We start from the raw sequence: 115,343 nt of genomic DNA on the forward strand, positions 1-115,343 counted from the left end.
TTTGGGGGTAACAACTAAATTTTAAGCCGAGGGTTTCAACCCTCGGCTTAAATGTTGACCGTCTCTACGAGACTATTTCTATCATTCGTATGCAAGAATTAACTTCTTTCAGTCATGCCAATTCACATCTAAGGTTATCGAATCTTGATTCTTGGCTCTTGTCTCGTCTCTCGATTCTCGTTTCTCACCTCTCAAAACGGTATTCTCACGTTCACTGCAATATTTCTACCCAATTGATTGACTCCAAAAGGTCTGAATAGCGACATGTGGTCGAGATAAGTGGTGTTAAGGATGTTGCTGCCGCTGACATAGACATCGAGCAAGTTTTTGCCTACTGGTATACTTCCCCCTACATTCAGTCCAAGCAGGTAGTAGCCAGGTGTATCATCTTCCAACGGTGCGGATCTGTTTTGGTCAAATACCCAGTTTCCTAAGATGCTGATATATGGATTTTTGATCAATCCAGTATTCTTCAATTTGAAATCCACTGTTTGCGTCCATCGGAATGCTGGAATGTAAGGCAAAAAGCTCATGTCTGATCTACGCTGACCAATGACAGTGCTATATCCAGTAGAAAATGCAACCCATTTCATGGAGGCAGGGTGAATATCCAATGCTAATTCACCACCATACAATCGGGCATCTGCCTGCTCAAAAACCCATACAGTCAAATCATCAATTTGCTCCTCGCTAGGAGAAAAGAAAATGTAATTATTTACATGATTGTAAAACACTTCCCCAGATAAGGTGAAATTTGTTTTGCTGTATCGAATTCCAAAATCAGTCTGAACATTCTGTTCTCTCCCAAAACTGGCATCTCCTCGCTCAAACCTGCTGGTACCTGGATGTGGGCCGTTGGAGAATAATTCAGCCAAATCAGGCGCACGGAAACCTTGAGCCACATTCAGACGGTATCTCCAAGTGCTATTCGGGCGGAAAGTAGCCCCACCACTAGCCGTTACACCATCAAAGGTTCGTTCCAGTCTTCGGTCCGATGGATTTTCGGGCAGAATGAATCCATAATCCACGAAGTGCTGTGCAGAAGCATCTGCGGTTACTTTGCGGTAATCGTATCGCAAGCCACCTTGCAGTACCCACTTATCTTTGTTGTAATTCAATAAGGCATACAAAGAGCGGTCATCTTTGGTAGCATCCGGAATCAAAAATTCCCCTGCGTCTTCATAATTGAGATTACGCAAGTAAAAACCCTGAATACCCACAATAGCTTCCAAATAAGGGGTCAAGCCTTTGAAGTACTTGACATCATACATAAAATTGCGGGTGATCAAACCCAAATCTACTGCATCAAAATCATCCTCTACCTCTTCCCTAAAGTTCAAATGATAGCCCAACGTAGCCTTGATTTTATCTTCTCCCACGTAAATATTGGTCTCAGAATTGATGAAGTGGTCAGTGACATCTTGGAAAGGCAATTGGAGGCTTCGATCTCCTCGAGTGGTTACGAGTTCGTCGAGAGCATCTTCTTCTAAAATTCCTAATTTTTGTTTGAGATAGGTATACCGAATGCGAGTATCTCCCCAGCTTTTCCGTATTCCAGCACCAGCTTTGAGATTTTGTGTGTTGAATCGCGTGTTACCTACGGCATTGCCATCACCATCCACATAATCCGCATGGGATTCGGCAGCACCTCTTAATGACCAGAAAAAGCCGTTTTCATTAGCGCCTTTGACACCTACTTCAGACCGGAGTCCCAAAGAATTGCTGAAAAAGCGGAGATTGGCATCTCCTTCAATGATACCTGCGTCTGCATCTTTTTCCTCTATGAGGTTGACTACACCAGCCATCGCGCCTGAACCATAAATCAAGGAAGCGGGTCCTTTGATGAGTTCCACGTTGCCAATGCCTGTTTCAGATAATCCCAATCCATGGTCTGCTCCCCACTGCTGATTTTCGAATCGAGCACCTTGATAAAGAGATAAAACTCGGGAGAAAGAAAGTCCTCGAATGACAGGTTTACTAATGCCGGGTCCCAAGGAAATCTCAGATACGCCCGGCGTACGGGCGATGGAAGACATCAAGGATGGGGAAGGCATTTTCAGTATTTCAGTCCGATTGATCTTTTCGATACTGATGGGCGAACTCTCTTTGCTCATGATATAAGCACCAGAGATGACCACTTCTTCAAAATTGGTAATGGATTCTTCCAATTCAACTATTAAGTCACGGCTAAATTGAGCAGGTCGGATAGTCTGAACCTTATTGGAATATCCCACAAATGTCACTTGAAGGGTGATATTTCGGTCGGGAAGTCCTTGAATGATAAACTTTCCATCAACATCGGTAACTACCCCTCGATTGAGTTCGGGGATAAATATAGATGCCCCCGGAATTGGCGTATTCGTGTTTTTGTCTAAAACTTTCCCAGTCAATGAGATATCTTGGGCACCCAATGAACCAGTATATAGGAACAATAGTGCGATAGCGATTAGTAAGCGCATGCGTAAGTGAAGTAAATTAAGAAATAATTTAAAATGAAGAAGACGTTTCTTTCAAAGAAACTAGTATGAAAAATTAGCTGATTGGTGGACCTCTGAGATCAAAACCTACAGGAAAGTGGCAGGAAATTTTTGAAGAATAGGAGCTTGCACCTAGAAATTGGTCTGAAACAGGAGCTTCTGGTATATCAAGACAGTAATCAAATATAAAAAAATCCGCCTCTGCAATTAAATCCAAAATGATCAACTCCATTTCGCTATGCCCATGATCAGGTAGCTCTTGCTGCTCCTCTGTAATTAGCGGATGGGCATGGGTAATGATTTTACCACATTCCAACTCATGGGTATGGAAAAACAATACACCATTCGCCAAGATGCTAAGCATCAAGACCAGCGCAAAACGACTAAACAGGGGTAGTATTTTTTTAAATGGTTGCATAACTAACTAAATGCCAAACTGACTCAGTCGGTATTTGTTGCAAACATAGGGAAGAATGTTGATGGAAAAAGAATAATTTACGTTCGAACGGTATTTCTTTGGTTGAATGGGAGAAATATGCTTTTGTCAAGGTTAAGTTAGTCTCCGTCTATTTTCACCGGTCCAAAAAATCTCATAACCATTTCCCATAGATTTTTCTAGCTTCTGATTGTGGTTTTAAGTTTCCAGTTTCTGCTTGATGAATTCCTTTATCAATGGATTTTTTTTCAGCTTCACTTATATTTTTCCACCAATCTTTCATTTCGCTTTCACGCAGGTCCATTATTTTTCTTATCAAAGTGCTATCCTCCAAGGTAGTCAACCATTGAATCAAATCTATTTTTGCTGTTTTGATGTCTATTTCCATATATCAAATATAAATATTTATAAGTATTGAATCAAAAGACTCCAAATCAAGTAATGTATTGGTTTTGGAATAATTTACTTTGAGAAAAAGATACTACTCATTTTATTCTAGCTGACGCATAGAAAAACTGGAAATATTTAGTTTTATTAGACGAATTATTATGAATTCAAAAAAAATATTTATTATTATTTGCATTTTTTGCAATTAATTATTTGAACCGCCTTAATTATGAAAAAAAATGATTTTATTTTGGTATTAGCTTTATTGGTCTTTTCTATATTACCAATATTTGAATCTCATGCACTCGGTTCAAGAAAATTAGTTTCTTGTAGAACTGTGGATGCAGAGGGAAATGTGCTTTCTGAGGGTAATAGATGCGACTTTGGGTGGAATGATTGTATACCTAACCCATGTCCTAACCCATCTGGTACCATTGTTGAGTGGAGAGAGTCTCTAGATTAATTTAGTTTAGTGTGTGGTGAATTTTTTCACCACACTTTTTTAAATAACGATTTAATGAAAATCACCAAATTTATACCAATAATCTTTAGTGTAATTTCACTTTCCTGTACAAGTGAAAGAAATGTGGACGAATTGGATAATGAACCTATTCAATTGTTGAGTAAAATACCCGCTCCATCGGAAAATATTGAGGATTTATTTTCTCTTGTCGATGTAATCGCCCTTAAAAGCGGACCTGAAACCATTTTGAGCTTCACGAGAGTGCTTGAAAATAATTTTGGGATTTTTGTTTTGGACAGGTCTTCCACAAGATTATCCCTTTTTAGCAAAACAGGGGAGTTTATTAGAGATTTTGGAAAAATGGGTGGAGGCCCTGGTGAATTTGTTTCTGCCTATGATTTCTTTATTTCGGGCAATGCGGTGTTCATCTTCTCTCCGGGAGACCTTGCTTTGTTTTCTTATGAGATAGAGACAGGGGCGTTTTTGAAAAAAGTTCAGTTAATGGCTTTTGCCCAACGGATTGAACTTGTTTCTGAAAACGAATTTCTGGTCTATGTTTCCAACAATCCTACAGATTCCAATTTCAATGTTTACAGATTCGATTTGGAAGGGAATATGCTGGGGGAGTATTTCCCATTTGATCCCAAACGTTCCAATGCGATAGTTCCTTATTCAGGCTTTTTGGCAAGAGGAAATGACGGGGTTTATTATTGTGACCCTTTTGGTTATCAAGTTTTTAGATACAACCAGGATACTCAAGATTTTGATCTAATTTATGAACTTGATTTTGTTTCAGATTACCTGAAATTGGATAGGGAGATTTTTTTTGAGGATAATACAAGGTCTCAAGTAAGGCCCGAAGACAGGGTGAGGTTTGGAGGAAGTCTTTTCCTGAAAAATGAAAATTATCTCTTTCTAAATATGACCTATGACGCCAAGGTTCAAACGGCCTCCATAGATTTAAGAAAGGGTTTGACCTCTAGGATATTTAGTTTGCGGGCAGATAATGGATTCTTTCGGTTTGTAGGCAATCCCCGTCTTTTAAACGCTAAGGATGAAGTTGTTTTTATCATCGACCCAGAAAAATTCCAATCCTATCAGACAGAGAACAATCCTACTTCTGTGCAGAGAATTTTAAATGCTGTAGCAATAGATGAAGATAAAGACCTAGTGTATTTGGTTCGAATGAAGGTTTTAGAATAGTTGATAGATGTTGTTGATTAAATAGAATCTAAAGAGCCTTTAGTTTATTTATATCATAAATGCTTTGAAAACGTAGGTTCAATCAAATGTAGCCATGATTTATTATCACTTAGGATAAATCCGGTCAAACTTGATTTCATCTTCATGGTTTTCTGCATGTGCAGCATTATAGACATATAAGCCATCTTGATTAACAAAGTGGCCCTGAATGCTTAGACCTGCGGGAAAAGGGAACTCCTCTTTAAGATTGAATTTTTCATCAAGAACTAGGAGGTAAGCGTCTCTTCTAAAATCAACTTCCCCAGGATAGCGAGGTAAGGTATAAATTCTGTAATAGAGTTTTCTATGCTGGTCATAAATAAGTGCTTTGTAAATACCATTGTCAAATAGATGTTCACGCGAATCAAATTCATCATCGACTTTGCCTTTAAAAGCGGAGATTGGTTTAAAATAATTGGAATTAATTCTATGTTGAATCCATTGATTTTTAACGTAAGTAAAGATATCAGGACTATGAGAAAAGTTGAGTACTGTTTTGTTGTCAAGTTGTATGGTTGAATTTGACAAGTTGTATTGTAAAGAAATAACTTTATCAGACCCAATTTCGGGATATTTCATAAGCTCTTGAATTTTACCCGTTTTCAGATCCAAGCTATACATCAAGGCTTCTTGAGAATAAAGAATTGCATCTAGTTTTTTATAGGACAGTGTTTCAAAGTAAAATTTACCCTGGCTAATAAGTGGCTGATGGTAAGCTAAGAAGTGTGGAGTGATTAAAATATTCGAACTGTTTTTCAGATCGCTATATCTTCTTTTTACATTTCCGGATAGGTCAATTAGTGTCAATTCCCCAACCTGTCCCGATACATAAATAATGTCTTTATCAATAAAAAATCCCCATAAGGAAGGGATTCTATTGGGACCGTCTTTTTCCAGAAATATGCGCTTGCTAAGACCATTTTGATTAAAAAAATCTAAACTATGAGTGGTTTGATTATAGTTAACCAATTCTCCCTTGTAATAACGATAATTCCACATGAAGTTGGGAGATTTATCATCTAGTTTAAAAACAATGCTTGAATCGGTAGAACTGTTGGCAATCTCACCGTGCTCTTTTTTTTGAGAGCAAGCAAAAATCAATGTAATGAATATTAAATTTATTAATTTCACGGTATAAATGTTTAGAAAGACTATTCACTTTTAAGAGAAGTGAATAGTCTTTTTATAAAATTAATTTACTTCTACTTCATCAAAACAATCACCTGGGATTGGAGCACATCCCATGTGTGTAATGGTGTTTGTGTTTTCATTACAAATTGTGTAGAACAAATTGGGCAAGTCGGTCGCGTCCACAACTTCTTCTTGAGCTGATAAATTGAAGTTAACTCATGTGAAACTCATAAGCACAACGCAGAGGATTGAAAATAGCTTTTTCATGTTGATTTTAATTTAGTTATAATACATAATGTTTCTGTTAAAACATATATAAAAAACTGCGCAGTAAATTTTGTATATGTTTGATTATCAATAGTAATAATTTTTTAGTGATACTTCAAAAGAATCAACTATTTTTTTTTTATTCAAAATCGATAACTATTTGATTTTCAGTCTTATTATTTTTTGCTTACACATAGGTGAAAAATTATTCCAATTTAATTGTGGTAAGTTAGATGGACCTGAGGAAGCTTTTCTGTTTTTTTTCGTCCTTTATTTTGATATTTTTATTTTTAGAAAAAATGATTATCATCCTAAATTTTATAGCTCAATCACTATTGATTTCAAATATCCTAACTTCACCCCATGATTGATTTCAATTACAGGCCTGAAACCTATTTCAACGGGACTGGCCCCAATACCCTGATCTGCAAGTTAAGTTATCCCGAAAGTACTTGGGGAGATGAAATCAGCATCTTTGCAAATGCCTTGGATGGAGTATATTATTTGGAGGCAGTGGATTTTTATGGGAATGAGTTTAAGCTCAATCCCGAACAAACAGATCAACCACTTACCCTTCACGAGTTGATCTTCCTGATCGAAACCATGGACGTGGATATGGAAACTGCTCAAGGAAATGCAGCCTTGACCATCGGGGGAGTTCCTGTAGCAGAGAGCCCGCTCTACCCACAGTTAGAAGCGTACTTTGCTGAAAAAAGAAAATTATTCGGGCTGGATTAAAAGTCCAGCATACTGGAAAATCGGAAATTCAAACTGTGATTGGTACGAAACCAACACTCGTAGGTCTCATACGCAATGCAATCGTTTAGCTCCATACCCTGAAACTCTACTTTTTGGATGCTGTTTTGGGGAAGCCAGCTGCGGATATCGTTGGATTCATCTATGCTCAACTGAGAAAGCTGTACGATTTTTTGGCCTTTTACTTCTAGTGGTATTATTTTGTTCATAGCTTATCGTAATTTACACCACAAATGAAGCTTATTTATTCAGGAAACTGGTTAAGAGTGAATTATGAGAATGTTAAATTTTAGAAACCTACATGCTTAACCTGCTTCAAATCTTAATTTTTCTAATCTTAGGGTTATCCTTGCAGCGACTTTTACGGTCACCTGATAAACTTGCTGCATGGTTGAATCAATTATTAATTTCAGTGATTCTTCCAGCGCTTGCTTTGCGCTATCTGCCACGAGTAGAACTTTCACTTCAGTTGCTATTGCCAGTTTCTGTAGCCTATATCAGTTTCTACCTCTCATGGTTCTTGTTTTCACAAGTAGGGAAGTGGAGGGGTTGGCCGCGCTCGGTGACGGGGAGCCTGATTATCACCAGCGGTTTGGCTAATACTTCTTTTGTAGGAATTCCTGTCTTGCAGGCCTTGTATGGAGCGGATGCAGTAAAGATTGCTTTACTGATAGACCAGGCAGGGTCCTTTATTCTGGTCAGTACCTTGGCTATCATTGTGGCATCCATTTATGCAGCAGGCAAAAAGCGCAAGCGTGATATTGCAGGTAAAATTCTCCGTTTTCCTCCGTTTATATTTTTCAATCTGGCGCTTGTTTTGAATTTAGTTGGTTGGACTGCGACTGGTTGGGTGGATGAATTGTTGGCCTGGATTGCTTTGGCTTTGACTCCCGTGGCACTCACTGCTGTGGGTTTGCAAATAAAGATCAACTTGGAAGCCATTTCCAATAGATTTCTTTGGTACGGATTAGGGTACAAGTTGTTGTTGATTCCTTTAGTCACCTGGATTTTTTTGGGGCCACTAGTGGGAGTGGAGGGATTAATGCTGAAAGTTCCAGTCATGGAAATGGCCATGGCACCCATGATTACAGGTTCCATCATCGCCATCTCCCACGATCTCGAACCCAAGCTAGCGTCCCTCTTAGTGGGGATTGGGATTCCGTTGTCCTTCTTAACATTGGGGGGCTGGTATTATTTCTTGGAATTTGGAGGGTGAAGAGTGAGCAGTGAAGAGTGAACAATGAGCAGTGAACAGTGTAAGTAATTAGGAATGTGGAATGAAGAATGTGGAATGATTCGATTGTCGTTGTGAACTTGCGGGGGAGGTTACAAAATGTTAATTGTTAAGTATTATGATGTGGATCAGTGGAACTAGCGCTGTATACCAGTCAGATATGCCGTTTTATGGGTTTTAACCCACGTCCGTAATCGAATTTTTGAGACAAAATTTGATCGAACTTCAAAAGGATACACTCAATCAATTGCCGTGGCTTTTAAGCCCAGGCATTGGTAGGGAAATGAACAACTACAAAACGAAAAACGCTGGTCCCACACACGCCCCTGTCTTGATTCTTGATTCTTGTCTCTTGAGTCTTCATCCTTCCTCCCACATCCTTCCTCCTTCTCCTAGTTCTTCCCCGTAGTATCCGGCTTAGTATTCCTCGGTCTAATCAAATTGCGGATGACTTTGGTAGCTTCATCAGCGGCTTTGCCTTTGACTTCATTGACCTTTTTCTCAGCTTCCTTACGGGCACTGTCTTGGAGTTGCTCGGAGCGAATTTGCAGCTCCTTTTTGATACTGTCTTCTGCTGCTCGGAATTGTTGGGTTGCTTGTTCGGTAATGTTTTGACGTTCTGACTGAACTCTTCCTTGCAAGGCTGTAGTCAATAAGTTTTCAATGCTATTGCCTCCTGCTAATGAAAACCGTGGACTTCCATAGGAGCCACTTAAATTGATGGCTACAGGGATAATCGTACTGTTATTGGCTTGGGTACCGGAGATTGTGGCTAGTAGGTTATTTGCTGTACTCCCAAACTTACCCGCTGGAACTTGCATGTTGAGTAGGTAATTGATACTGCCGTCAAACCCTGTGCTGCCTTGGATATTGGCTTGATAATCCCATAGGCGTACATCGAAAGGCTGAACATTCAACACGCCTTGATTGATTTGGATAGGGATAGCTACATTTCGGAAGACAAGGGTGTTGGTTTCATTTAAACGGGTGAGGGTGGTGATTCCCTGCACCAAGGCACTGTTTTGATAGGATGCCTCTGCTACTCTTAAGATACCTTTGCCATCCATGCTGGATAAGATCGGCATCATGTCTGCTCCTAATGTTCCTGAGAAGTTGAGGGTTGAATTCACTACACCTGTCAAATGCTGCGCAATCGGAGCAAGTACTTGTACAGTATTAAAAGCCTTAAATGATTCAGGAATAGATAGGCTGTTTACAGCAAGCCCAAAGTCAAAGGTAGGTTTGGTCAAATCTCTGGGGTCATAGGAACCATTCATGGTCACTTGTCCTCCTAATAAACGCATACCGGTATCTTTAAAGCTTAACACACCTTCTCGAAGGGTCATATTTCCACGCACATCCCTCAAATTCAGGTTATCGTAAAGTACCTCTTTCGCCTGCACATTCATGGTGAAGTCTATGTTTTTAGGCAAAGGAATCACTTCCAAAGCTTCATCGGATGTACTGCTGTCGGTCATCCATTCATTGACATTAAACTTATCTGATTGCAGGGATAACTGTCCACGAAGGATTGCCTCTTTTTCGAACATATAATTCATGTAATTAGAGAGTGACCCTGTAGCATTGACTGGACTTTGTCCCAGCTGCGAAGCAAATTCAGATAAAGTAATTCTATCAGGGTTGAATTCTGCTTTAGCACTTGTGATCAATACTCCTTGAGGTACATCCGTACTACTAAAGGAAAAATTGGAAAGATTAGCAAAACCACGAGTGTCCAGACGGTTATACTGTTCTTTTTTTACAGCGTCATAGCTGCCTTTAGTTGTGATGTCCGCTTGAATCTTCCCAGCTATTTCCATCCCCTCTTGTGGGAAAATGGCCAACATCTTTCCTATATCCAAAGCACCTTTAACGGCTCCATCCCAATTTAGGAGTTCGAAGTCTGAAATGCGCATCTTACCCTCCACTTTTTCATTTTCTAACAGGAAGCTAAATGGCTCCAAATTCACACTGAAATCATTCATCTTTCCACTAGGATTGAGGATGCTAGCTTGCACGTTTATTTGCTCTAAAGCAGTTGGAATATCGCTGTTTTTAACAAAACCATTTTGGAAAGCCAATTGAATATCCAGATTAGGCAGTTCTTTTTTCGCTTCATCATAGCGTCCCTTGGCTATGGCCCGAACGTCAAGCAATCCACGAACTTGCATGCCATCCACAGGAAAAATAGAGGTGATTTCTTCTAGATTCAATTTGCCTTTTACAAAAGCATCCAAATCTAAAGTTTGGAGGTTAGCGATAAAAAATCTACTCTCCATAGGATTGTTTCCCATTCGTAAATTAAACATGGGGACATTGATGGTAGTATTGATGAGATCATTGGTGCTGTTTTTTACATGCATTTCCAATTGCACATCTGACACTGGTAGGGGTAAATCAGGGTACTGGAACATGCCGTCCATGACATTCAATCCTATATCAAATGAAGGGAAGCTCTCTTCGCTGTACGACCCTTTAAAGATTCCTCTAAAATCAACTGTGCCGCTCGTTTGTAAAGAGGAAAAACTTTCCGTGTACATTCCCGGAACCAAGGAGAGTAAGGTTTTGAAGGAGCTTTCTTTCGAGGAAAAAATCAGGTCAAAATCAATACTTTCTTCAAGAAGTGCAATAAGGCCTTTCAAATCAAACAAAAAATCGTTTAAAGCGAAAGAACCATCCCCCAAGGTGAACTTCATTTCGTTCATATCAATCCCTAACAAAGTTTCCCCTTTGAATTTTTTATTGCTCAAATAATTGACGCCTTCGTAATTCATGGTCAAAATATCCGCACTTGCTTTCAAAGGCATTTCATATACATCCAAGGTGAAGTCTCCCGAACCAATAGCTGTCAGATTACTGAGCGCCATTAAAAAACCCAAGGATCTGTCATCATATACGACATTCACGTTGCTTGCCTCCAATAAATCAATTCCAATTTGGAGATCGCTTTCAGTGGAGGTTTCTTCTGATGGAAAGGTTATGTCATAATTGGCACGTCCATCCTCCAAGACTTTGACCAAAATGTCAGCACCATCCAAGTGCAAACCGGTGAGCGTAGGGTAGTCCCCAAAAAGAATGGAGCGTAAGTTGAAGTCTATCTGCATACGGTCAACATGGATGAGCGTATCTTGCTCAAAAGTTTCCCGGCCTACAATTCCAAAGTCCCCTATAGAAATAGAAATATCAGGAAATCTTCGGAAAATACTTGCGCTCACCTTTTGAGGGTTGTAGAAAACATCTGCATTGATGTTTTCTTCCAAGGCCTGATCAACCTTTTCAATGATTTTCCCTTTCAAAAAGGAAGGCAAAATGAAAGCAGCGACTAAAAGGAATATAAAAATAGAGGCGACGATAATCGATGTCTTCTTCATGTCAATATCAAGTTTGTGAGTTTCTTCCACGTAAAAGACTGTATATACCTTAGCCTTTCCAGTGAGTTGTTAGAATTTCTTGAATTTCATTATAAACAAGGGGTGTACTGGCCAAAATCTCTCTTCCAAAGAGGTAGTCTTTTCCTCCTCTGAAGTCTGTCACAGTTCCTCCTGCCTCTTGTACAATCAAAGATCCTGCCGCAACGTCGTAAGGCTTGAGATCATACTCATAAAATGCATCAAATCTTCCTGCCGCAACATAGCAAAGATCCACAGCTGCACTGCCCATTCTCCGGACTCCATGGCAGGTTTCCATCAATGCTTTTAATACAGCCAGGTACTGATCCAATTGTTTAAACGCACTGTAAGGGAATCCCGTTGCCATCAAGCCTTCTGATAAAGACTTCGAAGGGCTGACGGTGATCGATTTTTCATTGCAAAAAGCACCTTGTCCTTTGACAGCATGGAAACATTCGTCCTGATTGATTTCGTAGACCACACCCAAGACAATCTCATCTAGATGGCGTAAGCCTATGCTTACAGAAAAGACGGGGACACCATGAATAAAATTCGTAGTCCCATCCAAAGGGTCAATGATCCAAGTCCAATCTTTTCCACTGGTACCAGCACTTCCTTCTTCTGCGATAAAATCAGCCTCTGGCAGAACCTGCTGCAAGCGAGAAACGATGATCATCTCAGCTTGTTTGTCCACATAGGAAACTAGGTCATTGAGGCCTTTTTGTTCGACTTTGTCGAGATTGAAGTTCTGTCGCTCTTGGCGTATAAAAGAGCCAGCTTCTTTGGCGATGTTTTTTACTTCTGCTACAATATGGGTAAGCTCTTGCATGGATTAGTCTTCTTCAGATGATTGCCATTTTTTACGTTTGGCCTCGGATTTACTTTCTTTGATTTCTTCGGCTCCTTGGAGCAATAATACGATTTCTCCTTTGGGAGGATTTTCGGAAAAATGGGTTAATAATTCTTGTAAAGTCCCTCGTAGGTTTTCCTCATACAGCTTGCTGATCTCCCGTGATACGGCTGCCATTCGCTCAGGGCCAAAAACTTCTGCAAACAATTCCAAGCTCTTCTCCAATCGATGCGGGGATTCATAGAAAATCATGGTGCGTGTCTCGGTGACCAAACTTTCCACTTTTGTTTTCTTTCCTTTTTTGTGGGGAAGAAATCCTTCAAAAACAAAGCGGTCTGTAGGAAAACCCGAATTGACCAAGGCAGGTACAAAGGCAGTGGCTCCTGGCAAGCAAGAGACCTCCAATCCAGCTTCCCGCGCTGCACGCACCAATAAGAAGCCAGGGTCTGACACAGCAGGTGTTCCTGCATCTGAAATCAGCGCCATCACTTCTCCTTTTTGCATACGCTGAATCAATTTTTCAATGGTCTTGTGTTCATTGAAAATATGATAGGATTGCAAGGGACGCTGGATTTCGAAATGCTTAAGCAGCTTGCCTGAGGTCCGAGTGTCTTCGGCCAAAATAACATCTACGGATTTCAAGACGTCAATAGCCCGGAAAGTCATGTCCCCCAAGTTGCCCACGGGGGTAGGTACAAGATATAAATGAATATGCTGATCAGCCGGCATATCCTAAGCTATCGATGGCGGCAGCAAGTTTCCTGTCCTTTTCCGTCACCACATTGCCAGCATCATGGGTCGTCAGTTCTATAGTAACGGTATTGTATACGTTGCTCCAGTTCGGGTGATGGCTATGGGCTTCCGCCAAAAATGCAACACGCGTCATAAATGCAAAAGCCTCTTGAAAATCAGAGAATTTAAATTCTTGGATTAGTTTATTGTCTTTTTCGGTCCACATATGTATTTAGTTTAAAGTGCGATGACACCAGTAATGGTAGCTGCCTTTTCATAAACGGCAATAATGGCATCACTGTTCGGCATCATGGCTTCTATGGTAGCACTGACATAGGTGCCTTTGGAAGATTGTTTAAATTGGATGGCGTTGTTGGGAAGCAGGGCAGCCAACTCGCCTTGTTGTGCTGCAGGGACGATAAACTTAAACATGTAAAGGGATGGAAATGTAGTCTGAGCTTCCAGTTTTTCTTTGAAAGCTTGGGTGTCGAATTGTCCTTTCATAATGCAAATTTAAGGATTCTAGAGGGGAAATGTTACTAAATAAGGATGAATTCCTTGGTTTTCTTTTGGGAAGTTCAGATAATGGAATTGTTTAATTATGATAGAAATCATATGATTGATAATTTGAATTTTAGATATTCGCATTCTTTTAAAAATCAAATGTTATGCAAAAATTTTACCTGTCAGTTTCAGTGGTTTTTTTGATGATATTTTCAATAAATGTTGTTCATGGGACTATTTTATTTGATTTCGATTCCTTGTACAAAATCCCTGTGGAAGCAAAGGCTTCTTCTGTATTTAGGAATGCTGTACCTGACTTGGTACTAGATTCTAATCTAAATACTTCTTGGGTGTCAGATAACCCGTATCCGGATAGATACTACGCCAATCCAGAGCAGAATAGTCTGCTCAACAAAACCTTACAGAGCAACGCCACAGTTTCCTTAGCAGCTGCTACGGATGGGCTGCTTGGTAACTTTACTCCGACTATTCCCTTGGTCAACGGCCAGGCCTCTGTTTGGTATGATTTTTCAACGGCGACGGATGTATTTTTGGTTGGGGCTCGTCTACGTGGTCTAAGCAATCAGCCTGTGGTGATTTCTCTTTGCGATAGCGATGGCAATTGTAGCCAACAAAGTTACTTGCCCAGTCAGAATAATGCTAACGTACGATTCACGTTTGCGCTAGAGAATATTACCCGAATTCAATTAAGCAGCACTGCATCTTTTGCAATCTATGATTTGGCGGTGGTGGCAGCTCCGATTGAAGAATATGTACGATTAGATTTTGAGGAATCTCACTTGGTCAAACAAATCCATACCAAACACTGGGCTGGTAATCAAGCGGCGACCGCTTCTTTCCTTTGGTTGAGTGAAGATGGGACTACTTGGGTCAAAATTGCAGATTTGGACCCGAATCAGTTATCTGTGCAACAGACAATTTTAGAAAGTCCTGTAAAAGCTAAACATTTAAAATTGAGCCATAGATTGGTTCAGGAAAATTTTAAAAAGAGCTCCATTTTTGAAATTGATGTACTAGCTGTTGTGTTGCAAGAACCAAGTGATGATGATGCGGGAGGGGATCCATCTCATACTCCTGCAGATCCTGTGCAATGGGATCCTCATGCAGGTGTGTATCGTCCGTTTTCCCAAGGTTCCATAGCATTCAGTTCTTCCGATTTGTCCACCAGTCAGGCGTCCAATGTCTTGGACAACGACTTCTCGAGTGCTTGGCTATCCAATAATCCTCTTCCTGACCGATATGTGTCCAATCCAAGTCAAAACATTCTCCTAGGTATACAGGGAACTGCTTCCAATGGGGTAAGCTTGGTGCAAGCTACTGATGGCAACTTGGGGAATTTTGCTCCAACGGTGCAAGCAGTCAATGGAGAGGCTTGGGTGAGACTATCGTTCAATCCCAGAGCGATTCATCGATATAGCATGAGGCTGGGAGCCAATTTTCAAGAAAACGTCAGTATATCGTTCCGTTATCAGGGGCAGTCTTTGAAGACCGTTTTCTACGCAATGGGAACCTCGGGTCATCAGCGTTTTGTGGTCGAAGAATCCTTGGTGGATGAAATTTACATTTCTTCTCCTACCGCATTCACTATTCAGGAATTAGCGGCTTACAGCGAACCATTGGAGGAATGGGTCACAGTGGACTTGGGCGAAGTGAAAAATGTGGGTTGGATACGAGCAAGGTATTGGAATGGAACCAATAATTCTGTATCGGCAGCGCTTTATGCTGGTGAAACGCTCGAGCAATTGGTGAAGATTCAGGACCTGAATCCTACACGACTGAATTTTGAAGATATCGTGCTAGCGCAGCCCATAGCTGCTCGCTATGTACGGATAGCGCATCGCTTGGTGGATGAGAATTTCAAAAGAGCCTCCGTACAAGAGCTAATGGTTTTTGATGAGTTTGGCTCTTACGGCCCTAAGCCTACTGCGAAGCCGCAGCAACACTCTTTTGGAGATTTATTTGGAATCAATACCGTATGGGCTTGGGGAACCAATAAGGTACCCAATCTGCAAGGACCCAATGAAGGCGCACAGAAATTTATACGAGCAGGTTCCCAAGCTAGAAACTATCACAACATACACTGGGATACCACCGATCCGGACATCACGCCTGATTACACACCAGGGATTTATCAGATACGCAATCAATGGACCCAATGGCATCGAGAGTATGCTGATTGGAAAACTAAAGGCTTTACAGTAGACGTTACCTATACTTTTGACCGCTTCAGAGAAGATGCATGGGATACGCCGTACGCATCTGCTTACAACTTAGGCCAGGCATTTGGCCAGGTGTATGGTCCGCGTAACCTCAACTTGGTTCGCACCGTGGAGGTGGGCAATGAACCATGGGATTACAGCGATAGTACCTATGTTCAAATTTTGGAAGGAATGGCTAAGGGCTTGAAAGAAGCTGATCCGGGTTTTGTTGTACTTCCGGCGGCCCTACAGGCAGCAGACCCTGGATTGGGCAATACAGGCGTAAGCAAGCATTATATGGGGAATAAGCTTTCTTCCACTGCTGCGGCCTATTTGGATGGCATCAATCTCCATTTGTATAGCTATGTCTTTGGCGAAAATGGGGTTCGGGTCGCAGTACAGCCGGAACATCCACAATCCCGCATGCAAGAGATCTATGCAGGGATTCGGTTCCGTGATGCCAATATGCCCGGGAAGCAGATCCATGTCACCGAATGGGGCTGGGATTCATCCAGTGCAAATGAACTGGCCATCAACAATGAAGCAGTGAGTTCCACTTCCCAAGCCTTGTATCTGGTGAGGGGCTTGTTATGGCTAAGCAGAATGGGGATAGATCGTGCTCATTGGTATTTTTATGCCAATGTACCGATTGAAACAGGCCAACCGGTCAACCACGACCGCTCAGGTCTTACAGAATCTCGTCTGTTCAATTTCCAGGAAAAACGTTCCTTTATCGCTGCCGAAGCTGTTAAGAATCTGATGGCGGATTTATACTTCGATCACATCATTCAGGAAGATGAGCAAGCATACATCTATGCGCTTCGCAATCAGGCGGGCGAATTTTCACACCTGATAGCTTGGAGACCGGTGGTAGGAGATGATACCTTATCCACGAATTACACCATAGCAATGGATCGATCCGCAGAAGCGGCTCACTACATCTCAGGACTTGATCCGCATGGAGAATCTGTTCATGTGAGTGCTAGTGGGAATGAGCTAGTGCTGCCCTTATCTTCCAAGCCATTACTAGTGAGGTTAGGCGCAGTGCTTACTTCTCCTCCACCTGCAAATACTGCTAGATTATCTTATCGAGTGGAAAGGGCCCATACCATATTTGAGTTAACTACCGAGCAACCAGTGGAGGAGCTTGGGGAGGTCCTTTTTCGAAAAGGTTCTAATGCTCTCGCAGACCCTTCACTTCAGGAGCTACAATGGGAAAAAGTTGATGAGCGTCGTTGGAGAGCACAAGTGCAGGAAATGATGCCAGGTACTTATATCCTCAAAGCGGATTTATCCCAACATGAGATTCAGAGTAACGTGGTTGATTTGATGGTGGACAGTCGTGTGCGAATCTTCCCCAATCCTGTTCAGGCAATAGGCTATCTGGAGTTAATCAAGCCATTTGAAGAGGAGACACGTATACAGATTATCAATATCCATGGTAAAGTAGAAAGAGAAATAGTATTGCCTATGATGGCAGCATCCTGTGAGTTGAATCTTTCAAACCTGAAAAATGGTATTTATTTGATTCAAGTTCAAAATCAACAGTATCTCAGTCAGACACGAGTGATAAAGAATGGGGATTGAGTTTGATATTCCCTTTCCATGCATCAAAGCCAGCAGAAACACTACCTGCTGGCTTTTTTATTACAAAGTATTGATTGAAAATATGATAGCGCTCTATCCCAAAGAATTAAAAGCAGAAGATGATAAAAAAGTAATGATTCGTTTACAAAATGAGCCTATTCATATAATTTGTAAAAAAATCACAATAAACCTTTGCGTTATACACACACACACACACACGCACTATTTTAACCAAAAAAAGATGTACTACTAAGGTGGGATTGGCAATCCGTATGACTCAAAAGAAAAATTCATGAGTCTTGTGCGGAAGACAAAATATTTACAAAACCATTAAACTAACAAAAAATGAAGCTAAACTTATTTTTATACCTCCTGACATTCATGGTTATTCTTTCATGTAATCAACAAAATCTTAGCAATTCAGAAATTTTTGAAAGTGAATTGCAAGCGGTAGGTCCTGGTGGTGAGATAAATATTGATGTAGTTACTTGGGGAGATCCTCCAATCTGGTTGGAGATAAGTGATGATTCCGAACTAGAGCGTCTTCTTACAACTATCAATTCTATAAACGAAAGCGATTTAAAGGTATCAAATGTTTCAGTTTTTGAATTAACCAAAGAAGACTGGGATAAAATCGTGCAAAATATCAATGAATCTAGTACTGAAGATGTTGGAGGGGATTGGAGTAGAAAAAATACTGTAAAATTCTCTGATGACAATAAACTGAATTTTAGTTTTGATGATTTGCAAAGTTTTAGGTTAAATGACAAGATGTTAACCGAACTAGATATCAACTATTTTAAAGTGAATTATCCTAAGAGTTATTCTTTACGGAACTTTCCTGGGGATTCTTACAAGCAAAATTTCATGGACTATACTCCAAATATTTATGATCATGTAAGACTTCGGGTTGAGAATAGTTTGTCTGTATTAAATTTTCGATTCATCGATGGAAATTTAATCAATGTTTCACTAGAGTAGTTATTAAGGTCATAAGCTTAGGGGATTAATTTCCTACGTAGGCCAACTGATCTAGAGAATACTCAATTTAAATTGAGGGGGAGTTTGGTTACTCCCCCTTTTTTTATTTCTAGGTATCATAAATTGTAGGATAGGTTGGGATGTCTTAATGACATGGTTGAAAAAAGAGAACCGATAGCTAAAACAGGCCTGCCTCTGACGCCCTATCATCCTACACCGCCACCCCATTGAAAGGGTTAAATCTCCTGCTGCCCACTTGCATGCCCACAGCCCTGCACACGGTCTTGTCTCCAAACTTGCCATTGATGCGGTCCAGGGCTTGGTAGAGGCGGATTTGCTCGGCAGTGTCCTCAAAGAGGTTGATCTGATAGTTGCCATGGACCAGGTTGCTGAAGCGCACGCCGATAAGCCGGATCAGCATGCGTCGGCTGTAGAGTTTTTTGAATAAGTCCTTGATTACCTGTATCAGCGTATGATCTGCAGAGGTGTAAGGAATGCGCTGCTGCACGGTGTGGGTGTCGAAATCGGAATAACGAATCTTCACACTCACACAGGCGGTGAGCTGCTGATTTTGCCGGAGTTTGCCCGCCAACTGTTCCGTCATGGCGATCAGATGGGCTTCCAGCATTTTCACATCGATGGTATCCTGCTCAAAGGTGTTTTCGGAAGAGATAGACTTGGCCTCCGAATAGGGGACTACAGGGCTGCGGTCTATGCCGTTGGCCTTTTCCCAGATGCTGAGTCCATTTTTCCCAAACGTAGCTTCCAGCAATTCAGAAGGCATCACTTGCAGGGTTTTGACCGTTTTGACTCCCATGTTGAATAAGGTGTTGGAAGTCTTCTCTCCGATCATGGGAATCTTCCGCACGGATAGAGGGGCGAGAAAAGGCTTCTCGTCTCCCCGTGGGATTTCCCGGTAGTTATTGGGTTTAGCCTCTCCGGTGGCTACTTTGGAGACAGTCTTGTTTTCGGACAGTCCAAGGGAAATGGGTAATCCGCTTTCTTTCAAGATACGCTCACGTAGTTCCCGAGCCATCTTCAGGCAGCCAAAGAAGCGGTCCATGCCGGTGTAGTCTATGTAGAATTCATCGATGGAGGATTTTTCAAAGAGGGGTACAGCCTCTCGGATGATTTCGGTGATTTCATGGGATTTTTGACTGTATTTTTCAAAATCCCCCCGAATCAACAATGCCTCAGGACAGAGTTGCCGCGCTGTCCGCATGGGCATGGCGGAGTGTATGCCAAATTTCCGTGCCTCGTAACTGCAAGAAGCCACTACCCCCCGATCTCCCGAACCTCCGATGAGGATGGGCTTCCCTACCAAGCGATTGTCATACAAGCGCTCTACCGACACAAAGAACGAATCCAAATCCATGTGCACAATACTTCTCCCACTTTCCATCTTGTTAAATATTTTGACATTTTTGTGTTTATAATTTAAACATCATTTTTTATATTTGAAAGGTGTATGTGCACGCATGACAGCAATTGACGGAAAAATGTATCTGAACGCGAATATTAAATTTCTACGCAAGCAAAAGGGTCTGACGCAAGAGACGCTCGCCCATGCCTTGGGGATTAGTCGGTCCAAGTTGGCAGGTTACGAACTCAATATTTCCCCTCCTTTGGAGAAGCTACTGGAGTTTGCCGATTATTTTGGGGTATCGGTGGATATTTTATTGAGAAAAGAGTTGGCTTCTCTTTCGGAGTACAAGCTAAGACAGGTATTGGAGACGGATCAGTTTCTTCGGGGTCGCAATCTCCGGATTCTGAGCACGACGGTGGACCAAGATGGGAGAGAGTTGATCGAGGTGGTTTCCCAAAAAGCCAAGGCCTCCTACCTGGCAGGGTTTTCGGATCCGGATTTTATTGAGGAATTGCCACGTTTTTCCTTGCCCTTTTTGCCGCAGGACAAGAAGCACCGGGTTTTTCAGGTAGATGGGGATTCCATGTTGCCCATTCCTGATGGAGCTTGGCTTGTCTGTGAGTATGTGGACGATTGGTTGGCTATCAAGGATGGGGGAAAATATGTGATCGTCACCGAGCAGGACGGTGTCACCTTCAAACTCGCTTACAATCAGATCAAGGAAAAAGAGCGGCTATTGCTTTGTTCCTCCAATCCTATTTATAAGCCCTTTTATGTGGCAATAGCGGATGTACGAGAAGTGTGGAAGTTTCGGTTGATGATGGTGTAGGGAGGGAGACACGAGATGCTAGACACAAGACATAAGACAAATTTGTTGTGGAGAGACGATTTTAGTCTGATTGAAATAAGTGGAAATAAGTGGAAATAAAGTTGAAATAATTGGGATTAGCTACTCATTTGGCTGGAGAGATTTGGGGAGTATGGGGTGGAAGTAATGTTGATATAATGTCCAGGTAAATTTGAAATAGCTTAGGGCATCCATAGGGCGGCTAGTCCTGAGGTCTTTGCAGAAAACAAAGGGATTGTGTAAAAATAAAAATCTGTGAAAATCTGCGAAATCTATGGACCATCCTTTTGTGTACTTGGGGCTCGATTGTTGCCGGCGTGGCGTGAACCATGGCAGAAAATTGAGTTAAAATTTTGAATGTGAGCATCTTGAGGGACGTTCCTATGGATGTCTTTTAATGCGATGATGGATATCCCCTAGTTTTGCGGCTTTGCGCCTTGGCGTGAACTCTTCCATGAAAAAGAGTCCTCGTATTTCCACTTCCAAACCCGTTGACTGTTGAAATTCGACCGTTGACCTCCAAGTATTGGCTTCGACTCCGCTCAGCCATAGATTACTTTCAATTACTCTAGAAATCCATCGATTATGAGGTTTTTCCAACTCGATACTTTAATCCCATTACTTCTGTTTTGGTCCATTTCACCTCCGTAGAGGACGATTCCATTGGTGGCTCCACTCAGTTCCATCCAATAACTAATATTTTTGAAATATTCACTGGTGACTGTTTTTCCGGATTTAATTTCAACTGGTAAAAGGTTTAATCCCTCATCAACGATGATGTCAATCTCTCTTCCTGTTTTATCTCGCCAATAAAACAGGTTAACTTCCTTACCTGCATTAGTTCTTTTTTTCACTAATTCAGAAACAATGAAGGTCTCAAAGATACTTCCCCTTAATGGGTGAATGGATAACTGATCTTCCTTTAAAACCCCAAGTAAGGAACAAACCAATCCAGTGTCATAAAAATACACCTTGGGCCTTTTGGTAATTGTTTTGTTGAAATTTCTATAGTGTGGTCTGATCAGAAATACAATAAAACTACTTTCGAGGATCCCGATCCAGGACTGTATTGTTTTTGTATCCACTCCTACTTCAACAGCTAATGAAGTCATGTTTAATTCCTGCCCGGTCCTTCCTGCAAGTATTCGGATGAATCGCTCAAATACAATCAGGTCTGTTACATTTTTGATTTGTCTGACATCACGCTCAACATAGGTTCTGAGGTAGTTTGGGGACCAATCAGTTGGTGGAATTCCACGGTCATGTACAGGAGGATAAAAGCCGGTAAACTGAATTTTATCCTCAATCAATTCATTCTGTGGGTCCGACCCATAAAGTTCACTCAAGCTGAAAGGAAGTAATTGCAAATAGGCAACTCTCCCGGCAAGGCTTTGACTGATAGTTTGTTGCAATAAAAAATTATTGGAGCCGGTTAATATGAATTGACCAGATTCATCACTTTTATCAATGATTCCCTGCAAATAGGAGAACAGGTCTGGAGTTCGTTGGACTTCGTCTAATACGGCTCCTTGAGGGTAGTTGCCCAAGAAGCCTCTCGGATCTTGCAGTGCATAATTTCGAGTATCAGGATCTTCCAAAGAAACATATGGCTTTTTAGGGAATAGGGATTTGACCAACGTTGTTTTTCCAGATTGTCTTGGTCCAATTACAGCAACAGCTTTAAACATGGAAGCTAGTTGCACTAGTTTAGAGGAAGCGGCTCGTTCAATCATAAAATAAAAATACGGAAAATATGGAATCTGATTCCATATTTTTCTAATTTTTATCTAAATGATAGTCCGAGACTTCAAGATGTAGTTCCTGATTTTACTGGAATTTGGTTGATGGGAAAGTCTCGGAAGGGAGTTAGAAATTAGAAATAAAGGATGAAGGAGGACCGAGCCTGTCTGCGCCTGGCAGGCGTTAAGAAAAGTTATATTGATAACTTTTTAGCGAGGAGCCAGGTTGGAGGGTAGGAAGAAAAGGATGAAGAATCAAGACAATTTTGTCCTGGAGAGATGATTTTAGTCTAATTGAAATAAGTGGAAATAAATGGAAATAAGGTAGAAATAAAGTTGAAATAATTGGGATTAGCTATCCATTTGGATGGAGAGATTTGGGGGTATAGTGTGGAGGTAATGTTGAAATAATGTCCAAGTAAATTGGAAATAGCTTCGGGTATCCATAGGGCCGCTAGGCCTGTGGCCTTCGTAGAAAAGAAAGGGATTGTGTAAAAATAAAAATCTGTGAAAATCTGCGAAATCTGTATACCATCCTTTTGCGGACTTGGCGCTCGATCGTTGCCGGCGTGGCGTGAACCATGGCAGGAAATTGAGTTAAAATTTTGAATGTGAGCATCTTGAGGGACGTTCCTATGGATGTCTTTTAATGCGATGATGGATATCCCCTAGTTTTGCGGCTTTGCGCCTTGGCGTGAAAAATAAAAAATCTGTGAAAATCTGCGAAATCTGTGGACCATCCTTTTGCGGACTTGGCGCTCGATCGTTGCCGGCGTGGCGTGAACCATAGCAGGGACCTGGATTAAAATATCTAATGACGAACGTGAAGGTCATGGGGGCGTTTACATGGATGTCTTTCAGTGCTAGGATGGATATCCTTAGTTTTGCGGCTTTGCGCCTTGGCGTGAACTTTTCTATCATTCCAAATTCTTCATTCCACATTCCTAATTCCAAACTGCTCACTGGCTTCTACTTCGCTCAGCCACCAATCACTAAATCCACTATTCACTCAATCCACTAATCACTCAATCACTTAATCCACTTTTCACTAATTTTAACTCCTTATCATAGACAAAAATGCCAGAAATCCGTTATACCTTTGACAACATACCCACGTTGAGTTAATTGGCATACTGAATACGCTTACCACACCCTTAAACAAGAGCGAAGATGAAAGATGATGCAGTGATGGAAACGCCATTGGGGAATGTCAAGGTTGAGGTCTGGGACGGATATTTGGTTCGATTACAGTTTACAGACGAGCCTTTGACAGACAAATTTTTGGATGGTATCTTAATGGACATACGTATACAGTTGGGACTGTACTTCCAAGGGAAACAGGACACATTTGATATCCCTGTGGCTTTGGGAGGCACGGATTTTCAACACGAGGTCTGGAAGATTATCAATACCACCCCATTTGGTAAGACAATTACCTACGAAGATATTGCAAACCGCATGGGTAAACCTCAGGCTGTGCGTGCAGTTGGGACGGCCGTAGGTGCCAATCCCATTTTAATCATGATGCCTTGCCATCGGATTGTCGGGAAGTCCGGACAATTGACGGGCTACGCTGGCGGGATTTGGAGAAAAGAGAAACTATTAGAATTGGAAAGAAAGGAAAAAGTGGGAGTTCAGGCTGTTCTGAATTATTAAACGATAGTAAGATATTGGATATTAAGATATTTGATATTGGGATATTGGGATATTGAGATAATCGACCACAGTCCACAGTCGACCGTCAACCGCACGTTATCGCCTTGTGAAAGCAAATAATCGTATTGATACGTGTTTGAGAATTTCTTTTGATTATTCAATTCGTCTTAAAAAAGTAACGAACCCTCTAATGAAGTGCGTCAATAGCTTCCAGAGGTTTCGTTACTTTTTTGCATTTATTTCGTAAAGATTTCGTGGATGGGATCGCCATCGGATCCGTTGGGTAGACGGATATTTAGTAGCATAGCCAGGGTAGGTGCTATGTCTGTAATACTAGCGTAGCGTGTACTTGTTCCTTGAGGAATGTTCCAACCCATAAAAGCTATGGGAACATGGGTGTCATAGGTGTAGCCTGTTCCATGGGTGGTTCCTTTCCAAGAACTGCTGAGCCAAGCTGGTTCTAGTATCAGCAATAAATCTCCGGAAGCTTTGTGATTGTAGCCCATCTGCAATAAGGCTTTTCTTCCTTTGATGTATTCTTCTTTTCTTAAATCTGTAGCGGTATAGACTTCTTTGATTCCTTCAAATCGGAGTAGGAAGCTTGCAAGCTCTCGCTGAATAGTCTCTAGTGCAATACCTCTTTCAGCGGCTAGTTTATCATTTAAAAATACCTGCTCATTCGAGAAATTGAGAATCCAGTCACCTTCTCCAAACTTTTCGGATGTGAAACCTTTCATCTGAGTTAGGATAAACCGTGTATTGAAGTTGCCAGCAGGTACTCTTTCACTTTTCATATACTCTACAATATCCGCTACAGCATGATCTGCTGTTAGAAATATCAGGTAATTACCTTTACCATAGGTTTCATCTAAATAATTCAAGAATTTTTCTAATTCCCTGTCCAGCCGAAGGTAATTATCTTCCAACTCTACGGAGCTTGGTCCAAATCTATGCCCGATGTAATCAGGAGAGGAAAATGAAACTGCCAGAAAATCCGTTTCGCCTCTTTTGCCTAACTGCTCCCCTTCAATGGCTGCATAAGCCATATCCCACGTAAGAGAATTTCCAAATGGGGTAGTGGAAAGTAGGCCATATTCTCCATTGTCAGCCATCAAACTTTTCAAATCATATGGAAAAGCAGGCTTATCCATCCCGATAAATGGACCTTCGAAATCGTTATCATCTGCAATACTCTGCACATATGTTTCCAAAGGGAATAGTGGTTCCCATGTTTGGGAAAGATACTTTTCAGCCAATTTTCGTCCATTGAACTGCTGTACCCAAGTAGGGAGGGATTCATAATAATAGTCGGAAGTCATAAACTCCCCAGTTTTGCTATCAAACCAATACGCATCGCCCAAGTGTCCAGCAGGTAAGGCAGCCCCCCGGTCTTTGATGGCAATGCCTACTACCTTAGATCGCTTATTGGTGGCGAATCGGAGTTCGTCTGTAATGGTTGTGGTCAATAAATTTCTTGGGGAAATTTTCCCATTGGATGCCGATCCACCTACCGCGGTCACGGTACTGTCAGAAGCGCAGTAGATGGTTCTTCCCAAACTTTTCACATACCAATCGTTGGCAATGATTCCATGAGTGGCCGGGGTAGTTCCTGTGTAAACGGATGCATGCCCTGGCCCCGTGTACGTTGGGATGTAATTATAATGTGCATTTTTCATCATAAAGCCCTCACGCATCAGGCGTTTGAATCCTCCTTCGGTATAGCGCTCTTCAAATTTGTAGAAATACTCTTGGCGCATTTGGTCTACCACCAATCCGATCACTAGGGCTGGTTTTTCTGCTTCTTGTGCTTGTCCGATTAATGAATAAAAGGCAAATGATATGCTGAGGATAATTTTTTTCATCGCTTGTTTTTGATTTTTCACTCGTTTAACCTTCCACAGGTATAGATTCATTTAGATTTTTTAAAAAGTCATAGTATATTTCAAAACTACAAATTTGAACACGAATGAAAAATAAATTTCTTTTGACGGTTTGCCTGCTTGTAATGAGTTGGGGTTTTACAGATGCACAGTCTTATTTTGCTGATGGCTTGTCGGCTGCTTTTCATCAAGAAAGAAGAGAAGCGCTCCGAGCCTTGATGCCAGCTAATAGTGTGGCGGTATTCTTCAGCAACCCTGTCAAAAACAGGTCAAATGATACAGAGTTTTTATACCGCCCTAATTCTGATTTTTATTATTTGACAGGCTTTCGTGAGCCCAATGCAGCTTTAGTGGTTTTTAAAGAAGCTCAGCTAATCGATGGCCAATCGGTCAAAGAAATTATCTACGTGCAGCCACGTGATCCTCGCAAAGAGCAGTGGGATGGTGAGCGCTTGGGTGTGGATGGTGTGAAGACTAAGTTAGGTTTTGAGGTAGCATTTACTTATGCAGACTTTATGAAAAAACCTGCGGTCAACTGGAATGGAATGCAGCAAATCCTTTCGTTCCCTATAGGTGACTTTGAAGGGGGATCTTACAATGCTCCTTTGAAGGAGATGGTGGCCACATTTAAGGGCATGAACCTTCGTACAGAAGCTCCAAAGTCTCCTAATCTTAATGAATTGATGAATGCCTTGAGGGTGGTGAAAACGGAAGAGGAGTTGGTTTTGCTGGCTAAAGCTGTTGAAATCAGTGGCAAAGGTCATATGGAGGCGATGCGTTCCATCAAACCGGGTGTTTCTGAAAGAGCCATTCAAGGCGTTCATGAGTTTGTTCATAAAGCGATGGGTGCAGAAGCCGTAGGTTATAACTCGATAGCTGGAGCAGGCAATAATGCCACGATTTTGCATTATGTGGATAATTACCAGGTCAATCTTCAAGAAGGCTTGCTCCTGATGGATATTGGAGCGGAATATAGAGGTTACTCCGGGGATATTACACGCACAGTTCCTGTGAAGGGGGTTTTCTCTCCAGAAGAAAGAGCGATTTATGAGATTGTATTGGAAGCTATGGAGGCAGGAATCGCTGCTTGCAAGCCAGGCGCTGATATGCGGGATGTGCAGCAGGCGTCCCGAAAAGTAATTGATGATGGCTTGGTACGCTTAGGCATTATTAAGCAAGGAGAAAGACATCCGTATTTCCCACACGGGATTGGGCATCAGTTAGGCTTGGATGTGCATGACCGTGGAGGTAATGTGAAATTTGTCCCTGGGGTTGTATTGACCGTAGAGCCTGGAATCTACATTCCAGAGGGGAGTAATACAGATCCTAAATGGTGGAGGATTGGTGTTCGTGTCGAAGACAATATCTTGATCACTGAAAACGGTCATCTCAATCTATCCGGTTTTGTACCGAAGACAGTAGAGGATATCGAAGCGATTATGAAGGAAGAAGGGGTGTTGCAGAAGTTGTCAGTTCAGTGAACAGTGAGGTAATTTAGAATGTAGAATGAGGAATGTAGAATGAAAGTTCAGACTTTCGTTTGTGGGTTTTAACCCACTAGTGGATTTGAGTTTATACTTATCTTTCAAGTAAGTTTCTAAAGAATTCACCAAATCAATAGACGGGGGTTTTAACCCTCGTCAATGGAGGGGTAGTGAGCAGTTGGAAAGTTAAAAGTTATTAGTCAACAGTTTTTTAAAATCTGTGCCTAATCAGTTAAAATCACTTATCTTTTCGAGAGACAATAGTGCACGCAACGTACGCTACGATTAAGCGCAACGATCGCAAAAGAAAGTGTTATCCACAGATTTGCACAGATGAACACAGAAAATTAAACTGCGAATTGGACCAAATTTAGGTTTTTTTTGAAAATTTATGCCCTAGCATTCGTGCGTTACACCTGTCTTTGTAGATTAAAAGTTTTATTTCTCTATTGATAGTTGACTACACTTTTGCGGCTTTTCGCCTTTGCGTGAAAATTTCCTCTTAATATGAAAAACCCATTTTATACACGCCCTTACAATATCACTGAACCCACACTGGGTTTGTCGATGTGGATATGTAGCTAACTATTTCTTCCTTATTTCGACTAGACTATGATCATGTCTTCACAACAAATCTGGCTTGTATCTTGTCTCTTGCTTCTCCGATTCTCGGGACTGGCTTTTGTCTCGTCCTTAAATAATTTGATATGTTTTTTTAGAATAATCTTTTATTCAACACGCTCCCAATATATCGCCGATCCTGTCTACCAAAGGTAAGAGGCATATAACAACTTATATCGCGCAAGGATATATTTTTATCTATCCCTTATAATCTCTCGATCATGACACTCGTGTCTAGCCTCTCGTTTCTAGCCTCTCGCTTCTCCCTACTAATCTCTCTTCTTCAAGTCTCCTCTCTTAATCGATTGGATAAATTTGTTCCAAGCGAATGGATCTAGCAAGGTAAATGGTCTAGGACCGTAGCGGTCTTGGATTTGCATGACTTGATTTTGCCGGAAGTAGCGCATGTTTTCGTTCCCGGATGCAGGCATATTTTCGGCCCATCGTAGTAAGGTCTCTGGACTCATATTGCCTCGGGTATCAATTGCCATCGGGGCTTCGTAGTTCATGGCGAGAATTTGTCTCTTAAACTCGTCTTCCGTGGGGAAAGGCATCACTTCGATTTCTGCTAAAGCGATCTCATCTACCTGCATGGTTAAAATCAAACTGATTTTATCATCATCCAAGTTATCTGGAACTTTAAATGACTGCTTTTTTAATCCAATAAAGGAGAAGATAACGCTATCACCTTCTAAAACTGGCAAGGAGAAGTATCCATACCGGCCCGAACTGGTGCCTCTACCTTTTTTTGGGACATAAACGTTAACACCTGGCACTGCATCGGTACTATCAGAATTTAAAATAATACCGGATAATTGGATGACTTTCCGTTCGTTGGTAGTCTGTGCTACTGAATGCTGTGACTGCATCAACAACAAGCCGAAAAATACGATGGTAATGATATGATAACTATAAACTCTCAATGTTTAATAAATCTTTCGTTGAAAATAGGTCAGGTCGCTATTGCTAATTTTCCCATAATATTAGCCTAATTTACATTCTATTCCTTAATTTCAAACCAGAAATATTCGTTAAAAGTTACAAATGCGCCTCAAAAATATCAGTTTGAGTTATGGAATGCGAATTTTTAAAGCCCTTTCAGAAGAAGCAAGGGTAAGAATTCTACATTTATTACTCGAAAATAAGGAGTTGTCGATATCCGATTTGGAACATATTTTGGATTTTACCCAAACCAAAACCAGCCGACATCTCAACTATCTAAAAAACGCAGGATTGGTAGGAAGTCGGAGGGTAGATCAGTGGATTTTTTACTACATCCTAGAGGAGGCCTTGGAGATTATTGTGCAGATTTTCACTTTTATTCAAAAAGATGTGAACCTCATCCGAGATCAGGAGGTTTACAAAATATTGGATTCCAACCGGGAGTTGGCTAAGAATAAAATCCAAAATAATCCCTACAGAAAATAACAGTTACTTTCTTGAAAAAATACACCCACATCCTCTTCGATCTGGACCATACGTTATGGGATTATGATCGAAACGTTCAGGAGTCTTTGAGCGAACTCTATGAAGTTTATCATTTGGTAGAATCTGGATTTGCTTCGGCTTACGATTTTACCCAAGCATTCTATGCAGTAAATTTTAAATTATGGGCCATGTATGATGTGGGAAAAATCGATAAACAAGGCTTAAGAGAAACACGCTTTAAGTTGATTTTTAAGCATGCAGGCCTGGATGAAATCTGGGCAAGCGATGCTATGGAAGCGGACTTTATGCATCGCACTTCAAGTAAAAATCATGTACTTCCCTACACATTTGAGATTTTGGATTACCTGAAACCCCAGTATGGGTTGCATATTATATCCAATGGGTTTAATGAAAGCCAATTTAAAAAACTGGATGCTTCTGGATTAAGTCCCTATTTTGACTTGGTGATTACATCAGAGACTACTGGACATAAAAAACCCGATCCAAGGATTTTTCAATATGCATTGGATCAGTTGAAGATCCAACATACAGACACGATCATGATTGGGGATAATCCTAATTCAGATATTTTGGGAGCGATCAGGGCTAATTTGGATAATGTGTATTTTGATCCTCATGGCAAGGGAATTGAATATGAGCCCACCTACACCATTCGTCACTTAAAGGAGTTGGAAGGAATTCTTTAATTTTTTTCTCAGCCTAAAAGCCTTATTTTTGCGTAGCTTATTTGAAAATCAAACATTAAGAATATGTCTTCAACAAAATATGATGTAATTGTAGTAGGGTCTGGTCCTGGAGGGTATGTTGCCGCAATCCGTGCAGCGCAGTTGGGTTTGAAAACAGCAATTGTAGAAGCTGCTGAGTTGGGTGGTATTTGTTTAAACTGGGGTTGTATCCCAACCAAAGCATTGATCAAAAGTGCACAGGTGTTTGAATATATCAATCATTCAGAAGATTACGGTATTAAAGTCAGCGGTGCAGAGGTAGATTTCGGAGGCATGATCAAAAGAAGCCGCGATGTGGCTGCTGGTATGTCCAAGGGGATTCAATTCTTAATGAAGAAAAATAAAATCGATCAACTATTGGGTTGGGGTAAGGTACAGCCGGGTAAAAAAGTAGAGGTGACGGATAAAGATGGGAAAGCAACAGTATATGCCGCTGATAACATCATCATTGCTACCGGTGGTCGTGCAAGAGAACTTCCTGCATTAAAAATCGACGATAAAAAGATCGTAGGTTACCGCAAGGCAATGACACTAGAAGAAAAACCAAGCAAAATGATTGTGGTTGGTTCTGGAGCCATTGGGGTTGAGTTTGCCTATGTATACAATTCTATCGGTACCGAGGTAACAATCGTCGAATTTTTAGACCGTATTGTTCCAAATGAGGATGAAGAGGTTTCCAAAACTTTGGAAAAAATCTACAAAAAGAATGGTGTAAAAATCATGACTTCCACCGAAGTAACGGCAGTAGATACTACAGGAAAAGGTTGTAAAGTTACCGTAAAAGATAAAAAAGGAAACGAATCTGTATTGGAGTGCGATGTAGTACTTTCTGCGGTGGGTGTTGTTTCTAACATCGAAAATATTGGTTTGGAAGATGTAGGGGTTTTGGTAGATCGTGGTAAAATCAAAGTTGACGAATACTATCAAACCAATATGCCGGGTTATTTTGCTATCGGAGATGTAACTACAGGACCGGCATTGGCACACGTAGCATCTGCAGAAGGGATTATCTGTGTAGAAAAAATTGCTGGTCACCATCCTGAACCTTTGGACTACAATAATATTCCAGGCTGTACCTATTGCATTCCTGAAATTGCCTCTGTTGGATATACAGAAGCAAAAGCAAAAGAGGCGGGCTATGAAGTAAAGGTTGGTAAATTTCCATTCTCTGCTTCGGGTAAAGCTTCTGCAGCAGGTGCCAAAGACGGTTTTGTGAAGTTGATTTTTGATGCAAAATATGGAGAGTTATTAGGTGCTCACATGATTGGTGCCAATGTCACCGAGATGATTGCTGAAATTGTTGCTGTTCGTAAGCTTGAGACAACAGGGCACGAGTTAATCAAGACAGTGCATCCTCACCCAACTATGTCAGAGGCAGTAATGGAAGCTGCAGCTGCGGCCTATGATGAGGTGATACATTTATAAAGAATCAATAAATTTTAGTACATTCGAAACACAAGGTTAAACAATTGACCTTGTGTTTTTATTTTATAAGGGATTTCCCAAAAATTCTAACCATTGGAAGAAAAAGAACTAATAGCAGGTTTACGGGCCAAAGACCGAAAAACGGTTGATTATCTGTACGATAATTATTCTAGGGCCTTGTTTACGGTCATCAGTAGAATTATTACTGATCAAGAAATAGCAGAAGAAGTATTTCACGATGCTTTTATCAAAATCACCAAGAAAATAGATTCTTACGATGAGTCGAAAGGGCGGTTGTATACTTGGATGGCAAATATCTGTAGGAATTCTGCCATTGACCGGACACGCTCCAAAGAGTTTTCACAAGACAGTAAGACCAATACTATCGATGACTACGTATATGGATTAGAAGGTAGCAGCGGGACAGAGGAGTTTACCGATGGTTTAGGTGTAAAAGAGTTAATGGAGAACCTCAATTTGGAGCAGCGGTTTGTTATTGAATGTATGTATTTTAAGGGATACACCCATTCAGAGATTTCAGAAGAATTTGATATACCTTTGGGTACGGTTAAATCCCGGATAAGAGCAGCCTTAGTCGTTTTAAAAAAGAAATTAGATAAAATATAGTGGATATTCAATCATACATAGCATCTGGAAAGCTCGAACTCTTTGTTTTAGGGGAGTTGAGTGAGCGAGAAGAAGCCGAGGTCTTGGAAATGGCTGCAAGGTATCCTGAAGTCAGGGAAGAGCTCAATCAAATAGAAGAAGCTTTTTTCCAATTGGATAATCAAACAGGAAAGGGACCATCAATTGGATTGAAATCCAAGGTGATGGCAACTTGGGAGGATGAGGTTTTAGGCAAGGAGGAAGCTGCAGTGAAAGAAATAGCCTTGCAACCTTGGAAGACGTATTTCGTGGCAGCAAGTATTGCAGCAGTTTTTGCTTCGGGGGTGGCTGTTTATTTCGCCAGCCAATATTTTAGCTTAGATCAGCGCTTCATGGCATTGTTGGAGGAAAAAGCGGTGTTGGCGGAAGATCTTAATCGCTTTAAGGTTAACTATGAGCAAACGGAAACTCAATTAGACGTATTACTGACGGGTAATTTTACTAAAATCCCGATGAAAGGCGAGCCTTTTGAAATCCAAAAAGAGGCCAAAGTTGATGTATGGTGGGATCAATCGGCTGCAAAGGTTTTTGTTTCTGTCAATCAGTTAGCATCGCTTTCAGAAGATTTGGATTATCAATTATGGGCGATAGGAGATGCTGGCCCTGTAGGAATAGGACTGGTTAATCCAGGTCAAGCTTACTCCTTGCAGCAAATGGAATCCGTATTGGCCGCAGGAGCTTTTGCAATAACCATAGAGCCAAAAGGTGGTAGTGAAAGCCCCACTTTGGAAAAATTGGTGGTTATCGGGAATGTTGCATAAAGTAAATTAGTTTAACTGCTTTAAAAGCTGGCAATGGTTGCCAGCTTTTTTTTTAGCTTCTAGATTGCTGATTTTTTTTATTTAAAGTGAGCTATTATGTTAGCTTTATGTGAGGTCTCTGTTAATTTTACAAGAATTGGCTTGAATAGCCCTCTCTTAAAGAATGCATAGAATGTCAACAATTCATATTGAAACTGTTTTTACTATCCTCCCTTTTGATAATGAAAAATTACTAGATTTTCTTGAAGAATCTCACAGTGCAAATGTGCTGAATGAATGGATACCCTTTTTCTACATTGAGGAGTTTTTACTCAGCATGTTGGGGAAGGATGATTGGCAGTATCATTATTATGCCAGGGTTCTGAAACAGGAAATCAATCGCAAGTATCTTTCCAAATCATTTGAAGCAGAACCAAACACTCACAGGGAATTTGAGGTCTTGAAGCAATGGAATACGGCTACCTTATTGAGGGATAGGATCTCAGGGAAGGAATTGACGTATAAAGTACTGGATCTTAAAGAAGGCGATACCGTGTTTTTGTATGTCAAGAAAATAATCTCAGAAGATAAGCTTCTTTTTGCGTATAGTTGCCTGAATGATTATTTAAAAGGTCAACGCGTGACTTTTGATATATTAAGTGATGAGGAGCATGGTTTTGTGGTAGGAGATCAGTTTTTTTTAAGTTTTTTTGTTCCTCATGTATTCAAAGAATACATTCAGGGGGATGAGATAGACCTGATTGTCAAAGGTATTCAAATCCACAAAAACAGATTGATTTTTGAATCGACCGATGGAAAATTATTTGACAAGCAGGAGGATAGTATTCCTTATGATCAAGTGTTAAAAAAGGGTGAAACCTATTTGTTTGATGTACTCGGGGTAAATGAGGTTTCAGAGCATGAAAAAGTACTTTTTGTAAAATATGAAAATGTCTCTGGAAATGTCAGAGTAATTGATTTTACGATTGATTTTGAGGTTCCTCCCCATATCTATTGTCTAGTACGGGAAGTGGGGCCATCCTCAGTATATTTACATGTAGACCGGTCGGCATTATTAAACCAATATTATCAATCCAATCAAGCATATGTTTTTAGGGTTCTTCGAAAAGAGTACGATGCCAATAGTGACACTACCTACTTCGTGCTCAGTGATAAATATGGAATCACACATAAAATTTATGAGAGTGCGATTGAAAGTGAACAGTTTGATTTAGTTGAAACAGGGGATATCATTACCTTATTTGTAAATAAAATCCATGAAAATGGATACTTGGTCCTTTCCTTTCAGAAAATCTTTGGCTACGGGGAGTTTATCTCCGCCGAACAGGTTTTTGAATCCATTGGCTTTTCATCTTATATAGAGACATATTTTTTCGGTTTACAAGAGGGACTCAATCAACAGCGCTTTAATTCAGCTGATTTTCATAAGCTTTATCAAGATTATGAAAGAAACCAAAACTTATGGGTTTTTTCCTACCTCAGCTATTTAAATGTGTTAATCAGTGATAATTTATTTTTAGGGGAGTATACGGAAGCTGCGATAATGAATACAATCTATCTCAAGATAGAAGCGTGGATTTTGGAAGGCTCCGACTATTTAATGCGGTTCGGTCCTGAGAAGCGAGAGTCAATTATTTACAAAGCAGAGTCAAAATTTGCTCAGGCAAAAAAACGGCAAGAAGCCTTGGATATTTTACTTCAAGGAGAGGCCTTCGTATTTATAGAGCGTTTATGTGACTTCCAGAGAGAGCAATGTCTTCCTGTATCCGAAATCGAAGTTTTTAAGTATTTGCTCCTAAGCTATGAATGTAGATTTGGCACCAAAGAGGGCGAAACTTCTCTTAAGGTTCTATTGAATCAGTTGAAATACCAGGAAATTAGTACGTATGATGCTATCTATTTTACAACCTTACTTGATAAAAAACTTGATTTAGAAAAGAAAACACTCTCAACTTTTTTTTCAAATTTGAATCATTCAGGTGAATTTATAGAGCAGCAACAGCTACTCCGAAATTGCATACAGGCGATCGGTGCGCAATTACTATTTCCAGATACAGTGATACCAGATGAGCAAAAGATTTTTAAATCCGTTCAGCTCTGTAGTTTTCTCAGCCAATTATCTACTGAAGTGGCTATCAAAAACCAACTCTTGAAGCTTGGGGTTTTTCTTCTAGCGACCAAACAAAAACTTAAACTAGCTGTAGATGAATTGATTGAATTTGAATACTCCAAGTTGACAAATCAATGTCTTTCTTTAAGTTATTCTGATAAGCTAGATGAACGTGAGAAAAGAACGGTTTTTTCAAATAATGGATCAATTGCTGTTGAAAACGGATCTATCTTATTGTATAGCAGCGCACAAGCAAATTTTTTTTCAGAAAATAGTCAGTCACCTATTCAGGAAGTTGCAAGTTTCTTCCATGGAAGTATCCGAGTACTAGCTCATTCAGGATTTAAAGCTACGGTTGATTCATGCGGCAGCATCGAGGAATCTCATCAATTATGGGCAGATTATTTTCGACCAATTTTACAAAAGCCAACTATTGAGCATGTAGCTGTTGCGAAATTTAATTCAGGTGATGAAGTAGACGTTTATTGTAAAAATTATTTCAAGCAAAAGGATCATCTTCTTTTTGGAGAAGTAATGGATTCAGTCGAAAAATCTTCAGGAATTTTGACAATTAAGGATGTTTCCAAAGTTTCCCTTGATGGATTGTCAGGGTTGATTAATCCAGGAGAAAAAGTTCGGGCCAAAGTAATTCAACATACCAAGGGAAAGCTGATGTTTTCCATGATAGACTTAGCTTGGGAGAAAATGAAATCGGCTGCTATAATCGGGAAAAGGGTTAAAGCTAAGTTGGTTCATATCCACGCATACGCCGAAAGTTATTATTTTATGACAGAGGAAGGACATTTTGGGAATGTTTTCAAGCCAGGTTTTCAGTTAAAACTTCAACAGATCTATACTTGTGAGATTGAGGGAATCCAAGAAGAGTTTCAATGGGTAAAGCTTCATGTATTAGATGTATGCAGAGAGTCTTTAGACCCGAAACAAGCTTATCGAGATTTTCTCATCAGCAATCATCTATTGAAACCATTAGAGCCTAGTAAGACCTACTTGGATGAAAACTATTGGTATAAAGCATCTTTGCAGCTAATAAAATTAATTGAAGTTAGTTTATCTGGAAAACAATCTTTGAGGGGTAAATTTGAGTTATTGCAATTATTAAAATTGCTGGCCTCTATCTTGAAATATGGAAGGTCCTTTTTATACCAAGAGGTAGTACGGTTGATAATATCGCTGGAAAAATTTAAGCAGTTGCCTGATAATGAAGATTTTGAATCATTTCCTTTGATAGAAGAACTCACTCTGGCGCGATTCCCCAAACTTGATAAAGTAAATCAAGTATATAGTGCCTTGAATACGTTTAATAAAAGTGTGAAAAAACTGGAAATTCATGAGCAAGAGGCGTCTACTTCTATTATGGTGCAATCATTAACAGAATTGATACATGCTTACCATTTGCTTAAGCGAAATAGTACCAACGTTCAACTGCTCAGTGAAATAAAAAGAATGATGGATGATTTACTGGTGCTCGAAAATATTCTTGATTCAAGTGAAGAGGAAGTTGACGCATAGACTCGTGGATGGATTAGCCTACAGCCTCTCACCCTTGCAACAATAACCTTGGATAAGGTATGCAGGGTAACTGATTTACCTTGTATTCCTGTTATCAAAAATTGGTATATCGATAGGTATGACTACCATTTTCAAACAACTCTATAATCGCATAGCCTTTATCCGTAAGCTCATAAGGTTCATCTTTCCACCAATTGCCACAAACAGCGCCACTGCAATGATACATGATGTCGTGATACTTTAAGCTTTCAACCAAGTGAATATGGCCCGAAATGCAGGCTTTGATATTTTTATGTTGATAAAATAAGTTGATGAGGGATTTGGCATCGATGTGCATCCAAGCACCCGGAACGATCCAGTCACCTGATTCGGCATTATCTCCATCTAAAAATGGTGTCGCTCCCAAAATTGGGATGTGTGACACGATCACAATAGGCTCCTCTGATGGGATATCTTGTAATGTTTGTTCAAGCCAGTTGCGCTGAGCTAGGTCAAGTTTGGCAGTATACCATGTACCATCGGGTTTCTGATGGGTACTATCCAGCACAATAAAATGCCACCCTTTTTCTGAAAACGAATAATAAGGTCGGCCCAACCCATGTTCCCGTAACGCCCAAGCTTTTCCTGGGTAAGGCTCTTGATCTGGAGTCTTTCCCCAAACATCATGGTTTCCCAAACAATGATAAAACTTAAATTGAGGATAGTCTTTTTTAATAGCTCTCCAAACTGCCCATTGGGCCTCTATCTCTGCTCTTTCTTCACCCAATGCATCCATGATCAAATCCCCTCCATTGATGAAGAAATCTATGGGTTTTTCGTCTCGTAAAATTTGATCCAAACACTGCCTGACACCAGCTTCGGAAACACCCCCAGGCTGAACATGCATATCAGTCAGATGTGCAATGCGTAAAATCGGTTCGTTTTGCTCAATCTCAGGTGTTGCTTCCGCTGAAGTTGCTAATAAAACAGAACCGGTGGCGCCCAGACCTATTTTTTTTAGTGCGCTTCTTCTGCTAGATTTATTCATAAGTATTTATTTTACAGAATAACTCAGGCGCATCGTTATAGAGGCAGTCTTTTCTTTGGAGCTTGTATTAAAGGTGCCTCCCCAAGAGTAATCCTCAGTCGAATTTAATCCGGTAATCTGGAAAATCCCCATATTGGCAGAGAGTAGCTTTCCTAATCGGGTGCCTGAGTTTTCGGCGATTTTTTCTGCTCGGATGCGTGCGTCTTCTGTTGCTCTAGAGATCATTTCAATTTTCAAACTCTCCAACTCAGTGTAGTAATATCGGGGAGCTTGTGAGTAAAATTTAACCCCTTGGAGAAGAAGTTCTGTAATCTCACGACTGATTTGCTCTACTTTTTCAACTTGTTTAGACTCTACTTGCAAGGTTTGATTGAGTTCATAGCCTAGAAAGGTCTGTCCCATATAGTTGCCTGCATTGCTGTAGTTTTGTCGGTAAAGAGGAGTGGTATTGACAGCTTGAAAAATGATATTTTCTTTGGGAATACCCTTAGCGATGAGGTAATCTAAGACTTCTTTTCGATCTCTTTCCAAGTCGGCATAAGCAGTTTTGATATCGGTATTTTCCCGGCTAAAGTTTCCTTCCCATACTACCAAATCAGAGGTGAAATTTTTCTGACCTAAGCCGGTAACATCTACCGTCCCGGTTTTTTTATTTCGATTGATAACAGCGTTTCCAAGTAAGGCTGCTGCTATAATGATCGCTATTGCAAAAATGATGGAGGAAATATGTTTTTTCATAATGGAGGGCGTTGAAAATCATTTCAAGTTAGAAAAAACAAAGGATTCACAGCAATATTTTTTCAAAAAAAACATTGGAATCTCTACAACAAATAATGGCTGGTTTTATGAACCAGCCATTATTAAAATATCAAAGGTTGAATGATATTTTATACCGTCATGATATCTGTTTCTTTTTTCGCAAGAAGCTCATCTATCTTTACAGAGTATTGGTCGGTGAGTTTTTGAACAGTGTCTTCAGCGCGTTTCACATCATCTTCGGATGCGCCGTCTTTCTGAAGTTTACGAAGTCCTTCGTTGGTGTCTTTTCTTACAGATCGAATGGAGATTTTACCAGTTTCGCATTCCTGTTTTGCCTGTTTTACTAGATTTTTTCTCCGCTCCTCTGTCAGCGGTGGGATGGTAAGAATGATGATTTCTCCATTATTTTGAGGGGCAAGGCCTAAATCAGAGTTGATGATGGATTTTTCAATTTCGGAAATGAGGTTTCTTTCCCAAGGTTTGATGGTCAACGTACGAGCATCAGGAGTAGTCACCGAAGCAACTTGCGAAAGTGGGGTAGGAGCTCCGTAATAGGATACCATGATGCCATCTAGTAGATTAGGCATAGCCTTACCCGCACGTATTTTCAGTAGTTCACTTGCTGTGTGGTCCACAGCTTTTTGCATGAGTTCCTTCGCTTCGTCTAAATATAATTTGATTTCTTCCATGAGATAATTAATTGTTTGTGATTAAGGTACCGATAAGTTCCCCTTCAACTAGCTTCTTGAGGTTACCGGGTTTATTCATATCAAATACGATAATTGGCAAATTGTTTTCTTGGCAGAGAGTAAAAGCCGTCATATCCATGATATTGAGGTTTTTTTCATAGGCCTCTGAAAAAGATAAATTTTCGTATTTAGTAGCGGTTTTGTCTTTTTCTGGGTCGGCTGTATACACCCCATCTACCCGTGTGCCTTTCAATACAACATCTGCTTCTACCTCAATAGCTCTTAAACTCGCAGTGGAATCAGTGGTAAAATAAGGATTACCAATGCCTGCTCCAAAAATTACAATTCTTCCTTTCTCTAAGTGACGGATAGCCCTTCTTCTGATAAATGGTTCACAAACACTTTCAACTTTAATACCCGACATGAGTCTGGTAAACATTCCGTTTTGCTCCAAAGCACTTTGCAATGCCATGGCGTTGATCAGCGTAGCAAGCATGCCCATATAGTCACCCTGTACTCTGTCAATCCCGGTATTTTCCGCCTGTACTCCCCTGAATATATTACCCCCTCCAATCACGATGGCAACCTCTACACCCAGTTCTTTGATTTTTTTGATCTCTTGAGCATATTGGTCAAGTCTGTTGGGATCGATTCCGTAATTTTTCTCTCCCATAAGCGCTTCACCGCTGAGTTTCAGTAATATCCGTTTGTACTTCATTGTTTTGTATGTTTTTTTGCTAGTTCAGGTATTGTAGATTCTGTCTTGGAAATTGGGCAAAGATAAATGCTACAGAATAGATATGGAAAGAGATTCCTTAAAATTGAATGAGAATTTGATTTTTCTCTACACTGTCACCTTTTTTAATTTTGATTTTTTTGATGACACCATCTCCTGGGGATTTTAGGATATTTTCCATTTTCATAGCCTCTAAAATCAAAACAGGATCTCCCTTTTTCACCGTGTCTCCTTCGGCTACTTTAAGATCAAATATGAGTCCAGGCATTGGTGCTTTGATGTCTTTGGCTGCTGAACTTTGATTCATATTTATCCCTAATTTCTCCAACAAACGGTCAAATTTATCCTTGATTTGAATCTCTGCCGGTTTGTTGTTTAATTTTACCTTTAAGGATTTGGTCGTTTCATCGATACTTACCAATTCCAAAGTGTAGGTAATCCCTTCTTTGGAAATTTTAAAAAAACGATCGTTTACCTGTTGGATGTCAAAATCTACTAAATTGCCTGCCAAGCTGATGCCTTTGGAGTCTTTCTCAAGCTCAAAAGCGTTATTTTTTATCGTTGCTGAGTACATTTCGTTTATTTTGCGTTAAATATACAATTAATCTTCAAAAAGTATTTTCATGAAAACCGATTATTCCAAGCTTTTCATTCTAGTTTTTGTAATTTTCTTGAGTGCCTGTAAATCGGTCAAACAGGAATCCCAATCCTCAATCTCAGTAATTGAGGTAGGAGAAAATGAATTTTTGGTACCAAAAATCTCAAGTCAACTAGCAGGATCATGGGAGAAAAAGATTGAAGGATATCGAGCTACGGATACTCGGTATTTTGATCTGTTGCATACGATGTTAGATCTGCGTTTTGATTTTACAAACATGCAGGTAATCGGAACTGCCGAACTACTGATGAAGCCGTATTTTTACGAACAAAAGGAAGTGGTTTTAGATGCGAAAGATTTTCATATCTATCGTGTAGACTTGCTCGAGGACGGAGAGGTGATTCCCTTAAATTACCGTTATAAAGAAAACAAACTAACTGCTTATTTGCCACGAGTGGTTCACGATACCGATACTTTACGATTGAAAATAAAATACATTGCTAATCCAAATGATAACAATCAAGCTGGCAGCAGAGCCATTACAGATACCAAAGGGTTGTATTTTATCAACCCCTTGGGAAATGAAAGTAAACCCATTCAAGTATGGACACAAGGAGAAACAGCTCACAATTCTAAGTGGTTTCCAACTTTCGATAGTCCCAATGAACGGATGACTCAAGAAATTAAGCTCACAGTTCCAAAAGAATTTCGTACGCTGAGTAATGGTATTTTACAAAGCTCGGAAGTTACAGAAGAAGGGATGCGCACAGATCACTGGCTCATGGACAAGCCCCATGCACCTTACTTGGCTGCGATGGTTGTGGGGGAGTTTGCCGAGATACAGGATGAATGGAAGGGGATGCAGGTCAATTATTATGTGGAGCCTACTTTTGAAACAGGAGCCAAGGAAGTCTTTAAAAATACTCCTGAAATGATTGAGTTCTTCTCCAATCTTTTGGGTGTGGATTATCCTTGGCAACAGTATAATCAAGTGGTCGTGCGAGATTTTGTGTCAGGAGCCATGGAAAATACCACGCTTTCTATTTTTATGGAAGATTTAAATCTTACGGAAAGGGAAGCAATCGATAGTGAATGGGACGGAATCATTGCCCACGAACTCTTTCATCAATGGTTTGGGAATCTAGTAACCACGGAGTCATGGGCGAACCTTACCCTCAATGAGGCTTTTGCCAATTACTCAGAATACTTATGGTATGAGTATAAGTTGGGAAGAGACGAAGCAAATATGCATCATGTCGCCGAAATGGAAAAGTATTTTGGAGAGGCTGAAGAAAAGCAGGAAGATTTGATCCGTTTCTACTATGATGATCCCGAAGATATGTTTGATAATCATTCCTATGCCAAAGGAGGTCGAGTTCTCCACATGTTGCGCAGGCATTTGGGAGATAGGGCCTTTTTTGCCTCATTACAGCATTATTTGATAAAGCATGCATACTCTGCAGTGGAAATTCATGACCTGAGATTAGCCTTTGAAGAAGTGACGGGGATGGATTTGAATTGGTTTTTTAATCCTTGGTTTTTAGCATCTGGGCATCCCTTGATTGCTTACGAGGTAGATTATTCTATTCCTGATAATCTTTTGTTGACTATTGAGCAAAAGCAAGATTTAACCAACACCCCACTTTATAGGATTCCATTTAAAGTCAGTTGGTATCATGAAGGGGAACGTTATGAAAAGGATTTGGTGCTGGATAAAGCCTTTCAGCAGTTTGCCATTGAAAATGGTGTGCCTGTCAATCAGCTTTACTTGGATGAGGAAAAAGTTTTGTTGAAAAAAACAGTCACCACTAGACCCAAGGAGTTTTTCATCAAACAATTGCAGGAGTCTGAGTTTGCAATTGCCCGTTATGAAGCCTTGGATAGTCTGATGACTTATTTTCCCAATGAATTAAGATTACCTTCTTTGGCGGCGAACACCTTGGAAGATACATTCTGGGCTAATCGGGAATTGGCAATTATGTTTTTTGCCAAGGAACCAACTTTAGTTCCGGCAGGACTGGAAGATAAAATTTATGATCTAGCAGATAGTGATTCTCAAAATACGGTTCGTTTGGCAGCCATTGAGTTATTGGGATTGTTGGATGGTGAAAAGTATGCTCCTGCCATGCTTCGATGGATGAATGATCCTTCCTATTACGTGGCTGCGGCCGCTTTGGGGACTTATCTGGCAGAAGAAACCAATACCAATAGAAAGGAAATTGCAGAGCGCTACACTTCCGACGCTAACGTCCGCATGACAGTTGCTTTAGCTGAGTATTTTATTCAAGAATCTATACTCGGAAAAAGTGAGTGGTTTCACGAGCGATTGGATGCCTATAATCGCAGGTCTTTGTACTATTTTATTGGCTACTACGGGGAGTATTTTACCAAACTTCCTGAAGAAGGCATGGAAAAAGCCATTGAGCGATTGACTAAAATCGCCAAGAGTGAGGAGCCTTTCTATATAAAAATTGCAGCCTTCTCTGCCTTGTTCGGATTTGTGGATCAGCCAGGTGTATTAGACAGTCTGAAGCAGATGTATGAATTGGAGACAGACGAGTCGGTGAAACGCTATCAGGAGTATTTCCTAATCCAATATTTGGATTAGGAGTTCTTCAAACTGATGCCTCCCTCGAGTTCGGCGACTTCATTCTTATTGGCTAGCTGTCCGCAGGCGGCATCGATGTCCTGACCACGGGATTTGCGAACTTTGGCGATAATGCCTTGGGCTTCTAATACACGGATGTACATGTCTACCGCCTCTTGTTTGGCCTGACGGAATTCTCCTTCATCAATAGGATTATACTGAATGATATTGACTTTGGAGGGGATGATTTTACAGAATTTCGCTAAAGCTTTTGCATGCGCTTGATCATCGTTGATGCCGTCCCAAATCACATATTCATAGGTTACTTTGCGCTTGGTTTTTTGATACCAATAGCGCAAGGAATCCGCTAAATCTTCCAATGGATTAACATCATTGATGGGCATCAGACGACTGCGTGTTTCATTGATGGCAGAGTGCAGCGATATGGCCAAGTTAAACTTCACCTCATCATCAGCCATTTTTCGAATCATCTTGGGAATGCCTACGGTGGAAAGGGTGATTCTTCTTGGGGCCATGCCCAAGCCTTCGGGTGAAGTTATCTTGTCAATAGCATCCACTACATTTGCATAATTCAATAGGGGTTCACCCATACCCATAAAAACGATATTGGTCAGTGGGCGATTGAAATACGTTTCAGCCTCTTCTTTGATTGCTACTACTTGATCGTATATTTCGTCAGGATTGAGGTTTCGCATGCGCTTCAATCGTGCTGTAGCGCAAAAATTACAATCCAAACTACAGCCTACTTGGGAAGATACACAAGCAGTGATACGTTTGGTAGTTGGAATCAATACGGATTCGACAATCTTGCCATCGTGCAGCTTTACGGCATTTTTGATGGTGCCATCTGTGGAGTGCTGCATCAAATCCACTTTGACATGGTTGATAGAAAAATTGTCTTTGAGCATCTCCCGGGTCTCCTTGGAGATATTGCTCATGTCATCAAAGTTTTTCAAAGACTTATTCCAAAGCCAGTCATAGACCTGCTTGGCTCGGAATTTTTTATCTCCCTGTGTTACAAAAAAATCCTCTAACTCTTGAAGGGTAAATTTTCGGATATCTTTTTTGACCTGCTCCATCTTGCAAAGGTACAAAAATCAAAGGGGTGCATCAGTATATCCCAAAAAGAAAAAATCGCAATTGTGGGAGCTTGGTTGTTTTAATACCTAAAGGGTTGTGAGGTGTTGATTTTCTTAGTTTGAAAGCAAAGCACACGACAGCTCCTATGGAGTATTTTTAAACAAAATAAATGGATCTTTCTTTCGGGATATTTTGCACGGGTGGGTTTGAATAGAAGTTTTTATTGTTGGAGGAAAATAATGCAATTTTTTTGAGACCTGTCTAAAAATTTTAAAAATCTATCGTTTGGGAGATTCTGAGCGCCTTTTGATACAAGCCTGGGATGCCCTGTAGTAATTTAATTTCATGCCTGTTGTACTTATGTTGTATTACTTTCTACCCTTCATTCACTCATTATTAGCTAAAATCGTACTATCAATTTTCAATACCCCAATTCTAAAAATGTATGTTACGATTAAATAGCAATGTATTTTTTGGTTTTATATGTTCTCTTTTCTTTATCGTAACGCTGGAATTAAACGCCCAGTTTGTACCGGTTGGCAAGGGTGGATATACTGAAACCTTCCCAGGAACAGACGCCGCAGGCAGAAACGGGTTTCCTCCCGGCCAACCTCAATTGAGTGGAAATGCAATAGGGAAGCCAGTCCCTACCAATGACTGGTGGTCTTTGCTTTTGCAGAGTAATCACGTGAGTAATTTGTTCAATTACCCAATGGCGATGAAAACCACACCAGCTGGATTGGTTGTCAGCTATATCCCATGGGGAGTATTTGATGATCAAGAACCCATCGTTGTTGGGCTTGCAGGATTAAATGCTCCAAGAGCAACTGTGGCCGACTACACAGACTGGACAGTTACCATGGACTGGAGTGCAGGAGGAAGAAACTTGCAGGTAACTTCCGGCATAGCCATGCCCTTTCTGTATTTCAAGAAAAACACACAAGACCAACTCCAAATCACCGTCAATCTAGGTACAGCCACCGTCAGCGGGGAGATGCTGATGATTGAAAATGCAAGAAATGATGCTGACTTCGTTTTTTATGCTCCTTCTGGAAGTACTTGGACTCAACAAGGGAAGGTATATTCCTCTACATTGAATGGAAAAGATTACTGGTCTATGGCCATGTTGCCTTTGACTACTACCAATGTGGCTCAAGCTGCTCAGTTGTATAAAAAATACGCTTATGTTTTCCCAAAGAATACCTTGACATCTTGGAATTTTGACGAACGAACGTCAAAAGTAAGGACGGAGTTTACTATCGAAACAGATGTTAAGGAGGGAAACGAAACAGCGCCATTGATTGGATTGCTTCCTCATCAGTGGGCTAATTTAGCTCCGGATTCACCTCGACCCGATTTGCTGAGTTATGCATCAGTTCGTGGAGAAATCAAAACCATGGCAGGCACTTCATTTAGTGTAGAAAATACCTACTTAGGGATTTTACCGACCTTGCCTTATCAAGCGAATTACAGTGAAGGCTTCAGTATTGCTGAATTAGATCAAAAGGTCAAGCAAATCGAAAACGATGGTTTGGCTACTTGGACAGATTCTTACAATGAGGGGCAGGTGATGAATAGACTCATTCAAACTGCTCGTATTGCGCATGAAATGGGGAATACGGAGTCCCGAGACAAGATGCTTGCCACTATCAAAGAGCGCTTGGAAGACTGGTTGACGGCACGACCTGGTCAAGTAGCATTTTTGTTTTATTACAATAAAACTTGGTCAGCCATGTTGGGTTATCCCGCCGGACATGGTCAGGATACCAACTTGAATGATCACCATTTTCACTGGGGATATTTTATACATGCAGCAGCATTTTTGGAGCAATTTGAACCCGGTTGGGCCGAAGGTTGGGGTGAAATGGTCAATTTATTGGTGCGGGATGCCGCTTCTCCTGACAGGGATGACAAGATGTTTCCTTTCCTCCGTAATTTCAGCCCTTATGCAGGTCACTGCTGGGCCAATGGATTTGCTACCTTCCCACAAGGAAATGACCAAGAATCTACTTCGGAAAGTATGCAGTTTAATTCTGCTTTGATTCACTGGGGAACGATTACTGGAAATAAAGAAATCAGAGATTTGGGAATTTATCTCTACACCACCGAACAGACAGCTATTGAAGAATACTGGTTTGATATGTATGAGCGTAATTTTGGACCAACTCAGCAGTATAGCTTAGTTTCTCGCGTATGGGGGAATTCTTACGATAACGGTACCTTTTGGACGAATGATATTGCGGCTTCTTACGGGATTGAGTTGTATCCGATTCATGGTGGATCCTTGTATTTGGGACATCATCAGGATTATGCGACCAAGCTTTGGAAAGAAATTGAGCAAAATACCGGCATTCTTCGTAACGAGGCCAATGTGAATTTATGGCACGATGTGAAATGGCAATATTTAGCATTTACCGACCCTCAGAAAGCCATCGATTTGTATGATAGCTACCCCGATAGGGAATTGAAATTTGGAGTTTCCGATGCACAGACCTATTATTGGCTACACGCCATGAATGCTATGGGAATCGTTGATGTTTCTGTGACAGCGAATTATCCTACTGCTTCTGTTTTTGTCAAAGATGGCAAAAAGACCTATGTGGCAAATAATTATGAGAAAACGCCCATTACGGTAACTTTCTCGGATGGCTTTGAACTGGAAGTTCCTGCCCGTACTATGGTCACAAGTAATGATGTAGAAATAGAAAGCGAGTTGACTACTAGCTTTACTCAAGCCTTTGTCAATGGTAGTGTGGATTTGAGTTTGGACATTACTAAAGGTGAGCCCACCAAAGTGGAGTTTTTCAGAGGATCGGAGATGATCGGTGAGATGACAGAGGAGCCATTTGATTTTACTGCAAGAAATCTACCATTGGGAGTACATAACTTTTATGCAAAGATTTTTGAGGATGATAAGTTAGGTGTGTCTAATGTGGTCACAGTAATTGTAGGTGAGCAGGTGCCGTTTATGGGTACTCCATGGCCTATTCCAGGCGTAATTGAAGCTGCTCATTACGATGTCTTTGAGGGAGGAAGAGGGCAAGGAATTACCTATGCTGACGTTTCCGCAGCGAATGAGGGGGATTTTAGAAAAGATGAGGGGGTAGATGCTATTTTTGTGGCAGGAGAAGGGAATACGGTTGGCTGGATTGTCAGTGGAGAATGGTTAGAATACACCGTAAATGTTGAAAAGCCTGGATTGTATACGATGGAATTCCGATATGCTTCGGGTAATTCTAGTGGAGGCGGTCCTTTCTGGTTAGAAATGAACGGTAAGAAAATTACAGATGATATTCGAGTCAGTACAACAGGAGGTTGGGATAAGTGGAGTACAGGAAAGGTCGAGAATATCCCATTAATAGGAGGTGAAAATATACTTCGATTGGCATTTGGCAATGGAGAATTGAACTTCGGAAAAATGACCTTCAGCTTCACCGACGAATTGGCATTTAGCCAACCGATCGCGGATGCGGGAGAAAATATTGTGGTGATCTTACCCGATCAAAGTACTTTATTGACAGGCTCTGGCTCTGATCCTGAGGGTGGAGCGCTTACTTACCAATGGACACAAGTTTATGGTCCAAGCAGAGTGGGTATTGCAGACCCTACTGCCGCAGTGACTATGATTGATAATTTGGTAGAAGGCGTGTATAGTTTCCGCTTGACGGTAGATAACGGAGAGCATCAGGCGAATGATCATTTATTGGTCATCGTGAGCAATGATGGAATTATTGCTCCGGTAGTTGCTATTAGTACTCCGTCCAATAATCAATCATTCTTGGGAGGAAGACCGATTCAGATCAGTGCGATTGCCAAGGATTTGGATGGTCGAATTGAAGAGGTGGAATTCTTCGCAGGAGCAGATGCAATTGGTAAGGCCACAAACGAACCATGGTCCATTTCGTGGGCAGGAGAAGTTGGTACGCATATGCTTTCAGCAACTGCTAAAGGTAATGATGGCAATACGGCAACATCTGCACCAATTACGGTAAGATTTACCGAGCCGCCTTCATGTAATGGAATTTCAGAGAATGGAGATTTCAGGTTCGAGTTCTCGGATGATCTGAAAAATCCAACTTTAACCTTTATTCCTACTATTCCGGGTATGGGAGATCAAGTATTGATTTTATATTACGGAAATCAAGCAAATGGTAATTTCCCAGGCTATGGTGTTAGGCCTAATCAGCCGTTCCGATTGAATGCTGCGGAAGGTACTACGGTATGGTTCTATTATACCTATTCCCATCCAACACAAGGAGAGAAAAATACCGCTGCCCAACGAATTTCCTACGTAGTGGGTACTTGTCAAGGTACAGACGAAGGTGGTGGAGAAGAAGAACCTAGCGGTCCTGGATTGGATTTTCCGATTACATTTGAGGAAAATATGACTTGGCCTACATTGATTACCAATTTTGATGGTGGAGATTTGACCGTCATTGATAATCCATTCCAGGATGGTAATTCCAGTGCTAAAGTTGCGAAAATGGTCAAAGGAGCAGGGGCAATTTGGGCAGGATCTTTCTTGACGAAAGCTACACCGATCGATTTCACCAAAGGAACAGACTTTAAAGTTTCGGTGAGAGCTCCTCGTCCAAATACCAAATTGCTTCTGAAATTTGAGAATGAATTTGATGGGGGACAGTTCTTTGAACGTGAAATGGTCATTCCTGAAGCTAATAAATGGGTAGATCTCACCTTTGATATGAGCGGAAGAAATCCAGCTATTGTGTTCAAGAAAATCGTCTTAATCTTCGAATTGGGTACATCTGGTAATGGAAGTGCAGATTTTACATGGTATGTAGATAATATTCGTCAGGGAGATGATGAAGAGGGAGAGGAGGAAGAAGAAATCGAAATGCAAAATCAGACCATTACTTTTGCAGCTATTTCAGCTAAAACTATGGGTGATGCACCATTTGATCTGACCGCAAGTGCTGATTCGGAGTTACTGGTATCTTTTGAAGCAGGAAGTGAACATGTCAGTGTTGCTGGGAAAACAGTTACGTTGGTAAGAGCAGGTCGGGCCTCAGTGGTAGCTATTCAAGAAGGTAGTGAATTGTACCACCCTGCGGAAGCAGTCACTCAAAGTTTCTGTATCAATCCAATGAAGCCTGAAATTACATTGGATGGAGTAGGTTCAGGAACAGTAATTTTGACCTCAAATGCTCCTGATGGAAATCAATGGTACTTGGATGGTGTTTTGATAGCAGGTGCAACCGGAAAAACCTATGAAGCGACAATGGATGGGGTGTACACTGTCACTGCAAAAGTTGATGACTGTATCAGTGAGCTTTCGGATCAGATTACTTTGTTGGTCAATAGTCTGGGCAGAGAGATCATAGCTCCATTAACCTTCTATCCAAATCCTGCGGATAGCCACTTCTTTATCAAAGGAGTCATAGATCCCATTCGAAGTTTGGAATTATCTGATATGATCGGTAGAATCCATGCTGTTGGTTATGAAGAAAGCGATGGTTTGTATAGGATAGATATTGCTAATTTACCGTCTGGAGTGTATTTGCTTCGAATGGTGCATGGAAATACACAGACGATTCACAAGATTTTGAAAAAATAAAATAAAGCTCCCATGATAAACCCGCAACTAACGTACGTTGCGGGTTTTTTTGTGTCTTGAATTTTTGTGACATTCTTTAGATTTGCGTACAATGGAAAAGTAAACAAGCTGTGCTGCCATGAAAAAATCCATCTTAGCTATTCTTTATGCACTAAAAAGAGCCTTTTCTTTAATAAAAGTAAGCATTGGCTTGCGTTTGGGATTGATTCAGTCGATTCAAATCATGCCTTATAAAGGCTTTGGGAATGCCCATGAGATTTTTTTTGTGGGGCGGGTGCTTCGGGATCGAGGAATTGGCATCTCGACCATTGAGGATAGCAAATGGAGAAACTTTGTAAATATGTACAAGCGTTTTGCTAGTTGGGAAATACCAGGTTTGCAGATTCAGGCGAGGTTTCAAGGAGAAGAAGTTACAGTAATTTCCGATGACGAAGGGTATTTTGAGGTGCATCTTTCAAAGGCAGATGGTTGGAAACTCACACATTTTTGGAATCAGGTGGAGCTCACTTTATTAGATAATCCACTGAAAGATGCTCCTTTGGTCCAAGTGCACAACCCTGTGTTTATACCGTATGAAGCCTGTGATTTTGGAGTGATTTCTGATATCGATGACACCATCGTGCCTACGGGAGCCACACGATTGTGGGAAATGGTGAAGACTACCTTTTTTGGGAATGCGCACACCCGATTGCCCTTCGAGGGAGTTGCTGAGTTTTATCAGGCTTTGCATCGAGGGATGGATGGTTTAGACTCCAATCCCTTTTTTTATGTGTCGAGTTCGCCTTGGAATTTGTATGATTTTTTGATGGAGTTTTTGGATGCCCATCAAATTCCAAAAGGACCTCTAATGCTGCGGGATTTGGGGCTTTCGAGGGAACAGTTCATTGCTGGCAGCCATTGGGAGCATAAGTTGAGACAAGTGGAAAAGGTTTTTGAAGTGGAGAAAGAACTCCCTTTTATTTTGATTGGCGATAGTGGACAGCATGATGCAGAGATTTACCTCCAAGTCATCAAGGATTATCCCGGCAGAGTGAAGGCAGTGTATATCCGTAGTGTCTCTGAAAATCGTGAGGAATTGATGCAAAAGATCGCCAATGAAATGCTGGCATTAGGTGTGGAGATGCTCCTCATCCACGACACCAACCAAGCCTTCTCCCACGCCCGCCTCAATTCATGGATTCGGTAGGAGAGCCACTGATATTTTTTGCCAGGAACCTGCTTGCAGCAGGTAAGTACACGGATGAACACGGATTGAGTATCGCTGCGAATAAGTATAATTGGGAAAAAGAATTGTTCGGCCGTTGGAGTATTCGTTTTTTTTTTTTCTTTATTGTAGACGTTAAGAATAGGTGTTCATTTCTGTTAGGTTTGTCAGTATTCAAAGAAAAATTTATGAGTGGAGTCATTACTAGTAAAATCGTTTGCTACGTTATCATTGTTTTGGTCTTTTTTTCTTGCCGTCCAACTATTGATGAGGCAGTTGATGAGTCAGAAAACATATATCATTTTAAAAAGGGCTCACTGGACATCCGTACGGTAGTGGATAAACCAACTTATATAAAGTTGAATCAATCCGAAGGGTACTTTATTACCGAAGTAGACAAACTACACATTACAGACAAATTCATATATGTTTTGGATTTAGCAGGGTCGCATCATGTATATGTTTTTACCTTGGATGGAGATTTTGTAACTAGAATAGGTACTATTGGAGATGGACCGGAGGAATACCGACGGTTAGCGGATTTTTTTGTCAATGAGCAAGAGCAGGTAGTGCTATTGGATAGGCAGCGCAAGCGATTGTTTACTTACACATTCCAAGGTGAGCTACTATCTATTAAGTCCATAAACTTTAGAGCTGATAGCTTTATAGAAATTGATGGGGGGTATTTATTTGGGTTGGTTGTGGAAAGCGAAAATGAGCTGACTGACGGCTTTCATGTGGTAAAAACAGATAATGATCTTAACATTGTAGAGAAATATCAGCAATATCCCAAAGGCTTTATGGACGTAAAATTCCATACCGGATTATTCACTAAAAGTCAGGATTTTATATACTATCACAAACCGGTGACTGATCATGTGCTCAAGTTTGATAGCAAAGGAAACCTTGTTAGTTTAATTCCACTAAGCTTGAGTAATCCAAAAGATTTTGATGATTACAAGAAGGATTATGCTGCCTTGGCTGAAAAACGGTCTTCAAAAGATTTCAACTATTTAAATTCGCCTCCCCATGTGCTTGGAGATATTGTTCTTGCACAAGGCTATTCCGGCAATACAAAAGTGATGTTTCTTTATGATCAAAAGAACAAAAGCTCCGGTCAGCTGTCAATCAATCCCTTGACATTTAATCATTTGAATGTGAATTTTCCATTGTTTACCAAAGACGATGCTTTTGTTGCGAGTGTCTTAGATAAAGAAATGTTCTTAGCAGACAAGGGTAAAAGCGAAGTCCCCAAAGATGTGGTCAATCATCTATCAGACGGTGGAGTAACGGTATTGATTTATCCTTTATTGAAAAAATAGGCTTCCTATTTGTTGAGGATCTATTTCATAATGCTACCATTTTCTTTCCTTGCAGAAAAACAATCAGTTACAATGTTGCCTACTGCATTCGTAACTGCCCATTATCCACAAACCAGAATTGATCTGACCAAGGGATGTTCCATTGAAGAATATTTACAGGTTCTTCGTTGGTAGCTTGGGTTAGACGGCGGTAGCGGAGAACCTGATTGTCTAATCTCCAATGCAGGGATTGTCCTGCTTGGAGTCTTTCGGGGAATTTTTCGGGTTGGTGTTCCTCTAGGAGCGTTACTCCACCCGAGCCTAGGACTATGGCATCTCCGGAAGATGCTACACAAAGTGCTGTGCGCTCATCTACGGCAATTCCCCGCAAAGCCACAGTTTGATTTGGGCTTTTAAGACGTGCTATAAAGGAAACTAAGCGGCCTTCTCTTCCTCTTTCCGTAAAGTGCTGATCAGTAATCAGATTAGGTAGTAAGGGGTGATTGATTAAGGAGGATTTTCTTACTGTCAATCGTGAATCAAAGGGATTGCTCAATGCTTCCGTACTGATGATGCTTCCGTTTTCACCCGTATACACAAATTCTCCCATAATCGCACAGCCAGCACTTGTTCCACCGATAGGGACTTTCTTCTCATGAATCAAATAGTGGATAGCCCTTTCTGTTTCAGTTCCTTCCCAAGCCTCAAGGTATACAGACTGATCCCCTCCTGCAATAAAAAGAGCCTCTGCTTTCCGGATAGTTTCATAAACACGGGGATCATTGGCAGCATTTTTATTTCGAATAAGAAGGGTCTCTACCGAGTTTACGGAACCAAAATTTTGAATGTAGCTGTTGTAGCCATCCCCTCCGGAGGCTCGTATAATCAAAAAGTCCCCACCACCTGAGCGCTCGATCATCCATTGCATAGCAGCATCTACATCACTTCCTCCACCCATTAGTACAAGACCTCCTTCAGAAGTTGTATGGACATCCTGTTTGTTGCCAACCCTACCCAATGAAAAGGGGTTGGGTTCTTGCGAATGCTCAGTGGATTGGCATGCAGCTGTTCCACAAAGCATAAAAAAACTAATGACAAAGCGTATAATATTTCCCATGGTTTATAGTTTGAATCTCAAATGTGCCAATTAAATTTGACCTATGAAATATTTTCCGGTATTAGTTCTGCTATTGATTTTTTCTTCCTGTGTGCAATCCAAAATCTTCCCAATCGGTCCATCTAGAGCTTGTTTTGAACCAACAGATGGAGTGGTATTGGCTCCTTTTCAGGATATAGGCTTCAATGAGGCAGTCAAATTGGAGGGAATCATTCAAGAGGAATTGAAGAAAGCGGGTTTTGGTAATGTAGAAACCGCCCCTGATTTGGAATATGAAATGCTCGCAGCAGGCATCAAGGATGTGGATGATCCGGATCAATTTTACCGGTTTTTTTCAGAGCTAAAAAGGCAGTGGTTTATCCAAGTGGATATCGTGGGATGGAAGAATGAAGGTGGTTTGGCCTATGAACAGGAGGACTTGGGAAGAAAGGGCTCGGATCCTTATTACGTGAGTCCACAAATCTCTAATAGTAATGTGGTCAAAGTGCGATTCATCGTGTGGGATACGCAGCAGGATGTCAAAGTATATGAATTTGAATCACAGACTACTGCTTCTGGTCTCCCGATTCCAAGTGCCAACGATGAGGATATCTATTCTCTGAATCTCTCTTCCATGTCCATGGTCTTGCAAAAATCAGTCAGGAAAGGAGCTATTCATCTTGGTAAAAAGATGAAGTGTATCTAATTAGTCCAGACCTGGCAGGTTTTTTAAACCTGCCAGGTCTGCTACTAGTAAAATAAGTTTATTAACAACGCGAGTACTACTATCATCCCCAGCGTACTTACCCCCATCAAAAAGGTGAGCAGGGTGTAACTTCTAAGCGCTTCAGAAACAGTCAGACCGGTAAACTCTTTCACTATCCAGAAGTAGGAATCATTGGCATGGGACACGCTCATGGCACCTGCGCCAATGGCGCTGATTAATAATCCTGTTTGAATGGCGGAAAAACCAGTATCAGCTGGTAGCATACTGATAAGCAAAGAAGCTGAAATAATCATCGCGGAGGTACTGGAGCCCTGTGCTGTCTTCAAAAAAGCACTCATTCCAAAAGCCAATAAAATCCATCCAAGCAGAGAATTAGGCTGCATATCCCAGGATTGAAGGATTTCCTGCAACCCAATTTGTTTTAAAATGGCTCCGAAACCAGCTCCGGCACCTGTGAGAATGAGTATTGGTCCAGCGGTGACTATTCCTTTTTCAAAAGCAATCCGCATTAAATTACTCCCATCAGGAGCTTTTAATTTCCAAAAGCCCAATGCCAATCCACAGCTGATCGCTAGGAAGGGATTGCCAGCAGTTTTTAATACTTGCCCAAGGGCTTCATTGGTTATCAGGGAATGTAGATTCCCGATGGCAATCAGTAGTAGTGGTAGGGATATTACAGAAGCTGACCAAAAGAATGAGGGTATTGGTGTCGCAGTGGGTGTATTAGCAGTAGCTTTTTCAGGAAGTTGCTCATGTAATTTTTGATTGGCAAAACGCTTAGCCCACCAGGCCACCACAAGCAGAACAGGGATCATCAGAAGTATTCCCAAAAGCAACACTACTCCTAATTGTTGCTCCATCTGCATCATGCCAGCCACAGCCAAAGGCCCAGGTGTGGGAGGGATAAGTATATGTGAAAGGTAGAGTCCTCCTGCTAAAGACAGACTGAAGGTCAAGGGTGATATTCCGGAGGTTTTGGAAAGATTCTTCCCTACAGGATCCAATAATATAAATCCAGCATCGCAGAAAACAGGAATACCGACCACCGAACCCATCAAGCCTGTACTCAAAGCGGGGAACCTTTTACCAATGCTGGACCATAATTTTAGCGCCAGACTCATGGCTGCCCCAGATTTTTCCAATAGGTAACCAAAAACACAACCTAAAATAATTATCAGCCCAATCTGTCCAATCAAACTTCCAAATCCCTTACTGAATTCCTCAATAGCGATAGAAACATGCATGCCTGCAGCCACTCCCACCCACACAGCCGCTACAGCTAATGCAATCAAGGGATGGATTTTCCATCGGGCGGTTGCCAAGATTATCCAAAGGATTGATAGAAATAGATGAAAAACTATCATTGAGAAATAAGCCTGAATTATTTACCGAGGTGCGAAAATATCCCAATAATCTTTTGGAGAAACAATTCTAGTGGTTTTATGCTGCTGAAATGTGAAATGGTAAAATTGGTGTCAAGAATGATTTTTTGCATCTCGCACAGCTTTTACCTCATCATTAATTTCATCAATACTCATACTGGATAGACCATATTTCTCGGCTAAGGCAACACATTTGCTCAAGTTATCTTTGGCAATTTCATTTTCTAAAATAATTTTTAGTTCAAGAAATGTTAAATCAGTTTTTTTTATACCTAACTTAATCATATCCGATTTAGAAATCGAAATTCGTATTGTTTCCATTGTTTTACCTTTTCCCTAAAGTATGGTGTTTCAGTTAATTAAACAAGCGTATTTAAGATTTGATTCAATGATATTTTCAATTGATATTGATAAAACTCGCGATCCCAAATCGTACACCACTTCGCTGATAGCTGCTGTTTTCGAAGCCAACACCCATCTCCAAGCGGAACAATCGGAACAAATTATCCAAGGAATATCCCGCTTCCCAATAATGTGGGCTGTTTTCAGTCTTGAGGTAGTTGAAGAAGATATTTTCCCGAATGCCTGAGAAGCGCAGCATGGGCAGTTGGGTGAGGAGGAATTTGCGAAACTGGTAGTGAACGATGGCACTGACATAATTGGAACTCGTGCTGTATTGGTAATAATCCAAAAACCGGTAATTGGTCGCCACACCCATATTGGCAAAGACCGTACGATTTCCTCCAAAATGCTTAAAATCCATAAAGCCTACGCGGTTATTGTTAAGAAAAGTACCAGCAGTTAGGTTGTAGTCCAGTTTTCCGCTGACGCCAAAATTGAAGAAATGTTCAATACCCACTTCTGCCCAATCAAAGTCCGCTGCATTGATGTCATTGGTCAAGCTTGGGATAGCTTTTCGATATTTTAGATTGATTAGTGGAGCAGAATCGTAAATTGGCGATTTACGTCCGTTTCGGATGCGGTATTTCAGTCCTGGTCTCCAATCAATGGAACTTGACCATATAAATGCCTGATGGTTTTCAAAGGCCGCAGGACCTGCTTCTATATTTTCAGGAGTGTTGGAAGTATACACCCGTTCCGGTCTTCTATAAAAGCTGAAATCGGAATTGTTATCCAACATTCTCCGCTCTGCCCAGGAAATTTGTGTTCGGAAGGTGAAGGCATCGGTGAATCTGCGGTAGTAATAGGCTCTTATAAAATCCTGCTCAAAAAGTTTCATGTAGTTGAGTCTAAAAAGTAGGGAGTAGAGCATATTCACTTGTTCCTGAATAGGATTTTCCGTGTTGAACTGGTAGATGTACCGACCTCCTTGAGCTCCAAAGGTGGTGCTTTTTCGTCCAATGGTATTGGACCGCCGAATACCCATGGTTCCATAGAATTGCTGACTGGTAAACCCATAGCGGAGTTCTGGGCTGAAATTCCAGGAACGCACATGTCTTGTCACAGAATCAGCCAGTTTTTCTACCTTCTCTAATCGATAATAACCCGATAAACCCACCTTAAATCCTTCTACTGTATTAAAGGAAAATTTGGTGAAGTTTTGGTCAAAAGCAAGTGTTCTTCCTTTGCCAAAGTTGTAGCGTCCTCCTGTCAGGATATCTCCGGGGCTGAATTTTCTTCGGGCTTTTCTGGCGATGCTGTCCACGGTGGAGACTTTTGCAGCTTCTATCACCGCTAAGCTGTCATCTCGGATATAGCCTCTGATTTCTTCCTCAGTCAATTTTACAGGCCGAATGCTGTCCCAGTAACTCAAATCCCTTTTGGAGGCTAAGGAGTCTATGCTGTAATTTCGCTCGGATACTACAGCTATCTCTTCCATCTCTCGAGCGGCCTCTTTTTCATATTGATTGATTAGTTTTCTGAAGTCTTTTTTGGTCATTTGGTCAGCATTGGCCATTTGTTCCAAGGCAGATTCTTTCCGATTGAATGTGGTGATTTCCTTGGGTACCTCATCTACTTTTTCATCGATGATTTTGGTCTCGACGATAAGATCTGGATTGAGGGTAATCTTATAATCTCTAGTGGATGCCAAGTAGGTGTATTCCCCTGCAAAGCCAAAAAACTTTCCTCCAAAGGTATAGGTATGTGTAGCGGGCATCCATACATTTTCTGCTACGGGGGTATATAACTGTTTGACGCCAATTTGGAAACCTAAAAGAGAGGTTGTCAAATCTAAGCTGTGGATGGCCCATATGTTTTCTATGATGTAGATGGTCCCTTCAAAGACGCGTTCTCCTTTTGATCGAGGACTCACTTTGATTCGGTTGACCATCACACCTTGATCTACAAAGGAGCCTTCGTATTTAAATCGATAATAAGCAAAGGCATTGGGTGCCAAAGGGGAAACGGCCTCGTTGATTTTTGGATTATAAAAACTGGTAGCAATGTAGGGTGCTGGAGAGGTTTGGTTATTGTCTCCACTACTTCGGATGCTGATGACTTTTTCGGTGACTGTATTCGGTTGGCGGAAGGTGATTTGGGATACTGATTCTGTGGTATAGGCTTCGTTCAGTTTGAGTCCATCTTTTTCCAGTTCTTTTTTCAGAAAAAAGGGGGCATTGGTGAGTTTACCTGTTCCCTTTAGATAAACCATCATGCTGTATTCATCCAATTGCAAACGGTGATATTTGGCTTTGGTGATTGCTTTTCGCATAATTGTCAGAGCCGGGTCTTCTTGCCCTGTTTTGACAGTCACCTCTTGCAAAGCATACACTTGTTCGTCCAATACAAAATCGAGCTGCACCCAATTGTCTTGGATTTCTACTGTCTTGATTACGGATGAATAGCCCAAGTACTGGGCTACTACATCGTAAAACCCAGGTTTCAATTTGTATTCGTAATAGCCGTTTTGGTTGGTGGGGACTCCATCGCCAAGGTTTCGGATAAAAATCGAGGCAAATGGCAATTCCTCTCCCCGGTCATTGCTTACTTTGCCACGAATACCCTGTGCGGTTCCCAAAAATGGCAGAGTAATTATAAAAATCAACAGGAGGGAGGTATGTTTCATGCAGTCAATGCTTAGAATTCTTAAACGCGTCTGAAAACTACTAAGTTTCAGGAATAAAAGTGCTCAAGCTCTTGTTAAATTTAGTTATTGAGAGGTCTTCGGAGGATTGTGTAATTGTTAGCAATATGATTATCCGCAATTACACCAGAGTAAAAATAATATACAGCGTATTGCGGATAATCGACCACTGTCAACGGTCTACTATCAACAGAACCATTGGAAAGCTAATGCAATGTGATCAATTGTGTAGCTACTGGAATAAATGCGGACAATCAGTTTTAGCAATAAATTTCATAAATTAATGATGGTCTATAAAATCCGTTTTTCAACGGATGCTGAGTCTGATGTTAATCAGTCATATTTATAGTATGAAGCGCAAGTGGAAGGATTGGGAATAAATTTTTGGATTCACTCGAAAATACTTTAAAAGTCATAAGTCAGGACCCTAAAATATTTCAATTTCGATACAAGAAAAAAGTTAGAGGAGCACTTTTTGAACGTTTCCCATATTTGATCTTGTATGTTGTTGATAAAAATAATATTGATGTAATTTCCATATTTAATACCAATCAAAATCCTGAAAAATGGAAAAATCGATTAAAGTAGTTTACATATTCAATTTGAAATCCTACCAATGTTTTTTTTAATGTGACACTTTTCCTCAATTAAAGAAACTAATTCCGTTTGTAATTCTCCCATAAAAAATTAGTTTTGTAGAAGAGTTTCGTTGAAACCTTCCTTGCCAAAATTACTATGCGGAGATTATTGCTCTCATGTTTCTTGATGTTCTGTTTTATTACAGACGGCATCGCTCAAAATGAATTTAAAGAAATTCGGTTTGATTATGAGGGTGGAGCAAAAAAAGCGCAATACTTTTTAACAGGGAAAGTGACCAACAAAGAAACCGGTCTTCCATTGGAGAATGTTTCTGTTCATATTGATGGATTTTTTACGGGTGTCAATACAGACAAAAATGGTTTATATATATTTCCACTTGATTCTGGGAGGCATAGGATCGTATTTCGCAGATTTGGAAAGCAAGCGGATTATTACCTGATTCAGATTTTTAGAGACGCTGTCCTCGATGTGAGTTTGAGTAATTTGGACTTTCAATTGGATGTATTTACAGTTTTGGCTGAAGAGCGGGATCGGAACGTGAAGAGCCCCATTACAGGTGTGACCAAAATGACCATGGAGGAAATCAAACTCGTGCCAGCATTGATGGGAGAACCGGATGTGTTTAATGTCTTGCAGAGTATGCCTGGTGTGACTTCTGTGGGGGAGGGGTCTGCTGGGCTGAATATCCGAGGAGGACAAGCGGATCAAAATCTGATTTTAATGAATGAGGCAATAGTCCTTTCCAACAATCATGCACTAGGATTTCTGTCAGCTTTCAATGGGGACGTCGTGCAGAATTTCGCTTTGTATAAGGGGAATGTTCCCGCACAATTTGGAGGCAGAAGTTCATCAGCCTTGAATATTGGGATGCGAAAAGGAGATTTTGAAACCTGGGGAGGGTCTGTTTCGCTAGGAACAGCTGTTACTAAATTGATGCTTGAAGGCCCTCTGAAAACAGACAAAACTAGCATCATTGCCGGATTGAGACGCTCCAATCTCAATTGGAAACTTGGAACGGTGGATCAATTGGATGTAAGCAATAGCCGCCTAAACTTTCATGATGCATATGTTGCCATCAATCATAAATTTTCCCAAAACCATACCCTAGAATGGAACCTGTTGAATACAGGCGACCGCTTTCAGTTTTCAGACCAATTTGGCTTCCGTTGGAATAATTTGGTGAGTTCGCTCACGAGCAGAAACCTGATAACAGATAATTTTTCTATCACTGGGATGCTGGCCTACGGGAATTTTACCAATCGGTTTTTTGAACCTACTGTCAACGATGCCTTTCAAATCAGCAATGGTTTGGAGTATCAGCAAGCTAAACTTACAGGCCTATGGACGTCTGAATCTATGGAACTGAGTTTTGGAATGGAGGCTGTGAATTATCAGATGAAACCCGAAGAGCGTGCTCCATTCGATGAGCGTTCGGGTATCGTTTCTGCTTCGGTAAGTAAGCAGCAAGGGTTGGAATGGGCCCCTTTTGTAGGCTTGGATTGGACAGTGTCGGAAAAGTTTTCACTATCTATAGGTGCACGCTATTCTTTTTATCAGCAAAACGGACCTGATTCTGTATTTATTTACCAAGAAAATCTTCCGATTTCAAGATTGAATATCGTGGATAGGATTGCTTTTGACGCAGGTCCGATTACTCAATTTTCGGGATTTGAGCCTCGGTTTTCATTTCGTTGGGCCTGGGATGATACGCAGTCCATCAAGGCAGGGGCTTCTGTGATGAACCAATACTTGCAGACTATCTCTAATGCCTCCGGACCTACTCCTATAGATTTGTGGCAAGTCAGCACCTCTTATATTTTACCTCAACGGTCCATTAATTTATCTCTAGGCTATTTCCGTAATTTCAAACAAAATGATTGGTCTACTTCTGTGGAAGGTTTTTACAGGACCACAGATAATCAGTTGGAATACCGGGATTTTGCGCAGTTGTTTTTGAATCCACACATTGAAACAGAGTTGATTCAAGGGGAAGGGAAGGCGTATGGTGCGGAATTGATGATTCAGCGCAATAGAGGAGGGGTGACCGGTTGGGTTTCCTACACCTATAGCCGTTCGTTGATCCGAACGATTTCTCCTTTTTCAGAAATTCAGGTGAATAGAGGAGAATGGTTTCCCACTAATTTTGATAGGCCACACATACTCTCGCTTGTTGGGAATGTGCATCTCGGAAAGAAGCGATTTTTTAATGCTTCGTTCAATTATTCGACTGGTCGACCTGTCACAGCTCCGGCCACCAATTATATCATTGCTGGGATTTTTGTCCCTGATTTTGGGGATAGAAATCAATTTCGCATACCCGATTACATGCGTCTGGATTTTTCCTACCTGACCAATGGGATTGTTAGAGGTTGGGAAGATTCATTTAATTTCTCCGTGTACAATGTACTTAGCAGGAGGAATGCCTACTCTGTGTTTTTCCAGCGAGAAAATCAATCCAGACGACTTCGTCCTTTTCAGTTATCTATTTTGGGATCTATTTTCCCTACCATGTCTTACACGGTTAATTTCTAAAAGCCTATGAAAACCTTCAAACAACATTTATTGAGCAGGTTGATTTGGGTTTGTTGCCTATTCTTGGGAAACTCCTGTGTGGATCCCTTGGATTTTATTGGAGAAACAGCGCGGGGACAAGTTGTAATTTATGGCTTATTTACCGATGATGCTGATGATGTACATGTGGTCAATGTGGGGATTACTCAAAATTTTGGATTGGCGCAGGCACCAGTCAACAATGCATCTGTTTTTTTAAGGTCATCTGATGGGTTATTTAGGCAATATATACCATCAGGTAATGGAGAGTATTTACTGGAAGGCGTGAGAGGGAACCCTGGTACTTCTTATTCCCTTCGAGTAGTCATCAATGAGCAAATTTATGAGTCATCATTTGAACGCATGCCTGACTTGAATGCAGTGGATCAGATTGATTTTCGTTTTACAACCGTGTTAACGGACACCCGTGTAGATGTACCAACATTTGAAGTTTTTGGAAACTCGACTGTTCCTGAAGCATCCGAACCATTATTTCTTCGTTGGAGTACGGAAGAAACCTATCTTTGGACTCTACTCGAATTACCTCCTTCTGGTCCCTCGGTTTCTACCACACCACCTTGCTTTATTCAATCTGTCATCGAACCTAATAGAGTCAACTTATTTAACACGGCGGGTACACAAACACGTGCGGTTGATTTGTTTTTTGGAAGGAGGGATGTAGATGACTCCTTTTTAAATCCGTTTTTTGTCACGGTTAATCAGTACAGCATTAATCAATTCACCTATGAATACTGGGAGAAAATCAGGATAGCCATCAGTAACCAAGGAGGAATATTTGACACGCCGCCAGCGCCTGTTTCAGGAAACTTTCAAAACATCTCCAATCCTGAGGAGCGTGTCTTGGGTATTTTTGAAGTTGCCAAAGTTCAAAAGACTCGGTTTTTCACGACCATTGCGGATGTTCCGTTTTTTCTACCAAGACCTTGTATTTTTTCCCCCACACGACCAGTTTTCTCCTACCCTTCTTCTTGCTTAAGTTGTGAAGAAAGAGCTGAGGGTAGAAAAATCATCCGTCAGCGGCCATCTTGGTGGGTGTTTGGTTGATGCAAAGAAAGTTTAGCATCTGTCAAGACCATTTACTTTTTTTAGTAATAATAAAAGCAATTTATACTGATCCGGGCTCTGAAAGGTATGAAGGATCTTCACAGTTTTACGAAAGATCCAGCGTGTTCCAATTGAAAAATCTTAAAGTTTAAAACATTTGATTGGATAAAGCGGTCCCCTTAGGGTTCATCTCATGGAAAGGTTAGTATGTGATGGATACTTAAGATAGCTAGATCATAGAAGGTTGATTGAAATTAATTCCAACATTATCTCTAGGAAAAGGCTTCCAGTGTTTAAACGAGATTTTTTTATTGAATACTGGATCTTAATAATACGAAAGGCTATTCTAAAGCGAGATATAAACCCTCATGCGTTGAGAATTCCATTTAAAGCTTTATCTAGCCGACGATTTTTTAAATTTTTGAGTTTGTAAGCGATTGGCATCAAACTATTTTGGACTTTTGAGTTTAAAAAAGCTGTTTTTTATTGCGTTACTTCATAAAGTCTAGGAATTTTTTATTCCATTTTAAATTTGATTGCGAATCTTCCGTTAAATGGTCCTGTTTTTCTTCTTTTTTCTCTTTAATTTTTAAGATAAGGGTTCAAAAGAAATAAAATTTGGGCTTGGGGAATATTGTCAAAAGAATGGATTTAAATATAAGGATGGCTGTGATGCAGTGAATTTTCACTTTTTTAAAAAAAACTAAAAATTTTAACTATTCGAAAAATTCAAACGTTTTCGGTTGAATATTCAGTAATAAAAACTTTATATGGTTAATGATTATCAAAAAATACCAATATTCTGTTAACATCATTTTTTGCAAAACCGATGCGTAGGTTTTGTTAATAATTGCAAAATTCAATTTAATAGCTCATTTTAGATTTGAAATTAACTACGTAAACCAAAAAATCGTTTTTTTCAAAACAACAAACCCTATGAGAAATTATTTACAACAAGTAAAAACGTATGTGCTAGTTGCTTCGCTGATGATGTTCAGCATAGCTGCAGCATTTGCGCAAGGCCGGGAGGTCACAGGGACCATCCTGGATGCAACCTTGAAGGATCCCCTTCCTGGAGTAACTGTCTTGATTAAAGGTACCACAAGAGGTACGAATACTGATTTGGATGGTAAGTTTAAATTAACTGTACAGCCTGGAGATCAGGTGTTGGTAGTCTCTTTCGTTGGTTTTTCCACACAAGAGATCACCATTGGCAATCAGTCTATTTTTAACATTGAGCTAGCGGAAGATATCCAAAGTCTTCAGGAAGCTGTAGTAATCGGTTATGGTACGCAGGATCGAAAAGAAATTACTTCTGCTGTGGCTTCTGTAAGCTCCGAACAATTCAACAGAGGTAACTTCCCAAATCCTACCCAGTTATTACAAGGTAAGGTTGCTGGTTTGAACGTAACCAGACCAGGTGGTAACCCAAATGCTGCTCCTGAGCTTCGTTTGAGAGGTATTTCTTCTTTTGGTGCTGCTCAATCTCCATTGATTGTATTGGATGGTGTGATTGGAGCTTCTTTGGATGCTGTTGATCCTAATGATATTGAGTCATTTGATGTATTGAAAGATGCATCAGCTGCCGCTATCTATGGTACGAGAGGTGCTGCGGGGGTGATTTTGATTACTACTAAAAAAGGTACTTCGAAAAAAGGAATTTCTTCTGTAACGATCAATACTTTTGGTGCTGCTGAGCAACCTACCAATTTTATTCCAGTGCTATCTCCTGAGCAATTTGTAGAAAGAGGTGGACTTGATTTTGGCTCTAGAACTGATTGGAGAAGAGAAGTTACCCAAACAGCGTTGAATGGTACAGTAAACGCGTCAATCACTGGTGGATTTGAAAATACTTCATTTTTGGCTTCTGTCAACTATCGTAATAACGATGGTATTGTAAAAGGTACCAATAGAGAGCAGTTGAATACACGTTTTAATTTGAACCATGGTGCTTTGAATAATAGATTGAGAATGAATCTCAATTTGTCCTATTCTAACATAGATGAAACAAACGTGAATGGCGAGGCTGTTCGATATGCAACTATTTACAATCCTACAGCTCCAATATTTGAAAACACGGAAGAATCTCAACGATTTGGTGGGTATTTCCAAAGACAATTGTTTGATTTCTTTAATCCAGTTGCCTTGATCAATCAGCAACGATTTACGAATGAAATAGCAGCTGCTATTTATTCTTACAGAGTAGAGTTTGATATTACAGATAATATCACGGTAGCATCTCAGTTTTCGCAGGATAGATTTACTAGATTAGGTAGTAATTTCTGGTCTCGCCAAGATTTTCAAACAGGTTTTGGTAGATTTGGACAGGCTGGACAAAACATGGAAACCAAAACACAATCCATTTGGAATGGAACGATTCGTTACCAAAATGAGATTTTTGATGGAATGGATTTTACCTTTTTGTTAGGGGGTGAAACTCAAATTTTCTCTGAAAGAAACAATAATGTTGAAGTTGCTAGATTTTTGTTTGATGTAGGACCCAACAATTTGGAAGCTGGAGGTTTAAGATTTGGACCTGGTACAAATTTAAGTTCATTTGCAGAAAGATCTGTTTTGAACTCTTTGTTTGCAAGAACTAGTTTTAACTACAACAATACGTACTTCTTAAATGCGTCTTTGAGAGCAGAGACCTATTCAGGTTTTGGTAGAGATAATCAAACTGGTTTCTTCCCTGCGGTTTCCTTAGGGGCTGACTTTACTCAAATCTTCGATATGGGTATCTTCAACCAATTTAAGCCAAGAGCATCTTTTGGTGTGGTAGGTCAATTGCCTCCATCTGCAACATTAGCCTTGGGTGTGTTTGGTAATGGTAACAGAATTCCATTGAATCCTGATCAGCCAATCAACTCAGTTTTTGTTGGTCCTCGTCAGTTATCGAATCCTAACCCACAATTAAGATGGGAGACTACCCGTGAATTTACAGTAGGGTTGGATTATGGTATCATGAATGGAAAAATAACTGGTCAAATTGACTACTATCAAAGAACTATCTCTGACTTACTCTTCAACGTAGAAGTACCAGTAGGTGCACCAAACGAGTTCGCTCCAGGTAACTTCTACACTGCTTCTAATGTTTGGGCAAATATCGGGGAGTTGAATTCCGGTGGTTTTGAATTCTTGGCACAATTGAATGGCACTAAATTAGGTGTGGTTGATTGGATCCCTTCTTTTAACTTTACTATTTACCAAAGAGCAAGATTCGGTAATATTGGTGTAGGTTCTATTCAGTTGCCTGAAATCAGGCAAGGTATTCCAGGCGCTCCAGGACAAAACAACAACCCAATTGTATGGAACAGAGAAGGCGAAAGAATTGGTGATTTTTGGGGACCACGGATGTTAGGATTAACTGAGAATGGCGAATATATTCTTTCTGGCGAAAATCCATCAGAATTTGAACGTTTAGGAAATGGGTTGCCAGTTGGTGATTTCGGTTTCTCCAACACCTTCATTTACAAAAACTGGGATTTGAATTTCTTACTAAGAGGTAGCTGGGGTCATATGATTTACAACTCCTTCAGAGGTTTCTATGAAAATGCAGATGGTGCTTCTTTGACATGGAATTCTGTGTTAACCCGAAACACTCCTACCTCTCCATTAGTTACATCTACGCCAACGTTCTCTGACTTGTACTTGGAAAGAGGTGACTTTATGAGATTGGATAACCTTCAAATCGGTTACAACGTACCTACTACATCGGCCTTTATCAACAACTTACGTTTGTATGCGGGTGTTCAGAACTTGTTTACCATCACACAGTTTTCTGGTGTAGATTCTGAAGTTAGATGGCAAGATACAGAGAATCCATTCGAGCCTAATCCATTAGCTCCTGGTATCGAGCGAAGAAATACCTATTTCTTACCAAGAACTTGGACAGCTGGATTGACAATAACCTTTAAATAACATAAACTCAAATTAATATATGTTACGATCAATTAAATCATTATTCATTGGGAGCCTTGTAGCAATGACCATGGGGTCATGCTGGGAGCTGGAGCAGGAGGTACTTACGGGGATTACCCAAGAGGAATTGAACAACAACGTGACTCCTGAATTAATCGAAGTGTTGAAACAAACTGCATATTCTGCAGTAGTAGGGAACTGGGGTGGCCATGGTGGTTTATACAGTGTATTAGAAGTGACATCTGATCATTTAGCAATTCCACAAAAAGGAGCTGACTGGGAAGATGGTGGTATTTGGTTAAGAGCGCATAGACATACTTGGTTATCTGTAGATGGCCCTTTGAATGGTTCTTGGCAGTATCCATTTACAATCGTTGCCGAATCAAATCTTTTGCTGCAACAATTTCCTGATTTAGCCGAATTAGGGGCAGAATTGAGAACATTAAGAGCTTTAGCGTATTTGTGGTTGATCGATACTTTTGGAAATGTTCCAATTATTGTAGAAACTGATAGAGGAGGAAGCCCTGCACAAAATACCCGCGCTGAAGTTTTTCAGTTTATCGAGCAAAGTATTTTGGAAAATGTGGATTTGTTAACTCGAAATAATACAAGAACCAACTTGAATTATTGGACAGCACACATGATTCTTGCCAAATTGTATTTGAATGCAGAAGTGTATACAGGTACTGCTAGATGGGCTGATGCAGAAAGAATTTTGGATGTAATTATTAGCGAAGGACCTTACAGTTTGACGCCGAACTTCTTTGCTAATTTCTCTGCAAACAATAGCAACTCTCCGGAGAACATGTTTACATTACCATATGATGCAAACAATGCTGGTGGTTTCAATATTCACCAAATGACCTACCACTATTCAACACAGCTTACTTTTGAGCTACAGGAACAGCCTTGGAATGGGTATGCTGCCTTGGAGGAGTTTTATAATAGTTTTGAGGAAGGAGATACAAGAATTGCATCCTTGAGAGAAGGGCCTCAGTTTAGATCTGATGGAGTTACTCCACTTCTCGATGATTCTGCGGAAGCAAATGATCCTGATGGACCAGCTATTAATTTTACCCCTAACATTAATATGTTAGCTCCGAATGCCTTCAGACAAGCAGGTACTCGTATCAATAAATGGGAAATTCCTTTGGGTCAAGGTCCTGATTTGGATAACGACTTTGCAATTTTCCGTTACGCTGATGTATTGTTGATGAAAGCAGAAGCAGCATGGAGACAAGGTAACACTGCTGTTGCATTAAACTTTGTTAACCAAGTAAGGGAAAGAGCAAATGCCCCTGCTTTGACTACTTTAAATGCTGACCTATTATTAGCTGAAAGAGGTAGAGAATTATTTGCAGAGGGTCATAGAAGATCTGACTTGATTCGTTTTGGTAGATTCAATGATCCATGGTGGGAGAAAAATGCTTCTCCAGCCTTCAGAAACTTGTTCCCAATTCCTGAGAATCAGTTGCAAGCTAATCCTAACTTGAGACAAAATCCAGGTTATTAATCTGAATTACATAGTATAAAAGAAGTGCGCCTTTTGGTGCACTTCTTTTTAATTTTTATAGCTTCTTAGTTTTCTTTTTTTCAACTTCACTCCCTGAAATTGGCTGTTAAGCAGGTATGCAATTTAAATTTCCTCTCAGATTAGTTCTTGTTTCAGTGATTAAGGCAATTGGTCATTTATTTGCCTGTACTGTGAAAGCCTTTAATCATGGAATAACAATCTCTTTGCTTATTATTAGTTTTTATGCATGTAAATCCACTACCTCTTCAGAAGAACAGACTTTATTTGAGTTACTACCTTCCTCCCATACAGGGATTGATTTTAGAAATGATTTGGTGTATGATGAAAAATTTAATCCTTATACATTCCGGAACTTTTACAATGGAGCAGGTGTAGCCCTTGGAGATATTAATAATGATGGGTTGGTAGATATTTTTTTTGCAGGGAATCAAGCCGAAAATAAACTATACCTTAACAAAGGTAATTTTCAATTCGAAGATATTACAGCACAGGCAGGTTTGGCTGTGCCCGGTATTTGGTCCACAGGTGTAAGTATGGCGGATGTGAATGGAGATGGGTTGTTGGATATTTACATTTGTAAATCAGGCCCTCTCGGTGGAGAGGAGCGCCACAATGCTCTCTACATCAATAATGGTGACCTGACATTCATTGAAATGGCCCATGAATATGGGTTAGCAGATACAGGATTATCCCAACATGCGGTGTTCTTTGATTTTGACCTAGATGGGGATTTGGATATGTACCTGCTCAACAATTCAGCACGGTCAGTTGGTATCAATGATCTAAGGATAGGCCAACGAGATATTAGAGATCCTGAAGGAGGAAATAAACTCTATAGAAATGATGGAGGGTATTTTGTGGATGTCAGTGAAAAGGCTGGTATTTATGGTTCTGCGATAGGCTATGGTCTTGGAGTGACTGTAGCTGATTTGAATCGAGATGGATGGCCTGACTTGTACGTTTCCAATGATTTTTTTGAAAAGGATTATCTCTACCTCAATAATGGTGATGGTACATTCACAGAGGCCTTGGAAGATATGATGACTGAAATCAGCATGGGTTCTATGGGGGCAGATATTGCTGATTTGAACAACGATGGCTGGCAAGATATTTTCGTCACTGAGATGCTTCCCGCAACTTGGGACCGTGTAAAAACCAAAACGCCTTTTGAAGATTGGGATAAGTATCAAGCGAATGTAAAAGCAGGGTATTTTCATCAATTTACCCGAAATACTTTACAAAGGAATTTAGGCTTTAAACCTAATTCCAAAGAAATCCATTTTGCAGAGGTCTCTCGATTTGCGGGCGTACATGCGACCGATTGGTCTTGGGGAGCCTTGATTTTTGATGCGGATAATGATGGATTGAAAGATATTTTTGTAGCCAATGGCATTGTCAAAGATCTCACAGATTTTGATTATGTTGATTATTATGTAAATAATCAAAACCTCATTTCTCAGTATAAAAGAGACTCCATTCTTTTGACCAAAATGATCGATGAGTTTCCCTCCAATCCTTTGAGAAATTACTTGTTTAAAAATTTGGGAGATTATCGTTTTGAGGACATTGCAGCGAACAGCGGATTGGATCAACTCACCTTTTCTACAGGGGCTGCTTATGCTGATTTGGATAATGACGGAGATTTAGATTTGGTCATCAACAACCTCAATGGAGAAGCATTTATCCTAAAAAATAATGCACGGGAATTAACCGATCATTCGTTCATTCAACTCAATCTTGGAGGATATTTTGGAACGCAGGTAAGTGTGTATGCTGGGAAAGAGCTTTATTATGCGGAGCACAATCCTGTCAAAGGCTACATGTCATCAGTTGATCATCGGCTACATTTGGGGCTAGGTACCCATACCAGTATTGATTCGATAATTGTGCGGTGGCCTAGTAGGCAAGAAACTATCTTAAGGGATGTCGCAGTGAATCAGATCTTGGATTTATTACCTTCAGCTGCGCAGAATGCATATACCTCAAGTAAGCCAATTCAAGTAGTGCCACTTCTTCGATTATCACCACAGCAAATTGATTGGAAACATGAAGAGAGTGATTTCGTTGATTTTGATCGGGATAGACTTCGAATGAAAATGATTTCGAATGAAGGTCCAAAAGCCGTAGTTGCGGACTTCAACGGAGATGGGTTAGACGATGTATTCTTACCAGGTGCTAAAGGTCAATCCTCACAAATTTGGATTCAACAAAAGAACGGTTCTTTTTTCCTATCCCAAAGCTTTGATGAGGATGCTATTCCTGAAGATATTGATGGGTTGGTCTTAGATGCCAATGGAGATGGCTTTCCTGATTTGTACGTCTTGAGTGGGAGTCTAGAATTTTCTCTCAAAAACCCCAACTACCAAGACCGATTGTATTTGAACGATGGGAAGGGGAAGTTTTCAAAACAAGAAAAATCTTTACCCATACGTTATGAAAGTAGCTCGAAAGCTATTCGATTGGACATCAATGATGATGGGTTAGATGATATCCTAGTAGCTACTCGTACCATCCCCTTTGCGTATGGAGTTCCTGTCGGCTTGAGTTTGCTTGTTAATAAAGGTGATGGAACCTTTGCAGATGAGACATCAGTCCGTATGCCGGATATAGCTTCCATTGGGATGGCTCGGGACCTTTGGTGGGGAGATTTTTTAGGGAATGGACGTAAGCAACTAGTAGTCGTTGGTCATTGGATTCCAATTTCGGTGTATGAGTGGGACGGACAGACTCTTGAAAATATCAGCAAATCCCTTGGTTTGGGTGATTTGAACGGCTTTTATAATCATGTATTGGTAGAAGATCTTGATGGCGATGGTAAACTCGATCTTTTTGTCGGAAATTTTGGGAAGAACTCCAGGTTTTTGGCTGGTCCTACCACCCCTTTGCGCATGTATGTAAATGATTTTGATCAAAATGGAAGTGTGGAGCAAATCATCACGCAGTTTGAAAATGAGTTTGCATATCCTATTGTGTTGAAACAAGCTTTACTCAAACAACTGCCTAGTTGGAAAAAGCAATTACTTAATTTTGATAGTTACAAAGACAAACGCTTGGAAGAGTTGGTAAGCCAGGAAATCTTAGGTAGAAGTGTAGTATGGGAGGTACATGAATTAGCATCCCAGCTTTTTATCCAACAAGAGAATGGTACTTTTGTACAAACAAAGTTACCATCTGAACTTCAGTATGCGCCAATATTCCATGGGCAATTAGTATCCGCTCCCAATCAAAAAAAATATATGGTATTAGGAGGCAATCATTCCAGAATCAAACCTGAGTGGGGCATACAAATGGGAAGTTATGGATGGCTGATGGAGCGTGATGCAACAAGCTGGAAAATCATCGATGCTTCTAATTCTGGAATTTATATACCGGGAGAAATCCGATCTATACAACAGATAAATACGCATATCGGCACCAAGCTATTGGTGACCCGATCCAATGAAAGACCGTTAATATATGAGTGGAGTAAATAAAATTGCTATGAGAAGAGCCATTGTCAGAGAAGGAATAACTATCAGGGGATTGCTTGCAGGGATCTTGCTAAGCATGTTTTTCTTGGCATCTTGTACCCCTAAATCCGAATACGATCAAGTCAAAGAGCGTGAATTAAAGTCAGGAAAAGTGGTAGAGGATTTATTTTTGGATCTTCGCTTAGGCATGGGAAGAAAGGATTTTTATGGGACCTGTTGGGAGCATAACAAAAACGGTATATTGACTAATGGTGCCCATTACTTGCAGGTATTGTATAATCCTATTTTACCCTCTGGGAAAGTTGCCAATATGCATTTCTATCCAAAGTTTGAGGAAGACCATCTATTTTACATGCCTATTGAGTTGGTGTATCAGGACTGGTTTCCAGGTAACGAAGCCTATTCCATAGATAACCTTATGGGAGATGTGATGGGAATGTTGGAGAAATGGTATGGAGATGGTTTTTTTGAAGTGTCGAATAAAGAAAAAACAGTAAAAGCCATGGTCAAGGTGGATGGAAACAGGCTGATTCGTGTCCACAAGAAAAATATCAACACGGTAAAAGTTGAAATTTTAGATCTGCGCATCAAAGATTTCGCTCAGTTAAATAAAAGCGATGAAGAAGTTTAGCATATATGGATATCTAGTAGGCCTAGTTATTTTTTGGGCTTGTGGCACTGCGGAAACACCAGTACCAGAAAATACGCTTTTCGAAAAGTTGCCAGCATCCTTGACAGGTGTAGACTTTCGGAATGATTTAAGCTTTGATGATCAATTCAATATTTTCACCTACCGAAATTATTACAACGGAGGAGGTGTCGCTGTAGGGGATGTCAATGGTGATGGCTTGATAGACATCTATCTGACTGCCAATATGGGACCTAATAAGTTGTACCTTAACCAGGGAGATTTTAAGTTTGTCGATGTGACCGCACAAGCCGGAGTCGCAGGTACTCGAGCTTGGAGTACTGGTGTAGCCATAGCGGATGTCAATGGAGATGGGTTATTGGATATTTATGTATGCAACTCTGGAGATGTTAAGGGGGATAATAAGCAGAATGAATTGTTTATCAATAATGGAGATGGAACCTTTACAGAGATGGCTGAAGCGTTCGGCTTGGCAGATGAAGGTTTTTCTACGCATGCCGTATTCTTTGATTATGATAATGATGGAGATTTAGATTTGTATTTGCTTAATAATAGCTATCAGGCTATTGGGAGCTTCAATAAAATGCAAAACGAGCGCCCCAGAAGAGATCCTGTGGGAGGGGATAAATTGTTTCGGAATGAAGGGGGGAAATTTACCGATGTTTCAGAAGAAGCGGGTATTTATGGTTCAGTCATCGGTTTTGGCTTGGGAATTACCATCGGGGATGTAAACAGAGATGGATGGATGGACATCTTCATTTCCAATGATTTCTTTGAGCGTGATTATCTATATATCAACAATCAGGATGGCACCTTTACCGAAAGTCTCACCGATTATATGATTTCAACTTCTGCGGCTTCTATGGGTGCAGATATAGCAGACCTGACTAATGATGGCTATTTGGATATTTTCGTAACCGAAATGCTTCCCGAGCCACCACAGCGTCTAAAGCAGATTACCACTTTTGAGAGCTGGGATAAGTTTCAGTTCAATTTGGAACATGGCTATCATTACCAATACACCCGAAATATGCTGCACGTCAATAACGGAGATGGAACCTATTCTGATTTGGGAAGAATGACTAATGTGGAGGCTACCGACTGGTCATGGGCTGCCTTGATGTTTGATATGGATAATGATGGTTTGAAGGATATTTGGGTTGCCAATGGGATTTATCAGGATTTGACAGACTTGGATTACCTGAATTTCATTGATAATGAAGATACCAAGCGTGCAATCATCTCCAAGGAGGGAGTGGATTATAAAGCCTTGATAGATCCTATGCCAATCAATCCTGTTTCCAATTATGCCTTTAAAAACAAAGGAAACTTGGTTTTTGAGAATGTAGTACACCAATGGGGATTGGGAGACCCTATTCACTCCAACGGTTCTGCTTATGTGGATTTGAATAATGATGGGGCTTTGGACTTAGTAGTCAATAATGTCAACCGAGAGGTGTTGATTTTTAAAAATAAAAGCAGGGAAATGCATCCGGAACATAATTTCCTGAAAATTGAATTGAAAGGGAAAGGTCAAAATACGAATGCTATCGGAGCACAAGTTCGGTTGATTGCTAATGGAGAGTCCTTCTATCAAGAGCAAATGCCCAATCGAGGCTTTCAGTCCTCGGTAGATCCTCGATTAAACTTTGGTTTGGGATCTCTTTCCTCTATTGATGAGGTGCAAGTTCGATGGCCTGATGGCGCTTTTACCATCGTTTCTAATGTGGAAGTTAATCAGACGCTAGTGCTGAGCTGGGCGGATGCTGTGGTAGAAAATTTTCAGTTTTTCACCGAGCCTCAAGAGCAATTATTCAAAAAAGTCGCCAAGACATCGGTGGATTTTACCCATCAGGAAAACCGTTTTGTGGATTTTGATAGGGATCGCCTGACCTATCACAAGTTATCTACTGAGGGACCTGCCGTAGCTGTAGGGGATGTCAATGGCGACGGACTGGAGGATATCTTCTTTGGTGGGGCTAGAAGTTTTGAAGCTTCTTTGTATTTGCAACAGCGGGATGGAACTTTCAAAAAATCCAATCAGTCGGCATTTGCAGAGGATAAGCTTTCTGAAGATGTAGATGCTGTATTTGCCGATTTTGATGGGGATGGAATGTTGGATTTGTTGGTCGCCTCTGGAGGGAACGAGTTTGGTTTTGGCTCCATGGAACTTGCAGACAGGCTTTATTTGAATGACGGAAAAGGGAATTTTACCAAGTCCACTGTTTCAGGGTTGGTGAACTTCAAAAATAGCACCTCCTCTTTGCAAGTAATGGATATCAATGGAGATGGGTATTTGGATATTCTGGCATTTTCCAGGGTAGTACCTTTCCTTTACGGTGTGAATCCCAATTCTTTGGTTTTGCTGAATGATGGGAAAGGTGCATTTTCTGATGCTACGGCAACGATTGCTCCTGAATTCAAGGAATTGGGCATGGTGACAGATGCAGTCCTCGCTGACTTGGATGGGGATGGGCGTTTGGATGTAGCAGTAGTAGGTGAGTGGATGGCCCCAACGATCTTCTGGAATCGAAACGGGAAGTTTGCAAAGGATATAGATTCTGAACTCAGCAAGTTCACAGGCTGGTACCAGGCCATTGCTGCGGGAGATTTAACTGGTGATGGAAAAGTTGATTTAGTATTGGGCAATCATGGACTGAATACCCGTTTCAAAACATCTTTCGAGCGTCCAATTCGGATGTTTGTCAACGATTTTGATCAAAATGGATCAGTGGAACATGTGTTTGTTCAAAAATCAGGTGACAAGCATGTTCCATTTACCTTGAAGCATGAGTTGGAGCGTCAGATTCCTTCGATAAAGAAAAATTTCTTGAAATACAGTTCATTCAATGATAAGTTTTTGGAAGAGATCTTCACTCCGCAGCAATTGGAAAAAGCGATCATACAGGAGGTGAATTATTTTCAAAGTGCTGTTTTACTCAATCAAGGAAGTGGTTCTTTTGAAGTGAAAGAGCTACCTCGCATGGCACAGCGAAGTTGGATGTATAGCATAGCCCTGGAAGATGTGAATGAAGATGGACAGTTGGATATCTTGATGGGAGGCAATCTCTACGGTGCTAAGCCAGAAGTTGGTCAATACGATGCAAGCTATGGGGAGTTACTCTTAGGGAATGGCGATGGGACATTCGAATATGTGCCCAACAGAAGCCATGGTCTGCAAATAAAAGGAGAAGTCCGTGATCTGAGGGTCATGCAGCTTCAAGGAAAACGACAGTTGATGGTTACAAGAAATAACAATCAGGTTGAGTTTTGGGAGTTTTGACGGACATTGCAAGACATGAAGGGATTGAAATACTGAAATTATAATGAATAGATTTACGTATTTAATAGTTTTTATAAGTTGGATTTGTCTTTCTTGTAAGGATACAAATGACCCAAAAGACACCCTATTTCAACTGCTCTCGAGTGAGGAAACAGGGATTGATTTTTCCAATAACCTCACATCCACGGATGAACTCAATATCTTGGAGTATCTTTATTTCTACAATGGGGGAGGGGTAGCCTTGGGGGATATCAATAACGATGGATTGGTGGATATCTATTTTACCTCCAATCAGGGCTCCAACAAATTGTACCTGAACAAAGGAAACTTTCAATTTGAAGATATTACCGATGTTGCCGGAGTGGATGGTGATGGAGGTTGGTCTACAGGAGTAACTATGGCTGATATCAATGGTGATGGTTTTCTCGATATCTACGTCTGCCAAGTGGGCGACTATAAGGGGCTGAAGGGAAGCAATAAGTTGTATATCAACAATGGAGATCAAACATTCACAGAGTCAGCCGCTGTCTATGGGTTGGATTTTGTGGGATTTTCTACCCATGCAGTATTTTTTGATTATGATCAGGATGGAGACCTGGATATGTACCTACTCAATCATTCCATCAAGAAGCCTGAAGTATTTTCTCATGCGGACACCAAATTTGAAAATATTGACGAAAAAGGAGGGGACAAACTCTTCAAAAATATGCTAGTGGAGGGACAATCCACATTTGTGGACGAGACAGCAGAAGCTGGGATACTTTCTAGTAGTTTGGGTTTTGGATTAGGAGTAGGTGTAGAAGATGTGAATGGAGATGGCTGGTTGGATATCTATGTATCCAATGATTTTACGGAGGATGATTACCTCTACATCAATAATCAGGACGGAACATTCACAGAATCCCTTGGAAATTATATTTCCAATACCAGTCGCTACAGCATGGGGAATGACCTGGCGGATATTAATAATGATGGATTGCCCGATATTTTTACCACCGATATGCTTCCGGAAGATCCTACTATTTGGATGAAATCGGTAGGAGAGGACAAGCAGGAGGTCTTTGATGTGAAAAAGCGCTTGGGATATAAAGATCAGTATGTAAGAAATCACCTTCAACTGAATCGAGGTGATGGACGATTTTCAGAAATCGCGCTGATGACCAATACCTTTGCGACTGATTGGTCTTGGGCACCTTTGATTTTTGATATGGATAATGATGGATACAAGGATATCCATGTAACCAATGGTATCGTCAAACGTCCCAATGATTTAGATTTTATCCAATATTCACAAACGCCCACTCCAGAACTGACAGAAAAGCAAAGACAAACTAGGCAAATCGACATGTTGCCAAGTGTGAAGTTGCCTAATTATGCCTTTCGAAACCTAGGCAAGCTACAATTTGAAGATGTAGCGAAGGCTTGGGGCCTAGATCAAGCCTCTTACTCGAATGGCTCAGCCTATGCAGATTTGGATAATGATGGGGATTTGGATTTGGTAATTCATAATACCGATCAGGAATCTTTTATTTACAGAAATCAAAGTGAAAAACTGGCTCATAATTTTCTTCAAATTGACCTAAAAGGTCTTGGGTTCAATACGTTCGGTATTGGCGCAAGTGTTTGGGTATTTGCCCAAGGAGAACTTTTCCAGCAGACCCTTTCTACGTCCCGTGGTTTTCAGTCAGGGGCATCCACTACGCTTACCTTTGGGTTAGGGGCTTTTGACAAGGTAGATTCTGTAATTGTTTCATGGGCAGCAGATCAGGTAGAGCGATTTGTAACTATTTCAGCCAATACGAAGGTTCGTTTGGAAGCAGGCAAGGGACAACCAGGGCAGCGACCAAGATCCTTAGGGGAAAATCCCATAATCGCTGTAAGCCCAGTTAGTATAGACTGGAAGCACGAGGAAAACACAGATTTTGATGAATTTAGAAGGGAATACTTGATGCCAAGAAGGTACGCAACGGAGGGTCCTGCGGTGGCCGTCGGTGATGTGAATGGAGATGGATTGGATGATATCTTCTTGGGTGGTGCCCGATTACAGGCGGGTAGTCTATTTCTTCAGCAAGCAGATGGAAGCTTCAATCTCCATAATCCTGGGATATTTGAGCCCTTTAAGCCAGCCGAGGATGTGGTGGCGGCATTTGTGGATTTGAATGGCAATGGTTTTTTGGATTTGTATGTAGGAAGTGCAGGGAATGAGTTTAAGAGTGGAGAACTCTTCAATTTTGATCGTATCTACTTCAATGATGGGAAAGGTAATTTTTCATTTTCCATGAACTCCTTGCCACCCATTGGTGAAAACACCTCAGCTGTGGCCTTTCAGGATGTGAATGGAGATGGATTTGTAGATATTTTCCTTGCCGCTGCGGTAGTTACCGGGAATTATGGAGCAGCTCCAGCATCTTATTTACTGTTGAATGATGGGAAGGGAAGGTTCAAGGATGCAACTACGCAGTATTTTGGAGAAAATTTCCGACCCGGCATGGTTCAGTCAGCAGAATGGATGGAATTGGAAGGGGAATTGACCTTAATTTTGGCTGGGGAGTGGATGCCTGTCATGGGGTATTCTTTGAATGCTCAGGGGAAATTTACTGCACGTGAATTAGGCCCTGCTGGCTGGTACACAGGTATGAAAAAAATCGAGGTACCAACCCCACAGCTACTGCTAGGGAATTTGGGGCTCAATAGTAAACTCAAGGCAAGTGAACAAAAACCTAGTTGGCTTTATCATGTAGATGTGGATGGAAACTCCCAAGATGATCCTTTGATTTTCCATTACATGAGTGACTTACTGGTGCCTTTTGCTACACGAGATGATTTGATCAAGCAGGTACCAAGTATCAAACGCAAACACGATTCCTATGTGAGTTATGCTAGGATTCAAAAGCCTGAGGATGTCATTTCCTCTGATGTAGCCAAAGCAGCACGTAAATTACCAGTGACCAATCTGGCATCTGGAGTTATGTCTCTTTCAGAAGAAAAAGGTTTTCAGGCCTTTCCACTGGAGGTTCAGTTTAGCCCTGTGCGGGATTTTGTTTCTTTTGAGCACGATGGTAAGCATTACTTGCTAGTGGCAGGCAATTTCTATGGATTCCGCAATGATATGGGCAATGCGGATGCGCAAGCATTGACCCTCTTGCGCTGGGAGCATGAAGAATGGGTTTACCAGTCCTTGAGAATTCCTGCCAATGCCTATTGGGGATCATACCGAAAATTAGCTATCTTTAATTTACAGGGAAAACCGAGTATATTGGCTGTTCGCAACAATGATTCTCCATTGATTTTCCAACTAATCCCCTGATTTCCTAAGCAAAATCATCTACTCAAAACTTTGGAATTTGGGAATAATCCATACATTTGAAAGCCAAACCTCGAGCATTTCTCAACGTTCATAAGTAAGCGGTTTGTTAAAGAATTAGTACAGCAATCCTATGAGAGTAATAGTAAAAAATAGTGTAATCCTCCTTTTTCTGAGTTTAATAGTGGCTTGCAAGAGTTCGGATACCTATAAAAACACACTGGCAGATGGAGAGTTGCTTATCGCAGCCCAACTCCAATTAACTGATGTGATTATCCATGATATTTTTTCTCCTCCTGTGGCAAGTCGAATTTATGCATACTCATCCATTGCCGCGTTTGAAGTTGCAGCCTTGGCTGATCCTTCTTATCAAAGTTTTGGAGGTCAATTGAGGGGATTTGAACTTACAGGTTATGATGTGCCTGCTGAAGTGGATTTTTCATTGGCTGCATTGGCAGCCTATTATAAGGTGTCAACGGCTTTAATTTTTAGTGAAGATATGATGGATACCCATAGAGATGGGGTGTTTGCCACCCTTCGAAAGCAGGGTATGCCAAAGAAATTATTTGAAAATTCGGTAGCGTTAGGCCATGCGGTGGCAGATCATGTAATTGCGTATTCTAAAACGGATAATTACCATGAAAGCCGGTCTTTTGAGAAATACAGTATTTCCAATGATCCACACTCTTGGCAGCCAACACCTCCGCATTACATGGAAGGAATCGAACCACATTGGAATAAAATTCGAACGTTGGTGATAGAAAAACCTGATCAGTTTATCTCCGAACCCGCAACTCCTTTTTCTACAGAGCCTGGAACTCAATTTTATGAAGAAGCTATGGAGGTGTTTACAGTGACGCAATCGATGACCCAAGAGCAAAAGGATATCGCCTATTTCTGGGATTGTAATCCTTACAAAGTGAATATCAAAGGGCACGTGATGTTTGCTGAGAAGAAAATCACTCCAGGAGGACATTGGATGGGGATTGCTTCTATTGCCAGTAAAACAGCAGGTCAGGACTGGAAAGGAATGGCTGAGACTTTAGCGTATACCTCCATAGCGCTCTTTGATGCCTTTATTGCTTGTTGGGATGAAAAGTATCGTTCTGTATTGATCCGTCCGGAGACGTATATCAACAAATACATTGATGAGGATTGGCTGCCTTTGCTACAAACTCCGCCTTTTCCTGAATATACCTCCGGTCACAGTGTGGCTTCCAATGCGGCTGCTGAAGCGCTAACCAAACTTTTTGGAGAGCCCTTTCACTTTGTAGATTCTACCGAAGTGGCTTATGGATTACCAATTCGTGAATTTGATTCTTTCCGTCATGCAGCAGACGAAGCAGCCATCAGCAGATTGTACGGAGGGATTCACTACATGCCAGCGATTGTACATGGGTCTACTAAAGGGAAAAAACTAGGAGAGTATATTAAAAACCAAGTGGAAACCAGGAGTGGGCTTGCGGAAAACGTGGAAGTCGTTGGGAAATGAAATAAAGTTGAAGTGGATATTGATTGAGATTTGATATTGTCGGTAGGAGAGACTATTTGGGTATAGAAAGAGGAAATAAGGTTGAAATAATACTGAAACGGAATTAGGTTGAAATGTATTCTAGTGAGAAGTAAATGGACATCTTTATTGCTCGCAACGACCGCAAAGAGGTAAGGCAACGGTCGCTAATTACCTAATTAGTCTCATCTTGGTGAATTGTAAGGGGTAGGTGGTTTTCGAGCTCCGTTTTAAATCCTTCTCTGGTTGATTGTTTCGTTCCTGAAATTACTTGATACTTTTTTTAAGAATAATTCTCTTTTCTACACGCCACCAATATATCGCCGAACCTGTCTATCACAGGTAGAAGCATATTTCAATTTATTTCGCGTTAGCATATTTCACTTTGTCAAAAATTCCACATCCAAGATTCGTTTCCTATCAGCGACTGCATGGTTCCGAATCATCTGCGTTCCATTTTTGCTTGGGATTGCGTACTTTTGCAGGATATCATTAGAAACATGGAGTTAATAAAAAACTATTTTCCGGAACTTACGGAGGCGCAATTAGAGAAATTTGAGCGGTTGGGACCTCTTTATGAAGAGTGGAATGAAAAGATCAATGTGATCAGCCGTAAGGATATGGAGCATTTTTATGAGCGCCATGTATTGCATTCTCTAGCGATTGCCAAGGTGATGAAGTTTGAGCCAGGGACTAAAATACTGGACATAGGAACCGGTGGAGGTTTTCCTGGAATTCCTTTGGCTATTATGTTTCCGGACTGCCATTTTCACTTAGTTGACTCCATTGGAAAAAAAATCACCGTAGTCAAAGAAGTTGCTAGGGCCTTGAAACTTTCTAATGTGGAAGCACAACAAGTGAGAGTGGAGACATTGGTTAGAAAATACGATTTTATAATGAGTAGAGCAGTTACCCGCTTTAGTAATATGCTTCCTTGGGTCAAAGGGAAGTTTAGAAAAGAAGATTTCAATGAGTTTCCTAATGGTCTTTTTTTACTCAAAGGTGGAGATGTAGATGAAGAAATGGAAGAAAGAGAGGTATCTTACGTAACCTACCACATCGACGACTATTTCAAGAGCGAATTTTTCGAAACCAAAAAGGTGGTCTTTGTTCCTTGGGAAGGGAAGAGGTAGTGAGCAGTTAATGAGTGAACAGTTAGCAGGGAACAGGGAACAGTTGGTAGTGGACAGTGAACAGTTGAGCAAATTAGGAATGTGGAGTATGGAATTAAGAATGATTCGATTTTCATTGTGAACCTGCGAGGATGCTTATAAAATGTTAATTGTTAAGATGTGGATTAGATGTGCTAATATGGGACACTCCCGCTTGTGGGTTTTAACCCACGAATAGCATTCAAATTTATAGTAGTTAATTTTGTGATTTCTGAAAAATAATCCAATCAATAGCCGTGGCTTTTAAGCCCTAGGTAAGGCGCTTAGTGGATTGGTATTGTTTTCGTATTTTCTTGCGGCGTAACTCGGGGTTGGGAATGTATTAACAGATCCATATGCTCGCACGAGGGTTGTCTTCGAGCCACCTTCGCCTTACGCGCTAATTTTCTTTAGATCGATGAGATGGTGAATTGCAATTATTTAACTGAATTGTTTTTAATGAAATTTATATGCTGCGAATTGATCTTCAATCATTGATGATCTTTACCTACATTGTCGTTACTTTTTGCATCGCCCAAAAAGTAACCAAAAAGGCTAGTCAGAAAAATCCTTCTCCCCGCAGGGCCCACGCCGGCCCGGTTTTCTGACGTCCTCCCCGCAACAGTACTGCTATCGGGCATTCTTAATAGACACGATTGGGGGGTAAATCTAAAATGGTAAATCAGTGCTGGATCCGTTCAATCTCCTAGATCTGTGAGAGGTTCGTTGAAACCCTCGGCTAGTATGTTTACCGTCTCTACGAGACTAATCCGTTAATCAACAAGCAAAAATGAATTGCTTTGAAGTATACGAATCATATCTTGTTTCTTGAGTCTTGGCTCTTGCCTCTTGAGTCTAAACTCTCGCTTCTCGCCTCTGTAATAACCCATACTTTATACAAATTTTCATTATATCCCTCGACTATTTATCAAAAATCCTTACCTTTGCAGTCCGTTCGGGTGAGCGGGGTTTCTGATTGGAGATCAGGGACTTGATGTAACACTAAAAACCTCAGCCTCATGACCCTAGGGCTGTTGAAAATCAGGGTTATTCATACATTATGTCTAATCAAAAAGAATTTAACTGGGAAGATTTCGACACCAAAGGTTTTGGAGAAGGTTATTCCAAAGACAAAAGAGCTGAAATGGAAGCTCTTTACGCTGGAACGTTGAATGAAATCACAGAAAAAGAAGTAATTAAAGGTACCGTAGTAGGTATCAATGACAAGGATGTGATCATCAACATTGGATTTAAGTCGGATGGTTTGGTTCCTAGAACGGAATTCAGAGACTTACCTGATTTGAAAATCGGTGATGAAGTTGAATTGTTCATCGAAGAGCAGGAAAATGCACTTGGACAATTGGTACTTTCCAGAAAGAAAGCCAAAATGGTAAGAGCTTGGCAGGACATTGAAGATGCGTTTGCGAATGACAGCGTAATCGAAGGTCTTGTGAAGAGAAGAACCAAAGGTGGTTTGATCGTAGATATCTACGGTGTAGAAGCCTTCTTGCCAGGTTCTCAAATCGACGTGAAGCCTATTAGAGATTTCGATATCTATGTAGGTAAAATGATGGAAGTAAAAGTGGTAAAAATCAACCACAGCAATGATAACGTAGTTGTTTCTCACAAAGTATTGATTGAGAAAGATCTAGAGAAGCAAAAAGCTGAAATCTTGAACAACCTTGAGAAAGGTCAGGTATTGGAAGGTGTGATCAAAAACATGACCAACTTCGGTGTATTCATCGACTTGGGTGGTGTAGATGGTCTATTGCACATCACTGATATCTCTTGGGGTCGAATCAACCATCCAGAGGAAGTATTGAACTTGGATGACAAAGTACAGATTGTAGTTCTTGACTTTGACGATGATAAGAAGAGAATTTCTTTGGGTATGAAGCAGTTGACCGCTCATCCTTGGGATGCCCTTTCTGCTGAGTTAGAAGTTGGTTCAAGAGTGAAAGGGAAGATCGTCAATGTTGCTGATTACGGAGCATTCCTAGAGTTAGCTGCTGGCGTTGAAGGTTTGATTCACGTATCTGAAATGAGCTGGTCTCAGCACTTGAGAAATCCTGCTGATTTCGTACAGGTAGGTGATGAGATCGAAGCTGTGGTTTTGACCATGGATAAGGATGATAGAAAAATGTCTTTGGGTATCAAGCAATTGACTGAAGATCCTTGGACAAAAGGTGACATGGCTGCTAAATATGCAGTGGGCACTAAGCATAAAGGTGTGGTAAGAAACTTGACTGGTTTCGGATTATTCTTAGAATTGGAAGAAGGTATTGATGGCCTAGTTCACGTATCTGATCTTTCTTGGACAAAGAAAATCAAGCACCCATCTGAGTTTGTAAAAGTAGGTGATGAATTGGATGTGGCTGTGTTAGAATTGGATGTAGACAACAGAAGATTGGCACTTGGTCACAAGCAGTTGGAAGAAAATCCTTGGGATACCTTCGAAACAGTATTCCCTGTAGGTTCGGTGCACAAGTGTACAGTTGTTTCTAAGAATGACAAAGGTGCAGTATTGGAGTTGCCTTACGGTTTGGAAGGATTTGCTACTTCTAAAAACTTGGAGAAAGAAGATGGTTCATCTGTAGAAGTAGGTGAGGCGTTGGATTTCAGAGTAACTGAGTTCTCTAAGGACGATAAGAGAATTGTTCTTTCCCATACTGCTACTTTCAAAGAAGAAGCTAAAGCTGCTGCTGCTCCTAAGAAAGCGAAGAAGCAAGCAGATGCTCCTACAACTGCTGCTAATCCAGCTGAGAAGTCTACCTTCGGTGACATCGATGCATTAGCTGAGTTGAAAGAGAAGATGGAAGGCGGAAAAAAATAATTTCTAGAAGCGAGACTTGCCTGCTGCAAGCAGGAGCGAGAGATGAGAGTCTAGACTCGTGAATCCTATTGTTAAAAGTGACTGTCGAAAGGCAGTCACTTTTTTTTTGAACCTTTGAGGTTTTTCAAACCTCGAAGGTTTTTGTTACCAAAAATAGTACAAACCCTCACGAATAAAAGAGTATAAAAGTATAGATTTCAGGGGCGTAGCCCTGTGGTCTTCGTAGAGATTTATGTAAGTTGGGCACCAGAGGCGCGTAGCGCTGAGGTCTTGGCTTGCTGGGTTTGATTTTTAGACACAGATTTATGTTTTGATTTTCACAGATTGACATAGATGGGTTTCTGACGGAAACTTGGGCTCGCAGAAGGCACGGAATCCGCAGAAATAAGAGTAATTGAACCTTTGAGTTATTGCATGCCTTGAAGGTTTTTTCACTGATAAGCTCCAAAAGTGACAGGGATTTTTTTGAATTAAATGCCTTAATATGGTTACTCTTGATAGCAGCGGAATTTTTTCAAACTAAAATAAATCCTTTTTAGGTGATTTTTCAATGGTTTTATGTATTCTTGCTTTAGTTATCACTAAAGCTATATGAAACAATTTTGTTATTTTTCCCTGATTACATTTTCCCTGATTTCCTGTTCCAAGCCAATAATGGAAGAGTCTGATACTAAGCTGGACTTTTCATTTGTAGTTGTAGACTCGTTAGATGTAGATGTGTTGGGTAGTCTTATGCTTGTGGATGTAAGTCCTAAGGGTAAGCACTTTGTATTTTTTGATTTTTCAAGCAGTGGGTTTGTGTTTACGGATGATTCGGGTGAAGTTGTCAATACCTTTGCAAAGACCGGAGATATACCGGATGCACACGGTTTCCTTTTGGAGTTTCCAGGTTTTGTTGATGAAAATACCATTGCGCTATCTGGGATGAATGGAATATTTCTGTATGATTTGGAAGGGAGTATGCTTCAGCGACTGACTCATCCGGAGTCTTTGGAGGGGGCTTCTACGATGATCTTTGTTGGGAAAGGAATGGAAACAACCAGGATAGGAGGGAAAATTTTTTTACTTAGCAACTCTGTGCGCACTCGTGGTACATATCCAGGCCAACAGCAGTTTTATGATAGTTTTAAAGCTCTTGAACTTATCGATATTGATAAGGGTGAATTTTTGGAAATTGTACCTTTTGAACAAGGAAGTAGGTTTCGGGACGGGAACGGTTATTTTGCAAGTGATTATGCGCCTGCTTTAGAAGCTGTAGGAGATAAGCTCTATGTAGCTTTAGGTGGAGATCCAAAATTGTACGTTTATACATTAGGTTCGGATGGTGCAATCTTGGAGAAATCCGTTTCTTTAGATATTCCAGGCTTCGAAAAGCTGCCCATTACCTCCCGTGATGAATTCTACGAAGGAGCAATGTCCGTCAAAACCAGTACTCCATCAATCAGAAACATACATGTGGTGGATGAGTATGTTTTAATCCAGTATTACGGGGGATTTTCGGAGAATAAAGAGAAAGAAATAAATGCCCTGATGGGTTCTGGTGATTCCAAAGGATTCCTTGAACTTTATAACACGTATGAAAAGGAAGTGAGTAAGGGGATTTTGGTTTTGGATAAAAAAAACCTACATATAGTGGGCAACGTGCCATTTCCAGAGGGAGTCAATAATGCGGGATTTGCTTCCAGTGGTGATTATCTCTGGATGGAGCGAAGTGGAAGTATAGAGCAGGAAGAGGATTTTTTAAGGATTTATAAAGTAAAACTACAAAAACATGAATAGAAAGCCTACTCCTACACGAACCGTTGACCGTAGACAGTTAACAGTGGACCTACCTTACTAATCACTTAATCAACCAATCACTAATTCACTAAATCCCCCTAAGCCTGTAGCGTTTTACACTTAACTTACGTCTAGTTACTGTATAGAACAAAAAAAGATGAAAAAACTCATTTGGGGATTGTTGATTTTTGGGGTGATTATGCAGCTTCCGACACTCGGGCAATCGGATTGGCAAGTCAAAGCTTTTGCTGGGGTGTCGGATGCTGCTTTTTTGGGAGATGTTTTGGATGGAGGGCCATCGATGAATGTAGACAGGTTCCAAGAATATGGCGTCAGACTTTCCTGGCAGGGGAATAGCAAATGGGGCTTGGAAACAGGAATTACCTATGCTAAAGCTACTTTGCAACTGGGAACGATGTGGATCCCTACAGGAAACCCACCTCCTCGTCCTGTCAGCTTATTAACGATCACACCTACGCCTTTTGAATACATCAGTGTTCCAATACTCGCTACCTATGAATTAGTTAGTTTTCTCTCCTTACAGGCAGGACCATTGCTTGGCTTTCAGCAGTCTGAATATAGTAGCTGGATGGAACAATCAGGAGTTGGCTACTTAGTGGGTGTTAATTTGCAACACTATTTTGACCGGTTAGGTGTTTTTTTGCAACCCAACTTTAAGCAACATGCCGCCATAGGCTTTAATCAAAGCAATACTCGGCTGACTGAGTTTGGCTTACAGCTAGGAGTGGCTTATCAATTAAGTTCTAAAAGAGTAAATTAGTACACGGATTCCAGTAGTTTAAAATTTAGCCATGAGAATAGAATTGAAGGATGGGTTTTTTGGGTTGATTGTAGGAATTTCTTTCCTTCTTTCGTTTGGTTCCTGCGAGGAGCGCTGGGATGATCCTATTCCTGAAGGGGTATCTTTAGCAAGAGCTACCTTACTTTCTGAATTGACCGAAGACGGTAAAATCTTACTGATGTGGGGAAATTTCCAGATTTGCAATGGGTGGAACTGTGTTCCCCTTGCAGAAGCAAGTTCGTATGATCTATTTTTGAAAAGACCTGGGATGCAAAACTTCGAACGATTGGTTCGTTTATCCAGAGGTTCCAATGAATACTTATTTACTGATGTTGACTTTGGAGGAACGTATGAGTTTTTTATCCGATCTAATCGTGCAGGCAGGCAAGAGGACTCCAATACAGTAATGATTGTTCCAGGAAAATCCCCTGAAATAGAGCCAATATTCGATTCTGATTTTGGCCCACATGGTATTTTGCACCCTAGATTAAGCCCATCAGGGAATCAGGTAGCGTATGTCTCAGATGTGAGATTCACGGAGAATGGTGAAGAGCGTCGGGCTTTGAGCCTATTCATTTTTGATCAGCAGACACAGGAACACCGCTTGATACGAAGAAATGCCAACCAACCGAACTGGTCTTCAGATGGGAAGCGATTAATTTACAGCGTTACTGCTGGCTCTGGTCAAACGCCTCAGGGAATTAGGCCATCTCATTTGGAGATTTTTAATTTGGATACCGAAGAATTCAACCTATTCAGTGGAGGTTTGCACCAACAAGCAACTCCTAGTTTCAGTAAAGATGATCAAGAGGTGTTTTTTTATGCTGACTCTCTTGTGAGTGGTGATTTTGGGGTGTGGAAACGTGATTTCGCAGGAAATATGACTCCTGTATTTACTTCCTTTGGTGATGGTGTCAATCTTGTGACTGGTCTGCCTGTATTCCGCGGACTAGATGTTTCGCGCATTAATGAAATGGTGGTTGCGGATCATTTGCAATTGTATAATGATTTTCCTGTGTACCATATTTTCGGGTTTGATGGGAGTAGAGGAGGGCAAAAAGTTGATGTCCTAGTGTCCCAATGGAATGATTCTGCCCCTTCTTTGTCACCTTTCGATCCCAATAAAATGGCATTTGTTTCCGATAGATCGGGAATTCCTCAAATCTGGATTCTGGATATGCTTACTGGTGCAGTCAAACAAGTGACTTTTTTTGGTGTAACCCAGTCTGGAATGCGTGTATCTGAATTCGGGATGGGTATTTCTTGGACTGATAATGGTCGGGCTCTAGTATTTCCTGTTAGAGGCACTGCTGGCTCCACAACTTTGGTCAAGGCGACTTTGATTAATTAGTCCATTGTTTCAAATCTTAATCGGCAATTCCCTAACCCTTGTCCCTGTACAATCAAACACGGCATTGGCAATGGCTGCGGCTACTGGCCCTTGTGCAGCTTCTCCAGCACCTAAGGGAGGGAGTTCAGGTCTATTGATGATTTGAACTTCCACAACGGGAATATCTTTTGAAGAGATTATAGGGTAGCTGTTCCAATCTCTACTCAAAATCCCATTTTCATCATAGGATACGGCCTCCATCATCGTCCAACTTGCGGATTGGATCATACCACCTTCAGTTTGGTTAATCAGTCCGTCGGGATTGATGCATTGTCCCGCATCGATTACTCCGGTTAACTTTTGAAGGGTGTAAGATTTTTTATCGGAACTTAGTTCAACTTCGGCAAGTACAGCAAAGTAGGCAGCCGAATTTTTGTATTGGGAAAATGCGATGCCGTAACCCTTATTTTCCTGTGAATTGCGGCTAGCCCAATTAGTTTTATCTCGCAGTTCCTCTAATACAGCGATAGCTCGTGGATCCTGAAGGTTTTGGATTCTAAATACAAATGGGTCTAATCCTGCTAAACTCGCCAATTCATCTATAAAGGATTCCAAGGCGAAGATATTTGCATATGCACCAAGTCCCCGTAATGCTGAGGTACGCAATGGCCCTTCGTAATTATGTAAGTAAAGATTATAATGTGGTACAATGTACAAAGGTATGGCATTGCGATAGGCTCCACCGGAAAATCCTCTTTTGTTGAATGGAATGGATTTTTCCAAATGTCTTGCTGATACAAAGTGACCTGCTTGACCATTTGGGCGGGTGCTATGGGTGTCTGACCATAGGTTACTTTCCATGGCTTGCAGGTAGCCATCTGCTGATATCCCTGCTTCCAAATCAAGAATCATAGCCGAACCATAGGGTTCCCATTGATGTTCATCCTCCCGCATCCATTGCAGGCGGATAGTTTTATTCGGATACTTTTGAGCGATAATTGCTGCCTCAGCTGAAACATCATCTGCCCCATTGTGTCCATAGCATCCTGACCCCGGAACCCCAATGCAACGGATTTTTTCAGGATCTAGGGAAAAGAGGTCTGAAAGTGTAGCTCGCAAAGGATACACTCCTTGGGTTGGCGACCATACGGTTAATCCTTCTTCGGTCCATTTGGCTAGCGCACAAGATGGGCCCGCTGATGCATGCATGTGATAGGGCTTTTGATAGCTGGCTTTCAAGCGGAGTTCGGCATTGGATATGCTTGAAATAGTTTTCGGATCTGTTCGTATAACTTCCGGTTTTTGTGCATGCTTACGCATATCTGAGAAAAGCTGCGAAGGCATGGTTTCAATGCTAGGCTTTTCCCAAACGGCTATGACTTTCATTTTTTCCCAAGCTTTGACCGCTTGATATTCTCGTTCAGCGATCACTGCTACAAAATTACCATCCACAAGTACATCCGAAATTCCTGGGAGTGCTGTAATTTTATCTTTTTTTAATTCCTCTAATTGGGCTCCGTAAGAAGGAGGGTGTAGCACACGGGCATGAACCATATCTGGGAAACTCAAATCATGGACAAAGTGGGCCTTGCCTTGTACCAATTGCCGAATATCTTCTCTAGGAATGGGTTTGCCTACATATTGATGTTGGGCAGGTTCTAAGATGGGAGCATTTCCAGTAATATGCCGTTTATAATATTGCCCATCTAATAATTCCCAATAACTCACTTGACGATTATCAGCGGCATAAATGCTTCCATCTTTGATGGTCAAGGATTCTAGGGGTACATCCAGTCTTTCTGATGCTAATTGTACTAGAAAGAATTTAGCCTCTGCTGCTGCTTGACGAATGGCTTTCCCACTTCCTTCGATGGAATTGCTACCTGCTGTGTAGCCTTCATTGGCAGTTTGCCCGGTGTCACCGTTAATAATGTGGCATCGGTTGATATCCACTTGAAGTTCGTCAGCTGCAATCTGGATAAGTGCGGTTCGAATACCTTGTCCAAGTTCCTTTTTGCCGGTCAAGACCGTGACATGTCCTTCTGAATCCAACCGTATCCAAGAATCGATCAATTCTCTCCCTAAATGAGGTCGCTCAGGTATTCCATTGTATATAGCATGTAATTCATCTTCCTTGGTTGTACAGTTGAGCAAGGGGAACAGTTGAAAGCCAATGAGTAATTGCCCGCTTTTTTTCAAAAAATCACGTCTATTGGTTTTTAAGAGTTTCATAGCTTAAGTAGTTGAGGTGAATTTTTTAACCACATCGACAAATCTGCTATGAGTACCACATCGGCAAATGACCTTAGAGAGCGCTTCTTTGATTTCTTTTTCCGAGGGTTTTGGCACATCCTTAATCAGAGCAAGTGCTGCTATGATCATTCCATTAACACAATACCCACATTGCGCTGCCTGAACATCAAAAAATGCTTCTTGTATGGGGTGGGTTTTTCCATTTTGGGATAGTCCTTCAATAGTTTGAATTTTTTTTCCTTCAAAAGTGGCACAAGGTATCCTGCATGTATAGCTCGCTTCTCCATTCGACAAAACCATGCAGGAACCGCATTGATGTAATCCGCATCCAAATTTGGGGCCTTTCAGTGCGAAATCATTTCTCAGGATATATAACAATGGTTCTTCTGGATCTGCTTCCAATAGTTTTCGCTCACCATTTATATGCAGTTCAATCGATTTATTCATGAAAATCTTTGGCTTTTGAACCTTAATATTCTGATTCTCATCTAAAAAAACATCTGTTTTTGTGTAAACGGGGAGATAAGTTGGTTAGTGGGTGCCAAAAATCATAAAAAATAAAAAAGCATCCCTTTGAGAGGATGCTTTAACTGGAGGTCGCGAGCGGATTCGAACCGCTGTACAAGGTTTTGCAGACCTCTGCCTAGCCACTCGGCCACACGACCTTTTTCGTTGTGCAAATGTAGAAAAATAGAGTTATCCTCCAAAAAATATTTGAAAATAAAATTTAAAACATAAGGGTAATTTATAGCTGTTATAAATTGTATTTATATGAAAAATAGCTTGGAAATCTCAAAATCAGCATTCAACGTGTCTAGCCTAAAAGATTTCTTTATTTATAATTTTTCTAAATAAGTTAAGTTTATGCTGTTCATGACTTAAATAACTGCTTTTCAGGGATTTATAAAAATCAAACATTTTTTAATGCCTATTCGTAGGGTATTTGACCTCAGTTTGAAAAATAGAATTGGGGTAGTACATTTGCAGGGATTATCCGTATAGGTGAAAAAACTGTTTTAATAAACAATAAATATGTCGATCAAGCGCTCTTTATTAAGTGTTCCCTTGAGATTTGGGTACGTGATGATGTTTTTCTTCCTACTATTAGGAAGTGGGGTCATGGCTGCCAATCCTGAAGTCTCAGACAGTGAGGAGGCAATTGCTGCCGGAAAGTCTATCTTCAATACCAATTGTAAAACCTGTCACAGATTAGACCAAAAAAATGTTGGTCCAGCTTTGAGAGGCGTTACAGACAGGCATTCGATAGAATGGACTACAAAATTCATTCGTAATTCTCAGGCTCTCATTGCCACAGGTGATGCTGAGGCTGTAGCCATTTACAATGAATACAATCAATTGGCCATGCCGCCACATGAATTTTTGTCAGATGACGATGTGATGAATTTGTTAGCTTACATCGAGTATGGTGACAAAGCCGAGGCAGTAGCTGCTACAGGTGACGGAGGTGGTGCCGTTGCACAAGGTGGAGGTTCTGGTATTCCAAGTGAATATTTAACAATTATTCTTGCTGTACTTGTTGTCGTTTTATTATTGATTTTAATTGTTTTGGGACTAATCATCTCAATTTTGACCAAATATTTGGGCAATCAGAATCTAGAAGAAGATGACAAAGAATATATCAATCAACGATTTGATTTCAAAAAGCTTGTTAAAAGTGACGCTTTTGTTCTGATAGTTACTGCCTTAGTTGTAGCTCTAGTAGCTAAGACAGCAATTGATGGTTTATACTCAGTAGGTATTCAACAAGGCTACGCTCCAACACAACCAATTGCATTTTCTCATGCTCTACATGCAGGTCAATATGAGATGGAATGCCAATATTGCCATACTGGTGTTGAACTTGGTAAATCGGCAAATATTCCTTCTGCCAATATCTGTATGAACTGCCACATGCATATCCAAAATGTAGGTGGTCAGGATGGTATGTCGCCTGAAATCGCAAAGATATATGCGGCAGTAGAAGAAAATAGACCTATTGAGTGGGTTCGTATTCACAACTTACCAGACTTAGCATATTTTAATCACGCACAGCACGTAGCAGTAGGTGGCATTGAATGTCAAACTTGTCACGGACCTATCGAGGAAATGGAGGTTGTATATCAGCATTCCACGTTAACGATGGGTTGGTGTATAGACTGTCATAGACAGACAGACATCAAAGCTCAGGGCAATGAGTACTATGATAAATTAGTTCAACTTCATTCCAGCTCCAAAGGATCACTTAAAGTGAAAGATATTGGTGGTTTGGAATGCTCTAAGTGTCACTATTAATTTAAATCAATTAGCAACCTACTTTTCTTGAATATACAATGAAGGAAAATAAAAAGACCTACTGGAAAGGGTTAGAAGAACTGACAAACGATGAGTCAGTTGTAAGAAACGCTGAAAGAGAATTCCCAGAGGGTCCTTCCAATTTGGATGGCTCTTCTCGTAGAGATTTCTTAAAAATGATGGGCTTTAGCTTAGCTGCTGCTTCTTTAGCAGCGTGTGAAGCACCTGTCAGAAAAGCAATCCCTTATGTAAACAAGCCGGTTGATATCAACCCTTCCATACCTAACTATTATGCATCTACTTTCGCTTCTGGCGGGGATTATGCTTCTATCGTAGTTAAAACACGTGAAGGTAGACCTATAAAAATTGATGGCAACGAGTTGTCTCCTATATCTCAAGGTGGTACTTCTGCAATCGTAGAGGCTTCCGTATTATCATTATATGATAAGCAAAGAGTTGCAGGGCCGATGATTGATGGTGAAAAAGTTGAGTGGGCTGCACTTGATGCTCAAGTGAAGTCTCAATTAGCTTCTGCTGGTTCCGTCAAAATTGTCACGAATACTATTCTTTCTCCTTCCACAGAAAAAGCCTTGCAACAATTTGCTGAAGCTTTTGGAGGAGCGGAAATTATTTCCTACGACCCAGTTTCTAGCTATGGTATTACCAAAGCAGCTGAATTGACTTATGGTACGGCTATGTTGCCTACCTACCGATTCGATAAAGCCTCTGTAATTGTAAGCTTTGCAGCCGATTTCTTGGGGACTTGGATTTCCCCAATTGAGTTTGCAAAACAGTACAGCAAAACAAGGAAAATCACGAAAGAAAAGCCAGAAATGTCCAGACATTTCCAGTTTGAGTCCAATCTTTCCCTTACTGGAGCAAATGCAGATTACAGAACACCTATAAAGGCTTCTCAAACTGGCTTAGCGGTGCTTGCATTATACAATGCATTAGCTAAAAAAGCTGGTGGTGCTACATTTAATGCGGCAGCAGTTGATGTTGCTTACTTGGACAAAGCAGCAAACGAACTATGGGCTAACAGAGGTAAATCTATTGTAGTTGCCTCCTCAAATGATCCTAACGTACAAATTGTAATTAACGCTATCAATGATTTGCTTGATAACAATGGTGTTACGGTAGATTTTTCGACCCCATCTTACTTTAGAAAAGGGAACGACGTCAACATGAATCAGTTTGTTGCTGATTTGAAATCAGGCAGAGTGGGTGGCGTTGTATTCTACAATTGTAACCCAGTGTATGATTATGTGAAGGGTGCTGAACTAGGTGAAGCTATCGCTAAGGCTAAAGTTTCTATCACTACCAATGGTACGTTGGATGAGACTGCTTCCTTGGTGAAGATGGTTGCTCCTGATCATCATTATTTGGAGTCATGGAATGATTTTAATCCAAGAAAAGGGCATTACAGCTTATCACAGCCTGTTATTTCACCTTTATTCAATACGAGACAAGCTCAAGATTCTTTCTTGACTTGGGCTGGAAACGATACTAACTATTATGATTTCCTTCAGGAAAATTGGAAATCATCTTTCTTTGCTTCCCAATCAGAGATTGCTACATTCCAAGAGTTTTGGGATAGAACATTGTTTAATGGGGTTTACACCGTCGAAAGTAGTAGTTCTCCTGTAAATGGTTCCGCTGATTTAGTGGTTGCTGCAAGTGGAATTACCAAAGTGTACAAAGCAGATAATGCTGGTACTGAGTTGGTCGTGTACACAAAGGTAGGTATTGGTAGTGGGGCATTTTCCAATAACCCTTGGTTACAGGAGATGTCAGATCCAATTTCCAAAGCTACTTGGGATAATTATTTGACAGTATCACAGGCTTGGGCAGCAGAGCAAGGACTAAAAATGTTTGAAGGCGCTACCAAAAAAGCTAAAGTTACTATAGGGGAGAAGTCAATCCTTGTTCCAGTGATGGTACAGCCTGGTCAAGCAAAAGGTACTGTAGGTCTGGCTTTGGGTTATGGTAGATCCAAAGCAGGAAGAGTTGCAGACGGTGTCGGAGTTAATGCCTATGATTTACTAACCAATGCAAATGGCTTTACCACTTATGATATCACAGATGGTGTGAGCATAGAGTTGACGAGTGATTCTTATAAAATAGCTCAGACTCAAACTCATCAGACTTACATGGATAGACAGTATGTTATCCAAGAGTCGACATTGCCTGAATATAAAGAAAATCCATCTGCTGGTAGAGATTTCCCTAAAGTATATATGGAAGGGGAGTTTGTGAAACCAAGCAAAATTTCTTTGTGGAAAGGTCATAGATATTCTAATCACCACTGGGGGTTAGCCATTGACATGAACTCCTGTATTGGTTGCGGTGCTTGTACTGTTGCTTGTCAAGTTGAGAATAACGTGTCAGTAGTTGGTAAAGAAGAAGTGTTGAATAGAAGAGAGATGGCTTGGATTCGTATCGACCGATACTATTCCTCTCCAGAGGGTGCTTCTAGTAATAAGGAATTGGAAGCTGCTGCTGACAACCCTGAAGTTATATTCCAGCCAATGATGTGTCAGCACTGTAACAACGCTCCTTGTGAGACGGTATGTCCGGTTGCTGCAACAACACATTCCTCTGAAGGTTTAAATCAAATGACTTATAACAGATGTATTGGTACTAGATATTGTGCCAATAACTGTCCGTATAAGGTTAGAAGATTTAACTGGTTCAAGTATCATGACAATAAAGCTTTTGCTGCAGTTAACGTTGCACAAAACGACGATATGGGAAAAATGGTATTGAATCCAGATGTAACAGTGAGAGCTCGTGGTGTTATTGAGAAGTGTTCCATGTGTGTGCAGCGAATTCAATCAGGAAAGCTTACTGCAAGAAAAGAAGGTAGAAGAGTTCAAGATGGTGAAATCAACACTGCTTGTGCAACTGCTTGTCCTACGAATGCGATTGTTTTTGGTGACATGAATGACCCTGAAAGCAATATCACCAAGATGTTGAAGATCGAGGATAACAATGATTCTCCGACAAAAGAGGTGGGTGAGGAAAGAGCTTTCCACGTGTTGGAGTACTTAAATGTAAATCCGAATGTGTGGTACTTTACCAAAATTAGAAATAAGGATAAATCTGAAGCGTAATTAATAATTTTATAAGATATGCAGGTAACTTCATCCGTACGCGAGCCGCTAATAACCGGCGGTAAAACCTTAAAAGATGTAACCCATGATATCTCAAGACAGGTAGAAGGCAAACCATCAATTGGTTGGATTCTTGGTCTTTTGGTTTCTCTCGGTGCCTTAGGCTTAGGTGGGCTTGCTTTGGCAGCCACACTTTGGGAAGGTATTGGAATGTGGGGATTAAATAAAACCGTCGGTTGGGCATGGGACATCACCAACTTTGTTTGGTGGGTCGGTATTGGTCACGCTGGTACATTGATTTCAGCAGTTTTGTTGCTATTCAGACAGAAATGGAGAATGGCTATCAACCGTGCTGCTGAGGCGATGACGATTTTTGCAGTCATTTGTGCAGCCATGTTTCCAGTTATACACATGGGAAGACCATGGGTAGGTGCTTACTGGGCGCTGCCACTTCCGAATACTTGGGGTTCTTTGTGGGTAAATTTCAACTCTCCTCTTTTGTGGGACGTGTTTGCAATCTCTACGTACTTCTCTGTATCCTTAGTGTTTTGGTATATCGGTTTGATTCCTGATTTTGCAACAATTAGAGATAGAGCAACTGGTATTAGAAAATCAATCTATGGTGCCTTGGCATTTGGTTGGGATGGTGCTGCAAAAACTTGGAGCAGATATGAGTCAGTTGCCTTGATTTTGGCTGGTTTGGCTACCCCGTTGGTACTTTCAGTACACACGATTGTATCCTTTGACTTTGCCACTTCAGTTATCCCAGGATGGCATACTACAATCTTCCCTCCATACTTCGTGGCGGGTGCGATTTTCTCAGGATTTGCTATGGTATTAACCTTGATGATTATTACAAGAAAACTATTCAAACTGGAAGATTATATCACTATTGGCCATATTGAGTTAATGAATATCGTTATCATCATAACTGGTTCAATTGTAGGTATTGCCTACATCACAGAATTCTTTATTGCTTGGTATTCAGGTGTTGCTGCTGAGCAGTACGCATTTGTCAATAGAGCGTTTGGACCTTACTGGTGGGCATATTGGTCAATGATGACTTGTAATGTGATTTCTCCTCAGTTATTCTGGTTTAAGAAGATTAGAACTTCTATTGTACTGACGTTTATCCTTTCTTTGGTGGTAAACATCGGTATGTGGTTTGAGCGTTTTGTAATCATTGTAACCTCTCTTCACAGGGACTTCCTTCCATCTTCTTGGGCGATGTTCTATCCTACCTGGGCTGATGTGGGAGTTTACTTGTTTACCTTTGGTTTATTCTTCACCTTGTTCCTGTTGTTTGCTAAATTCTTCCCAGTGATCAACATGGCAGAGGTTAAGTCAATTGTTAAGTCTTCATCTGAAAAAGTAACTAAATAAGACATGGAAAGAGATAAGAATTTTATCCTCGGTGTGTATGAGGATGAGGATGTATTGCTAGATGCAATTACCAAGGTTCGTAAAAGTGGTGTTAAGATACACGAAGTTTATTCTCCGTTTCCAGTCCACGGCATCGATGATGTTTTAGGTTATAAAAGAAGTAAGTTGCCTATTGCTGCGTTTCTTTTTGGAATTTTAGGAACAAGTTTGGCTCTTCTCATGCAGTTTTACATGATGAAGTTTGACTGGCCTATGATTATTGGTGGTAAAGATTTTGCTGGATTCCCTGTATTCGTTCCTGTGACCTTCGAATTGACAGTTCTATTAGCTGCTTTTGGTATGGTAGGGGTGTTTTTCGTTTCCAGTAACTTAAAGCCCTGGGGTCAAGCTAGAATTTTCGATTTGAGAATTACAGATGACAAACATGTAATGGCGATTGATCTTGCTGTGAACAATAGCATGGAGGAAGAGTCGCTCGAAGAAGTTTTGAAATCTTCTGGAGCTTCTGAGGTGAATAAAAAAAGTTTTGAATAGAACATTGGAAGGTATGAAAATAACTAATTCAATATATGTACTAGGCTTAGCAGGTGTTGCTTTATTAGGCGCCTGTACTGCATCTGGTGATCATCCAGGGTATGAGTATGCTCCACAGATGTATAACTCAGTTGCTTATGAGCCATTGAATCAGATTGTCAATGAAGAAGAAGGTTCTTGGTTATCAACGAGAGAAGATGGAAAGGGAGAATTCTTCAATAGTAACGTAAACAATCCTAACCGCATGAACATGCGTGAACCGGTTGCAAATACTGTTCCTAGAACAAAAGATGGCGTGTTGCCTTACCGTTTGAAAGCATTCGAACTGGAAGAGGCTGCAAATATCCCAAATCCAATTGAGTTGACGGATCAGGTTATAGGAGAAGGAAAGGTGTTGTATACGCAGTATTGCGCGACTTGCCATGGTGCAGGTGGTGAAGGAGATGGCAAAGCAGGCGAGGTTGTTGGTGGTGTGGCTAATCTTAAAGGCGGTGCCTATATCAATCTACCTGAAGGTCATATTTTCCATGTGATCATGAAAGGTAAAGGAAGAATGGGTGCTCACGGTTCTCAAATTCCTCAGGATAGAATTTGGAAAATTGTTCACTATGTTAAACAAGAAATTCAGAAACAATAATCATGGGTCATAGTACAACGAATTACAATTTGGACCAAAAATTTGATTTTTCAGCAGCGTTGAAAAAATCAATAATGACTGTTCTTGGTATAGGGGCAGTGCTTTTGGTAGCGGGTATTATTTTAAGTATGACTGGTGGTCATGATCATGGAGCTGAAGAAGGAGCACATGCTTTTCATTGGTATCAGCGCTTATTTGCAAACATTTGGATTAACAACGTTTATTTTGCAGGTATTGCTGTAATCGGTGTGTTCTTCTTTGCTATTCAATATGCTGCACAAGCAGGATGGTCGGCTGGTATATTAAGGGTAATGCTTTCGTTGGGCAATTGGTTGCCAATTGCTGCAGTTTTAATGATTGTTTCCTACTTTATAGTTGGTCATGATATTTTCCACTGGACGCATGCGTACTTATTTGATAAGAATGATCCTCAGTATGACTTTATCATCGATGGAAAAGGCGCTTTCTTTTTCTGGCCTCTAGAAAAAGGTACATTCCCTGTTTTCTTTCTTGTTAGAATGGTGCTTTTCTTGGGTATTTGGATTTTCTTCTTCAATAAATTAAAAAAATTATCATTTGAAGAAGATAAGGTAGGCGGTACTGAGCATTGGAGAAAAATCAGAACTTGGTCTGCTTTCTTCCTTGTTTTCTTTGCTGTTTCTTCTTCCATTGCTTCTTGGGACTGGATCATGTCTATTGATACTCACTGGTTCTCTACTCTATTTGGTTGGTATATGTTTGCTTCTTGGTTTGTTGCAGGTCTTTCTGCGATCACCTTGATCACATTATATCTAAGAGACAAAGGTTATTTAGAAATGGTTAATGAAAACCATATTCATGACCTTGGGAAGTTCGTTTTTGGTTTTTCTATCTTCTGGACTTACTTGTGGTTTTCACAGTTCCTTTTGATCTATTATGCAAACATTCCAGAGGAGTCGGTTTACTTTGTAGAAAGGTTGCAGTCTGATGTGTATGGACCGTTTGTTTTTGTAAATCTAATTCTAAACTTCTTCCTGCCTTTCTTTGTTTTAATGACACGTGATGCTAAAAGACACGGTGTATTCTTGAAAGTTGTGTGTTCCTTAATTATCTTAGGACACTGGTTTGACTTCTTCTTGATGGTTCAGCCGGGTACTTTGGGTCACAACGGTGGCTTTGGTCTAATGGAAATTGGAATGTTCTTGGTTTATGGCGCTACTGCTGCTTATGTTGTCATGAGCAATCTTGCGAAAAACAACCTAGTAGCTAAGAATCATCCAATGTTGGAAGAAAGTTATCATCATCATATTTAATTATCCGAAAAATTTAAGTCTATGTACGGATTTCTTATTGCAGTTGGAGTTTTGTTATTGCTATCCATTCTTTGGATGGTGTATCGAATCCAGACATTAGTTTCTGTTGTTAAAGGCAGTGACAAAAAAGTTGCTACGGGTAGCAATAAGGTGAATGCCTTAATGTTTATCCTGTTTCTTGTAGGTGCTGGAGGATTAATGTTTTGGTATTCTATCAAAGAATTTGATAACTATCAGTTGCCAATTGCCTCAGAGCATGGTGCTGTGACAGATCAGCTTTTTTGGATTACTATGGCAGTTACTGGCGTAGTTTTCATTATTACGCATATTCTGTTATTTATCTTCCCTTACAAATATCAGTACTCTGAAAAAAGAAAGGCAGATTTCTATCCAGACAATAACAAATTGGAAGTCCTTTGGACTGCAGTTCCTGCTGTAGTACTTGCCTTGCTAGTAATTAGCGGCTGGATTGCGTGGTCTGATATTACTAAACCAGCACCTGACAATGCGCATGTAGTTGAGTTAATGGGGTATCAATTTGCATGGGAAGTAAGGTATCCTGGCATGGACAATGTTCTAGGAGCTAATGATTACAGACTAACAAATGCAAACAACATTTCGGGAGTTGATTTCTCTGACAAAAATTCTTTAGATGACTTTAGTTCTCCAGTGGTTGTTATACCAAAGGGTGAGCCTGTACTCTTTAGAATACGTGCAAGGGATGTTTTGCACTCAGTATTTGCCCCTCACATGCGATTGAAAATGGACGCTGTACCTGGTATGCCAACTCGTTTTTGGTTTGTTCCTACTAAGACAACAGCAGAGATGAGAGCAGAATTGAATAATCCTGATTTCAACTATGAGATTGCTTGTACTGAAATTTGTGGTAGAGGGCATTTCTCAATGAAACGTGAAATTAGAGTAGTTGAACCGGAAGAGTTTAGAGCTTGGGTTGCTGAGCAGAGACCTTACATTGTCAACAATCCTGCATTAGTTGCGGATCTTCCTATTGAATTAAAAGAATTAGCTGACATTACAATCAGCGAATACAAGTAATAAAAATTATAACTTATGGCGACAGCAGATTCAGCTTTACACAATGCCACTGCACATGATCACCATGATCATGAGCATCATGACAATTTTATTACCAAATATATCTTCAGTACTGATCATAAAATGATCGGGAAACAATTCTTGGTTACAGGAATTTTCTGGGCTATTATTGGTGGTGCCTTGTCAATTATATTTAGGTTACAGTTAGGTTTCCCTGACATGGAATTGTATTGGCTTAAGCCTTTACTAGGGGGTTGGATAGATGAGGCAGGGAAGTTAGATCCTAACTTCTACCTTGCATTGGTAACGATGCACGGAACCATCATGGTCTTCTTCGTGCTAACTGCTGGCTTGAGTGGTACATTTTCCAATTTCTTGATTCCTCTTCAAATTGGTGCCCGTGATATGGCCTCAGGTTTTATGAACATGCTTTCTTACTGGTTATTCTTTGTATCTGGTGTGATCATGTTTATTTCCCTATTCATTGAAACAGGCCCCGCTTCTGGAGGTTGGGTTGTTTATCCACCTTTGTCAGCGTTAGAGCAGGCTATGCCAGGTTCTGGCTTGGGTATGACCTTATGGTTGATCTCAATGACTTTCTTCATTGCTAGTTCATTGTTGGGTGGTATCAATTACATTACTACTGTAATCAATCTAAGGACTAAAGGAATGTCATTCTCTAGACTTCCGTTGACAATATGGGCGTTCTTCTTAACAGCCATTATTGGACTGTTATCTTTCCCTGTGTTGTTTTCAGCTGCTTTGTTGCTAGTCTTTGATAGAAGCTTTGGTACTTCTTTCTACCTTTCTGATATTTATATCGGAGGTGAAGCTTTACCAAATACCGGTGGTAGCCCTGTATTATATCAGCATTTGTTCTGGTTTTTAGGTCACCCTGAAGTTTACATTGTATTATTGCCAGCTTTAGGTATCACTTCAGAAATCATAGCTACGCAGTCCAGAAAACCAATCTTTGGTTATAAAGCAATGGTCATTTCGATGTTAGGGATTACCATACTTTCATTCGTTGTATGGGCTCACCACATGTTCGTATCGGGTATGAATCCTTTCCTGGGTTCTATCTTCATGTTCTTGACATTAATCATTGCTATTCCATCCGCTGTTAAAGTATTTAACTACCTTACAACTCTTTGGAGAGGTAATTTGATCTTCTCACCTGGAATGTTGTTTTCCATTGGTTTGGTTTCATTCTTTATATCTGGTGGTTTGACTGGTATTTTCCTAGGTAACTCTGCTATTGATATTCAGCTTCACGATACCTACTTTGTGGTAGCTCACTTCCACCTAGTAATGGGTTCTGCTTCTTTCTTTGGATTGATGGCTGGTATTTACCATTGGTTCCCTAAAATGTTCGGAAGGATGATGGATGCTCGCTTGGGCTATATTCACTTCTGGTTGACATTTATTGGAGTTTACATGGTGTTCTTCCCAATGCACTACATCGGTATTGCTGGTTTTCCTAGAAGATACTATTCTTGGACAAACTTTGAATTTACTAATATGTATACTGATTTGAACATGTTTGTATCTGCAGCTGCGATTATTACTTTTGCTGCTCAGGCTATATTCTTGTTCAACTTCTTCTACAGCATGTATAGAGGTCGTAAAGCGACTGAAAACCCTTGGAGATCCAATACTTTGGAATGGACTACTCCTATAAATCCAGGTCACGGCAACTGGCCGGGTGAAATTCCTGCTGTGTACAGATGGCCTTATGATTATTCTAAGCCTGGTGCTGAGGAGGATTTCATACCTCAAACAGTTCCTTTATCTGCAACTCCTGAATCTAACTTACCACACGAGCAAGAGCTTGTAAGGTTGGAAAAGGAAATTATCGCAGATGAAGAAGCTATGTTGGTTGCAGATGAAACAAAAACCGTTTAATCAATCAGTAGGCAGCTTTCGCAGGATTTCTTTGATAACTGTGCTAGCTGTTTACTTTCTTATTCTTGTCGGTGGGGTTGTACGTAGTACCGGTTCTGGTATGGGTTGCCCTGACTGGCCAAAATGTTTTGGGAGCTTGGTACCACCTACAAGTGTGGATCAGCTCCCATCTGATTATCAGGATATTTATCTTGAAAAACGATTAGCGAAAAATGATCGGTTTGTTGCTCAATTGGAATCCTTAGGTTTTTCAAAAAAAGCAGAAGAGATCAGAAATGACAAGAGTATTCTAGTGGAAGAGGAATTTAATCCTGTAAAAACTTGGATTGAATATCTGAATCGGCTAGTAGGTGCAGTCATTGGATTGTTGATTTTAATTACAATGATTCGGTCTTTTCCTTTGTGGAAGGTGGATAAGGTTATTCCAGCATTAGCTGTGTTTAATTTATTGCTTGTCTTATTTCAGGCATGGATAGGGTCTATTGTAGTCTCTACGAACCTTTTACCTTGGATGATCACTCTGCACATGGTATTGGCTTTACTGATAGTTTGTCTATTGATTTATCTATACTATAGAGCCAATCGCTTGGTTAAAGATCGGTTGGAAGTGACTGACAATCCTTCTTATTTGTTCAATGTATTGTTGGCTGGTTTTATTTTAATGATAGGGCAAGTCATACTGGGCACACAAGTAAGAGAGGCTGTTGATCAAGTTGCCTTCCAATTTGGAGGTTTAGTAAGGTCTGAGTGGGTGGATAATTTAGGAATTTCCTTTCTAATTCACCGCTCGTATAGTTTGTTGATATTATTTATACATGTTTATTTTGTGTATAGAATTTATAAACTTACGCTTAGGAACTCCGTACTATTTAAACTCACACAGTTGTTAGTAGTGGTGTTGATGGTAGAAATTCTTTCTGGTGTTGGTATGGCTTATTTCGCAATACCGGCATTTCTTCAACCAATACATTTGCTGTTTGGGTCTTTATTAATTGGTATTCAGTTTCTGTTGTTATTGAAATTGTCTGATCAAAAACAATTATTATCTGTAAAATTGAGTTCATGAGAACTTTAAATATTCCTGGTGATGCATTTCTTGATTTGATAAGCTTTCGTATGAAGGCTTATGCTGATCTTGTGAAATTAAGGCTGTCAGCCTTAGTCACTTTCTCTGCTGCTTTTGGTTATATACTAGGGGATAGTGGAGTTAATTTCTCCTGGTTTAATTTCTTAGGGTTGATCATAGGTGGCCTGCTAATTAGTGGAGCTTCTGGTGCTGCCAATGAAATTTGGGAGAAAGACTTTGACAAATTGATGAAGCGAACCCAGAATAGGCCTCTTCCTTTGAATTTGATTTCAATGAAAGAGGCGTATTGGTTTACCTCTGTAATTGCAGTACTAGGAATTCTAATACTTTGGGTTTTCACTAACCCTCTTACTACTGCATTAGGTGTTTTGAGTATGGTTTTATACGTTTTTGTATACACTCCACTCAAAAGAGTTGGTCCAATCGCTGTATTTGTTGGAGCTATTCCAGGAGCTATGCCTCCCTTATTAGGGTGGACTGCGGCTACTGGAATGATTTCACATGAAGCATTAATTATCTTTGGTATACAATTTATCTGGCAATTCCCTCACTTTTGGGCGATTGCATGGGTTGGTGATGATGATTATAAGCGAGCTGGCTTTAAGTTGCTTCCAAGTGGTGGCAAAAAAGATTTGAATACAGCCATTCAAATTATGATTTATACCTTGTTCCTTTTACCACTAGGTTTATTACCAACCTATTTTGGATTAACTGGAATTAATTCAGGAATTGTAGCCACTCTCTGCGGTGTGTTGTTTTTAGGACAGACATTCTCTTTAATGAGAGATTGTTCAAGAAAATCAGCATTGCGGATTATGTTTGGCTCGTTTCTATACTTACCAATTGTGCAAATAGCATACTTGTTAGATAAAGTTTAATATGGAAGAAAAATATGCATACATAGAAGGTGCTGAGCAGCCTATTTCTATGCATCCTAAAAAGTTTGCATTGTGGTTGTTCATAGTGTCTGTTGTGATGATTTTCGCATCTATGACTAGTGCCTATATTGTAAGACAATCCGAAGGTAATTGGCTTGAATTTGATTTACCTCAAATTTTCTGGTATAGTTCGGTTATTATTATTCTTAGTAGCTTGAGCTTGCACTGGGCTTATCTTTCTGCTAAAAAAGATGAATTAAGTGCAGTAAAAACAGGAATGATTATTACTTCAATATTGGGTTTTGCTTTTCTTATTTCCCAGTGGTATTCTTGGGTGGCATTGGTTGATAGGGATGTGTATTTTGTAGGTAACCCTGCAGGTTCATTCTTGTATATCTTTACAGGTTTACATGCAATACACTTGATAAGTGGTGTGATATTTCTAATTATTGTATTAATTTCGTCTTTCAATTACAAAGTACACTCCAAAAATATGGTTAGCCTAGAAATGTGTATGACATACTGGCATTTTCTAGGAGGTCTTTGGTTGTATCTTTTTATGTTCTTATTATTGAATCATTAAAAGTAACTTAAACATATGTCGACAACTGCAACAACTGTTGGGTTAAGCCCAAAAAGAGGAATTTGGGGGGGAGGTAATGAACCTCTCAAAGCAAGTTATGGAAAACTCATGATGTGGTTTTTCCTGCTCTCAGATATCTTTACATTTGCCGCTTTTTTGATTGCGTATGCTGCAATCAGGGTTAGTTATCCGGGTTATGCAGGTCCTGCTGACTCTTTTATTGGGTCCAATGAATACTGGCCTGTCCCTGAATTAGTATTTGATGCTTTTCCGTTTTTCCATGGCATGCACTTGCCTTTGGTGTTTGTAACTTTAATGACCTTCATCTTAATTATGTCTTCCATTACAATGGTTTTGGCTGTAGAGGCTGGGCATAGAAATGACAGAGACGATGTAGTAAAATGGATGCTTTGGACCTTACTGGGAGGGATCACGTTCCTAAGTTGTCAGGCATGGGAGTGGTCGCACTTTATCCATGGTACTGATGGTGGTACAGTGTTAACATATGTCAATAACATGGGGGGCATTGTTACTGAGACTGTCTTTGGTGCGAACCTGATGGTCAATGAATATGGTCCAGCAGCTTTTGCTCAATTATTCTTCTTCATTACAGGTTTCCATGGATTCCACGTTACTATTGGTGTATTCTTATTGTTTATGGCCTTCTACCAAGCAGCAGTAGGTGTATATGAAAGAAGAGGGCACTACGAAATGGTTGAAAAGATTGGTTTATACTGGCACTTCGTGGACCTAGTTTGGGTTTTTGTATTTACATTCTTCTATTTGATCTAACAACACTAAAAATTGAATTATTATGGCTTCTCAAGAAAATAAATTAGTTGTAATACCTCGTGACGAGGCAAAAATAAAAAAGTTGTGGAAGACTGCAGGTATCCTGTTTGTATTGACTTCAATAGAACTTGTATTTGCTTTCACGCTACCAAGAGGTATTTTCCTTTATTTGCTATTCATCGCCCTTACTATTTGGAAGGCTAAATATATTATGATGGATTTTATGCACTTGGGTGAAGAGGCTAAACCATTATTCTACTCAATTGTAGTTCCACTAATCTTCTTATTGTGGTTTGTAATTGCTATGATTAGAGAAGGTAGTGATATTTTCCTAATTCGCTGGTAAGATCATTTCTTACTCCATAAAAAAAATAGGTTAGGGTGAGAACTTTAGCCTATTTTTTTGTTTACTATTCAAAGAAGTTATGAAAGGGTTACGAATTTTACAGGGTCTTGTCCTGTTATGTATATTATTAATACCGGTTATGATTATAGTCTTTTTGAAGACTTTTGGAAATAATCAATTTGATATACCGGTTTTGTATCAATATGGTGTAGAAGATGCTTTTCAGGAGTGTAATTACCCTGACAGTATTCAGCATGTAATTCCTGACTTTACCTTTACATCCAATAAAGGTTTGCAAGTTGGGAGATTTGAAATGGAGGGGAAAATCACAATTGTTGATTTCTTCTTTACTTCATGCCCAAGTATTTGTCCTGTGATGTCATCCGAAATGGAGCGTGTAGACGATGCATTTAAAGATAATCCAAATGTTCAGATTTATTCCATTTCAATAGATCCGGATTTTGACACAAAAGAGGTCTTGGAGAGTTATGCTCAAAAGCACATGGCCTCTCCTAAATGGCACTTTCTTTCAGGGGATAAGGAAGAGACGTATCGGTTAGCTAGATGTGGATTTGTATTGCCAACCTTTGACGGCTATGGAGTACCGGATGATTTTGTTCACAGTGACAAATTTGTATTGGTGGATGAATTTGGCAGAATAAGAGGCTATTATAGTGGTACTACCAGAGAAGAAGTTGATAGATTAATAGTAGAAACAAAAATCCTGTTACATGGAAAATAAAATAACCTTCGAATCCGAGGATAAAGGGATCTTAAAATGGATAACAGTTATAGCTACTGCGGTACCAGTGGTAGTGGCTATTTTATTATTTATGCCTTCTAAAATTGATGTAGCTTCTGAATGGGTTTTCTTTTTGCCTCACTTAAATGCAGTCATCAATTCAGCCGCTACTCTAGCGTTGATTTTAGCTATTGTATTTATTAAGAATGGGAATATTCAGTTGCATCGAACAGCTATGACAACAGCATTTGGACTGGGGGCTATTTTCTTGGTTTCTTATGTAATTTATCATGCTACTGCTGAAAGCACAACTTTTGGTGGAGAGGGCTGGATCAGACCAGTATACTACTTCATTCTGATCACCCATATCATCCTTGCGGCTGTCGCCTTGTTCCCAATTTTATTGGCATATTATTACGGTTACATGGATAAGCGTGATCAACACAAAAAAATCGTTAAATTTGCTTATCCAATATGGTTATATGTAACCATTACGGGAGTTTTGGTGTACTTAATGATAAGTCCGTATTACACCTTTTAATTAATTGAAGTATGAAGCGTTTGAAAAGAGGAGTTTTTTTGGCCATTGCTTTCTTGTTTATTCAAGTCTCTGCATTTGCACAATGTGCCATGTGTAGAGCCACTGTGGAAAATAATGTTAGCAATGGAGATACCACCGTTGGTGCTGGTCTAAATATGGGGATTCTTTACCTGTTGGCAGCCCCATACACTATAGCGCTCATCATCGGTTTACTTTGGTACAAAAATGCCAAAAAGCGGAAGACGAGATATGTTTTTCACGGAGATAAATTTTAAAAGAGAAAGCAAAGTTTGAATCTAAACTTTGCTTTTTTACATTTAGTCCATGAATACCCGAACCAAACGTTTACTCTATACTTTTGCCGTTTTATCGATTGGTTTATTGTTGGTTTTTTTGGTAGATTTTTCCTCTTCCGATCCTGCCAAAAGATTTGCCCAGCCAATTTCTCAAAAAATCCAGGCCGTAGAAGCTGCTTTTGATTTGGACTTTATTGATCTTTTAATGAAAAATAGGCCTGATGATGATGTAAATTTCACTAGTCTATCTATAAATTCCAATCATCCATATTATATATTTTCTGATAACGGTGAGCTCCTGTATTGGTCTGAGTTTACATTTATACCTGATTTTGAGAATATACAAGTAAGTGTGAATCCCTCCATTTTGGAAACAAGGGAAGGTATTTTTTTTAGTAAGCTGCGAAGGTTCTCAAGAAACGAACGCTCTTTTTGGCTCCTTCAAGTGTATCCATTGATACTCAATTCGGTTGTACAGAATGATTACTTGCCTTCGGGATATAACCAAGAGGTTTTTGGTTCGGAGGATTTCGTAATTGTTAGTGAACAAAGTGATCGAGGGATTCCTATTTTAGGATTGAAGAATGATGTATTGTTTTATGTGTCTTTTCAGGAAAACTACCGGTCTATAGGAGAATCAAGAAATCTGCCTGTGTTGGTTTTCTTTTTTTCCCTATTAGCGCTAGTGGCCATTTTATCGAATGATTTAGTGCGCATGTTGTGGCGTAAGGGACACTCTTGGAAAGCAGTGTTGTATACTCTTTTGATTTTAGTTGCTGTCAGAGGCGCCATGCTTAGCTTGAGTTTCCCTAAAGATTTTTTTGATTTTGCGCTTTTTGATTCTGTCCAATATGCTTCCTCTTGGGTTAACCCAAGCTTAGGGGATTTACTTTTAAATATGCTTGCTGTAATGTTGGTCTTTGGAATGGTACTTAAAATTTTAGCCTTTCCAAATTTTAGTTTTTTGGTCTTAATGTCCGACACTAATTTTCCGCATTGGTTAAAATTAATTTTAGCATATATACTTTCTTTTTTTTTCCTTGCGCTCTTTTATAGTTTGTATGTCAATATTTTAACAAACTCTCAATGGGATTTAAATATTTTAAGCCTTCCTTCATTTGATTTATTTAAGGGACTTTCTCTCCTAATAATATTTTTTGGGGCGTCTATCTATTTGCTTTTTAATTTATATGGGTTGAAAGTAATTATGGATGAACAATCCTTTCAAAAAGGGAAAGCTATTCAGCTTCTTTTATTGCTCTTTATTCCCCTAAATATTTTCTTGCTTTGGGTAAATTGGATTTGGGCTATTTTAGTCTTCGTGCATTTATTTTTTTTAGTTTCTGTTATTGGATTTCAACTATTTCAGAATGTTCAAAGAATAGGTTTGTCCACCTTTTTGACATTTTTCTTTGGATGCCTGATCGCAGGATTAATTACTGGTATAGCTTCTTATGAAGTATACTTGGAAAGAGAAATAGAATCTAAAGAACGGTTTGGGAGTCAGCAACTCTTGGAGAATGACCTCATGGCCGAGTTTTTACTTGCGGATGTGATGGAAAAAATCCGTGAGGATTTATTCATTAGGGCTGCTATTACAGACCCCTTTCAGCCAAAAGAAGCGATTGAGCGAAAAATAAGAAGAATTCATCTTCCCAATTACTTTGATCAATACGCCATCAAGGTTAAGGTATTTAATACTAACGGAGATAATATTTTAAATCGGGAGGATATTTCTACTCTTCAAGATCTGAGGGTGTCCTATGTGAAAAGTGATTTTGTAACTTCTGTCAGAGATTTGTACATGCCTAGTATCTCCGGCGGGGAATTTTTGAATAAGTTTTATACTGCGTTTGTTCCTCTTTTTAGAGAGGGCAACCTTATTGGTACAGTCTATTTGGAAATGCAACAGTTACGAGTCCTGCCTAGCGCTGTATTCCCCAAGCTTTTGCTGGATAACCGATATTCAAATTTTTTCAACGAGCAATCGTATGATTATGCTGTGTTGGTTGAAGGAGAGCTTCAATACACTGTTGGGGTTTTTAACTACAGGATGGCTACATTTGAAAAGAGCATGCAAGATCCAGAATTATTTGCTCGGGGAATTCACAGAAATGGTTATCACCATTTAGGTGTTCAGGATGGGACAAAAACAGTCGTTGTGTCTTCTCCAAATTACCCCATATATTACATTCTGGCCGACATTTCTTTATTTTTTATTTCCTTTATTCTATTGACATTGATCAGTATGTTTGCCTATGCACTTTTCAAAGGTTTAGGTAAGGTTGATTTTAATTTTGCCACCAAGCTTCAGATGTATCTGAATTTTGCTTTTTTCTTTCCAATTTTGATTATTTCCGTCATTATCATTGGTTTGTTGTCCAATTCGTATCAAGAGGAGCTTGATCGGCAGTACCTAGAGAAAGTGACTATTTTAAGGGATAATCTGACCACAGTGCTCGAACGTCAGGAGGCAGGGATTTCCGCGAGAGATGAGTTCCCGGAAGCTGTTAATACCCTATCTGCGACTTCAAATACTGAAATTAATGTGTATGGGGCTTCAGGTACCATGCTATATAGTTCTCAGCCAACAATTTTTGATAAGCGTATTATTTCCCGGAAAATCAATCCTCAAGCAATCGTAGAGATTGTCGAGAAAGCAAATAACGTTGCATTGATCAAGGAACATGTTGGTGGATTGAATTTTAAATCAGTGTATGCTGCGATTAGAAGTTCTGATGGTGAAACTATCCAAGCCATTATTTCAGTTCCCTTTTTTGAAAGCGAAGAAGAACTTGATCGGTTAATTGCAGATGTATTGAGTAATATCATCAACATTTTTGTTTTAATTTTTATCATTTTCTTGTTCGTATCCTATTTTGTATCCAAGCAGATTACCCATCCTTTTAAATTGCTGACGCAAAAATTAAAAATGACAGGTTTAGAGGATAATGAGCCCATGTATTGGCCTTCAAGAGATGAAATTGGATTGTTGGTAAATGAGTACAATAATATGCTCTTTAAACTTGAAGCAAGTAAAAAAGTACTTTCTGAAACTGAAAAAGAATCGGCATGGAGAGAGATGGCTAAGCAGGTAGCGCATGAGATCAAAAATCCACTGACACCGATGAAGCTGACTTTGCAACACTTGTTACGATTGCAGGCAGATAATAAATTGGATGATCCATCCATGCTCAAGCGCCCGATTGAAACTTTAATTCATCAGGTAGATACACTCAGTGATATTGCTACTTCATTTTCTACCTTTGCTAAAATGCCTTTGCCTAAAAATGAAATCGTGAATTTCAAAAAAGTAATCAGTGATACCATTGAATTGTTTAAGTCGAGAGAAAAGGGAGCAATTTACTTTGCTGATGAAAGCTCTATGGATGTAGTTGAAATTAAAGGTGATGATCAATTAGTGGGAAGGATTATTTCTAATTTGATTATCAATGGAATTCAGGCAGTAGATGGTAGAAAAAAACCTGTAATTCGATTGCGACTATATAAAGATCATAGCGATGCAGTCCTTTCTGTAGAAGATAATGGTAAGGGAATTCCTGATTCTTTGAAAGACAAGATATTTATTCCCAATTTTAGTACCAAGAGTGAAGGCTCGGGCCTAGGGCTAGCGATTGCTAAAAGGGGTACAGAGACTATCGGTGGAAAAATTTGGTTTGAAACTGGGGAAGGTAAGGGGACAATATTTTATCTGAGTTTTCCTTGTGTCAATAGAGAAACATAAGGCAGTATATGTTGAGGATTGTTGATTGTTCAAAAATTGTAACTTAGGGAATACAACGAATGTATTCATGATTGATTCAAAGGTTTTTTTCTGTTTTATGATACTCGTGCTAGGGATTGGTACTAGCATGGCACAGGAAATTACCTGTAAATGGATACCAAAAGAAGTGTTTCAAGAGGGTTTTTTACTGGATAGTTTATCTGTGGTGGAAGAGACGATCATAGTAAGAGATGTGGAAGGGACGAGATATCCCTTTAGCTATGAATTGCAGACAGGTTACATTCAATTATTGATCGGGTTATCAGCACCTGATTCGTTGGAATTCTGTTACCGGACCTTCCCTTTAGCCTTTCACCAGCCATTTGCTAAGCGTACGCTGATGGTGGATTATGACTCGATGGCGCAATTTAAGGATAGAAGGGTGGCAGCCAGTTCTTCCTTTGATTTCCGAGAAGAGTTATTTTCTTCCTCCAACTTGACCAAGTCAGGAAATCTTACCCGAGGTGTGTCTTTTGGCAATACACAAAATCTTTTTGTCAATTCATCTCTGAATCTACAGATGAGTGGTGAGTTGGCGGAAAATCTGAATATTCGAGCCAGTATTTCTGATCAAAATGTACCTTTTCAGCCCGAAGGGAATACCCAGCAACTCCAAGATTTTGACAATGTATTGGTTGAGTTGTACAATGATCAGTTCAATTTAGCAGCAGGGGATGTAGTATTGCAGCAAAGGAAATCGGAATTTTTAAGATACTATAAAAACGTGCAAGGAGTACAACTTACTACGCAGTACACCTTAGGCGACCGCTGGAAAGCATCTACTCAAGCTGCAGCTTCTGTGGCAAAAGGTAGATTCGCCTCTATTGAACTTGAGATTCAAGAAGGGACCTTAGGCCCTTATCGTATTCAAGGGCCAAGCAATGAGCGATTTGTGATTATTATGGCAAATTCAGAGCGTGTATTTCTGGATGGGGTGCAACTGCAAAGGGGATTTAATTATGACTATGTGATTGATTATAATCAAGGAGAAATCACCTTTACGCCCAAAGTATTAATTACAAAGTACTCTAGGGTTCGGATTGATTATGAGTTTGCTGAGCGCAATTTTCAACGATCTATTTTGGCGGTCAACCATATTCAAGAGTCTGAAAAGCTCACCTTTTATATGAATTTTTATCGGGAGCAAGACAACCGAAATAGGCCTTTGTTTTTCGACTTTACTGAAAATGAGCGTAGACTATTGGCTTCTGTTGGGAATAATGTCGAGAATGCACTCGTGCCGCGCATTGACTCCGTGGCATTTGATCCCAATAGAATTTTGTATAGAAGAGTGCAAAGTACAGATGGACAAGGAAATCTGTTTGATTTCTTTGAATATTCTACAAATCCAGCGGAGGCGTTTTTTGCCCTCAGCTTTTCAGAGGTAGGCCAAGGAAATGGAGACTATGTCCGGGAGCAACAGTTGGCTAATGGACAGGTTTTTGTTTTTAGACCTCGAATCAACGGGATGCCTCAGGGTAATTTTTCAATCGTAACACAGTTGCCGGCGCCCAATAAAAATCAACTATTTACAGTAGGGTCACGCTATAAATTGAGTTCCTATGAGCAAGTATACACAGAGGTCGCTTTTTCCAATGCGGATAGAAACCTCTTTTCGACCATTGATAATGAGGAAAATAGAGGTTTAGGTATCAAGTCAGGGTTTCTGTCGGAAAATCGACCCATAGAAAAGTTAAAGGGTTATCGCTTGAGCTCTTTGACTGAATTCGAGTACAATTCTTCCCACTTCAGTTTCATCGACCGGCTTCGATACATAGAATTTGACCGGGATTGGAGTTTAAGTGCAGAGGACATGCTGTTGGCGGGGCATGAGCGGATTTTCAATACAGAGTTTGGCATCGCTAAGGATGCAAATAATGTGATGAAATACCGTTTCAATTGGAGGAATAGAGGAGTAATTCAGTCAGGAGTACAGCATTTGGCAACATGGAATCAAGAGGTAGGGTCTCGACTGATCTTGAAAAATGAGCTTTTTTACCTGGATTCTGATGTGAGAGATTTAAACTCACAATGGCTTCGTTACACGGGAGATGTAAGCTATCGTTCAAAAGTCCTAGTGCCTGGCTACCGGTTTATGTTGGATCAAAATGCTGTTAGGAATGTTGAAAGAGATTCAGTTATCAGCACGGCAATGAATTTTCAGGAGCATTTGTTTTACTTAAAAAGTAATGACACATTGACTTATTCATTTTTTATCAATACGTCCTTTAGAGAAGATAAATTTCCAGTTGCTGGAATACTGGAGTCAGATACGGAAGCTTTCCAGTCTATGTTTGGTTTAAAAAGGCGTTTTGGTTCGCATGACCTGAGTGCTAGTTTTACTTATCGGGAGTTGGCTTTTCTTCGGCTTGACAACGAAAGAGAAACTACCGTTTTGGGTAAGGTGGATTATTTGGGTAATTTTTGGAAGGGAAATATTCGCAATGAGTTAAGTTATGCCTTAGGAAATGGGCGTGAGTTTCGAAGAGAATTTATTTTCTTACCCGTCCCGACAGGAGAAGGGACGCATACATGGAGAGATGATAATGGAGATGGTATTCAGCAGTTGAATGAGTTTTTCATTGCCATTAATCCAGAGGAAAAGAACTTTATCAAAATATTTGTACCTACTGCTGAATTTGTTCAGGCCTATACGACTATTTTCAATTACCGAGTCAATGCCAAATTTCCAGATACATGGAGAAAAGAGCAGGGATTGAAGAAGTTTGCTCAGAAGTTTTCCAATACGACAAGTGTCAGCATCGAAAAGAAAATAACTTCAGATGCTTTTTGGGATCGAATCAATCCTTTGGCAGGTTCTTTTGCTCCTGAGGATTTGATATCAGTCCGTCAGGTGATTCGTTCGAGTTTTTTCTTCAATAGGGCATCCGCCAAATATGGATTTGATTTTTCCATTTTTGATAGTCAAAATAAGCAATTGTTGGCGGGAGGTTTTGATGATTTGAAACAACAAGATTTGCGATTAAACACACGTACCAGTTTTGGGCAGCAGCTGAATGCGCGCTTGATGCTGCTCAGTGGGGTGCGGGTAGCTGATTCAGACTTCTTGGATAATCGGAATTTTAATGTACAACAACAAGCTATTGCTCCAGAATTTGCTTGGCAACCCAATTCATTTTTCAGAACTACCGTTTTATATCAGTACACAGCGAAAGAAAATAGAGCGAATCTCGAGATTAATGAACGATCTAAATTAAATGAAGTTTCATTGGACTTGAGGTATGCCAAAGCTATCAAAACCACTATCAATACCCAATTGAAGTATGTGTACATTGATTACAATGG

The 115,343-nt window shown here is 40.3% G+C and carries 78 protein-coding genes and 1 tRNA gene (1 of these 79 only partly in view); 52 read left to right on the forward strand and 27 right to left on the reverse strand.

The features are described from left to right. Positions 1-191: 191 nt before the first annotated feature. The 3 genes from IPZ59_RS09440 to IPZ59_RS09450 all read right to left on the reverse strand — a co-directional run bounded on the left by IPZ59_RS09440 (position 192) and on the right by IPZ59_RS09450 (position 3,301). Complete coding sequence (locus tag IPZ59_RS09440; protein ID WP_236139599.1) at positions 192-2,459, reverse strand: TonB-dependent receptor; 2,268 nt, start codon at positions 2,457-2,459, stop codon at positions 192-194. 73 nt (positions 2,460-2,532) lie between these two features. Further along, a complete protein-coding gene (locus IPZ59_RS09445) occupies positions 2,533-2,895 on the reverse strand; it encodes a hypothetical protein (protein WP_236139600.1) in 363 nt (120 codons plus the stop codon). Between the two features lie 172 nt (positions 2,896-3,067). After that, positions 3,068-3,301, reverse strand: a complete 234-nt coding sequence (locus IPZ59_RS09450; protein WP_236139601.1) for a hypothetical protein — start codon at positions 3,299-3,301, stop codon at positions 3,068-3,070. 228 nt (positions 3,302-3,529) lie between these two features. Here IPZ59_RS09450 and IPZ59_RS09455 point away from each other — a divergent pair, with 228 nt between their 5' ends. Together IPZ59_RS09455 and IPZ59_RS09460 are read left to right on the forward strand one after the other, a co-directional pair. Continuing rightward, positions 3,530-3,763: a hypothetical protein gene (locus IPZ59_RS09455; protein WP_236139602.1), complete on the forward strand. Its 234-nt coding sequence runs from the start codon at positions 3,530-3,532 to the stop codon at positions 3,761-3,763. 54 nt (positions 3,764-3,817) lie between these two features. Next, positions 3,818-4,966 carry a BF3164 family lipoprotein gene (locus tag IPZ59_RS09460; RefSeq protein WP_236139603.1) on the forward strand — a complete coding sequence of 383 codons (1,149 nt, stop codon included), beginning with the start codon at positions 3,818-3,820 and terminating at the stop codon, positions 4,964-4,966. 105 nt (positions 4,967-5,071) lie between these two features. Here IPZ59_RS09460 and IPZ59_RS09465 read toward each other — a convergent pair whose 3' ends face one another. Further along, a complete protein-coding gene (locus IPZ59_RS09465) occupies positions 5,072-6,136 on the reverse strand; it encodes a DUF4221 family protein (RefSeq protein ID WP_236139604.1) in 1,065 nt (354 codons plus the stop codon). A 630-nt stretch (positions 6,137-6,766) separates the two neighbouring features. Here IPZ59_RS09465 and IPZ59_RS09470 point away from each other — a divergent pair. Beyond that, positions 6,767-7,141: a UDP-glucuronosyltransferase gene (locus tag IPZ59_RS09470; protein ID WP_236139605.1), complete on the forward strand. Its 375-nt coding sequence runs from the start codon at positions 6,767-6,769 to the stop codon at positions 7,139-7,141. On the opposite strand, the gene IPZ59_RS09475 is transcribed toward IPZ59_RS09470, so the two are convergent. Next, positions 7,138-7,368: a hypothetical protein gene (locus IPZ59_RS09475; protein WP_189581154.1), complete on the reverse strand. Its 231-nt coding sequence runs from the start codon at positions 7,366-7,368 to the stop codon at positions 7,138-7,140. The two genes, IPZ59_RS09470 and IPZ59_RS09475, sit on opposite strands and share 4 nt — an antisense overlap. Positions 7,369-7,460: 92 nt before the next feature. Here IPZ59_RS09475 and IPZ59_RS09480 point away from each other — a divergent pair, with 92 nt between their 5' ends. Then, positions 7,461-8,375, forward strand: a complete 915-nt coding sequence (locus tag IPZ59_RS09480; RefSeq protein ID WP_236139606.1) for an AEC family transporter — start codon at positions 7,461-7,463, stop codon at positions 8,373-8,375. 410 nt (positions 8,376-8,785) lie between these two features. Here the strand turns inward: IPZ59_RS09480 and IPZ59_RS09485 are convergent, their stop codons facing one another. The 5 genes from IPZ59_RS09485 to IPZ59_RS09505 are packed head-to-tail and all read right to left on the reverse strand — an operon-like array spanning position 8,786 to position 13,868. Next, positions 8,786-11,764, reverse strand: a complete 2,979-nt coding sequence (locus IPZ59_RS09485; RefSeq protein ID WP_236139607.1) for an AsmA-like C-terminal region-containing protein — start codon at positions 11,762-11,764, stop codon at positions 8,786-8,788. Between the two features lie 49 nt (positions 11,765-11,813). Beyond that, a complete protein-coding gene (locus tag IPZ59_RS09490) occupies positions 11,814-12,611 on the reverse strand; it encodes an inositol monophosphatase family protein (RefSeq protein WP_236139608.1) in 798 nt (265 codons plus the stop codon). A 3-nt stretch (positions 12,612-12,614) separates the two neighbouring features. After that, entirely contained in the window at positions 12,615-13,361 is a 747-nt protein-coding gene (rsmI, locus tag IPZ59_RS09495) for a 16S rRNA (cytidine(1402)-2'-O)-methyltransferase (RefSeq protein WP_236139609.1), read from the reverse strand. Beyond that, a complete protein-coding gene (locus tag IPZ59_RS09500; protein ID WP_236139610.1) occupies positions 13,351-13,590 on the reverse strand; it encodes a 4a-hydroxytetrahydrobiopterin dehydratase in 240 nt (79 codons plus the stop codon). Before IPZ59_RS09500 ends, rsmI begins: the two co-directional genes overlap by 11 nt. Positions 13,591-13,601: 11 nt before the next feature. Then, on the reverse strand, positions 13,602-13,868 hold the full coding sequence (locus tag IPZ59_RS09505; RefSeq protein ID WP_236139611.1) for a DUF493 family protein: 267 nt from the start codon (positions 13,866-13,868) through the stop codon (positions 13,602-13,604). Positions 13,869-14,032: 164 nt separating this feature from the next. Here IPZ59_RS09505 and IPZ59_RS09510 point away from each other — a divergent pair, with 164 nt between their 5' ends. Further along, complete coding sequence (locus IPZ59_RS09510; protein ID WP_236139612.1) at positions 14,033-17,674, forward strand: T9SS type A sorting domain-containing protein; 3,642 nt, start codon at positions 14,033-14,035, stop codon at positions 17,672-17,674. A 345-nt stretch (positions 17,675-18,019) separates the two neighbouring features. Then, positions 18,020-18,655 (forward strand): hypothetical protein, encoded by a 636-nt coding sequence (locus tag IPZ59_RS09515; protein WP_236139613.1) that lies wholly within the window; start codon positions 18,020-18,022, stop codon positions 18,653-18,655. A gap of 211 nt (positions 18,656-18,866) precedes the next feature. On the opposite strand, the gene dinB is transcribed toward IPZ59_RS09515, so the two are convergent. Continuing rightward, positions 18,867-20,057 (reverse strand): DNA polymerase IV, encoded by a 1,191-nt coding sequence (dinB, locus tag IPZ59_RS09520; protein WP_236139614.1) that lies wholly within the window; start codon positions 20,055-20,057, stop codon positions 18,867-18,869. Positions 20,058-20,154: 97 nt separating this feature from the next. Between dinB and IPZ59_RS09525 the strand changes: the two genes are divergently transcribed. Next, positions 20,155-20,850, forward strand: coding sequence for an XRE family transcriptional regulator (locus tag IPZ59_RS09525; RefSeq protein ID WP_236139793.1), 696 nt, complete (start codon positions 20,155-20,157; stop codon positions 20,848-20,850). A gap of 581 nt (positions 20,851-21,431) precedes the next feature. On the opposite strand, the gene IPZ59_RS09530 is transcribed toward IPZ59_RS09525, so the two are convergent. Beyond that, a complete protein-coding gene (locus IPZ59_RS09530; RefSeq protein WP_236139615.1) occupies positions 21,432-22,601 on the reverse strand; it encodes an ATP-binding protein in 1,170 nt (389 codons plus the stop codon). 1,176 nt (positions 22,602-23,777) lie between these two features. Between IPZ59_RS09530 and IPZ59_RS09535 the strand changes: the two genes are divergently transcribed. After that, positions 23,778-24,263, forward strand: a complete 486-nt coding sequence (locus tag IPZ59_RS09535) for a methylated-DNA--[protein]-cysteine S-methyltransferase (RefSeq protein WP_236139616.1) — start codon at positions 23,778-23,780, stop codon at positions 24,261-24,263. A 236-nt stretch (positions 24,264-24,499) separates the two neighbouring features. On the opposite strand, the gene pafA is transcribed toward IPZ59_RS09535, so the two are convergent. Beyond that, on the reverse strand, positions 24,500-26,125 hold the full coding sequence (pafA, locus tag IPZ59_RS09540; RefSeq protein WP_236139617.1) for an alkaline phosphatase PafA: 1,626 nt from the start codon (positions 26,123-26,125) through the stop codon (positions 24,500-24,502). Positions 26,126-26,229: 104 nt separating this feature from the next. Here pafA and IPZ59_RS09545 point away from each other — a divergent pair, with 104 nt between their 5' ends. Next, a complete protein-coding gene (locus IPZ59_RS09545) occupies positions 26,230-27,624 on the forward strand; it encodes an aminopeptidase P N-terminal domain-containing protein (RefSeq protein ID WP_236139618.1) in 1,395 nt (464 codons plus the stop codon). A gap of 893 nt (positions 27,625-28,517) precedes the next feature. On the opposite strand, the gene IPZ59_RS09550 is transcribed toward IPZ59_RS09545, so the two are convergent. Further along, positions 28,518-29,117 carry a carboxypeptidase-like regulatory domain-containing protein gene (locus tag IPZ59_RS09550; RefSeq protein WP_236139794.1) on the reverse strand — a complete coding sequence of 200 codons (600 nt, stop codon included), beginning with the start codon at positions 29,115-29,117 and terminating at the stop codon, positions 28,518-28,520. A 175-nt stretch (positions 29,118-29,292) separates the two neighbouring features. On the opposite strand from IPZ59_RS09550, the gene IPZ59_RS09555 reads away from it, so the two are divergent. From IPZ59_RS09555 to IPZ59_RS09580, 6 genes are all read left to right on the forward strand, one after another. Beyond that, positions 29,293-29,676: an ArsR/SmtB family transcription factor gene (locus IPZ59_RS09555; RefSeq protein ID WP_236139619.1), complete on the forward strand. Its 384-nt coding sequence runs from the start codon at positions 29,293-29,295 to the stop codon at positions 29,674-29,676. Between the two features lie 11 nt (positions 29,677-29,687). After that, complete coding sequence (locus IPZ59_RS09560) at positions 29,688-30,383, forward strand: YjjG family noncanonical pyrimidine nucleotidase (RefSeq protein ID WP_236139620.1); 696 nt, start codon at positions 29,688-29,690, stop codon at positions 30,381-30,383. 63 nt (positions 30,384-30,446) lie between these two features. Next, entirely contained in the window at positions 30,447-31,847 is a 1,401-nt protein-coding gene (lpdA, locus tag IPZ59_RS09565; protein ID WP_236139621.1) for a dihydrolipoyl dehydrogenase, read from the forward strand. A gap of 93 nt (positions 31,848-31,940) precedes the next feature. Further along, entirely contained in the window at positions 31,941-32,474 is a 534-nt protein-coding gene (locus IPZ59_RS09570; protein ID WP_236139622.1) for an RNA polymerase sigma factor, read from the forward strand. Next, positions 32,474-33,274, forward strand: coding sequence for an anti-sigma factor (locus IPZ59_RS09575; RefSeq protein WP_236139623.1), 801 nt, complete (start codon positions 32,474-32,476; stop codon positions 33,272-33,274). Before IPZ59_RS09570 ends, IPZ59_RS09575 begins: the two co-directional genes overlap by 1 nt. A gap of 172 nt (positions 33,275-33,446) precedes the next feature. Continuing rightward, positions 33,447-36,914 (forward strand): hypothetical protein, encoded by a 3,468-nt coding sequence (locus IPZ59_RS09580; RefSeq protein WP_236139624.1) that lies wholly within the window; start codon positions 33,447-33,449, stop codon positions 36,912-36,914. Positions 36,915-37,008: 94 nt separating this feature from the next. Here the strand turns inward: IPZ59_RS09580 and IPZ59_RS09585 are convergent, their stop codons facing one another. The 5 genes from IPZ59_RS09585 to IPZ59_RS09605 form a co-directional block, all read right to left on the reverse strand. After that, a complete protein-coding gene (locus tag IPZ59_RS09585) occupies positions 37,009-37,941 on the reverse strand; it encodes a metallophosphoesterase family protein (protein WP_236139625.1) in 933 nt (310 codons plus the stop codon). Positions 37,942-37,947: 6 nt separating this feature from the next. Further along, positions 37,948-38,679, reverse strand: coding sequence for an SIMPL domain-containing protein (locus IPZ59_RS09590; RefSeq protein ID WP_236139626.1), 732 nt, complete (start codon positions 38,677-38,679; stop codon positions 37,948-37,950). A 149-nt stretch (positions 38,680-38,828) separates the two neighbouring features. After that, positions 38,829-39,389 carry a ribosome recycling factor gene (frr, locus tag IPZ59_RS09595; protein WP_236139627.1) on the reverse strand — a complete coding sequence of 187 codons (561 nt, stop codon included), beginning with the start codon at positions 39,387-39,389 and terminating at the stop codon, positions 38,829-38,831. Positions 39,390-39,396: 7 nt separating this feature from the next. Continuing rightward, a complete protein-coding gene (gene pyrH, locus IPZ59_RS09600; RefSeq protein WP_236139628.1) occupies positions 39,397-40,107 on the reverse strand; it encodes a UMP kinase in 711 nt (236 codons plus the stop codon). A gap of 97 nt (positions 40,108-40,204) precedes the next feature. Then, positions 40,205-40,699: an acetyl-CoA carboxylase biotin carboxyl carrier protein subunit gene (locus tag IPZ59_RS09605; RefSeq protein WP_236139629.1), complete on the reverse strand. Its 495-nt coding sequence runs from the start codon at positions 40,697-40,699 to the stop codon at positions 40,205-40,207. Between the two features lie 49 nt (positions 40,700-40,748). Between IPZ59_RS09605 and IPZ59_RS09610 the strand changes: the two genes are divergently transcribed. Beyond that, positions 40,749-43,331: a M1 family metallopeptidase gene (locus IPZ59_RS09610; protein WP_236139630.1), complete on the forward strand. Its 2,583-nt coding sequence runs from the start codon at positions 40,749-40,751 to the stop codon at positions 43,329-43,331. Here the strand turns inward: IPZ59_RS09610 and rlmN are convergent. Beyond that, on the reverse strand, positions 43,328-44,410 hold the full coding sequence (rlmN, locus tag IPZ59_RS09615) for a 23S rRNA (adenine(2503)-C(2))-methyltransferase RlmN (protein ID WP_236139631.1): 1,083 nt from the start codon (positions 44,408-44,410) through the stop codon (positions 43,328-43,330). The two genes, IPZ59_RS09610 and rlmN, sit on opposite strands and share 4 nt — an antisense overlap. Before the next feature lie 446 nt (positions 44,411-44,856). Here rlmN and IPZ59_RS09620 point away from each other — a divergent pair, with 446 nt between their 5' ends. From IPZ59_RS09620 to IPZ59_RS09630, 3 genes are all read left to right on the forward strand, one after another. Continuing rightward, positions 44,857-49,986 carry a glycosyl hydrolase gene (locus IPZ59_RS09620; protein ID WP_236139632.1) on the forward strand — a complete coding sequence of 1,710 codons (5,130 nt, stop codon included), beginning with the start codon at positions 44,857-44,859 and terminating at the stop codon, positions 49,984-49,986. Positions 49,987-50,104: 118 nt separating this feature from the next. Beyond that, complete coding sequence (locus tag IPZ59_RS09625) at positions 50,105-51,172, forward strand: App1 family protein (RefSeq protein ID WP_236139633.1); 1,068 nt, start codon at positions 50,105-50,107, stop codon at positions 51,170-51,172. After that, positions 51,160-52,512 (forward strand): 6-bladed beta-propeller, encoded by a 1,353-nt coding sequence (locus tag IPZ59_RS09630; RefSeq protein WP_236139634.1) that lies wholly within the window; start codon positions 51,160-51,162, stop codon positions 52,510-52,512. The genes IPZ59_RS09625 and IPZ59_RS09630 overlap by 13 nt, the downstream gene beginning before the upstream one ends. Positions 52,513-52,591: 79 nt before the next feature. On the opposite strand, the gene IPZ59_RS09635 is transcribed toward IPZ59_RS09630, so the two are convergent. Continuing rightward, the gene (locus IPZ59_RS09635; protein WP_236139635.1) at positions 52,592-53,608 is read right to left on the reverse strand and encodes a cyanophycinase; all 1,017 of its coding nucleotides are present in this window, start codon (positions 53,606-53,608) and stop codon (positions 52,592-52,594) included. 43 nt (positions 53,609-53,651) lie between these two features. On the opposite strand from IPZ59_RS09635, the gene IPZ59_RS09640 reads away from it, so the two are divergent. Continuing rightward, positions 53,652-54,293: a hypothetical protein gene (locus tag IPZ59_RS09640; RefSeq protein WP_236139636.1), complete on the forward strand. Its 642-nt coding sequence runs from the start codon at positions 53,652-53,654 to the stop codon at positions 54,291-54,293. Positions 54,294-54,337: 44 nt separating this feature from the next. Here the strand turns inward: IPZ59_RS09640 and IPZ59_RS09645 are convergent, their stop codons facing one another. The 3 genes from IPZ59_RS09645 to IPZ59_RS09655 all read right to left on the reverse strand — a co-directional run bounded on the left by IPZ59_RS09645 (position 54,338) and on the right by IPZ59_RS09655 (position 58,724). Beyond that, positions 54,338-55,678 carry a GntP family permease gene (locus tag IPZ59_RS09645; protein WP_236139637.1) on the reverse strand — a complete coding sequence of 447 codons (1,341 nt, stop codon included), beginning with the start codon at positions 55,676-55,678 and terminating at the stop codon, positions 54,338-54,340. Positions 55,679-55,789: 111 nt separating this feature from the next. Further along, positions 55,790-56,017: a hypothetical protein gene (locus IPZ59_RS09650; RefSeq protein WP_236139638.1), complete on the reverse strand. Its 228-nt coding sequence runs from the start codon at positions 56,015-56,017 to the stop codon at positions 55,790-55,792. A 76-nt stretch (positions 56,018-56,093) separates the two neighbouring features. After that, positions 56,094-58,724 (reverse strand): DUF5686 and carboxypeptidase regulatory-like domain-containing protein, encoded by a 2,631-nt coding sequence (locus tag IPZ59_RS09655; protein WP_236139639.1) that lies wholly within the window; start codon positions 58,722-58,724, stop codon positions 56,094-56,096. Positions 58,725-59,477: 753 nt separating this feature from the next. On the opposite strand from IPZ59_RS09655, the gene IPZ59_RS09660 reads away from it, so the two are divergent. From IPZ59_RS09660 to IPZ59_RS09725, 14 genes are all read left to right on the forward strand, one after another. Next, on the forward strand, positions 59,478-61,874 hold the full coding sequence (locus IPZ59_RS09660) for a TonB-dependent receptor (protein ID WP_236139640.1): 2,397 nt from the start codon (positions 59,478-59,480) through the stop codon (positions 61,872-61,874). A 6-nt stretch (positions 61,875-61,880) separates the two neighbouring features. Beyond that, positions 61,881-62,957 (forward strand): DUF4249 family protein, encoded by a 1,077-nt coding sequence (locus IPZ59_RS09665; protein WP_236139641.1) that lies wholly within the window; start codon positions 61,881-61,883, stop codon positions 62,955-62,957. Positions 62,958-63,893: 936 nt separating this feature from the next. Further along, on the forward strand, positions 63,894-66,878 hold the full coding sequence (locus IPZ59_RS09670; RefSeq protein WP_236139642.1) for a SusC/RagA family TonB-linked outer membrane protein: 2,985 nt from the start codon (positions 63,894-63,896) through the stop codon (positions 66,876-66,878). Positions 66,879-66,897: 19 nt separating this feature from the next. Beyond that, on the forward strand, positions 66,898-68,391 hold the full coding sequence (locus tag IPZ59_RS09675; RefSeq protein ID WP_236139643.1) for a RagB/SusD family nutrient uptake outer membrane protein: 1,494 nt from the start codon (positions 66,898-66,900) through the stop codon (positions 68,389-68,391). A 155-nt stretch (positions 68,392-68,546) separates the two neighbouring features. Further along, complete coding sequence (locus IPZ59_RS09680; protein ID WP_236139644.1) at positions 68,547-71,885, forward strand: VCBS repeat-containing protein; 3,339 nt, start codon at positions 68,547-68,549, stop codon at positions 71,883-71,885. Next, a complete protein-coding gene (locus IPZ59_RS09685) occupies positions 71,869-72,513 on the forward strand; it encodes a hypothetical protein (protein ID WP_236139645.1) in 645 nt (214 codons plus the stop codon). The genes IPZ59_RS09680 and IPZ59_RS09685 overlap by 17 nt, the downstream gene beginning before the upstream one ends. Further along, entirely contained in the window at positions 72,500-75,814 is a 3,315-nt protein-coding gene (locus tag IPZ59_RS09690; protein WP_236139646.1) for an FG-GAP-like repeat-containing protein, read from the forward strand. Before IPZ59_RS09685 ends, IPZ59_RS09690 begins: the two co-directional genes overlap by 14 nt. A 43-nt stretch (positions 75,815-75,857) precedes the next feature. After that, positions 75,858-79,121 carry a VCBS repeat-containing protein gene (locus IPZ59_RS09695; RefSeq protein ID WP_236139647.1) on the forward strand — a complete coding sequence of 1,088 codons (3,264 nt, stop codon included), beginning with the start codon at positions 75,858-75,860 and terminating at the stop codon, positions 79,119-79,121. A 130-nt stretch (positions 79,122-79,251) separates the two neighbouring features. Then, positions 79,252-80,610: a vanadium-dependent haloperoxidase gene (locus IPZ59_RS09700; RefSeq protein ID WP_236139648.1), complete on the forward strand. Its 1,359-nt coding sequence runs from the start codon at positions 79,252-79,254 to the stop codon at positions 80,608-80,610. A 518-nt stretch (positions 80,611-81,128) separates the two neighbouring features. Continuing rightward, positions 81,129-81,761: a 16S rRNA (guanine(527)-N(7))-methyltransferase RsmG gene (gene rsmG, locus IPZ59_RS09705; protein ID WP_236139649.1), complete on the forward strand. Its 633-nt coding sequence runs from the start codon at positions 81,129-81,131 to the stop codon at positions 81,759-81,761. A 1,078-nt stretch (positions 81,762-82,839) separates the two neighbouring features. Then, complete coding sequence (gene rpsA / locus IPZ59_RS09710; RefSeq protein ID WP_236139650.1) at positions 82,840-84,612, forward strand: 30S ribosomal protein S1; 1,773 nt, start codon at positions 82,840-82,842, stop codon at positions 84,610-84,612. Positions 84,613-85,203: 591 nt separating this feature from the next. Then, on the forward strand, positions 85,204-86,391 hold the full coding sequence (locus IPZ59_RS09715; RefSeq protein ID WP_236139651.1) for a hypothetical protein: 1,188 nt from the start codon (positions 85,204-85,206) through the stop codon (positions 86,389-86,391). A 157-nt stretch (positions 86,392-86,548) separates the two neighbouring features. Then, positions 86,549-87,172 (forward strand): hypothetical protein, encoded by a 624-nt coding sequence (locus tag IPZ59_RS09720; RefSeq protein WP_236139652.1) that lies wholly within the window; start codon positions 86,549-86,551, stop codon positions 87,170-87,172. Positions 87,173-87,203: 31 nt separating this feature from the next. Then, positions 87,204-88,544 carry a TolB family protein gene (locus tag IPZ59_RS09725; RefSeq protein WP_236139653.1) on the forward strand — a complete coding sequence of 447 codons (1,341 nt, stop codon included), beginning with the start codon at positions 87,204-87,206 and terminating at the stop codon, positions 88,542-88,544. 9 nt (positions 88,545-88,553) lie between these two features. On the opposite strand, the gene IPZ59_RS09730 is transcribed toward IPZ59_RS09725, so the two are convergent. The 3 genes from IPZ59_RS09730 to IPZ59_RS09740 form a co-directional block, all read right to left on the reverse strand. After that, entirely contained in the window at positions 88,554-90,755 is a 2,202-nt protein-coding gene (locus IPZ59_RS09730) for a xanthine dehydrogenase family protein molybdopterin-binding subunit (protein ID WP_236139654.1), read from the reverse strand. Positions 90,756-90,758: 3 nt separating this feature from the next. After that, entirely contained in the window at positions 90,759-91,223 is a 465-nt protein-coding gene (locus IPZ59_RS09735; protein WP_236139655.1) for a (2Fe-2S)-binding protein, read from the reverse strand. 144 nt (positions 91,224-91,367) lie between these two features. After that, a tRNA-Cys gene (locus tag IPZ59_RS09740) sits at positions 91,368-91,441 on the reverse strand. 367 nt (positions 91,442-91,808) lie between these two features. Between IPZ59_RS09740 and IPZ59_RS09745 the strand changes: the two genes are divergently transcribed. The 18 genes from IPZ59_RS09745 to IPZ59_RS09830 form a co-directional block, all read left to right on the forward strand. Further along, positions 91,809-93,068 carry a c-type cytochrome gene (locus IPZ59_RS09745; protein WP_236139656.1) on the forward strand — a complete coding sequence of 420 codons (1,260 nt, stop codon included), beginning with the start codon at positions 91,809-91,811 and terminating at the stop codon, positions 93,066-93,068. A 38-nt stretch (positions 93,069-93,106) separates the two neighbouring features. Then, entirely contained in the window at positions 93,107-96,181 is a 3,075-nt protein-coding gene (locus IPZ59_RS09750; RefSeq protein ID WP_236139657.1) for a TAT-variant-translocated molybdopterin oxidoreductase, read from the forward strand. Between the two features lie 18 nt (positions 96,182-96,199). Then, a complete protein-coding gene (gene nrfD / locus IPZ59_RS09755; RefSeq protein ID WP_236139658.1) occupies positions 96,200-97,564 on the forward strand; it encodes an NrfD/PsrC family molybdoenzyme membrane anchor subunit in 1,365 nt (454 codons plus the stop codon). Positions 97,565-97,567: 3 nt separating this feature from the next. Beyond that, the gene (locus IPZ59_RS09760) at positions 97,568-98,098 is read left to right on the forward strand and encodes a DUF3341 domain-containing protein (RefSeq protein WP_236139659.1); all 531 of its coding nucleotides are present in this window, start codon (positions 97,568-97,570) and stop codon (positions 98,096-98,098) included. Between the two features lie 13 nt (positions 98,099-98,111). Further along, positions 98,112-98,735 carry a c-type cytochrome gene (locus IPZ59_RS09765; RefSeq protein WP_236139660.1) on the forward strand — a complete coding sequence of 208 codons (624 nt, stop codon included), beginning with the start codon at positions 98,112-98,114 and terminating at the stop codon, positions 98,733-98,735. A 2-nt stretch (positions 98,736-98,737) separates the two neighbouring features. After that, positions 98,738-100,027, forward strand: coding sequence for a quinol:cytochrome C oxidoreductase (locus IPZ59_RS09770; RefSeq protein ID WP_236139661.1), 1,290 nt, complete (start codon positions 98,738-98,740; stop codon positions 100,025-100,027). Between the two features lie 21 nt (positions 100,028-100,048). Continuing rightward, positions 100,049-101,083 carry a cytochrome c oxidase subunit II gene (locus IPZ59_RS09775; protein ID WP_236139662.1) on the forward strand — a complete coding sequence of 345 codons (1,035 nt, stop codon included), beginning with the start codon at positions 100,049-100,051 and terminating at the stop codon, positions 101,081-101,083. 15 nt (positions 101,084-101,098) lie between these two features. Next, positions 101,099-102,988 carry a cytochrome c oxidase subunit I gene (locus IPZ59_RS09780; RefSeq protein WP_236139663.1) on the forward strand — a complete coding sequence of 630 codons (1,890 nt, stop codon included), beginning with the start codon at positions 101,099-101,101 and terminating at the stop codon, positions 102,986-102,988. Then, positions 102,945-104,054 carry a COX15/CtaA family protein gene (locus IPZ59_RS09785; RefSeq protein ID WP_236139664.1) on the forward strand — a complete coding sequence of 370 codons (1,110 nt, stop codon included), beginning with the start codon at positions 102,945-102,947 and terminating at the stop codon, positions 104,052-104,054. Before IPZ59_RS09780 ends, IPZ59_RS09785 begins: the two co-directional genes overlap by 44 nt. After that, positions 104,051-104,953, forward strand: coding sequence for a heme o synthase (cyoE, locus tag IPZ59_RS09790; RefSeq protein ID WP_236139665.1), 903 nt, complete (start codon positions 104,051-104,053; stop codon positions 104,951-104,953). Before IPZ59_RS09785 ends, cyoE begins: the two co-directional genes overlap by 4 nt. Position 104,954: 1 nt before the next feature. Further along, complete coding sequence (locus IPZ59_RS09795) at positions 104,955-105,536, forward strand: cytochrome c oxidase subunit 3 (protein ID WP_236139666.1); 582 nt, start codon at positions 104,955-104,957, stop codon at positions 105,534-105,536. Positions 105,537-105,551: 15 nt separating this feature from the next. Then, positions 105,552-106,328, forward strand: a complete 777-nt coding sequence (locus IPZ59_RS09800; RefSeq protein ID WP_236139667.1) for a cytochrome c oxidase subunit 3 — start codon at positions 105,552-105,554, stop codon at positions 106,326-106,328. Positions 106,329-106,350: 22 nt separating this feature from the next. Then, positions 106,351-106,674: a cytochrome C oxidase subunit IV family protein gene (locus IPZ59_RS09805; protein ID WP_236139668.1), complete on the forward strand. Its 324-nt coding sequence runs from the start codon at positions 106,351-106,353 to the stop codon at positions 106,672-106,674. Between the two features lie 79 nt (positions 106,675-106,753). Beyond that, positions 106,754-107,416, forward strand: coding sequence for an SCO family protein (locus IPZ59_RS09810; protein ID WP_236139669.1), 663 nt, complete (start codon positions 106,754-106,756; stop codon positions 107,414-107,416). Continuing rightward, positions 107,406-107,957 carry a DUF420 domain-containing protein gene (locus IPZ59_RS09815; RefSeq protein ID WP_236139670.1) on the forward strand — a complete coding sequence of 184 codons (552 nt, stop codon included), beginning with the start codon at positions 107,406-107,408 and terminating at the stop codon, positions 107,955-107,957. The genes IPZ59_RS09810 and IPZ59_RS09815 overlap by 11 nt, the downstream gene beginning before the upstream one ends. An 11-nt stretch (positions 107,958-107,968) precedes the next feature. After that, positions 107,969-108,232 carry a hypothetical protein gene (locus IPZ59_RS09820; protein ID WP_236139671.1) on the forward strand — a complete coding sequence of 88 codons (264 nt, stop codon included), beginning with the start codon at positions 107,969-107,971 and terminating at the stop codon, positions 108,230-108,232. Between the two features lie 49 nt (positions 108,233-108,281). Next, the gene (locus IPZ59_RS09825; RefSeq protein WP_236139672.1) at positions 108,282-111,998 is read left to right on the forward strand and encodes a sensor histidine kinase; all 3,717 of its coding nucleotides are present in this window, start codon (positions 108,282-108,284) and stop codon (positions 111,996-111,998) included. Positions 111,999-112,095: 97 nt separating this feature from the next. After that, positions 112,096-115,343: the 5' portion of a hypothetical protein gene (locus IPZ59_RS09830; protein WP_236139673.1), read on the forward strand. 193 nt of this gene lie beyond the right edge of the window; only the first 3,248 of its 3,441 coding nucleotides appear in the window; the start codon lies at positions 112,096-112,098; its stop codon lies off the right edge, out of view.

Origin of the sequence: Mongoliitalea daihaiensis (assembly GCF_021596945.1) — a bacterium.
Taxonomy (GTDB): domain Bacteria; phylum Bacteroidota; class Bacteroidia; order Cytophagales; family Cyclobacteriaceae; genus Mongoliitalea; species Mongoliitalea daihaiensis.

Coding starts and splice junctions, on each gene's coding strand:
- IPZ59_RS09440 (WP_236139599.1), bottom strand. CDS start 2,459: ATGCGCTTACTAATCGCTATCGCACTATTGTTCCTATATACTGGTTCA.
- IPZ59_RS09445 (WP_236139600.1), bottom strand. CDS start 2,895: ATGCAACCATTTAAAAAAATACTACCCCTGTTTAGTCGTTTTGCGCTG.
- IPZ59_RS09450 (WP_236139601.1), bottom strand. CDS start 3,301: ATGGAAATAGACATCAAAACAGCAAAAATAGATTTGATTCAATGGTTG.
- IPZ59_RS09455 (WP_236139602.1), top strand. CDS start 3,530: ATGAAAAAAAATGATTTTATTTTGGTATTAGCTTTATTGGTCTTTTCT.
- IPZ59_RS09460 (WP_236139603.1), top strand. CDS start 3,818: ATGAAAATCACCAAATTTATACCAATAATCTTTAGTGTAATTTCACTT.
- IPZ59_RS09470 (WP_236139605.1), top strand. CDS start 6,767: ATGATTGATTTCAATTACAGGCCTGAAACCTATTTCAACGGGACTGGC.
- IPZ59_RS09475 (WP_189581154.1), bottom strand. CDS start 7,368: ATGAACAAAATAATACCACTAGAAGTAAAAGGCCAAAAAATCGTACAG.
- IPZ59_RS09480 (WP_236139606.1), top strand. CDS start 7,461: ATGCTTAACCTGCTTCAAATCTTAATTTTTCTAATCTTAGGGTTATCC.
- IPZ59_RS09485 (WP_236139607.1), bottom strand. CDS start 11,764: ATGAAGAAGACATCGATTATCGTCGCCTCTATTTTTATATTCCTTTTA.
- IPZ59_RS09490 (WP_236139608.1), bottom strand. CDS start 12,611: ATGCAAGAGCTTACCCATATTGTAGCAGAAGTAAAAAACATCGCCAAA.
- rsmI (WP_236139609.1), bottom strand. CDS start 13,361: ATGCCGGCTGATCAGCATATTCATTTATATCTTGTACCTACCCCCGTG.
- IPZ59_RS09500 (WP_236139610.1), bottom strand. CDS start 13,590: ATGTGGACCGAAAAAGACAATAAACTAATCCAAGAATTTAAATTCTCT.
- IPZ59_RS09505 (WP_236139611.1), bottom strand. CDS start 13,868: ATGAAAGGACAATTCGACACCCAAGCTTTCAAAGAAAAACTGGAAGCT.
- IPZ59_RS09510 (WP_236139612.1), top strand. CDS start 14,033: ATGCAAAAATTTTACCTGTCAGTTTCAGTGGTTTTTTTGATGATATTT.
- IPZ59_RS09515 (WP_236139613.1), top strand. CDS start 18,020: ATGAAGCTAAACTTATTTTTATACCTCCTGACATTCATGGTTATTCTT.
- dinB (WP_236139614.1), bottom strand. CDS start 20,057: ATGGAAAGTGGGAGAAGTATTGTGCACATGGATTTGGATTCGTTCTTT.
- IPZ59_RS09525 (WP_236139793.1), top strand. CDS start 20,155: ATGTATCTGAACGCGAATATTAAATTTCTACGCAAGCAAAAGGGTCTG.
- IPZ59_RS09530 (WP_236139615.1), bottom strand. CDS start 22,601: ATGATTGAACGAGCCGCTTCCTCTAAACTAGTGCAACTAGCTTCCATG.
- IPZ59_RS09535 (WP_236139616.1), top strand. CDS start 23,778: ATGAAAGATGATGCAGTGATGGAAACGCCATTGGGGAATGTCAAGGTT.
- pafA (WP_236139617.1), bottom strand. CDS start 26,125: ATGAAAAAAATTATCCTCAGCATATCATTTGCCTTTTATTCATTAATC.
- IPZ59_RS09545 (WP_236139618.1), top strand. CDS start 26,230: ATGAAAAATAAATTTCTTTTGACGGTTTGCCTGCTTGTAATGAGTTGG.
- IPZ59_RS09550 (WP_236139794.1), bottom strand. CDS start 29,117: ATGCAGTCACAGCATTCAGTAGCACAGACTACCAACGAACGGAAAGTC.
- IPZ59_RS09555 (WP_236139619.1), top strand. CDS start 29,293: ATGCGCCTCAAAAATATCAGTTTGAGTTATGGAATGCGAATTTTTAAA.
- lpdA (WP_236139621.1), top strand. CDS start 30,447: ATGTCTTCAACAAAATATGATGTAATTGTAGTAGGGTCTGGTCCTGGA.
- IPZ59_RS09580 (WP_236139624.1), top strand. CDS start 33,447: ATGTCAACAATTCATATTGAAACTGTTTTTACTATCCTCCCTTTTGAT.
- IPZ59_RS09585 (WP_236139625.1), bottom strand. CDS start 37,941: ATGAATAAATCTAGCAGAAGAAGCGCACTAAAAAAAATAGGTCTGGGC.
- IPZ59_RS09590 (WP_236139626.1), bottom strand. CDS start 38,679: ATGAAAAAACATATTTCCTCCATCATTTTTGCAATAGCGATCATTATA.
- frr (WP_236139627.1), bottom strand. CDS start 39,389: ATGGAAGAAATCAAATTATATTTAGACGAAGCGAAGGAACTCATGCAA.
- pyrH (WP_236139628.1), bottom strand. CDS start 40,107: ATGAAGTACAAACGGATATTACTGAAACTCAGCGGTGAAGCGCTTATG.
- IPZ59_RS09605 (WP_236139629.1), bottom strand. CDS start 40,699: ATGTACTCAGCAACGATAAAAAATAACGCTTTTGAGCTTGAGAAAGAC.
- IPZ59_RS09610 (WP_236139630.1), top strand. CDS start 40,749: ATGAAAACCGATTATTCCAAGCTTTTCATTCTAGTTTTTGTAATTTTC.
- rlmN (WP_236139631.1), bottom strand. CDS start 44,410: ATGGAGCAGGTCAAAAAAGATATCCGAAAATTTACCCTTCAAGAGTTA.
- IPZ59_RS09620 (WP_236139632.1), top strand. CDS start 44,857: ATGTTACGATTAAATAGCAATGTATTTTTTGGTTTTATATGTTCTCTT.
- IPZ59_RS09625 (WP_236139633.1), top strand. CDS start 50,105: ATGAAAAAATCCATCTTAGCTATTCTTTATGCACTAAAAAGAGCCTTT.
- IPZ59_RS09630 (WP_236139634.1), top strand. CDS start 51,160: ATGGATTCGGTAGGAGAGCCACTGATATTTTTTGCCAGGAACCTGCTT.
- IPZ59_RS09635 (WP_236139635.1), bottom strand. CDS start 53,608: ATGGGAAATATTATACGCTTTGTCATTAGTTTTTTTATGCTTTGTGGA.
- IPZ59_RS09640 (WP_236139636.1), top strand. CDS start 53,652: ATGAAATATTTTCCGGTATTAGTTCTGCTATTGATTTTTTCTTCCTGT.
- IPZ59_RS09645 (WP_236139637.1), bottom strand. CDS start 55,678: ATGATAGTTTTTCATCTATTTCTATCAATCCTTTGGATAATCTTGGCA.
- IPZ59_RS09650 (WP_236139638.1), bottom strand. CDS start 56,017: ATGGAAACAATACGAATTTCGATTTCTAAATCGGATATGATTAAGTTA.
- IPZ59_RS09655 (WP_236139639.1), bottom strand. CDS start 58,724: ATGAAACATACCTCCCTCCTGTTGATTTTTATAATTACTCTGCCATTT.
- IPZ59_RS09660 (WP_236139640.1), top strand. CDS start 59,478: ATGCGGAGATTATTGCTCTCATGTTTCTTGATGTTCTGTTTTATTACA.
- IPZ59_RS09665 (WP_236139641.1), top strand. CDS start 61,881: ATGAAAACCTTCAAACAACATTTATTGAGCAGGTTGATTTGGGTTTGT.
- IPZ59_RS09670 (WP_236139642.1), top strand. CDS start 63,894: ATGAGAAATTATTTACAACAAGTAAAAACGTATGTGCTAGTTGCTTCG.
- IPZ59_RS09675 (WP_236139643.1), top strand. CDS start 66,898: ATGTTACGATCAATTAAATCATTATTCATTGGGAGCCTTGTAGCAATG.
- IPZ59_RS09685 (WP_236139645.1), top strand. CDS start 71,869: ATGAGTGGAGTAAATAAAATTGCTATGAGAAGAGCCATTGTCAGAGAA.
- IPZ59_RS09690 (WP_236139646.1), top strand. CDS start 72,500: ATGAAGAAGTTTAGCATATATGGATATCTAGTAGGCCTAGTTATTTTT.
- IPZ59_RS09695 (WP_236139647.1), top strand. CDS start 75,858: ATGAATAGATTTACGTATTTAATAGTTTTTATAAGTTGGATTTGTCTT.
- IPZ59_RS09700 (WP_236139648.1), top strand. CDS start 79,252: ATGAGAGTAATAGTAAAAAATAGTGTAATCCTCCTTTTTCTGAGTTTA.
- rsmG (WP_236139649.1), top strand. CDS start 81,129: ATGGAGTTAATAAAAAACTATTTTCCGGAACTTACGGAGGCGCAATTA.
- rpsA (WP_236139650.1), top strand. CDS start 82,840: ATGTCTAATCAAAAAGAATTTAACTGGGAAGATTTCGACACCAAAGGT.
- IPZ59_RS09715 (WP_236139651.1), top strand. CDS start 85,204: ATGAAACAATTTTGTTATTTTTCCCTGATTACATTTTCCCTGATTTCC.
- IPZ59_RS09720 (WP_236139652.1), top strand. CDS start 86,549: ATGAAAAAACTCATTTGGGGATTGTTGATTTTTGGGGTGATTATGCAG.
- IPZ59_RS09725 (WP_236139653.1), top strand. CDS start 87,204: ATGAGAATAGAATTGAAGGATGGGTTTTTTGGGTTGATTGTAGGAATT.
- IPZ59_RS09730 (WP_236139654.1), bottom strand. CDS start 90,755: ATGAAACTCTTAAAAACCAATAGACGTGATTTTTTGAAAAAAAGCGGG.
- IPZ59_RS09735 (WP_236139655.1), bottom strand. CDS start 91,223: ATGAATAAATCGATTGAACTGCATATAAATGGTGAGCGAAAACTATTG.
- IPZ59_RS09745 (WP_236139656.1), top strand. CDS start 91,809: ATGTCGATCAAGCGCTCTTTATTAAGTGTTCCCTTGAGATTTGGGTAC.
- IPZ59_RS09750 (WP_236139657.1), top strand. CDS start 93,107: ATGAAGGAAAATAAAAAGACCTACTGGAAAGGGTTAGAAGAACTGACA.
- nrfD (WP_236139658.1), top strand. CDS start 96,200: ATGCAGGTAACTTCATCCGTACGCGAGCCGCTAATAACCGGCGGTAAA.
- IPZ59_RS09760 (WP_236139659.1), top strand. CDS start 97,568: ATGGAAAGAGATAAGAATTTTATCCTCGGTGTGTATGAGGATGAGGAT.
- IPZ59_RS09765 (WP_236139660.1), top strand. CDS start 98,112: ATGAAAATAACTAATTCAATATATGTACTAGGCTTAGCAGGTGTTGCT.
- IPZ59_RS09770 (WP_236139661.1), top strand. CDS start 98,738: ATGGGTCATAGTACAACGAATTACAATTTGGACCAAAAATTTGATTTT.
- IPZ59_RS09775 (WP_236139662.1), top strand. CDS start 100,049: ATGTACGGATTTCTTATTGCAGTTGGAGTTTTGTTATTGCTATCCATT.
- IPZ59_RS09780 (WP_236139663.1), top strand. CDS start 101,099: ATGGCGACAGCAGATTCAGCTTTACACAATGCCACTGCACATGATCAC.
- IPZ59_RS09785 (WP_236139664.1), top strand. CDS start 102,945: ATGAAGAAGCTATGTTGGTTGCAGATGAAACAAAAACCGTTTAATCAA.
- cyoE (WP_236139665.1), top strand. CDS start 104,051: ATGAGAACTTTAAATATTCCTGGTGATGCATTTCTTGATTTGATAAGC.
- IPZ59_RS09795 (WP_236139666.1), top strand. CDS start 104,955: ATGGAAGAAAAATATGCATACATAGAAGGTGCTGAGCAGCCTATTTCT.
- IPZ59_RS09800 (WP_236139667.1), top strand. CDS start 105,552: ATGTCGACAACTGCAACAACTGTTGGGTTAAGCCCAAAAAGAGGAATT.
- IPZ59_RS09805 (WP_236139668.1), top strand. CDS start 106,351: ATGGCTTCTCAAGAAAATAAATTAGTTGTAATACCTCGTGACGAGGCA.
- IPZ59_RS09810 (WP_236139669.1), top strand. CDS start 106,754: ATGAAAGGGTTACGAATTTTACAGGGTCTTGTCCTGTTATGTATATTA.
- IPZ59_RS09815 (WP_236139670.1), top strand. CDS start 107,406: ATGGAAAATAAAATAACCTTCGAATCCGAGGATAAAGGGATCTTAAAA.
- IPZ59_RS09820 (WP_236139671.1), top strand. CDS start 107,969: ATGAAGCGTTTGAAAAGAGGAGTTTTTTTGGCCATTGCTTTCTTGTTT.
- IPZ59_RS09825 (WP_236139672.1), top strand. CDS start 108,282: ATGAATACCCGAACCAAACGTTTACTCTATACTTTTGCCGTTTTATCG.